This window comes from Pseudoblastomonas marina (assembly GCF_014641655.1).
GTDB lineage: Bacteria > Pseudomonadota > Alphaproteobacteria > Sphingomonadales > Sphingomonadaceae > Alteriqipengyuania_A > Alteriqipengyuania_A marina.
Map to the genome: position 1 here is coordinate 1 of NZ_BMID01000001.1, position 112,009 is coordinate 112,009.

The 112,009-nt window shown below is 66.1% G+C and carries 111 protein-coding genes (1 of these 111 cut by a window edge); 60 read left to right on the forward strand and 51 right to left on the reverse strand.

What is annotated here, in order from left to right:
- On the reverse strand, positions 1-137 hold a 137-nt coding region (locus IEW49_RS00005), incomplete at its 3' end, for a flagellin N-terminal helical domain-containing protein (protein ID WP_444542139.1).
- Positions 138-334: 197 nt separating this feature from the next.
- Positions 335-1,162 (reverse strand): flagellin N-terminal helical domain-containing protein, encoded by an 828-nt coding sequence (locus tag IEW49_RS00010; protein WP_188640755.1) that lies wholly within the window; start codon positions 1,160-1,162, stop codon positions 335-337.
- A 296-nt stretch (positions 1,163-1,458) separates the two neighbouring features.
- Between IEW49_RS00010 and IEW49_RS00015 the strand changes: the two genes are divergently transcribed.
- The 18 genes from IEW49_RS00015 to IEW49_RS00100 are packed head-to-tail and all read left to right on the forward strand — an operon-like array spanning position 1,459 to position 17,137.
- Entirely contained in the window at positions 1,459-2,772 is a 1,314-nt protein-coding gene (locus IEW49_RS00015; protein WP_229658006.1) for a sigma-54 interaction domain-containing protein, read from the forward strand.
- Positions 2,773-2,785: 13 nt separating this feature from the next.
- Positions 2,786-3,148 (forward strand): flagellar hook-basal body complex protein FliE, encoded by a 363-nt coding sequence (fliE, locus tag IEW49_RS00020; RefSeq protein ID WP_188640756.1) that lies wholly within the window; start codon positions 2,786-2,788, stop codon positions 3,146-3,148.
- A 1-nt stretch (position 3,149) separates the two neighbouring features.
- On the forward strand, positions 3,150-4,883 hold the full coding sequence (fliF, locus tag IEW49_RS00025; RefSeq protein WP_188640757.1) for a flagellar basal-body MS-ring/collar protein FliF: 1,734 nt from the start codon (positions 3,150-3,152) through the stop codon (positions 4,881-4,883).
- Entirely contained in the window at positions 4,876-5,931 is a 1,056-nt protein-coding gene (gene fliG / locus IEW49_RS00030) for a flagellar motor switch protein FliG (protein ID WP_188640758.1), read from the forward strand. Before fliF ends, fliG begins: the two co-directional genes overlap by 8 nt.
- A complete protein-coding gene (locus tag IEW49_RS00035) occupies positions 5,918-6,550 on the forward strand; it encodes a FliH/SctL family protein (protein WP_188640759.1) in 633 nt (210 codons plus the stop codon). The genes fliG and IEW49_RS00035 overlap by 14 nt, the downstream gene beginning before the upstream one ends.
- Positions 6,547-7,884, forward strand: coding sequence for a FliI/YscN family ATPase (locus IEW49_RS00040; RefSeq protein ID WP_188640760.1), 1,338 nt, complete (start codon positions 6,547-6,549; stop codon positions 7,882-7,884). Before IEW49_RS00035 ends, IEW49_RS00040 begins: the two co-directional genes overlap by 4 nt.
- Positions 7,881-8,312 carry a hypothetical protein gene (locus IEW49_RS00045; protein ID WP_188640761.1) on the forward strand — a complete coding sequence of 144 codons (432 nt, stop codon included), beginning with the start codon at positions 7,881-7,883 and terminating at the stop codon, positions 8,310-8,312. Before IEW49_RS00040 ends, IEW49_RS00045 begins: the two co-directional genes overlap by 4 nt.
- Entirely contained in the window at positions 8,309-9,934 is a 1,626-nt protein-coding gene (locus IEW49_RS00050) for a flagellar hook-length control protein FliK (protein WP_188640762.1), read from the forward strand. Before IEW49_RS00045 ends, IEW49_RS00050 begins: the two co-directional genes overlap by 4 nt.
- A gap of 27 nt (positions 9,935-9,961) precedes the next feature.
- The gene (locus IEW49_RS00055) at positions 9,962-10,522 is read left to right on the forward strand and encodes a flagellar basal body-associated FliL family protein (protein ID WP_188640763.1); all 561 of its coding nucleotides are present in this window, start codon (positions 9,962-9,964) and stop codon (positions 10,520-10,522) included.
- A 4-nt stretch (positions 10,523-10,526) separates the two neighbouring features.
- Positions 10,527-11,495, forward strand: coding sequence for a FliM/FliN family flagellar motor switch protein (locus IEW49_RS00060; protein WP_188640764.1), 969 nt, complete (start codon positions 10,527-10,529; stop codon positions 11,493-11,495).
- Positions 11,496-11,500: 5 nt separating this feature from the next.
- Positions 11,501-11,866 carry a flagellar motor switch protein FliN gene (gene fliN / locus IEW49_RS00065; RefSeq protein ID WP_188643015.1) on the forward strand — a complete coding sequence of 122 codons (366 nt, stop codon included), beginning with the start codon at positions 11,501-11,503 and terminating at the stop codon, positions 11,864-11,866.
- Positions 11,866-12,270: a FliO/MopB family protein gene (locus tag IEW49_RS00070; protein ID WP_188640765.1), complete on the forward strand. Its 405-nt coding sequence runs from the start codon at positions 11,866-11,868 to the stop codon at positions 12,268-12,270. The genes fliN and IEW49_RS00070 overlap by 1 nt, the downstream gene beginning before the upstream one ends.
- Positions 12,271-12,329: 59 nt before the next feature.
- Entirely contained in the window at positions 12,330-13,058 is a 729-nt protein-coding gene (gene fliP, locus IEW49_RS00075; protein WP_229658200.1) for a flagellar type III secretion system pore protein FliP, read from the forward strand.
- A gap of 10 nt (positions 13,059-13,068) precedes the next feature.
- Complete coding sequence (locus IEW49_RS00080; RefSeq protein ID WP_188640766.1) at positions 13,069-13,341, forward strand: flagellar biosynthetic protein FliQ; 273 nt, start codon at positions 13,069-13,071, stop codon at positions 13,339-13,341.
- Positions 13,338-14,117: a flagellar biosynthetic protein FliR gene (gene fliR, locus IEW49_RS00085; RefSeq protein ID WP_188640767.1), complete on the forward strand. Its 780-nt coding sequence runs from the start codon at positions 13,338-13,340 to the stop codon at positions 14,115-14,117. Before IEW49_RS00080 ends, fliR begins: the two co-directional genes overlap by 4 nt.
- A 3-nt stretch (positions 14,118-14,120) precedes the next feature.
- The gene (locus IEW49_RS00090) at positions 14,121-15,263 is read left to right on the forward strand and encodes an EscU/YscU/HrcU family type III secretion system export apparatus switch protein (RefSeq protein WP_188640768.1); all 1,143 of its coding nucleotides are present in this window, start codon (positions 14,121-14,123) and stop codon (positions 15,261-15,263) included.
- Positions 15,264-15,316: 53 nt separating this feature from the next.
- Positions 15,317-16,711: a flagellar filament capping protein FliD gene (fliD, locus tag IEW49_RS00095; protein WP_188640769.1), complete on the forward strand. Its 1,395-nt coding sequence runs from the start codon at positions 15,317-15,319 to the stop codon at positions 16,709-16,711.
- A 21-nt stretch (positions 16,712-16,732) separates the two neighbouring features.
- Complete coding sequence (locus IEW49_RS00100; RefSeq protein WP_188640770.1) at positions 16,733-17,137, forward strand: flagellar export chaperone FliS; 405 nt, start codon at positions 16,733-16,735, stop codon at positions 17,135-17,137.
- Positions 17,138-17,221: 84 nt separating this feature from the next.
- On the opposite strand, the gene IEW49_RS00105 is transcribed toward IEW49_RS00100, so the two are convergent.
- The 4 genes from IEW49_RS00105 to IEW49_RS00120 all read right to left on the reverse strand — a co-directional run bounded on the left by IEW49_RS00105 (position 17,222) and on the right by IEW49_RS00120 (position 21,637).
- Positions 17,222-18,250, reverse strand: a complete 1,029-nt coding sequence (locus IEW49_RS00105) for a sigma-54 interaction domain-containing protein (RefSeq protein WP_188640771.1) — start codon at positions 18,248-18,250, stop codon at positions 17,222-17,224.
- A 201-nt stretch (positions 18,251-18,451) separates the two neighbouring features.
- A complete protein-coding gene (locus IEW49_RS00110) occupies positions 18,452-18,853 on the reverse strand; it encodes an acyl-CoA thioesterase (protein WP_188640772.1) in 402 nt (133 codons plus the stop codon).
- A gap of 8 nt (positions 18,854-18,861) precedes the next feature.
- A complete protein-coding gene (locus IEW49_RS00115) occupies positions 18,862-19,458 on the reverse strand; it encodes a DUF2939 domain-containing protein (protein ID WP_188640773.1) in 597 nt (198 codons plus the stop codon).
- A gap of 7 nt (positions 19,459-19,465) precedes the next feature.
- Positions 19,466-21,637: a S9 family peptidase gene (locus IEW49_RS00120; RefSeq protein WP_188640774.1), complete on the reverse strand. Its 2,172-nt coding sequence runs from the start codon at positions 21,635-21,637 to the stop codon at positions 19,466-19,468.
- Positions 21,638-21,794: 157 nt separating this feature from the next.
- Here IEW49_RS00120 and IEW49_RS00125 point away from each other — a divergent pair, with 157 nt between their 5' ends.
- From IEW49_RS00125 to IEW49_RS00145, 5 genes are all read left to right on the forward strand, one after another.
- The gene (locus IEW49_RS00125; RefSeq protein ID WP_188640775.1) at positions 21,795-23,600 is read left to right on the forward strand and encodes an aminopeptidase P family protein; all 1,806 of its coding nucleotides are present in this window, start codon (positions 21,795-21,797) and stop codon (positions 23,598-23,600) included.
- A gap of 61 nt (positions 23,601-23,661) precedes the next feature.
- A complete protein-coding gene (locus IEW49_RS00130; protein ID WP_188640776.1) occupies positions 23,662-24,057 on the forward strand; it encodes a VOC family protein in 396 nt (131 codons plus the stop codon).
- 209 nt (positions 24,058-24,266) lie between these two features.
- Entirely contained in the window at positions 24,267-24,920 is a 654-nt protein-coding gene (locus tag IEW49_RS00135; RefSeq protein WP_188640777.1) for an EF-hand domain-containing protein, read from the forward strand.
- Between the two features lie 36 nt (positions 24,921-24,956).
- Positions 24,957-25,688: a response regulator gene (locus IEW49_RS00140; RefSeq protein ID WP_188640778.1), complete on the forward strand. Its 732-nt coding sequence runs from the start codon at positions 24,957-24,959 to the stop codon at positions 25,686-25,688.
- Complete coding sequence (locus IEW49_RS00145) at positions 25,685-27,073, forward strand: sensor histidine kinase (protein ID WP_188640779.1); 1,389 nt, start codon at positions 25,685-25,687, stop codon at positions 27,071-27,073. The genes IEW49_RS00140 and IEW49_RS00145 overlap by 4 nt, the downstream gene beginning before the upstream one ends.
- A 29-nt stretch (positions 27,074-27,102) precedes the next feature.
- Here IEW49_RS00145 and IEW49_RS00150 read toward each other — a convergent pair whose 3' ends face one another.
- Positions 27,103-28,677, reverse strand: a complete 1,575-nt coding sequence (locus tag IEW49_RS00150) for a helicase HerA-like domain-containing protein (RefSeq protein WP_188640780.1) — start codon at positions 28,675-28,677, stop codon at positions 27,103-27,105.
- 86 nt (positions 28,678-28,763) lie between these two features.
- Between IEW49_RS00150 and pabB the strand changes: the two genes are divergently transcribed.
- From pabB to arfB, 3 genes are read left to right on the forward strand one after another with little or no spacing between them, the layout of a single operon-like run.
- Positions 28,764-30,575, forward strand: a complete 1,812-nt coding sequence (gene pabB, locus IEW49_RS00155; protein ID WP_188640781.1) for an aminodeoxychorismate synthase component I — start codon at positions 28,764-28,766, stop codon at positions 30,573-30,575.
- Positions 30,572-31,216 carry an RluA family pseudouridine synthase gene (locus IEW49_RS00160; RefSeq protein ID WP_188640782.1) on the forward strand — a complete coding sequence of 215 codons (645 nt, stop codon included), beginning with the start codon at positions 30,572-30,574 and terminating at the stop codon, positions 31,214-31,216. The genes pabB and IEW49_RS00160 overlap by 4 nt, the downstream gene beginning before the upstream one ends.
- Complete coding sequence (gene arfB / locus IEW49_RS00165; protein ID WP_229658008.1) at positions 31,203-31,640, forward strand: alternative ribosome rescue aminoacyl-tRNA hydrolase ArfB; 438 nt, start codon at positions 31,203-31,205, stop codon at positions 31,638-31,640. The genes IEW49_RS00160 and arfB overlap by 14 nt, the downstream gene beginning before the upstream one ends.
- Here arfB and IEW49_RS00170 read toward each other — a convergent pair.
- The 7 genes from IEW49_RS00170 to IEW49_RS00200 all read right to left on the reverse strand — a co-directional run bounded on the left by IEW49_RS00170 (position 31,637) and on the right by IEW49_RS00200 (position 37,829).
- A complete protein-coding gene (locus tag IEW49_RS00170) occupies positions 31,637-32,488 on the reverse strand; it encodes an HTD2 family dehydratase (protein WP_188640783.1) in 852 nt (283 codons plus the stop codon). The two genes, arfB and IEW49_RS00170, sit on opposite strands and share 4 nt — an antisense overlap.
- Positions 32,485-33,708 (reverse strand): acetyl-CoA C-acetyltransferase, encoded by a 1,224-nt coding sequence (locus IEW49_RS00175; RefSeq protein ID WP_188640784.1) that lies wholly within the window; start codon positions 33,706-33,708, stop codon positions 32,485-32,487. The genes IEW49_RS00170 and IEW49_RS00175 overlap by 4 nt, the downstream gene beginning before the upstream one ends.
- Positions 33,705-34,937 carry a CoA transferase gene (locus IEW49_RS00180; RefSeq protein WP_188640785.1) on the reverse strand — a complete coding sequence of 411 codons (1,233 nt, stop codon included), beginning with the start codon at positions 34,935-34,937 and terminating at the stop codon, positions 33,705-33,707. The genes IEW49_RS00175 and IEW49_RS00180 overlap by 4 nt, the downstream gene beginning before the upstream one ends.
- A 93-nt stretch (positions 34,938-35,030) precedes the next feature.
- The gene (locus IEW49_RS00185; RefSeq protein ID WP_229658009.1) at positions 35,031-36,212 is read right to left on the reverse strand and encodes an acyl-CoA dehydrogenase family protein; all 1,182 of its coding nucleotides are present in this window, start codon (positions 36,210-36,212) and stop codon (positions 35,031-35,033) included.
- A gap of 11 nt (positions 36,213-36,223) precedes the next feature.
- Positions 36,224-37,138, reverse strand: a complete 915-nt coding sequence (locus IEW49_RS00190) for an SDR family NAD(P)-dependent oxidoreductase (protein ID WP_229658010.1) — start codon at positions 37,136-37,138, stop codon at positions 36,224-36,226.
- A 99-nt stretch (positions 37,139-37,237) separates the two neighbouring features.
- A complete protein-coding gene (locus tag IEW49_RS00195) occupies positions 37,238-37,519 on the reverse strand; it encodes a hypothetical protein (protein WP_188640786.1) in 282 nt (93 codons plus the stop codon).
- Positions 37,503-37,829 (reverse strand): hypothetical protein, encoded by a 327-nt coding sequence (locus IEW49_RS00200; RefSeq protein ID WP_188640787.1) that lies wholly within the window; start codon positions 37,827-37,829, stop codon positions 37,503-37,505. The genes IEW49_RS00195 and IEW49_RS00200 overlap by 17 nt, the downstream gene beginning before the upstream one ends.
- A gap of 105 nt (positions 37,830-37,934) precedes the next feature.
- Here IEW49_RS00200 and IEW49_RS00205 point away from each other — a divergent pair, with 105 nt between their 5' ends.
- The 9 genes from IEW49_RS00205 (at position 37,935) to IEW49_RS00245 (ending at position 48,146) form a co-directional block, all read left to right on the forward strand.
- Positions 37,935-38,933 (forward strand): ArsR/SmtB family transcription factor, encoded by a 999-nt coding sequence (locus IEW49_RS00205; RefSeq protein WP_188640788.1) that lies wholly within the window; start codon positions 37,935-37,937, stop codon positions 38,931-38,933.
- The gene (gene metF / locus IEW49_RS00210; RefSeq protein ID WP_229658011.1) at positions 38,930-39,859 is read left to right on the forward strand and encodes a methylenetetrahydrofolate reductase [NAD(P)H]; all 930 of its coding nucleotides are present in this window, start codon (positions 38,930-38,932) and stop codon (positions 39,857-39,859) included. Before IEW49_RS00205 ends, metF begins: the two co-directional genes overlap by 4 nt.
- On the forward strand, positions 39,852-40,892 hold the full coding sequence (locus tag IEW49_RS00215) for a homocysteine S-methyltransferase family protein (protein WP_188640789.1): 1,041 nt from the start codon (positions 39,852-39,854) through the stop codon (positions 40,890-40,892). The genes metF and IEW49_RS00215 overlap by 8 nt, the downstream gene beginning before the upstream one ends.
- Positions 40,892-43,519, forward strand: a complete 2,628-nt coding sequence (gene metH / locus IEW49_RS00220) for a methionine synthase (protein WP_188640790.1) — start codon at positions 40,892-40,894, stop codon at positions 43,517-43,519. Before IEW49_RS00215 ends, metH begins: the two co-directional genes overlap by 1 nt.
- Before the next feature lie 13 nt (positions 43,520-43,532).
- Positions 43,533-44,036: a GNAT family N-acetyltransferase gene (locus IEW49_RS00225; RefSeq protein WP_308419702.1), complete on the forward strand. Its 504-nt coding sequence runs from the start codon at positions 43,533-43,535 to the stop codon at positions 44,034-44,036.
- Between the two features lie 154 nt (positions 44,037-44,190).
- Positions 44,191-45,969, forward strand: a complete 1,779-nt coding sequence (recQ, locus tag IEW49_RS00230; RefSeq protein WP_188640792.1) for a DNA helicase RecQ — start codon at positions 44,191-44,193, stop codon at positions 45,967-45,969.
- Positions 45,970-46,027: 58 nt separating this feature from the next.
- On the forward strand, positions 46,028-46,933 hold the full coding sequence (locus IEW49_RS00235) for an SPFH domain-containing protein (protein WP_229658013.1): 906 nt from the start codon (positions 46,028-46,030) through the stop codon (positions 46,931-46,933).
- 3 nt (positions 46,934-46,936) lie between these two features.
- Positions 46,937-47,149, forward strand: coding sequence for a type II toxin-antitoxin system antitoxin (locus tag IEW49_RS00240; protein ID WP_188640793.1), 213 nt, complete (start codon positions 46,937-46,939; stop codon positions 47,147-47,149).
- Positions 47,150-47,207: 58 nt separating this feature from the next.
- Positions 47,208-48,146: a right-handed parallel beta-helix repeat-containing protein gene (locus IEW49_RS00245; protein ID WP_188640794.1), complete on the forward strand. Its 939-nt coding sequence runs from the start codon at positions 47,208-47,210 to the stop codon at positions 48,144-48,146.
- On the opposite strand, the gene IEW49_RS00250 is transcribed toward IEW49_RS00245, so the two are convergent.
- The 6 genes from IEW49_RS00250 to ppk2 all read right to left on the reverse strand — a co-directional run bounded on the left by IEW49_RS00250 (position 48,147) and on the right by ppk2 (position 52,614).
- Positions 48,147-48,668, reverse strand: coding sequence for a GNAT family N-acetyltransferase (locus IEW49_RS00250; protein WP_188640795.1), 522 nt, complete (start codon positions 48,666-48,668; stop codon positions 48,147-48,149).
- Complete coding sequence (gene ribA / locus IEW49_RS00255) at positions 48,665-49,654, reverse strand: GTP cyclohydrolase II (RefSeq protein ID WP_229658014.1); 990 nt, start codon at positions 49,652-49,654, stop codon at positions 48,665-48,667. The genes IEW49_RS00250 and ribA overlap by 4 nt, the downstream gene beginning before the upstream one ends.
- Positions 49,655-49,740: 86 nt before the next feature.
- Positions 49,741-50,538 (reverse strand): exodeoxyribonuclease III, encoded by a 798-nt coding sequence (gene xth / locus IEW49_RS00260; RefSeq protein ID WP_188640796.1) that lies wholly within the window; start codon positions 50,536-50,538, stop codon positions 49,741-49,743.
- Positions 50,539-50,827: 289 nt separating this feature from the next.
- Positions 50,828-51,439, reverse strand: coding sequence for a LolA family protein (locus tag IEW49_RS00265; protein ID WP_188640797.1), 612 nt, complete (start codon positions 51,437-51,439; stop codon positions 50,828-50,830).
- Between the two features lie 95 nt (positions 51,440-51,534).
- Positions 51,535-51,702: a 50S ribosomal protein L33 gene (gene rpmG / locus IEW49_RS00270; protein ID WP_160617284.1), complete on the reverse strand. Its 168-nt coding sequence runs from the start codon at positions 51,700-51,702 to the stop codon at positions 51,535-51,537.
- Between the two features lie 120 nt (positions 51,703-51,822).
- Positions 51,823-52,614 carry a polyphosphate kinase 2 gene (ppk2, locus tag IEW49_RS00275; protein ID WP_188640798.1) on the reverse strand — a complete coding sequence of 264 codons (792 nt, stop codon included), beginning with the start codon at positions 52,612-52,614 and terminating at the stop codon, positions 51,823-51,825.
- 78 nt (positions 52,615-52,692) lie between these two features.
- On the opposite strand from ppk2, the gene phhA reads away from it, so the two are divergent.
- On the forward strand, positions 52,693-53,631 hold the full coding sequence (phhA, locus tag IEW49_RS00280; RefSeq protein WP_188640799.1) for a phenylalanine 4-monooxygenase: 939 nt from the start codon (positions 52,693-52,695) through the stop codon (positions 53,629-53,631).
- 79 nt (positions 53,632-53,710) lie between these two features.
- Here phhA and IEW49_RS00285 read toward each other — a convergent pair whose 3' ends face one another.
- The 6 genes from IEW49_RS00285 to IEW49_RS00310 form a co-directional block, all read right to left on the reverse strand.
- Positions 53,711-53,971: a hypothetical protein gene (locus IEW49_RS00285; protein WP_188640800.1), complete on the reverse strand. Its 261-nt coding sequence runs from the start codon at positions 53,969-53,971 to the stop codon at positions 53,711-53,713.
- A 197-nt stretch (positions 53,972-54,168) separates the two neighbouring features.
- Positions 54,169-54,417: a hypothetical protein gene (locus IEW49_RS00290; protein WP_188640801.1), complete on the reverse strand. Its 249-nt coding sequence runs from the start codon at positions 54,415-54,417 to the stop codon at positions 54,169-54,171.
- A gap of 76 nt (positions 54,418-54,493) precedes the next feature.
- A complete protein-coding gene (locus IEW49_RS00295) occupies positions 54,494-54,751 on the reverse strand; it encodes a GlsB/YeaQ/YmgE family stress response membrane protein (protein ID WP_188640802.1) in 258 nt (85 codons plus the stop codon).
- Positions 54,752-54,835: 84 nt separating this feature from the next.
- On the reverse strand, positions 54,836-55,648 hold the full coding sequence (locus IEW49_RS00300; protein ID WP_188640803.1) for an undecaprenyl-diphosphate phosphatase: 813 nt from the start codon (positions 55,646-55,648) through the stop codon (positions 54,836-54,838).
- 100 nt (positions 55,649-55,748) lie between these two features.
- Positions 55,749-57,917: a M13 family metallopeptidase gene (locus IEW49_RS00305; RefSeq protein WP_188640804.1), complete on the reverse strand. Its 2,169-nt coding sequence runs from the start codon at positions 57,915-57,917 to the stop codon at positions 55,749-55,751.
- A gap of 76 nt (positions 57,918-57,993) precedes the next feature.
- Entirely contained in the window at positions 57,994-59,799 is a 1,806-nt protein-coding gene (locus tag IEW49_RS00310) for an ABC transporter transmembrane domain-containing protein (protein ID WP_188640805.1), read from the reverse strand.
- Between the two features lie 164 nt (positions 59,800-59,963).
- Between IEW49_RS00310 and IEW49_RS00315 the strand changes: the two genes are divergently transcribed.
- A complete protein-coding gene (locus IEW49_RS00315) occupies positions 59,964-61,187 on the forward strand; it encodes a polyhydroxyalkanoate depolymerase (RefSeq protein WP_188640806.1) in 1,224 nt (407 codons plus the stop codon).
- A gap of 9 nt (positions 61,188-61,196) precedes the next feature.
- Here IEW49_RS00315 and IEW49_RS00320 read toward each other — a convergent pair whose 3' ends face one another.
- The 5 genes from IEW49_RS00320 to IEW49_RS13185 all read right to left on the reverse strand — a co-directional run bounded on the left by IEW49_RS00320 (position 61,197) and on the right by IEW49_RS13185 (position 64,918).
- Complete coding sequence (locus IEW49_RS00320; protein ID WP_188640807.1) at positions 61,197-61,622, reverse strand: hypothetical protein; 426 nt, start codon at positions 61,620-61,622, stop codon at positions 61,197-61,199.
- A 7-nt stretch (positions 61,623-61,629) separates the two neighbouring features.
- Entirely contained in the window at positions 61,630-62,808 is a 1,179-nt protein-coding gene (locus IEW49_RS00325) for an acetyl-CoA C-acyltransferase (RefSeq protein ID WP_188640808.1), read from the reverse strand.
- A 69-nt stretch (positions 62,809-62,877) separates the two neighbouring features.
- The gene (locus IEW49_RS00330) at positions 62,878-63,327 is read right to left on the reverse strand and encodes a MaoC family dehydratase (protein WP_188640809.1); all 450 of its coding nucleotides are present in this window, start codon (positions 63,325-63,327) and stop codon (positions 62,878-62,880) included.
- Between the two features lie 69 nt (positions 63,328-63,396).
- A complete protein-coding gene (locus IEW49_RS00335; protein ID WP_188640810.1) occupies positions 63,397-64,794 on the reverse strand; it encodes a putative O-glycosylation ligase, exosortase A system-associated in 1,398 nt (465 codons plus the stop codon).
- Positions 64,787-64,918, reverse strand: a complete 132-nt coding sequence (locus IEW49_RS13185; RefSeq protein ID WP_268235606.1) for a hypothetical protein — start codon at positions 64,916-64,918, stop codon at positions 64,787-64,789. Before IEW49_RS13185 ends, IEW49_RS00335 begins: the two co-directional genes overlap by 8 nt.
- Positions 64,919-65,018: 100 nt before the next feature.
- On the opposite strand from IEW49_RS13185, the gene IEW49_RS00340 reads away from it, so the two are divergent.
- On the forward strand, positions 65,019-66,227 hold the full coding sequence (locus tag IEW49_RS00340) for a TIGR04063 family PEP-CTERM/XrtA system glycosyltransferase (RefSeq protein ID WP_188640811.1): 1,209 nt from the start codon (positions 65,019-65,021) through the stop codon (positions 66,225-66,227).
- Positions 66,228-66,294: 67 nt separating this feature from the next.
- Positions 66,295-67,419, forward strand: coding sequence for a hypothetical protein (locus IEW49_RS00345; protein WP_188640812.1), 1,125 nt, complete (start codon positions 66,295-66,297; stop codon positions 67,417-67,419).
- 65 nt (positions 67,420-67,484) lie between these two features.
- Here IEW49_RS00345 and IEW49_RS00350 read toward each other — a convergent pair whose 3' ends face one another.
- Complete coding sequence (locus tag IEW49_RS00350) at positions 67,485-68,174, reverse strand: uracil-DNA glycosylase (RefSeq protein ID WP_188640813.1); 690 nt, start codon at positions 68,172-68,174, stop codon at positions 67,485-67,487.
- Positions 68,175-68,263: 89 nt separating this feature from the next.
- Between IEW49_RS00350 and IEW49_RS00355 the strand changes: the two genes are divergently transcribed.
- Genes IEW49_RS00355 through IEW49_RS00365 form a run of 3 tightly spaced genes read left to right on the forward strand, consistent with a single transcriptional unit; the run spans position 68,264 to position 70,122 of the window.
- Positions 68,264-68,884 carry a ribonuclease D gene (locus IEW49_RS00355; protein WP_188640814.1) on the forward strand — a complete coding sequence of 207 codons (621 nt, stop codon included), beginning with the start codon at positions 68,264-68,266 and terminating at the stop codon, positions 68,882-68,884.
- 15 nt (positions 68,885-68,899) lie between these two features.
- Positions 68,900-69,565, forward strand: coding sequence for an LPS export ABC transporter periplasmic protein LptC (locus IEW49_RS00360; protein ID WP_188640815.1), 666 nt, complete (start codon positions 68,900-68,902; stop codon positions 69,563-69,565).
- A complete protein-coding gene (locus IEW49_RS00365; RefSeq protein WP_188640816.1) occupies positions 69,562-70,122 on the forward strand; it encodes an LptA/OstA family protein in 561 nt (186 codons plus the stop codon). The genes IEW49_RS00360 and IEW49_RS00365 overlap by 4 nt, the downstream gene beginning before the upstream one ends.
- Positions 70,123-70,221: 99 nt before the next feature.
- On the opposite strand, the gene holA is transcribed toward IEW49_RS00365, so the two are convergent.
- Genes holA through IEW49_RS00385 form a run of 4 tightly spaced genes read right to left on the reverse strand, consistent with a single transcriptional unit; the run spans position 70,222 to position 74,739 of the window.
- The gene (gene holA, locus IEW49_RS00370) at positions 70,222-71,253 is read right to left on the reverse strand and encodes a DNA polymerase III subunit delta (protein ID WP_188640817.1); all 1,032 of its coding nucleotides are present in this window, start codon (positions 71,251-71,253) and stop codon (positions 70,222-70,224) included.
- On the reverse strand, positions 71,250-71,735 hold the full coding sequence (lptE, locus tag IEW49_RS00375) for an LPS assembly lipoprotein LptE (RefSeq protein WP_188640818.1): 486 nt from the start codon (positions 71,733-71,735) through the stop codon (positions 71,250-71,252). Before lptE ends, holA begins: the two co-directional genes overlap by 4 nt.
- Positions 71,735-74,263 (reverse strand): leucine--tRNA ligase, encoded by a 2,529-nt coding sequence (gene leuS, locus IEW49_RS00380; RefSeq protein WP_188640819.1) that lies wholly within the window; start codon positions 74,261-74,263, stop codon positions 71,735-71,737. The genes lptE and leuS overlap by 1 nt, the downstream gene beginning before the upstream one ends.
- Before the next feature lie 26 nt (positions 74,264-74,289).
- Positions 74,290-74,739, reverse strand: a complete 450-nt coding sequence (locus tag IEW49_RS00385; RefSeq protein WP_188640820.1) for a DUF3576 domain-containing protein — start codon at positions 74,737-74,739, stop codon at positions 74,290-74,292.
- 209 nt (positions 74,740-74,948) lie between these two features.
- On the opposite strand from IEW49_RS00385, the gene IEW49_RS00390 reads away from it, so the two are divergent.
- Together IEW49_RS00390 and phbB are read left to right on the forward strand one after the other, a co-directional pair.
- A complete protein-coding gene (locus tag IEW49_RS00390) occupies positions 74,949-75,728 on the forward strand; it encodes a hypothetical protein (protein WP_229658015.1) in 780 nt (259 codons plus the stop codon).
- Between the two features lie 152 nt (positions 75,729-75,880).
- Positions 75,881-76,603 (forward strand): acetoacetyl-CoA reductase, encoded by a 723-nt coding sequence (gene phbB, locus IEW49_RS00395; RefSeq protein WP_188640822.1) that lies wholly within the window; start codon positions 75,881-75,883, stop codon positions 76,601-76,603.
- A 37-nt stretch (positions 76,604-76,640) separates the two neighbouring features.
- Here phbB and IEW49_RS00400 read toward each other — a convergent pair whose 3' ends face one another.
- Together IEW49_RS00400 and IEW49_RS00405 are read right to left on the reverse strand one after the other, a co-directional pair.
- The gene (locus IEW49_RS00400) at positions 76,641-78,029 is read right to left on the reverse strand and encodes a M24 family metallopeptidase (protein WP_188640823.1); all 1,389 of its coding nucleotides are present in this window, start codon (positions 78,027-78,029) and stop codon (positions 76,641-76,643) included.
- A gap of 72 nt (positions 78,030-78,101) precedes the next feature.
- Positions 78,102-79,001 carry a cation diffusion facilitator family transporter gene (locus IEW49_RS00405; protein WP_188640824.1) on the reverse strand — a complete coding sequence of 300 codons (900 nt, stop codon included), beginning with the start codon at positions 78,999-79,001 and terminating at the stop codon, positions 78,102-78,104.
- 110 nt (positions 79,002-79,111) lie between these two features.
- Between IEW49_RS00405 and IEW49_RS00410 the strand changes: the two genes are divergently transcribed.
- Positions 79,112-79,375: a ribbon-helix-helix domain-containing protein gene (locus tag IEW49_RS00410; protein WP_188640825.1), complete on the forward strand. Its 264-nt coding sequence runs from the start codon at positions 79,112-79,114 to the stop codon at positions 79,373-79,375.
- A 17-nt stretch (positions 79,376-79,392) separates the two neighbouring features.
- Here the strand turns inward: IEW49_RS00410 and IEW49_RS00415 are convergent, their stop codons facing one another.
- A complete protein-coding gene (locus tag IEW49_RS00415) occupies positions 79,393-79,629 on the reverse strand; it encodes a hypothetical protein (RefSeq protein WP_308419690.1) in 237 nt (78 codons plus the stop codon).
- A gap of 58 nt (positions 79,630-79,687) precedes the next feature.
- On the reverse strand, positions 79,688-80,968 hold the full coding sequence (gene murA / locus IEW49_RS00420; protein ID WP_188640826.1) for a UDP-N-acetylglucosamine 1-carboxyvinyltransferase: 1,281 nt from the start codon (positions 80,966-80,968) through the stop codon (positions 79,688-79,690).
- A gap of 110 nt (positions 80,969-81,078) precedes the next feature.
- Between murA and IEW49_RS00425 the strand changes: the two genes are divergently transcribed.
- A complete protein-coding gene (locus IEW49_RS00425; protein ID WP_188640827.1) occupies positions 81,079-81,963 on the forward strand; it encodes a UTP--glucose-1-phosphate uridylyltransferase in 885 nt (294 codons plus the stop codon).
- Positions 81,964-82,050: 87 nt separating this feature from the next.
- On the opposite strand, the gene IEW49_RS00430 is transcribed toward IEW49_RS00425, so the two are convergent.
- Both IEW49_RS00430 and IEW49_RS00435 read right to left on the reverse strand, forming a co-directional pair.
- Complete coding sequence (locus IEW49_RS00430) at positions 82,051-83,808, reverse strand: flotillin family protein (protein ID WP_188640828.1); 1,758 nt, start codon at positions 83,806-83,808, stop codon at positions 82,051-82,053.
- Between the two features lie 29 nt (positions 83,809-83,837).
- Positions 83,838-84,482: an OB-fold-containig protein gene (locus tag IEW49_RS00435; protein WP_188640829.1), complete on the reverse strand. Its 645-nt coding sequence runs from the start codon at positions 84,480-84,482 to the stop codon at positions 83,838-83,840.
- A gap of 497 nt (positions 84,483-84,979) precedes the next feature.
- On the opposite strand from IEW49_RS00435, the gene IEW49_RS00440 reads away from it, so the two are divergent.
- Together IEW49_RS00440 and IEW49_RS00445 are read left to right on the forward strand one after the other, a co-directional pair.
- Positions 84,980-85,543, forward strand: coding sequence for a sigma-70 family RNA polymerase sigma factor (locus IEW49_RS00440; protein WP_308419691.1), 564 nt, complete (start codon positions 84,980-84,982; stop codon positions 85,541-85,543).
- A gap of 6 nt (positions 85,544-85,549) precedes the next feature.
- Positions 85,550-86,182: an NrsF family protein gene (locus tag IEW49_RS00445; RefSeq protein WP_188640830.1), complete on the forward strand. Its 633-nt coding sequence runs from the start codon at positions 85,550-85,552 to the stop codon at positions 86,180-86,182.
- Here the strand turns inward: IEW49_RS00445 and IEW49_RS00450 are convergent, their stop codons facing one another.
- The 4 genes from IEW49_RS00450 to IEW49_RS00465 all read right to left on the reverse strand — a co-directional run bounded on the left by IEW49_RS00450 (position 86,183) and on the right by IEW49_RS00465 (position 92,067).
- Positions 86,183-87,715 (reverse strand): acyl-CoA synthetase, encoded by a 1,533-nt coding sequence (locus IEW49_RS00450; protein ID WP_188640831.1) that lies wholly within the window; start codon positions 87,713-87,715, stop codon positions 86,183-86,185.
- A 135-nt stretch (positions 87,716-87,850) separates the two neighbouring features.
- Positions 87,851-88,510 (reverse strand): M23 family metallopeptidase, encoded by a 660-nt coding sequence (locus IEW49_RS00455; protein ID WP_229658016.1) that lies wholly within the window; start codon positions 88,508-88,510, stop codon positions 87,851-87,853.
- A gap of 375 nt (positions 88,511-88,885) precedes the next feature.
- On the reverse strand, positions 88,886-89,353 hold the full coding sequence (locus tag IEW49_RS00460; protein WP_188640832.1) for a peroxiredoxin: 468 nt from the start codon (positions 89,351-89,353) through the stop codon (positions 88,886-88,888).
- Positions 89,350-92,067 carry a bifunctional [glutamine synthetase] adenylyltransferase/[glutamine synthetase]-adenylyl-L-tyrosine phosphorylase gene (locus IEW49_RS00465; protein ID WP_188640833.1) on the reverse strand — a complete coding sequence of 906 codons (2,718 nt, stop codon included), beginning with the start codon at positions 92,065-92,067 and terminating at the stop codon, positions 89,350-89,352. The genes IEW49_RS00460 and IEW49_RS00465 overlap by 4 nt, the downstream gene beginning before the upstream one ends.
- 87 nt (positions 92,068-92,154) lie before the next feature.
- Here IEW49_RS00465 and IEW49_RS00470 point away from each other — a divergent pair, with 87 nt between their 5' ends.
- Genes IEW49_RS00470 through IEW49_RS13190 form a run of 3 tightly spaced genes read left to right on the forward strand, consistent with a single transcriptional unit; the run spans position 92,155 to position 95,037 of the window.
- Positions 92,155-93,873, forward strand: coding sequence for a M28 family metallopeptidase (locus IEW49_RS00470; protein WP_188640834.1), 1,719 nt, complete (start codon positions 92,155-92,157; stop codon positions 93,871-93,873).
- A 10-nt stretch (positions 93,874-93,883) separates the two neighbouring features.
- Entirely contained in the window at positions 93,884-94,879 is a 996-nt protein-coding gene (locus IEW49_RS00475; protein ID WP_188640835.1) for an agmatine deiminase family protein, read from the forward strand.
- A gap of 35 nt (positions 94,880-94,914) precedes the next feature.
- Entirely contained in the window at positions 94,915-95,037 is a 123-nt protein-coding gene (locus IEW49_RS13190) for a hypothetical protein (protein ID WP_268235607.1), read from the forward strand.
- Here IEW49_RS13190 and IEW49_RS00480 read toward each other — a convergent pair.
- The 4 genes from IEW49_RS00480 to IEW49_RS00495 form a co-directional block, all read right to left on the reverse strand.
- Positions 95,034-95,780, reverse strand: coding sequence for a sulfite exporter TauE/SafE family protein (locus tag IEW49_RS00480; protein ID WP_188640836.1), 747 nt, complete (start codon positions 95,778-95,780; stop codon positions 95,034-95,036). The two genes, IEW49_RS13190 and IEW49_RS00480, sit on opposite strands and share 4 nt — an antisense overlap.
- A gap of 3 nt (positions 95,781-95,783) precedes the next feature.
- A complete protein-coding gene (thrS, locus tag IEW49_RS00485; protein WP_188640837.1) occupies positions 95,784-97,787 on the reverse strand; it encodes a threonine--tRNA ligase in 2,004 nt (667 codons plus the stop codon).
- A 55-nt stretch (positions 97,788-97,842) separates the two neighbouring features.
- Positions 97,843-98,349, reverse strand: a complete 507-nt coding sequence (locus IEW49_RS00490; protein ID WP_188640838.1) for a 3'-5' exoribonuclease — start codon at positions 98,347-98,349, stop codon at positions 97,843-97,845.
- Positions 98,350-98,539: 190 nt separating this feature from the next.
- Entirely contained in the window at positions 98,540-100,198 is a 1,659-nt protein-coding gene (locus IEW49_RS00495) for an alkaline phosphatase D family protein (RefSeq protein ID WP_188640839.1), read from the reverse strand.
- Positions 100,199-100,360: 162 nt separating this feature from the next.
- Between IEW49_RS00495 and IEW49_RS00500 the strand changes: the two genes are divergently transcribed.
- From IEW49_RS00500 to IEW49_RS00540, 9 genes are all read left to right on the forward strand, one after another.
- The gene (locus tag IEW49_RS00500) at positions 100,361-100,549 is read left to right on the forward strand and encodes a hypothetical protein (RefSeq protein WP_188640840.1); all 189 of its coding nucleotides are present in this window, start codon (positions 100,361-100,363) and stop codon (positions 100,547-100,549) included.
- On the forward strand, positions 100,546-101,166 hold the full coding sequence (locus tag IEW49_RS00505; RefSeq protein ID WP_188640841.1) for a hypothetical protein: 621 nt from the start codon (positions 100,546-100,548) through the stop codon (positions 101,164-101,166). The genes IEW49_RS00500 and IEW49_RS00505 overlap by 4 nt, the downstream gene beginning before the upstream one ends.
- Positions 101,163-101,372 (forward strand): helix-turn-helix transcriptional regulator, encoded by a 210-nt coding sequence (locus tag IEW49_RS00510; protein WP_188640842.1) that lies wholly within the window; start codon positions 101,163-101,165, stop codon positions 101,370-101,372. Before IEW49_RS00505 ends, IEW49_RS00510 begins: the two co-directional genes overlap by 4 nt.
- Positions 101,373-101,570: 198 nt before the next feature.
- Positions 101,571-102,656, forward strand: coding sequence for a YjgN family protein (locus IEW49_RS00515; protein ID WP_188640843.1), 1,086 nt, complete (start codon positions 101,571-101,573; stop codon positions 102,654-102,656).
- Positions 102,657-102,659: 3 nt separating this feature from the next.
- The gene (locus IEW49_RS00520) at positions 102,660-103,820 is read left to right on the forward strand and encodes a M48 family metallopeptidase (RefSeq protein WP_188640844.1); all 1,161 of its coding nucleotides are present in this window, start codon (positions 102,660-102,662) and stop codon (positions 103,818-103,820) included.
- Positions 103,817-104,581: an alpha/beta hydrolase gene (locus tag IEW49_RS00525; RefSeq protein WP_188640845.1), complete on the forward strand. Its 765-nt coding sequence runs from the start codon at positions 103,817-103,819 to the stop codon at positions 104,579-104,581. The genes IEW49_RS00520 and IEW49_RS00525 overlap by 4 nt, the downstream gene beginning before the upstream one ends.
- The gene (locus IEW49_RS00530) at positions 104,578-105,330 is read left to right on the forward strand and encodes a tetratricopeptide repeat protein (RefSeq protein WP_188640846.1); all 753 of its coding nucleotides are present in this window, start codon (positions 104,578-104,580) and stop codon (positions 105,328-105,330) included. The genes IEW49_RS00525 and IEW49_RS00530 overlap by 4 nt, the downstream gene beginning before the upstream one ends.
- Before the next feature lie 152 nt (positions 105,331-105,482).
- The gene (locus IEW49_RS00535) at positions 105,483-110,216 is read left to right on the forward strand and encodes an NAD-glutamate dehydrogenase (RefSeq protein ID WP_188640847.1); all 4,734 of its coding nucleotides are present in this window, start codon (positions 105,483-105,485) and stop codon (positions 110,214-110,216) included.
- A 3-nt stretch (positions 110,217-110,219) separates the two neighbouring features.
- Entirely contained in the window at positions 110,220-111,446 is a 1,227-nt protein-coding gene (locus tag IEW49_RS00540; protein WP_188640848.1) for an NAD(P)/FAD-dependent oxidoreductase, read from the forward strand.
- Here IEW49_RS00540 and queG read toward each other — a convergent pair.
- On the reverse strand, positions 111,430-112,009 hold the 3' portion of the coding sequence (queG, locus tag IEW49_RS00545) for a tRNA epoxyqueuosine(34) reductase QueG (RefSeq protein WP_229658017.1). Its footprint extends 527 nt past the window's final position; the window shows 580 of its 1,107 coding nt (coding positions 528-1,107); the start codon falls outside the window, past its right edge; the stop codon is at positions 111,430-111,432. The two genes, IEW49_RS00540 and queG, sit on opposite strands and share 17 nt — an antisense overlap.

Consider the following 112,009-nt stretch of genomic DNA (forward strand, 5'->3'; position numbering starts at 1 on the left):
CCGGCGGCATCGTCGCTGGCCGAGTTGATGCGCTTGCCGGTCGACAGGCGTTCGATCGCCTGGGACAGGCCCATTTCTGCCCGCGAGGAGGCCGTCGAGGCCCGCATCGCGGAAATGTTGGTTCCGATAACAGTCATGTCGTTTCCTTCTTCGGTCTAGAGGCAGCATGGAACTTCCAGCGGCTACGATAAGACTAACGGCACCAGCGCTGACGACTTAAACGAAATATTTGATTTCATTAAATATTTCTTGCGGATGCAGGAAAAGCGCCCACCGGTATTCCGGTGGGCGCCCTTCGAGATGGTCGGCGGCAGGCGCCGACCGGGGGATCGGATCAGCTGATGAGCTTGAGCACACCCTGCTGGCTCTGGTTGGCCTGGGCGAGCATCGCGGTCGATGCCTGGCTCAGGACCTGGAATTTCGCGAGGTTCATCGATTCGGCCGAGAAGTCGGCGTCCTGGATGCGGCTGCGGCTTTCCGACAGGTTCGTAATCCGGTTGGTCAGGCTCGAAACGGTCGCTTCGAGGCGGTTCTGCGAGGCACCGAGATTGGCCTGCGCGGTCGTGACCGTGGTCAGCGCGGTATCGATCGCGGTCAGCGCGGCATCGGTATCGACATTGCCCGGCGTGGCGCTGTCGCCGATGACGAGGGCGTTGACGCCGAGCGTGGCGGCGGTGACGTCGTAGGTCGAGATCGTCACCACTTCACCAGCCGACGACCCCGTCTGGATGTTGAGCGTACCGGCGGCGTTGAGCACGTTGACGCCGTTGAAGTTGGTGCGGTTGGCGACGTCGTCGATCTGCGAGACCATCGCGGTGAATTCGACTTGCAGGTTGTCGCGGTCGCCATCGCTGAGCGTGCCGTTCGCGGCCTGGACGGCCAGTTCGCGCATCCGCTGCAGCATGTTGGTGATTTCGTTCATGCCGCCTTCGGCGGTCTGGGCCAGGCTGATGCCGTCATTGGCGTTGCGGCTGGCCATGCTCAGGCCGCGCACTTCCGAAGTCATGCGGGTGGCGATGGCGAGGCCGGCGGCATCGTCGCTGGCCGAGTTGATGCGCTTGCCGGTCGACAGGCGTTCGATCGCCTGGGACAGGCCCATTTCGGCGCTGGTCGAAGCGGACGAAGCGCGCATCGCGGAGATATTGGTTCCGATAACAGTCATGTGATTTCCCCTATTCCAGTATTCGTAGTCTCGAAGGTGATCCGGACTGCTGCCCGGTTCGGAATGGGTAACGGTCGCTTGCCGGATCGATTAAATCCCGCCGCCAAGAAAAATCGAATTTTTTGAAAGCGTCAGAATATTGACGCTCGCTCGACGGTCCGTTGACGGAACCGGCAATGCTTATCTTTATAGGGGTGGCAAAAAGCGGCTGATTTTTGCCGTTCGACCGGTTTGGCACGGTGCATGCATAATTCCCCCTGCTCGCTTCCACGATTGGAGCCGACAGGGGAATTCGAATGAAGAATGCCAAGACCGAAATCAGCACCGGCGCCAAGGCAATGCTGCCTTCGCTCGAGGCCCATCTCAACGGGGTCCTGATCGAGACCGCGCCGGTGGGCACTTCGGAGGCCTCGCCGCGCACGCGGCCGGTCCGCATCCTCACCGACGCCGAAATGGCGGACGCCTCGCATCGCGACATCGTGATCGACTTCCGCGACGGTCCGCCCGAATATCGCCCCGCGACCAACGGCCAGCCGGTCCGCATCGCGTTCGGCCAGGACGACATGGTTCTGGGTCACGCGCTGATCGCCGAAACCGCGCGCGGTGCCGGTCCTGCCGTCGGCGAACCGAAGAGCGCCGACCTGATGCGCTTCGCCGCGCGGGTCGCAGGGAGCAATGCCTCGGTCCTGATCCAGGGCGATACCGGCGTCGGCAAGGAAGGCATGGCGCGCTTCGTCCACACGCAGAGCGTCCGCGCCGACAAGCCGTTCGTCGCGGTCAATTGCGCGGCGCTGCCCGCGACGATGGTCGAGGCGATGCTGTTCGGCCACCGCAAGGGTGCCTTCACCGGCGCCTCCAACGAGAGCGAGGGCCTGTTCCGCGCCGCCGACGGCGGCACGCTGTTCCTCGACGAGATCACCGAGCTCCCGCTCGAACTGCAGAGCAAGCTGCTCCGCGCGCTGCAGGAAGGCGAAATCCTTCCCGTGGGCGAAACCATGCCGGTCAAGGTCGACGTGCGCATCGTCGCCGCCGCCAACCGCGATTTCCGCAGCGAAGTGGCCGAGGGGCGCTTCCGCGAAGACCTCTATTGGCGCCTCAACGTGATGGCGATCGAGATCGAGCGCCTGTCCGCGCGCCGCCAGGACGTCCGCGCGATCGCCGCCGCGGTGCTGATCGGCCTGCAGGAAGGCCAGAGCGATTTCGCCTGGATCGAGGCCAAGGCGCTGACCCGCCTGATGGACCACGACTTCCCCGGCAATGTCCGCGAATTGTGCAACATGATCCAGCGCGCGATCGTGCTGCGCGACGGCAACATGATCGGGGTCGAGGACCTCGGTCTCTCGGCCCGAGCTGCATCGCCTGCGCCGAAAACCGCCAAGCCCGCAGCGACCGGCCCGCGCCCCGACCCGATCCCGGCGGCGGGAACGCGCCGCATCGTGCGTGGCCGCGACCTGCAGAGCAGCGCGCGTGCCGCCGAATTCGAGGCGATCGAATGCGCGCTCGAGGAAACCGGTGGCAACCGTCGCCGCGCCGCCGAGATGCTCGGCATCTCCGAACGCACGCTCCGCTATCGCCTCGCCGATATGCGCGAACTCGCCGAAGCCGCCTGAGGGAGACTGATCCATGGAATCGATCACCAGCAACCTGCTCGCCGCCCGCAACGCGATCCTGCAGCAGAACAAGACGCTGCAGAACGTCGCCGACAAGCCCGCCGGCGGTCCCGGCGCGATCCCTTCCTCGCCGACGATCGGCGGGGGCGACGACAAGGCGCCTTTCGCCACCACCATGCGCGAGGCGATCGGCCAGGTGAACCAGGCCCAGACCGCCGCTTCCGAAGCCGCCGCTGCTTACGAAGCCGGCGAGACCAGCGACATCGCTGCCGTGATGCTTGCCAAGCAGAAGGCCTCGGTCGGTTTCGAAGCCACGCTGCAAGTCCGCAACAAACTGCTCTCGGCCTACGAGAACATCATGAACATGCCGGTGTAATATGAGCGACCTTACCATTTCCCAGCCCGGCACTTCCGATGGCGGTTCGACCGCCCTCGCGGCCCGTACTCCGCAGCGGCTCAAGCCGATCGGCACCAGCGGGGGTGCCAATGCCGCCTCCGATGCGGCCGCGAACCTGTTCCAGCGGGCGAAGGATTTCCTCGCCCAGCCAGCCGTCGCGCGCTCGCTGCCGATGGTCAGCCTGATCGGCGTCGTCGCGCTGGCCGGCTTCGCCTGGCTGGCGCTCCAGGAACCGCCGCAGCGTGACCTGTTCCGCGGCCTGCCCGACGACGACAAGGCGGCGGTCGCCGCTGCGCTGCAGACTTCGAACATCGCCTATCAGCTCGACAGCGCCACCGGTGCCCTAACGGTTGGTGAAGACGATTACCACGCCGCCAGGATGGCGCTCGCCTCGCAGGGTCTCCCGCGCAGCGCGCCCGACGGCGATAGCATGATCTCCAGCCTGCCGATGGGCGCCAGCCGCGCGGTCGAGACCGAGAAGCTGCGCGGTGCCCGCGAAGCCGATCTCGCCCGCTCGATCGAGGCAATGGACGCGGTCAATACCGCGCGCGTCCACCTCGCCGTCGATCCGCCCAGCGTGTTCATCCGCGAACGGAACGAACCCGCCGCGTCGGTGGTGCTCAACCTCGCCTCGGGCCGAACGCTCAGCAGCGAACAGGTCCAGGCAATCACCCACCTCGTCGCCAGCTCGGTCTCCGGCCTCGCTTCGGACCGAGTCTCGGTGGTCGACCAGAACGGCAACCTCCTGTCGCAGGAATCGAATGGCGGTGCGCTCGGCGAAGCCGGGCAGCAACTCGCCGTCCGCGAGCAGATCGAGAACCGTTACCGGCGCTCGCTCGCCGCGCTGCTGACGCCGATGCTCGGTGCCGGCAATTTTGCTGCCGAGGTTTCGGCCGAGCTCGATTTCTCGCAGCGCCAGGCGACCAGCGAATCCTTCCCGCAGGACGAGACCCGCGTGCGCAGCGAACAGCGCAGCTGGTCGGCCGAAACCGATGGCCAGGGTGCCGCCGGGGGTATCCCGGGGGCGCTTGCCAACCAGGCCCCCGCCGACACCACGCTGGAAGACCAGATGGGCGATCCCGCGCAGGGCGAAACCGCTCCGCAAATCCGCGAAGAGCAGGTCGCGCGTAGTTTCGAACTGGGCCGCCAGGTCTCGGTCGTGCGCGAAGCCAGCGGCGATATCTCGCGCCTCTCGGTCGCGGTGGCCGTTGCCGCCAGTGCCGATGGCAAGCCGCGCAGCGCGGCCGAACTCGCCCAGATCGAGAACCTGATCAAAGGCGCGGTCGGCTACAACGAAGCACGCGGCGACCAGGTGGCGGTGACCTCGCGCGCGTTCCAGCCGACCACCGCGGTCGAAGAGAGCTGGTACGAAGCGAGCTGGGTCTCGCTGCTGGCCCGCAACCTCTCGGCGCTGCTCGTGGCGCTAGCGATCATCTTCTTCATCGGCCGCCCGCTGCTCAAGAAGCGCAAGGAAATGAAGGCCGAGGCGATCGCGACGGGCGGCCAGCCCAACCGCCAGCTGCCCGCCGCCGCGCAGGAACCGGTCGAAGACCACCTGCCGGTCACGCTCGACATGATCACCTCCGCTCACAGCTATCAGGAGCGCGCGTTGCTGATCCAGAACTTCGTCAAGCAGAACCCCGAACACGCCACGCTGGTCGTCCGCGACCTGCTGAAATCGGCCAAGAACACGAAGGAGCCGGTCAATGGCTGACGTGATGGAAAAGTCCGCCGATAACGGCGTCAACGCGGCCCCCGCCAGGCCCAATATCGGCGACGAACAGGCGGCGGCGATCCTGCTCCTGCTGTTCTCCGAAGATGAGGCGGCGCAGATCCTCTCGCGGCTCGAGCCCGACGAGGTTCAGCAACTGAGCAAGGTCATGTATTCGGTGGCCGATATCGGTGCACCAGAGATCAACGTCGTGCTGGACCGCTTCGTCGATCGCGCGCGCCACCGCACCACGGTCGGCTACAAGGCTGACCTGCAGATCGAATCGATGCTCACCGCCGCGCTGGGCGAACAGCGCGCTGAGGCGATCGTCAGCCGTACCGCACCGAAAAAGAAGGCTGCGCCCAACCTCGAACCGCTCAAGTGGATGGCCTCCAAGGACATCGTAGCGATGATCGAGGACGAGCATCCCCAGATCGCCGCGCTGGTGCTGTCCTTCCTGTCTTCGGATTCGGCCGCCGAGGTGCTCAAGCTCCTGCCGGAGAGCGAGCAGGACGATATCGTCTACCGTCTCGCCACACTGGGCAAGGTCAGCACCGACGCGATCGGGACGATCGAACAGCTGCTCAACGCCTTCCACGCCCCGCAGGCGAGTGCCCCGGTCGAAACCGGCGGCAACAGCGCCTCGGAAATCGCCGCGATCATGAACCTGATCGGCAAGAAGCAGAGCAAGCGCGTGATCAAGTCGCTGGCCAAGCGCGACAAGGGCATTGCCGGCGCGATCGAGGACCAGATGTTCACCTTCGCCGATCTTGTCACGCTCGAAGTCAAGGACCTGGGCACGGTGATGCGCGGTGTCGACAACGACTCGCTCGTCCCGGCGCTCAAGGGCGCAGACGACCAGCTGCGCGAACGCATCCTCGGCTGCATGTCGAGCCGCGCCGCGCAGACGCTCGAGGACGAGATCGAGGAACGCGGGCCGATTCCGATGGCCGATGTAATCGAAGCGCAGAGGCAGGTCGTCGCGCATGCTCGCAAGCTGGCCGACAACGGCGAAATCGTGATCGGCGGATCGAGCGATGAATATCTCTGAGTTCCAGCGCCACGAGACCCCCGGACAGGCCGCGCAGAGCGCGTTCCGGCCGGTGTGGGAGTCCGCATCCGAGCCGTTCCGCACGCTCGACCCGGCGAGCCGTGCCGAGGCGTCGAAATCCGCGCAGTCGCAGACCGACGGAAAGTGCCGCGAGGACGAGCTGCAGGAGATATACCAGAAGGGCTTCGCCGACGGACAGGCGGCGATGACCGAGGCCAATGCCGACCTGCTGGCCGCTTCCGACAAGCTCGAACGCGCTGCCGCTAGCCTCAAGGCGCAGCCCGGCGACGCGGTGGCCGAAACGCTGCTGCGCACTGTCCGCCGATTGATCGAGGAAACCGCCGGGTTCTCCATTCCCGATGCGCTGAAGCTCGAGGACAATTGCCGCGCGCTCGCCGCGATCGCGGCCAAGGAATGCACCAACGCCTCGCTCCACATCCACCCCGAAGATCGCGCGCTGCTCGGCGATGCGCAGGTCGGGGTCGTGCTGCGCGACGATGCCTCGCTGACCCGCGGCACGCTGTCGCTCGCGCATGACGACGGCTGGATCGAACAGGGCACGAAGTCGATGCTCGACGAGCTCGACGCGATGATCGAAACGCTGCAGGCCGCGCGATGATCGCCGCCCAGCAACGCGCGGTCGAATCGCTGATCGACCGGGTCGGCGCGGTCGACGCCGGGCCGCGCAGGATCGGAAAGCTCGTCGCCCACGATGCCGGCATGATGGAAGTCACCGGCTTCGATTACCCGCTCGGTTTTGGCGGCTCGATCCGCACTGCCGACGGCCGCAAGATCAAGGCCGAGATCGCGGGTTTCCGCGGCTCGCGCGCGATGATGATCCCGCTCGAGAGCGATGGCGCGTTGAAGAACGGCGCCCGGGTCGAACCCGACATGCAGTCGAGCCTCGCCGATGTCGGCGAAGGCCTGCTCGGTCGCGTGATCGGCCCGATGGGCGAACCGCTCGACGGCGGCGGGCCGGTGGTGACCGGCGATCGCTGGCCGCTCGCGGGCAAGCGCACCAATGTCCTCAATCGCGGACGCGTGACCCAGCCGATCGATCTCGGCGTGCGCGCGATCAACGCCCTGCTTACTGCCGGCTACGGCCAGCGCGTCGCGATCGCGGCGGGCTCGGGCGTCGGCAAGTCGGTGCTGATCGGCCAGATCATCGCCAATGCCGATGTGGATGTCGCGGTGGTCGGCCTGATCGGTGAACGCGGTCGCGAGGTCAGCGATTTCGTCGACACGAGGCTCAACGGACCGATGCGCAGCCGGACCGTGACGGTCGCCGTGCCCGCCGACCATTCTCCGGTGTTGCGCCTGCGCGCCGCCTCCCGCGCGACCGCGATCGCCGAATATTTCCGCGCACAAGGCAAGCGCGTCCTGCTGATCGTCGACAGCCTCACCCGGATCGCCCACGCGCAGCGCGAGATCGGCCTCGCCCTCGGCGAGCCGCCGACCATGAAAGGCTACCCGCCTTCCGCGCTCGCGCTGATTCCGCGGCTGGTCGAGCGTGCCGGCAACGACCGCAACAGCGGTGGCTCGATCACCGCGCTCTACACCGTGCTCGCCGATGGCGGTGACATGGAGGATCCGGTGGTCGATACCGCCCGCGCGATCGTCGACGGCCACATCATCCTCTCGCGCCAGTTGGCCGAGCAGGGAGTCTATCCCGCGATCGACATCGGCAAGTCGCTGAGCCGCGTCGCGACCGACATCGTCGATGACGGCCAGCGCGCCGCCCAGGCCAATTTCCGCCGCTTGTGGTCGGCCTACGAGGACAATCGCGACCTGCTGCTGATGGGCGCGTACCGCGAAGGCAGCGATCCGAACATCGACGAGGCCGTCCAGCGCCGCGCCGAACAGCTCGCCTTCATCCGCCAGGGCATCAGCACCGCCGTTTCCCTTGGCGACAGCGCCGCCCAGCTCGAGCAAGCGTTCGGCGGTGCGGCATGAGAAAGGCGCTCAACGACAAACGCCGTATCCTCGCGATGCGGAATACCCAGCTGTCGATCGCGACCGGCGAGATCTCGTCGGCTCGTCATGCCGAAGACAGCCTCGAAGAAAAACGACGCAAATTGCAGGAGCTCGCGATCACGATGCATGCCGCAGGCACCCAGTGCAGCACCGGACGGACACTGCACGCCCAGATGGAACTCGCGCAGCGGCTACGGTCGGCGAGCGAAAGCATGGTCGGCGCGATCGACCATGCCCGGCAACGCACTGCCCAGGCAGAGCGGCAAAGGATTGCCGCCTACCAGGATCGCGAGATTGCCGACCGCCTGACAGACCGCGCCGCGCGCGAGCTCGATCAGCATCTCGACCGCAAGATCGCCAGCCAGCCGCAGCACCGGCGGCGGCAATTGGAGGGGAATAACGCATGAATATCGCGAAACTCGGTTTGTCGGGCGGCGAATCCATGCCGCGCGCCGGAACTGGCACGGTTCCTGCTTCGGGACATCCCATGTTCGGAGAAACGCTTCACTTCCGGCTCCAGCTGGCCAGTTCGACCGCGAAACTCGCGGCGCTCGACGGCATGGCCGGCATGGCCGGTATGGTCGCTGGAACCGCGCCCGCATTCCCGGGGCTCGAGACCCTCGAGCTGAAGGCGCTGCCGGAGCGCATCTCTTTCGCCGCGCCCGAGGGCGAATCCGTCGATCGCGCGACCGAAGAATTTGTCGACACCGATGAACTCGCGCCGACGCTGGCGCTGCTCGCCCCGATCGTCGACACAGCGCCTTCGACCAATTTCGTTGTGATCGGCACCGGAGAGATTCCCACGCGGGCCGCTTCGCTTGCGTCGATCACTACCGCGTCCGCGTCCGCGACCGGCATGGTGACGGGCGAAACCGGCGACGAGCGACCCGCAGGCCAGCTTGCGGCGAATGCCGTCGCGCCCGAAGAAGTTCTCGCCGATCCCGACGGCGACGTGGCCGCGCTGCTTCGCCGCGTGCGCACAGCCGGGACCGAGCGCGCACCAGTCCAGACCGTCGCGGCTGACGTCGATCGCACCGCTTCGGGGCGCCAGCCCGAGACGGCGGCAGCCGATATCGAGCCGCGCCTCGACCAGGTGCAGGGCCCCGGCGCCCATGCGCGCCAGCCCGCTCCGGACCTGGCGCGCTTCCGCGCCGCGTCGACCGCCGTCGCCAACGCGGCGGCGGAGGCAGCGTCGTATGGCGACAAACCTGCAGCAGCTACCGCGCCCTCTCCCGATCAGCCGCTTGTCGCGGCCTCGGTCTCCGACCCGCGGGTCGGCAGAGCGATGCGGCAAAACGATGATTTCGCGACCTCGCGCATTCGCGGCGGCAGTGCCACGTTGCGCAGCACGGCGCGGATCGATGCGCCCGATGCAGGCCGCGAACTCGACCTCACCGGGATGGAGCCCGGGACGGTCGAGGACACTCCGTTCCAGCGGCAGGTTGCGACTTCGGTCGTCGATGTCCGGGCCGGCCATGCCACGCCTTTGGTCGCGCAGCACGCCGCCGGCACGAATGCCGACCCGGCTTCGCTCGAGACCGGCACGCGGTCCGATAACACCCAGACGCTTCCGCTCGACCAGCGCTTCTCCGATCGGCTCGGTGCCATGGTCGGTGCGGCGATGGGCAACGCGACGCTGAAGGATGGCATGCTCCGCCTGCAGGTCACCCCCGATCACCTCGGACCGATCGAGATCGAGATGGATTCGTCGGGCTTGTCCGATCGCCTCCAGATCACGGTTGAAAGCGAAGCCGTGCGGCAGGCAGTTGCGCAGGCCCAGGGCCGGATCGAGCAGGAACTGCGCCAAGCCGGCGCGAGGTTGGCCGGGATCGACGTCGCGCTGCGTGACAGCGGTGCCGACGCGCAGGGCAACGCCCAGGCCAACGCACATACGAATTCGCAGGCCGATACCGATGGGCGCCGCCCCGGCCCGGCCACCAATCATGACACGGCCTCCACCGCTCCCGACGCCGCCGAACTGCGTTCGGCACCGGGCGGCGAAGAAGCCGGCAATGTCCTTTACGCTTGATAACACCCGATTGACCGGAGTTTGACCATGTCGGATGCAGAAACCACGCCCAAGAAGAAGGGCGGCAAGATGAAGAAGGTGCTGATCGCCACGATCGGGCTCGTCCTGATCGGCGGTGCCGGCGGCGCCGGAGGCTTCTATTACGCGGGCGCCTTCGGCGGCGATGCTGCCGAGGAAAAACCCGATCATCCCAAGCTCGTCCTCAAGGACGGTTCGCAGATCGATGCCCCTCCGGGCGACGGGACCGGCAATTTGAAGGACAAGGCCAAGTACCAGGTTACCTACCACCCGATCGAAGGCAGCTTCACCAGCAACCTGCGCGGCGGCAGCGGTTTTGCCCAGGCCGAGATTGCGGTATCGACCTTCTATGACGAACGTGTCGTCGCCGCTTTGACCGAGCATGATTTCGCGATCCGCGATTCGATCGTGATGGAACTGGCCGAAAGCAACGGACAGGAACTCGAAACCGGTGCCGGCAAGAAGGAACTTGCCCAGCGCCTGCGTAACAGCATCAACCAGGTTCTGGTCGAGAAAACCGGCTTCGGCGGGATCGACTCGATCTATTTCACCAAGCTGGTGCTGCAGTAAGTCGATGGCGACGAAGACTGCCAAACCGGCCAAGACGGCCAAGCCCGCCAAGGGCGTCGCGAAGAAGCCGGCTGCCGACAAGGCGGTCGAAATGGAGCAGTTTGCCCACAGCTTCCCGCGGCGTGCGACCGGCGAGGCGGACGTGCTGCCGATCGCCCGGCGGATGGGCAAGCTGCTGTGCCAGTCGCTGCGGCAGAGCTTCCAGCCGCTCGCGGAAGAGCGCCTGACGGTCGAAGCCCAGGAGCCGCAGGTCGTCGAGCACGACGCATGGGCCGCGAAGCGCAAGGGCCCGACCGGGTTCGCCTTCTACCAGCTCCCCCCGATGAAGGGGCGGATGGCGATGCTCCTGCCGCAGGACCTGATCGCGGCGCTGGTCGATGCCTTCTTCGGCGGCTCGATCTCGCGCGGCAAGTCGACCAAGTCGAACTTTTCTTCGAGCGATTTGCGCCTGATGCACCGGATCGCCCAGAACACTGCGCCGGAGATCGGTGCGGCCTGGTCGCAGATCGGCCCGTTCCGTTGCGTCGCGGCCGGTTTTACCGACGACGAGGAAGAGGCGAGGATCGCCAAGGGCGATGCACCGCTTCTTCTCCAGCCGTTCACGCTCGCCTATCCGGGCGGCGTCAAGTTCACGATCGAATGCGTCTACCCGGTCGAGATGATCCAGTCGGGACGTGAATTCTGCACCACGGCGAAGCCCGAGGAAACCTCGTCCGCCGATCCGGCCTGGCGACAGGCGATGGGCCTGGCGATCGCCGAGACCTACCTGCCGGTGCGTTCCGTGATGGCGCGCCCGAGCATGACCATGAACCAGCTCGCCAACCTCAAGGAAGGCGACATCATCTCGATCCCGAACGTCCGCAACCTCCAGTTGCTCATCGGCGATCGCCCATTCGCGCGCGGCAATATCGGCGAACAGAACGGTATGGCCGCATTCCGCATCGACCACTTCGAACAGGGAAAAATCTCGTGACCGACATGACCCAGGCCGCCGGCCTCGCCGATGCGGCAAAGGCCGCCGAAACCAATGCGGCAATTTCTTGCCAGCCCGGTACCGGCTTTGCCGACGAAACGGCAAACCATTACCGCTTCCTCGCCGATATCCCGGTCAGGCTCTCGGTCGAAGTCGGCGCGGTGTCGCTGAAACTCAGCGAAATCATGGACCTGGAAGAGGGTTCGGTGGTCGAGCTGGGGCGCCAGGCAACCGATCTTCTCGACATCAACGTAAATGGCACGCTCGTTGCAAGGGGAGAGGTCGTAACCATCGACGGCCGGTTCGGCATCCGCGTGGCGGAAGTCATCTCCAACCAGGTCGCCGGAACGAAAGTCGAAAGGCGTGCTTAGTGACCTACTATATCCTGAAGCTGGTGATCATGCTGCCGCTGATGGCGGCCATGATCGTCGGATCGCTATGGGTATATCGTAAATACCAGCCGGGCTTCGCAGGCGCGACGCGCCAGCGGAACCTGCGCCTCGTGGAGACGCTGTCTCTCGGATCGTCCGGCAAGCTCGCCGTGATCGATTTCGGGGAGCAGCGTCTTCTCGTTTCGGCCGTGCGTGGTCGGATCGAATGTCTCTCGACGCAGGACCGCCCCGACGACGCCGACCTCGTCGACGAACTCGACCGCGATGGCGGCGGGGATCCCACCGTCGACCTGCCGGCCAAGGCCAAGGGCTTCCGCGCCGCGCTCGACCGCGCGCTCAACGCTCCCGAAACGCTGCGTCAAATGCGGACGCGCGACCAGTGATCGGCCTTCTCGACCTGAAATCCGCCGGCTGGCGCCGGATCGGAATGCTGCTCGTCGCGATGCTCGTGGTGTTCGCCCCGACCGAGCTCGCCGCGCAGACTCCGGGTGCCTCCGAAGCACTGACCCGCGCGCTCGATGATGTTTCGGGCGATGGCGCGCCGCTGACGCTGTCGCTGCAGATCCTCATCCTGATGGGGCTGCTGACCATCCTGCCGTCGCTGGTCCTGATGATGACCAGCTTCACCCGGATTATCATCGTCCTTTCGATCCTGCGCCAGGCGCTCGGTCTCCAGCAGACCCCGCCCAACCAGGTGCTGATCGGGCTTTCACTGTTCCTCTCGATCTTCGTGATGGCGCCCTCGATCGAGCAGATCAACGCCAACGCGATCGAACCCTACGGCAATGACGAGATCGCGCTCGAACAGGCGATCGAAGTGTCGGGCGACGTGTTCCACGCCTTCATGGTCAAGCAGACCCGCCAGAACGACCTCAAGCTGTTCATGGATCTTGGCGACGAACCGCCGGTCGCCACCCCGCAGGACATCCCGTTCTCGGTGCTGCTCCCGGCCTTCGTCACCAGCGAGCTGAAGACCGCCTTCCAGATCGGCTTCATGATCTTCCTGCCGTTTCTCATCATCGACCTCGTCGTCGCCTCGACGCTGATGGCGCTGGGTATGATGATGCTGTCTCCCACCATTATCTCGATGCCGTTCAAGCTCTTGCTGTTCGTGCTGGTCGATGGCTGGGCCCTGACCATGGGGTCTCTCGCCGGATCGTTCGTGACGTAGGGGGCGGGACATGGAACAGACGGATTTCTTCATCGGCATCGCCCAGCAGACGCTGTGGGTCACCGCGATGGCGGCCGCGCCGCTCCTCATCCCGGCGCTCGCTGTCGGCATCCTGCTCGGCATGGTGCAGGCCGCGACCTCGATCAACGAGGCGACGCTGAGCTTCGTGCCCAAGCTGATCGTGGTCGCGATCATGCTGGCGCTGTTCGGCGGGTCGATCCTCTACCTGATCTCCGATTTCACGATCGAGATGTACAACCGGATCCCGGAATTGCTGGCATGATCGCACCGGGTCTCGCAGGCGCGGAAGATCAGCTGTGGCAATATGCCATGGCGATGATCCGCCCGGGCGCGGCCCTTATGGTCGCGCCGATCTTCGGCGCGTCGCAGGTGCCGTTGCCGTTGCGTATCATCCTCGCGCTGATGATCGCGGTCGCGGCGACCGGCCTCGGCGGGGTCACGATGCCGCCCGAAACCATGGTCAGTTTTTCGGGCCTATTGTTCGTGCTCGGCGAGGTGCTCGTCGGTGCCGCGATGGGCTTCGCACTGCAGATCGGGTTCTCCGCCGCCTTCATCGCGGGCGAGACGCTGAGCAACGCGATGGGTCTCGGCTTCGCTTCGTTGAACGATCCGCAATCGGGCACCAGCACCCCGGTGCTTGGCCAGTTCCTCTCGATCGCGGCGACGCTGCTGTTGCTTGCGATGGACGGGCACCTGATGCTGATCGCGATCATCGTCGACAGCTATTCGACGCTGCCGCCCGGCAACGCCTTCATGAGCTTCGCCTCGATCGAGAGCCTCGTCCAGTTCGGCGGATCGCTGTTCGGCATGGGGCTGCTGATCGCACTCCCGGTCGGCTCGGCGCTGATCCTGATCCAGGTGGTGATGGCGATGCTCGCGCGCTCGGCCCCGGCGATGAACCTGTTCGCGGTCGGCCTGCCGGTCGCGCTGCTCGCCGGCCTCGTCCTGCTCGCCATCGCGACGCCGATCATGGCCGAAACCATCATGCAGGCGATGGGCGACGGCCTGATGCAGTCGCGCACGATGGCGGGAGGCTAGGCGATGGCGGACCAACCACCCGGTGGCGGCGAGAAAACCGAAGATCCGACACAAAAACGCCTGCGGGACAGCGCCAAGAAAGGCGACGTCCTGCAGTCGAAGGAACTGGGCACTGCGCTGGTGATGATGGGCGGCACGCTCATGTTCGCGCTGTTCGGCGGCGGGCTGATCGGCTCGACCGAATCGGTCGTCGCCTCGGGGCTGTCGATCGCGCCGACCGATATCGAGGAATTCGACATGGGCGGGCGCACGCTGCGGCTGCTCGCTCCGCTGGCGCTCCCGTTCGGCGGCCTGGCCGCGCTGCTGATGCTCGCGGCGATCGCCACCCCCGCTTCGCTCGGCTCGCTCGGCTGGCGTGCGAGCGCGCTCAAGCCCAAGGGCTCGAAACTTAGCCCGCTGGCAGGCCTGAAACGTATGTTTGGCATGCACGCCTTGATCGAGCTGACCAAGGCGCTGGCCAAGGTTTCAGTGATGGGTGCAGTCGGCGCCTACATCATCTTCGCCGCCATGCCCGAAATGGTGCAGCTGGGCGCGGGCAACGTGAACAGCTCGGTATCCAGCTTTGGGGAGCTGTTCATCTACACCATGCTCGCAATGTCGGGCTGCCTCGTGCTGATCGCGATGATCGACGTTCCGGCGCAGATCTTCCAGCGCACCAAGAAGCTGAAGATGACGAAGCAGGAGGTGAAGGACGAGCACAAGGAAACCGAAGGCTCGCCCGAACTCAAGCAGGCCGTGCGCCAGCGCCAGCACGAGATGATGAGCGGCGGCGCGCGCAAGGCAGTCGAGGAAGCCACCGTCCTGCTGGTCAACCCGACCCATTTCGCGGTCGCGCTGCGCTACGACCAGGCGCGCGACGCGGCCCCGGTGGTGCTGGCGCGCGGACGCGATGCGGTGGCGCAGGCGATGCGCTCGCTGGCGGAGGAGGCCAAGGTGCCGATCCTGCAATATCCCGAGTTAACGCGCGCGATCTATTTCACCTCGAAGGCGAACCAGATCGTCGACGAGCGGCTCTACATGGCCGTCGCCGCGCTACTCGCCTTCATCTACCGCCTCGATGCGAAAATGGCGTCCAAGTCGGACAAGCCGGACATCGAGGTCCCCGACGATCTGAGGTTCGATTCCGATGGCACGAGAAAAAGCTAAAGTGACCGTCCGGACCACCGTTACTCCGCTCAAGGAGAAAGGCGCGCGCGCATATGTTTGCTAGTATTTCCAACCTGATCAGCGGCAATACCGGGATCAATTCCGGTCAGATCGTGGCGGACCTGGTGCAGATCACGCGCGAACCGCGCGAAACCGCGATCAACCAGAAGCAGCAGCTCAACAGCGCGCGTATCTCGGCGCTCGCCTCGGCTTCGTCCTCGCTCAACACCTTCGCCGACGCCTTGCAGGGTATCCTCGACGGGCGCCGCTTTTCGGGCGACCTCGTGTCGAGCGACGGCGGGGTCGCGATCGCCAGCTTCATCGAGGGGCAGACCCCCAAGGGCCTGCCGGTCACGATGGAGGTCAAGCAGCTCGCCTCCGAGCAGAAGCTGATCAGCCGCAATTACACCGACGCCGCGCAGCCGGTCGGCCAGGGCACGCTGACGCTCGCGACCAGCACCGGTAGCTTCGACATCGTCATCGACGGGACGAACGACAGCCTCACCGGGCTCCGCGACGCGATCAACACGGCCGATGCCGGCGTGACGGCTTCGATCGTGACCGACAATCTGGGAACCCGTCTCGTCATCGCCGGTCAGGACGGCGCCGACCAGGCCTTCACGCTCACGCCCCCGGCCGCGCCGAACGCGCTCAACGACTTCGCCTATCCGCCGACCGTCGACGGCGGGATGACCCAATTGTCGCAGGCCCTCGACAGCATCGTCGTGGTCGACGGGGTCCAACTGGTGAACTCGTCGAACGAGATCAACACCGCGATCGAAGGCGTGACGCTGAGCCTGCTCAAGGCGAAGCCGGGCGAGACGATCACGATCTCGGCGAGCGAGCCGCCGACCACGACGCGCGAACTCGTGACCGAGTTCATCGATGCCTTCAACAGCCTCAAAAAGGGCCTCAACACCGCCACCGCACCCGGGCTCGACGGGGTCCAGGGCGGCCCGCTCGCCGGCAATCGCGCGATCCGCGACATGGTCAGCAAGCTCGCCCGGATGAGCTCGGAGACCCTGTCGAGCACTGGGCCATTCCGGACACTCGCCGATATCGGCGTGCGTACCGCGCGCGACGGCACGCTCGAGCTCGACAGCGCCGCCTACGACCGCGCGATCGCGCTCGATCCGGATGCGGTCGCGAGCATGCTCGACCCGCTCGAACCCGATGCGAACAATCCGGGCATTGCCGGCACGCTCGACAAGATCCGCGACACGCTGCAGGACAGCAACGGCCCGCTCGCTCTCGCCAAGAAGCGGTTCGATGAAATCAACACCAAGCTGGCCGAGATGCGCGTCGAGCTCGACGAAGACATCGAGAAATACCAGGCCAACCTCCAGCAGACCTACGCCAACATGGATCGTCAGCTGGCGGTGCTGAAGCAGACCCAGGCCTACCTCAAGCAGCAGATCTCGATCTGGAACAGCACCGGCGAAGACTAAGGGATCGGACAGGACACGATTATGTATTATTCCGCCAACCGTTCGGCAGCCGCCAATTACGGCAACCTCGATGCGACCAGCCGCGTCGCGGCAGCGAGCCCGCACGAACTCGTCTCGATCCTGTTCGAACAGCTGCTGCTGCGGCTCGACCGCGCCAAGCGCTCGCTCGATCGCGGCGACATGGCCGCGATGCTTCAATCGCGCGCGCGCGCCTCGGACATCCTCAACGCACTCGAGGAAAGCCTCGATTTCGACAATGGGGGCGAAATCGCGACCGCGCTCGCGATCGTCTATCGCGAGGCCTCGAACCGGATCGATTCGGCCAGCGGCAGCGAAGCGGGCGACAAGCTGGTTTCGGCGCGCGAGATGATCGCCGAGATCGCCGAAGCCTGGGCCGAGATAGGCAAGGTGTCGCAGGCGGCCTGACGGGGCGTCCCGACAAGCAGCACGAAAGAGCCCGCCTGGTACGAACCGGGCGGGCTTTTTCGTGGGTGTCGGGTGGAACCGCGATCAGGCGGCGAGCTGGTCGTCGCGATTGATCCCGTGGCGACGCATCTTCTCGACGAAGGTGGTGCGCTGGACGTCAACCATCCGCGCCGCCTTGGCGATCACGCCGCCGCATTCGACGAGCGCGTCGACGATCAGGCGGCGTTCTTCTTCCTGCATGTGGCGCTGGAGCGAAAACCCGTTTTCGAAGATCGGTGCGGATGCGACCGGCTGGGCCGACTCCACCGTGCCGCCCTCGGCCGTAGTCACAGCATTCGGAGCGACATTGGCGGTCTGGCTGGCGATGTCGAGCAGCAGGTCGACTTCCTTGGCAACGATCTGCTGGCCCGAGAAGAAGATCGTGGCGCGCTCGACGAGGTTGCGCAGCTCGCGCACATTGCCCGGCCAGCCATAGGCGGCGAGCCGATCGAGCGCGTCCGCGGAGAAGCTCGGTGCTTCGACCTTGTCGTTCTGCTTGAGGAAATGCTCGATCAGCAGCGCGACGTCCTCGCGCCGTTCGCCGAGCGAGGGCATGCGGATCGGGAGGACGCACAGACGATAGAACAGGTCTTCGCGGAAGCGACCGGCCCCGATCTCGAGCTTGAGGTCGCGATTGGTCGCGGCGACGATGCGGACGTCGACCTTGATGTCCTCGCGCCCGCCGACGCGGCGGATGGTGCCTTCTTCGAGCACGCGCAGCAGCTTGACCTGGAGCGAGAGCGGCATCTCGCCGACTTCGTCGAGGAACAGCGTGCCGCCATCGGCCTGTTCGAAGATCCCGAGATGACGCGAGGTCGCACCGGTGAAGCTGCCGCCTTCATGTCCGAACAGTTCGGATTCGATGAGTTCTGAGGGAATCGCGCCGCTGTTTATCGCGAGGAAGGGTCCGTCGGCACGATCGGATTCCTGGTGGATCGAACGGGCGACCACTTCCTTGCCGGAGCCAGAAGGTCCGGTGACCAGCACGGTTGTGGTCGCCTTGACGGCAAAGCGGATCATGGTGCGGACCGATGCAATCGCTTCGCTGCGACCGACCAACATTTCGGAAATCATTTTTGTTTTTGCCCCTCGTTACGAGACGTTGGTAACGCACGATTTCCTTTCCGTGGTTATCTCCTACATAAGTGCAAATACGTAATTAGGCAGAATCCGCTTAAGGCCCGATTTTCGGGGAAACGCTGCATATATAGCGAATTTCCGGTAAACATCGGGGTACGCAGCCGCCGATAGCGGGATGCGGTCGACATAAAATAATTAACCATAAGGTCTGAACGGAGCCGCCGTTTCGGGCCGGATCCGCAGCGGCCTGCCGGTGGCCTTGTCGATCATCGCCCAGGTGGTGTTGGCGCTGACCACGACCTTGCCATCGGCGTTGCGGAAATCGACCCGGCGATCGAACCGCGCGCCTCGTGGCGGGGAGGGAATGAAGGTTTCGGCGGCCACGGTTTCGCCCTCCGCGACATTGCCGCGGTAATCGATCTCGTGCCGGGTCACCATCCAGACGTATGATTCGCGATCCTCGGGCCGCGCCACCGCATTCCAGTGGGCCGTGGCGATGTCCTGGATCCAGCGCACCCAGACCGCATTGTTGACGTGGCCGAGCTCGTCGATGTGTTCGCGACCGGCGGTGAAGTGGAGCGTGTGGCGGTTGCCCATCGCGCCGGTCAGCCCCCGGGGATGAGCTCGGCGGCGGGCATCTCGATCCCGACCAGGTCCCAACCCAGCCCGTCGCGTGCGAACAGCAGCGTCGGGCCCGTGTCGCCGACAGCGTTTTGCGTGGTCACGCGGAAGCTGTTGAGGCCCTCGCGCTCGATCTCCCATTCGATTTCGCGCTGCGTGGCCTGAGCAGGGTCTTCGGCCTTCCGTGGCGGAGCGGTGCCGGTTTCCTGTGCCGGGAGCCGCTCTTGCACCGCCTCGGCCTGCGCCTGGCGCCGCTGACCTTCGGTCACCGTGGTCGCGACCCATTCGGGGGTTACGAGCGTATCGACGATCCCGTCGACCAGTCCGAGGCCGAGCGCGGCACCCGCCGCCCCTAGCGGATTGTCGTCACCTTCGCTTTCCATCGCGGCGGTCAACGCGCCGCGCAGCTGCTCCTTCACCGAGCTGCGCAGGGCGGGGAAGTCGACCCGCTGCTCGAGCTCGGCCTGGTCGCCCGATTGGGCCGCATCGCGCAGCCCGTCGAGCGCCATCAGCGGCGAGGCGTACCACCAGCCGCCCACCAGCACGGCAAGGGCGATGACGAGGGCGACGAGTTTCTTCATGGTGCGATTACTCCGCAACTGCTTCGGTCATGCCCATCTGCCACAGGATGAAGGCAAATTCTTCCGCCACCTCGTAGATCGACTGAAACCGTCCGGATTTGCCCCCGTGGCCGGCGCCCATATTGGTCTTGAGCAGCAACGTGTTTTCGTCGGTCTTAACGTCGCGCAACTTGGCGACCCACTTGGCGGGCTCCCAATAGGTCACGCGCGGATCGTTGAGCCCCGCGGTGACGAGCATCGGCGGATAGTCCTGCGCCACGACCTGGTCGTAAGGGCTGTAGGAGAGGATGTAGGCAAAGGCCTGCTTGCTCTCGATCGGGTTGCCCCATTCGGGCCATTCACCCGGGGTCAGCGGGAGGCTCTCGTCGAGCATCGTGCTGAGCACGTCGACGAAGGGTACGTGCGCCACCACCGCGCCCCACAAATCGGGATCGGTATTGACGACCACGCCCATCAGCTCGCCGCCGGCCGAGCCGCCCGAGGCGGTGATCTGGCCCGGTGCGGTATAGCCCAGCTCCGCCAGCCCCTTCGCCGCGTCGACGAAATCGTTGAACGTGTTGGTGCGCTCGTTGAGCTTGCCCTGGAGGTACCAGTTGCGGCCCAGGTCGTCGCCGCCGCGGATATGCGCGATGGCATAGGCGAAGCCACGATCTACGAGGCTGAGCCGCGTGGTCGAGAAGCCCGGCGGCACGGCATAGCCGTAGGCGCCATAGGCGTAGAGGTGGAGCGGTCCGGGCCCGGCGGGGCGGTCCTTGCGCATCACGATGCTGACCGGGACCTTGGTGCCGTCGCGGGCGGTGATCTCGACCCGCTCGGTGCGGTAGAGGTCCTTGTCGTAGCCGCTCGGGATTTCCTGCTGCTTGAGCAGTTCGAGCGATCCGTCGGCGAGGTGGTAATCATAGACGCTGTCGGGCGTGACCATGCTCTCATAGGCCAGCCGCAGCTTGTCGACCGCGTATTCGGGATTGTTGGAGAGGCCCGCATCGTAGCTCGCTTCGGGGAAGGCGATCGGGCGGATGCGGGATGAGTCGGCGTAATCGCGGATCTGGACCTGGTCGAGGCCCGCGAGACGACCTTCGGTGACGTAGAAATCCCTGAACAGCGACACGTCGGTCAGGTAAAATTCGTCCGACCCTGCGATCAGCGTGGTCCACGCGCCGGGCGCTTCGAGCGAGGCGGTGGCGAGGCGGAAGTTCACGTGCTCGTCATTGGTATGGATGAACAGCTTTCCGTCGCGCACGTCGACGTCGTATTCGACGCCTTTGCTGCGCGGCTTGACGAGGATCTGCTCGCCGGTCGGATCGTCGGCCCGCACGAGGCGCACCTCGCTGGTCTCGTTGTCGCCGGTGGCGATCACCAGCCAGTCGTCCTGCGCCGAAAGTCCCGCGCCGACGCGGAAGCCGTCGTCTTCTTCCTTGTAGAGCTCGATATCCTGCTCGGCGCTCTGGCCGAGCCAGTGGAGCCGGGCATTGTCGGTCCGCCAGTTGGCGTTGGCGCGGCCATAGACGAGGCCCTTGTCGCCCGCGACCCAGACGAGGCTCGAAAGCGTCTCGAGAATCGTGTCGGGCAGCAATTCGCCGGTCTGGAGGTCCTTGATCCGCGCGGTGAAGCGCTCCGACCCGTTGTCGTCGAACGAATAGGCGAGGTAGCGCCCGTTCTGGCTGACGCTGAAGGCTCCAAGACGGAAATATTCCTTGCCCTCGGCGAGCTCGTTCTCGTCGAGGATCAGCTGCGCCTCGCCGCCACTCACCGGCTTGCGATACCATTTGCGGTATTCGGCACCCTGCTCGAACTCGGTCCAGTAGAGGAAATCGCCGTCCTTCTGCGGAACCGAGGAGTCGTCCTCCTTGATGCGGCCCTTCATTTCCTCGAACAACTCGTCGACGAGCGCCTGGTGCGGCTCCATGTTCGCCTCGAACCACGCGTTCTCGGCCTTGAGGTATTCGATCACATCCTCGTCGTCGATCGTCGGGTAGGATTGGTCCTTCAGCCAGTGATAGGGATCGGCGATGGTGATCCCGTGGCGCGAATATTCGTAGTCGCGCTTGTCCGCGATCGGCGGCGCGCTGGGGGTCTCGGTCAAAGTCTCGTCCTCGGATTCGGGGGTATCGGATTGGGCCAGCAGCGGCGCGGGGGCCAGCATGGCGAGCGCGGCGGCGAAGGCGGCAAGTCGGTTCATCGGCGGGTCCCTCATGCGGCATGAGCTCTGCTTGCGCGCCGCTTGTGCGGGGCATTGCTAATCGGGGGAGGGATACGCGTCCAGCGACTTCGGTGGCGAGCGCCGGTCCGATGCCCTATATTGCGCGCGAACGAATTCACGAAAGCGAGTCCCTCCCATGCTGATGCAAACCCACGAAGCCCGTCTCTCCGCCCTGCGCGAGGAATTGAAGCGAAGAGGGCTGGACGGGTTCGTGGTGCCGATCTCGGACGAACACATGTCCGAATATGTCGGCGACTACGCCCAGCGCCTGACCTGGCTGACGGGGTTCGGAGGGAGCGCGGGCAGCGCGGTGGTGCTGCAGGACCGCGCCGCGATGTTCACCGATGGACGCTACACCGTGCAGGTGCGCGAGCAGGTCGACGGAAACCTGTTCGATTATGAGGACGTGCCCGAGACCTCGCCCGCCAAATGGATCGCCGAGAACGCCGGGGAGGGCGCGAAGATCGGCTACGACGCCTGGCTGCACGGGGTGGAATGGGCCGAGCAGGCGGAAAAGCTGTTCGCCAAGAAGGGGATCGAACTGGTCGCGGTCGACGGCAACCCGATCGACGCGGTGTGGGCCGATCGCCCGCAGCCCTCGCTCGCGCCCGCCGTGCCGCATGACGACAAGTTCGCCGGTCGTTCGAGCGCCGACAAGCGCTCCGAAGTCGCCGACTGGCTCAAGTCCGAAGGCTACGACGCCACCGTCGTCACCGCGCTCGATTCGGTCGCCTGGCTGCTCAACATGCGCGGCAAGGACATTACCAACACGCCGGTCGCGCTGTCCTATGTGGTCGCGCATGCCGACGGCACGGCCGAGCTGTTCATTGCGCCCGACAAGGTGACGCCCGAACTGACCAAGCACCTCGGCAACGCGGTGCATATCCGCGATCGCGACCAGTTCGAGCCCGCGCTCGCCGATCTCGAGGGCAAGACCGTGGCGGTCGATCCCAACCATGCCGTGGCGGGTATCTTCCACGCGCTCGAGGCGGGCGGCGCCAAGGTCGTCCGCGACGACGATCCGGCGGTGCTGCCCAAGGCGATCAAGACCCCTGCCGAACAGCAGGGCCACCGCGACGCGCAGGCGCGCGACGGTGCCGCACTGGTCAAATATCTCCGCTGGATCGAGGAAAACGCGCCCTCGGGCGAGGTCGACGAACTCACCGCGGTGGCCAAGCTGCGCGAATTCCGCGGGCTCAGTCCCGAGATGAAGGATTCGAGCTTCGACACGATCAGCGCCGCCGCCGGCCATGCCGCGCTGCCGCACTACAAGGTCGACGAGGACAGCAATATCCCGATCCCGCCTTCGAGCATCTATCTGTGCGATTCGGGCGGCCAGTATCTCGACGGGACGACCGACATCACCCGCACCGTCTGGGTCGGCCCAGGCGAACCCACGGCGGAAATGAAGGATCGCAACACGCGCGTCCTCAAGGGTCATATCGAGCTCGACCTTGCGATCTTCCCCGACAAGACCAGCGGCGGCGCGCTCGATGCGCTGGCACGCATGCACCTGTGGCAGGCGGGGGTCGATTACGGCCACGGCACCGGCCATGGCGTCGGCAGCTATCTCTCGGTGCACGAAGGCCCGCAGCGCATCTCCAAGCCCGGCGGGGCCTTCCCCGGCACCGAGACTCCCTTGCGCGAAGGCATGATCCTTTCCAACGAGCCGGGCTATTACAAGCCGGGCGAATACGGCATCCGGATCGAGAACCTCGTGCTGGTGGTCGACGCGCAGGTCGAGGGCAGCGAGGGCAAGTACCTGACCTTCGAGACCCTTACCCACGTCCCGCTCGACCGCACGCTGGTCGACAAATCGCTGCTGAGCGAGCGCGAGATCGGCTGGTGGAACGACTATCACGCCAAGGTCCGCGAAATTCTCGCGCCGCAACTCGAGGGCGAGGATCTCGCCTGGCTCGAAAGGCAGTGCCAGCCCTTGTAGGACAGTCGATGTTCGCGTAATGTTCCTGTGGGTCGCGAGTCGTTTTGCGAAGGACTTGCACATGATCGGTTACGTTACGCTCGGCACCAATGACCTGGACCGCGCCGCAAAATTCTACGACGCGATCGCCGCCGAGCTCGGCTACGGTCGGATGATGGATTTCGAGACCTTCATCGCCTGGGGCGCGTGGGACGGCGGCGCGGGCATTGCCGCGACCAAGCCGTTCGACGGCAAGGAGGCGAGCGTCGGCAACGGCACGATGGTCGCGCTCGAGGCGAAGGACCGCGAACAAGTGGCCAAGTTGCACGAAATCGCGCTCGCCAACGGTGGAAGCGACGAAGGCGAGCCGGGCCCGCGCGGCGAACCCGACGAACACGGCAACCTCTTCTACGCCGCCTATTTCCGCGACCCGGACGGCAATAAGCTCAATGCCTTCCTGATGGAAAAGGTCGATTAAGGGCGGCAGGCATCGCTCTCCGCCGGACTGGCGGCGCGATGGACGGTTTGCCCGGCTTGCGACAATTCGCGACAAATCCCTGCGTCTCGGGCATAATGCTGCGACACGATGCCTGTAGGAAGGGAACAGTCAGTGGGTCGGACATCCCTCTCTCCCCTCCCGGTCCGGCCCGCTGCCCCCTTCACGAAGACATGCAGAGGATGACCACCATGAAAAAGACCATTTTCGTACTCGGAGCCGCCACGCTGGCGCTGGCCGGCGCGGCGAACGCGCAGGGCCGGCCCGGTGCCGACGGCGTGATTACCAAGGCCGAACACGAGGCGATGGGCACCAAGATGTGGCAGCGGCTCGACGTCAACAATGACGGCGTGCTCGACCAGGCCGATCGCGAGGCGCGCCAGGCCGAACGCTTCGCCAAGGCCGACGCCAATGGCGATGGCGAGGTGACGCAGGCCGAAATGCAGGCCGCGCGCGATGCCCGCCGGGCCGAAATGCAGAAGCGTCGCGCCGAACGTCGCGAGCAACGCTTCGCCCGCCTCGACACCGACAATAGCGGCGGTGTCTCGCAGGAAGAGATGGCGTCCGCGCGCGAGAAGGCCGGCGAGATGCGCGGCAAGCGTGGCGGCGGCAAGATGCGCCGTGGCGGTCGCGGCGGCGGGATGGCCGGCCATGTCCGGATGATGATGCGCCAGGCCGATGCCGATGGCGACAAGCGCATTACCCGCGCCGAGTTCCAGGCCGCCCACGCCAAGCATTTCGCGATGCTCGACGCCGACGGCGACGGACAGGTCACCGCGGCCGAACGCAAGGCCGCGCAAGAAAAGATGCGCGCCGCGCGTGGCGAACGGCGCCAGCGTCGCTGACCTCGATCCGATGGTGAAGACCGGCGCGGAACCGCAATGACCGACCTATCCGCGCCTGCCATCCTGCTGGTCGACGACGAGCCGACCCTGCGCGAACCCCTGGCCGAGTATCTGACCGGCCAGGGGTTCGTCGTGACCGAGGCGGAGAGCGCTGCACAGGCCCGCGCGCGGCTGGACGAGCAGGGGTTCGCACTCGCACTGGTCGATATCATGATGCCGGGGGAGGACGGACTGTCGCTTTGCCGGCACCTGATCGAGGCGCGCGACCTGCCCACGATCCTGCTGACCGCGCGCGGCGAGGCGACCGACCGGATCGTCGGGCTCGAAATCGGCGCGGACGACTACGTCACCAAGCCGTTCGAACCGCGCGAACTGGTCGCGCGGATCCGCTCGGTCCTGCGCCGCGCCACCCGCGCGCCGGGTGACGACACCGACGAAACCTGCGCCTACCATTTCGACGGCTGGACCCTCGATCCCACCCGCCAGCGGCTGATCGATCCCGAAGGCGTGCTGGTCGACATTACCGGGGCCGATTTCCGCCTCCTCAAGGCGCTGCTCGACCACCCCGGACAGGTGCTCGACCGCGATCGCCTGCTCGATTTCGTGCAAGGTCGCGAACAGCACATGTTCGATCGCGCGGTCGACAACCAGGTTTCGCGTCTGCGCCGGAAGATGGCGCGCAACGGCGACGAGCAGCTGATCCAGACCATCCGCGGCGGTGGCTACCGGCTCGCAGCCGAGGTGCGCCGGGTCGAGTGCGAAGCGTGAGACGGTTGCTGCCCTCGAGCCTGCTCGGGCAGGTGCTGCTTTCGATCGCGCTCGCGCTGTTCGCGGCACAGGCGTTCAATGCCGTGCTGCTCTATCGCGGCATGATCGAACGGCAGCAGAACGCGTCGGCCAATGCGCTCGCCTTCCGCCTGCTCGCGCCCGAGCGGCGCGGCAGCGAGCTTGAGCTTCCCCCAGAATTGCGCGAGCCGCGGCGCGGCCCCGGAATGCGCGGGCGCGGATTGCGGCTCGAACGAAGCGAGAGCGATCCGGTGCGTGCTGCCGACGTCCGCCTACCGGCGATCGAAGCGCGTTTGCGCGACATTCTTCGCCTGCAGGGCTACGCCCCGGCGCAGATCGCGGTCGTGCGACGAGCGATCGACGACGATCCGCGCGCGCTGCGATTCTTCACGGCCCGCGCACGGCGGCAGGGCGAGGACATCCCCGATACGCTGGTGCTCGCCGCGGTCCGCAACGACGCCGCCGGCGACTGGCGCATTGCCCGGGTGGCCGAAGGGCCGCGCACCGGCCGCCGCGCAATCGGCGGGATCGTGTTTCAGACTTTGGTGCTCACGCTGGTCCTGTTCGGCGTGCTGTGGCTGGTGCTGCGCCGGATCACCCGCCCGCTCGCCGCGCTCACCGCGCGCACGCGAAGCTTCGCTGCGGCGCCGCGCGAGGCCGAGCTGCTCGCCCCCTCGGGACCGGACGACGTGCGCGAGCTGATCGAGGCTCACAATGCTCTCGAAGCCCGGATTGTAGCCCTGCTCGACGAAAAGGACGTCATGCTGGGCGCGATCGGTCATGACCTCAAGACCCCGCTCGCCGCCCTGCGGGTGCGGATCGAGGGGGTCGAAGACAAGACCCGGCGGACGAAGATGGCGGCTGGCATAGCCGAACTTGATCGCATGCTCGACGACATCCTTTCGCTCGCCCGGATCGGCCGCCCGCAGGACGAGCCGGAAATGCTCGATCTTGCCCCGCTCGCGACCGGCGTGGTGGAGGAATACGAGGATCGCGGTCGTCCCGTCACTTTGGTCGATGCAGACAAGGCGGTCGGCCGGTTCCGGGCCACCTGGGTCCGCCGCGCGCTGCGCAACCTGGTCGACAATGCACTGCGCTATGGTGGAGCGGCGCGTGTTTCGCTGCGCCGCGAAGGCGATAACGCGGTGTTGATCGTGAGCGATGACGGCCCGGGCATCCCCGCCGAACGGATTGCGGCGATGATGGAGCCGTTCCGGCGGGGCGAGAAATCGCGCAATCGCGCGACCGGCGGTTCGGGCCTCGGCCTGACCCTGTCGCGCGCGATCGCCGAACAGCATGGCGGCACGCTGTGCCTCGCCAATCGCGATGGCGGCGGCCTCGACGCCGTGCTGCGGCTTCCCTTGTAGCCCGGTTCACCGTGCGAACGTCGTGGCGCTCAGCGCATCAACCCGCCGATCAGATTGCGCACGAACCGACCGGCCAGCGGGCCAGCGAGATCGGTCGCGATCGACCCGGCGGCGGAAGTCACGCCCGACACGACCGGATTGGCGCGCGAGCGCTTGCCGAGGATCGTGCGGCCCATCTTCCCGGCGGCCGAGCTCGCGGCGGTTTTGGTCCCACGACTGAGCGCCTTTTCCCAGATGCTGGTCGACTTGCGTTCGCGCTTGCCGACTTCCTCGCGTCCCTTCTCGGCGACCTCCTCGGCGGTCTCGGCCGCGTCGATTGCCTTCTGCGCCAGCACTTCGGCGGCGCTCTCGCGGTCGACAGCCGAATCGTATTTCCCGGTATAGGGGCTGTCGACCTGCAACTGGCCCCGCTCGGCGACGAGCAGCGGGCCGAGCCGCGAGCGCGGCGGAACGACCTTCGTCCGCTGCACCACGCCGGGCGCGCCGTGTTCGTCGAGCGTCGAGACCAGCGCTTCGCCCGTCTTCAAATCGGTGATCGCCTGTTCGACGTCGAGCTCGGGATTGATCCGGAAGGTCTCCGCCGCAGCTCTGATCGCGCGCTGGTCGCGCTTGGTGAAGGCACGCAGCGCATGCTGGACCCTGTTGCCGAGCTGGCCTGCGACCTCTTCCGGAATGTCGATCGGGTTCTGGGTCACGAAATACACCCCCACCCCCTTCGAGCGGACCAGCCGCACGACCTGCTCAACCTTGTCGAGCAGCGCCTTGGGTGCGTCGTCGAACAGCAAATGGGCCTCGTCGAAGAAGAACACCAGCTTCGGCTTTGCAGGATCGCCGACCTCGGGCAGTGCCTCGAACAGTTCGGCGAGCAGCCACAGAAGGAAGGTCGCGTAGAGCTTGGGACTGCGCATCAATTTGTCGGCGGCGAGGATGTTGACCAGCCCGCGCCCGTCGCCGTCGACGCGCATGAAATCGGCGATCTCGAAGGCCGGCTCGCCGAAAAACCTGTCCGCGCCCTGTCGCTCGAAGGCCAGCAATTGCCGCTGGATCGCACCGATGCTCTGGCTGGAGACGTTGCCGTATTCGAGCTTCAACGCCTTGGCATTCTCCCCCACCGCGACGAGCACGCTGCGCAAGTCGTCGAAATCGATTAGCAGCAGGGCGTTGTCGTCGGCCCACTGGAATGCGAGCGACAGCACGCCTTCTTGGGTGTCGTTGAGGTCGAGCAGTCGCGCGAGCAGCAGCGGGCCCATCTCGGACACCGTGGTGCGGATCGGGTGGCCCTGTTCGCCATAGAGGTCCCACAGCACCGCCGGATTGCCTTCATAGGCGAAATCCTCGACCCCCAATTCGGCGATCCGGCCCTCGATCTTGTCGGCATGCTTGAACGCGGCGCTGCCGGGCATCGCGATCCCGGCAAGGTCGCCCTTCACGTCGGCGGCGAAGACCGGCACGCCTTGGCGCGCGAACTGTTCAGCCATCGTCTGCAGCGTGACCGTTTTGCCCGTCCCGGTCGCGCCCGCGACCAGCCCATGGCGATTCGCCTGGTCGAGCCGGAGATATTGCGGCGTGCCGTCTGCCGCCTTGCCGAGAAAGATATCGCCCACCTGCCACTCCCGTAATCGAGTTCGCTCCTGTCTGGCGGCACCGGATCGCTTTTGCAAAGCCCCAAATGCCCGCTAGGGCAGCCGCGATGCCGAGCCCCTTCATCCTGCTGGACGACGCGCGCGAGCAAGGCGCGGCCCCGACGCGGCTCTATCGCGACCCCATCGAGCTGGTGGTGGCGCGCAATCGCGAGGAGGTCGCACCGGCGCTGGCGCGGCTCGAGGCGCTCCGCGCGCAGGGCCGGCACCTCGCCGGCTATATCGCCTACGAGGCGGGCTATGCGCTCGAAGATCGCCTCGCGCCGCTGCTCGAACCCCGCACCGGAGCCGGCCCGCTGGTCTGGTTCGGCGCGTTCGACGGTTACGAGAGTTTCGCACCCGGCACGCTCCCGCCCGGCTGGCCCGACGACAGGGCGCGGATCGGTCCGTTCGAGCCGGGCGTGTCGCAAGGGCGCTACCTTGCCGCCTTCGCCCGGTTGCAGGAGGCGATCCGGGCGGGTGATATCTACCAGGCGAACCTCACCTTCCCGCTCGTCGCGCGCATGCACGGCGATCCGCGTGCGCTCTATGCCGCGATCCGGGGGCGTGCCGCGGCGGGCTATGGCGGGGTGGTGTTCGACGGCAGTGACTGGCTGCTCAGCTTCTCGCCCGAACTGTTCTTCGCGCAGGATGGCAAGCGGGTGCGGGTCAAGCCGATGAAGGGCACCCGCCCGCGCGGACGCGACGCAGACGAAGATGCGGCACTGCGCAGGGAACTGGCCGGATCGGTCAAGGATCGCGCCGAGAACCTGATGATCGTCGACCTGTTGCGCAACGATCTGTCGCGCGTCTCGCGGCCGGGCAGCGTGCGGACCGATCGACTGTTCGCGGTCGAAAGCTATCCCAGCGTGCACCAGATGGTGAGCGAGGTTCGCGCCGACCTGCGACCCGAAGCCGGGATCGCCGACATGCTGCGCGCGCTGTTTCCCTGCGGGTCGATCACGGGTGCGCCGAAGCTGCGCGCGATGGAGCTGATCGCCGAGGTCGAACGCGATGCGCGGGGCCCCTATTGCGGCGCGATCGGTCGGATCGACCCGCCGCAAAGTGGCGTTCGCGGCGAGAATGCGGCTGGCGAAGCGGCCTTCAATGTGGCAATCCGGACCCTGCGCGTCGCACCCGGACTGAATGGGCGCGGGCACGCGATCATGGGTGTGGGATCGGCGGTGGTCGCCGATTCCGAGGGCCTCGCCGAATGGTGCGAGTGCCTGGTGAAGGGAGAATTCGTGCGTAGCAGCGCAGCGGCCAGCTTCGACCTCATCGAAACGATGCGCTTTTCTCCCGAAGAAGGCGTTCCACTGCTCGATTTCCACCTTGAACGGGTCGGCGGAAGCGCGCGGACCTTCGGTTTCGCCTTCGACCGCCACGAAGTGCGCAACGCGATCCAGGCCTTGAGCTTCGCCGCCGAGGCGCCGGCCAGGATGCGGCTGCTGGTCGCGCGATCGGGCCGCTTCTCGCTCGAGATGCGGGCGCTCCCCGACCCGGCAGAGCGCCCGCTGCGCTGCGCGGTGCTGCGCTTGCCGGTCGATCCCGGCGACTGGCGCCTGCGCCACAAGTCGACCGATCGCGGCTTCTACGAACAGGCGCGCGAGATCGCGCAGGAGGCGGGCGCGGACGACGCGATCTTCCTGCGCGACGACGGGCAGGTGACCGAAGGCACGATCTGGTCGGTGTTCGTCGAACGCGACGATATGCTGATTACCCCGCCGCTCGCCGACGGGTTGCTGCCCGGCGTGCTTCGCCGCTCGCTGATCGAGCAGGGCCGCGCGGTCGAGGCACCGCTGACGCTCGATGACCTATCGGGCGGATTCCTGCTCGGCAATGCGGTGCGCGGGCTCGTCGCTGCCGAATTGATCGACCGATGAGCGCGCCCGACATCCTTTACGAGGACGGCGAAGCGCTCGTTATCGACAAGCCCGCGGGCCTGTCGGTCGATCGCCCGCGTCGCGGCGGGTCGAGCCTCGAGGACCATCTCGACGCCCTCAAGCTAGGCTTCCAGCGCGCCCCGGTGCCGGTCCACCGGCTCGATACCGATACCAGCGGCTGCCTGCTGCTCGCGCGCAATCCCAAGGCATTGAAGCGCTTCGCTCGCGCGTTCGAGGAGCGGCAGGTCGAGAAGCTTTATCTCGGCGTGGTCGCGGGCGAGATCGAGGGCGAGGGAACGATCGAGCTTGCGCTGGCGAAGATCAGTTCGAAGCAGGGCGGCTGGCGGATGATCGCGGCGAAGAAGGGCAAGCCCTCGATCAGCCACTGGCGAGCGCTGCAGGTGGTCGGCGGCAACACGCTGGTCGAATTCCGCCCCGAGACCGGGCGCACCCACCAGCTACGCGTGCACGCTGTCGAAGGGCTCGGTGCGCCTCTGCTCGGCGACCCGGTCTACGGCAAGGGGCAGCAGACCATGCTGCACGCCGCCGGGCTCGTGCTCCACCGTGAGGGCAAGACCCCGATCGAGGCCAGCGCGCCGTTTCCCGCGCGCTTTGCGGAGCTGGGCTTTGTCGCCCCATGATGTTGCAGGCCGTGAAGAGGCGATAAGCCGCGCCCACGCCAGTGCCGAAGAAAGCTTCGTCGCCGGTTCGGGGCCCGGCGGGCAAAACGTCAACAAGGTAGCCACCGCGGTGCAATTGCGCGTCAACGCCTATGCGCTGCGCCTCCCGGTGCCGGTGTTCAAGCGACTCCAGAAGCTGGCCGGTAGCAAGTGGACCGATGCGGGTGAGATCCTGATCACGGCGCGGTCGCACCGTACGCAGGAGCGTAACCGCGCCGACGCGCGCGAGCGGCTGGAAGAGCTGCTGCGCGAGGCGTTTCACGAGCCCAAGAAGCGCAAGAAATCGCGCCTCAACCGAGTGGGCAAAGCCAAACGGCTCGACAAGAAGAAGCAGCGCGGCGCGATCAAGGCCAAGCGCGGCGCAGTGAAACCGGGCGACTATTAGAGCGCTGCTTCGGCCTTCACCACTTGGCGACCATCGGCGGCGAAGACGCCGAGCGTGAGGTCTTCGCCCTCGCGTTTCATCGCCAGCAGCAGCTTGTCGCCCGCGATTGCGGGCGAGACCGCGCGGAAAGCGAAGCGGGTGACCGCGTTCGGTCCGAGCTCCTGCGCCGCGAGGTCGAGCAGCAGCGTTGCCATCAGCGGCCCGTGGACCACGAGGCCGCGATAACGCTCGACACCGCGCGCATAGGGCGCGTCGTAGTGAATGCGGTGCGTGTTGAAGGTCAGCGCCGAATAGCGGAACAGCAGCGGCGGCCTCGGCGTGAGCTCGCGCACCACGTCCCATACGCTGCCGTCGAAGCCGCCACCGTCGCCCTCGGGGGGGACCAGCGGCGCATCGGGCGCGGCGGCCTCGCGATAGACGAGGTGCTGTTTCTCGCGCACCGCTGCGGCGCCGTTGGCTGCTGTTTCATGCGCGACGGTGACGAAAGCGAGCTTGCCGCTGCGCCCTTCTTTCTCGGCAATGCTGTCAATGCTGCTGACCCGCTCGATCGCGTCACCGGGGGCGAGCGGCGCGAGGAATTCGACCTCGCTCGAGGCCCACATGCGGCGCGGCAGCGGGATCGGGGGGAAGAAGCTGTCCTCGCTTTCGTCGCGCTGCGGATGACCGTCGGCGCCGAGCATCGCGGTCGGCGCGTCGGGCGTGCAGAGGCACCAGTGGATGCCTTGCGGCAGCGTGCCGTCGGCGGGGGCGGCACGGTCGAAAGTCGCGAGCCAGCGCGCGGCGAGCGCCGGGTCGAGCGTGTCGGTCCGCCGCTCCTCGCGGCCGATCCAGGCCGACCAGTCGCTCAAGCCGCGCGCTCGAAGATCGCGGCGATGCCCTGACCGCCGCCGATGCACATCGTCTCGAGCCCGAAGCGCGCGTCGCGGCGCTGCATTTCGTGCGCCATGTCGGCGAGGATGCGCAGCCCGGTCGCGCCGATGGGATGGCCGAGCGAGATGCCCGAGCCGTTGACGTTGAGCATGTCGCGGCGGCTGTCATCCTCGCTCCAGCCCCAGCCCTTGAGCACGGCGAGCACCTGCGGCGCAAAGGCCTCGTTCAATTCGACGAGGTCGAGATCGTTCCAGCTCCGGCCCGAGCGCGCGAACAGTTTTTCGACCGCGGGGACCGGGCCGATCCCCATGCGCGACGGGTCGCAGCCGGCTGCGGCCCAGCTATCGAACCACAATAGCGGGGCGAGGCCCAATTCCTCGAGCTTGTCCTCGGCGACGACGAGGCAGGCGGCGGCGGCATCGTTCTGCTGGCTGGCATTGCCCGCAGTGACGATGGCGTCGGGGTTCGTACGTCCCTCGATCGCGCGCAATCCGCCCATGCTTTCCATGCTCGCATCAGGGCGGATACCCTCGTCCTTCCCAAAGCGGACCGGGTCCTTGCGGCGCTGCGGGACTTCGAGCGGGACGATGTAATCGTCGAACTTGCCTTCGTCCCACGCGGCGGCAGCGCGCCGGTGCGAGCGCACCGCGAATTCATCCGATGCCTCGCGCGAAATATTGTAATCCTTCGCGAGATTTTCGGCGGTCTCGATCATCCCGGAGATCACGCCGAACCGCTCCTGCGGCTGGCTCATCAGGCGGCCGCGCGTCAGCCGGTCGTGCAGCGTGACGTTGCCCGCCTTCACGCCCTGGCGGATGTCGGTGGTGTAGTGCTCGACATTGGACATGCTCTCGCACCCGCCCGCGACCACGCAGTCGGCGGCGCCGGTCTGCACCATCATGGCCGCGTTGACGACCGCCTGCAGGCCCGAGCCGCAGCGGCGGTCGAGCTGGTAGCCGGGGACCTCGATCGGCAGGCCGGCGGCGAGCCACGCCCAGCGGCCGATCGCGGGTGCCTCCGCGCTGCCATAGCCTTGGCTGAACACGACATCGTCGACGCGCTCCGGATCGACCCCGCTACGCTCGACCAGCGCTTTCAGGATCGCCGCGCCCAGGTCGCCCGCGGTGAGCGGGGCGAGGGTGCCGAGGAACTTGCCTACGGGCGTGCGGAGGGGCGAGCAGATGGCGACGCGTCTCATATTCTGTCCTTGTCACTGGTGCCGACCGTGCCGGCATCGATCAATTTTGCGATAGCACCGCCCGGCAGTCCGAGCACGTCGGCGAGCACCTGTTCGGTGTCCTCACCGAGATAGGGCGCGGGCTCGGGCGCGCCGCGATCCTGCGCGGGCAGGTTGGCGAAGGCCCCGGGCGAGGGATAGGAAAAGCCGCTCGGATTGTCGGTCGGCGGGCCGAAGAATGGGTTGTCGGTGACGAGCTGCGGGTCGCTCGCCGCCTCGTGCATGGTGCGATAGCGTTCGAAGGTCGCACCGGCCGCGGTGAGCCTGCGCTCCCACTCGGGCCAGTCGTGGCGCCCTATCCTGTCCTGCAGCAGGGCGAACAATTCGTGGCGGTGAACGTAACGCTCGTGGTCGCCGGCTGCGAAGCTGACGCCGTGCTTCGTCTCGATCGCGGCGATATCGCCGGAGATATCGAAGGCGGAAACGAGCGCGCGCCACTGCTTGTCGGTCAGCGCGGCTACCATGAAGCGGGTGCCGTCGCGGCTCGTGAAATCGCGCCCGAACGCTCCCCAAATCGCATTGCCGAGCCGCTCGCGATTTCCCCCGCGATAGAGCATTTCCGCCATCGCGCCCGAATTGGCGACGGTGCCGATCGCGACGTCGCCCAAGGGCACGCGCACCTCGCCACCTTCGCCGGTCGCGTCGCGGTGACGCAGCGCGGCGAGCAGCGCGAAGGCGGTGTAGGCGCCGGTGATGAAATCCCACGCCGGCAGCAACTGGTTGACCGGCGGGGCGCTGTCCTGGTCCCAGTCTTCCGGCCCAGTCATCAGTGGATAGCCCGACGCGGCGTTGACGGTGAAATCCATCGCCTGTCGCCCGTCGTGCCAGCCCATGATCCGGGCGGTGATCATGTCGCGGCGCCTTGCCTCGATCGCGGCGTGAGAAAGGAAGCTCTGTTCGGGGAAATTGGTGATCAACTGGCCGGTTTTCGCCGCCAGTTCGACCAGCAATTCCCGCCCCTCGCCCGAGCGCAGGTCGAGCGCGACGCTCTTTTTGGCGCGGTTCAAATTCTCCCAGCTGAGCGAGCGGCCTTCGGTCGTGCGCATGTAGCGATCGTAGTCGAGCCCGCCGCCGACCTGGTCGACGCGGATGACCTCGGCTCCCATCTGCGCGCAATAGAGCCCCGCCGTGGGCGAGGCGACGAAGCTCGAGGCTTCGATGATGGTAAGGCCGTCCAGCAGCCTATACATTCGCCATCCCCGCGCAGGCGGGGATCCATGGCCTCCCGTGTCGCGATGCCCACGCTGGATTCCCGCCTGCGCGGGAATGACGATCGTCGTGCATCATACGTTGGCCTGGAAATCACGCAGCATGTGCTTGGCGATCTGCAACTGCAGGATCTGCGTCGTCCCTTCGTAGATGCGGTAGATTCGCGCATCGCGGAAGAAGCGTTCGGCGTCGTATTCGGCGAGATAGCCCGCACCGCCGTAGATCTGGACCACGCGGTCCATCACCCGACCGCACATCTCGGAGGCGAACACCTTGAACGCCGCGGCCTGCCGGATCGTGTTTTCACCGCGGTCGACCCGCGCCGTCACGTCGCGCATCATGCATTCGGCGGCGTAGATCTCGGTCTCGCTTTCGGCGAGCATCTGCTGGATCAGCTGGAAGTTCGCGATCGGCTCGCCGAAGGCCTTGCGCTCGGTCGCGTATTTGAGTGCGGAATCGAGCGCGCGGCGGGCATAGCCGGCGGAGGCCGCGCCGACCGAGATGCGGCCATTGTCGAGGCTCATCATCGCGAAGCGGAAGCCCTTGCCGGTCTCGCCGCCGAGCAGTGCATCGCCCGGGACGTGGACGTCGTCGAGCATCACATCTGCGATATGCGCACCCGCCTGCCCCATCTTCTTGTCGGGGCTGCCGGTCGACACGCCCGGCGTGTCCATCGGCACGAGGAAGGCGCTGACATGCGCGTTCTTGGGCAGCGCCTCCTTCTCGGTACGCGCCATGATCAGCGCGACATCGGCATGCGGGGCGTTGGTGATGTAGCGCTTCGTCCCGTTGAGGGTCCAGCCGTTCCCGTCCGGATCGGGTTTCGCCGTCGTCTGCATCGCCGCACTGTCCGATCCGCTGCCCGGCTCGGTCAGGCCGAAACAGGCGATTTCGCCGCCCGCGATGCGCGGCCACCATTCGGCCTGCTGTTCGGGGGTTCCGCCATTCTTGAGCGCGGAATTGAACATCCCGACATTGATCGAGAAGATCGAGCGAAAGGCGGGCGCGGCATAGGCCATGGTGTAGACCACCTGCGCATACTGGCTGGTGTTGAGCCCCGCGCCACCATGCTCCTCGGGCACGGTCAGCCCGAACAGTCCCATCTCCTTCATTTCCTCGAGGATGTCGTCGGGGACCTTGTCGTTCGCGATGACGTCCGGCTCGGCGGGGAGCAGGCGCTCGCGGACATAACGGTCGAGCTGGTCGAGGAACTGCGCGAAGACGTCTTCGTCCATGCCGGGATTGCTGGCGGCCATGCAGGTACTCCTCAGATCGGGTCGTAGGGGAAGACGTGGGCGGAGACTTCGTCGCCGCGTGCGAAATCGGGCTCGAAGGCGGGCATCGCGATGTCGGCGATCTCCTGCGGGGTCCAGCCGCCGTCCTTGGCAAAGCTGCGCACCGGGCGCGGCTTGGAAAACAGCACGATCTCGTTGCGGCGCACGGCGAAGATCTGGTTGGTGACTGCGTGTGCCGCGTCGGAGCAGAGATAGGCGGCGAGCGGGGCGATCTTCTCCGCGCCCATCGATTGCAGCCGCTTGACCCGTTCTTCGGCACCTTCGCCACTGGTCGGGATGCTCGCGGTCATCCGGCTCCACGCAAACGGCGCGATGCAGTTCGAGCGCACGCCATAGCGCGAGGCATCCAGCGCGATCGATTGCGACAGGCCGACGATGCCAAGCTTTGCGGCGGAATAGTTCGCCTGGCCGATATTGCCGATCAACCCGCTGGTGGAGGTGAAGTGGACCAGCGCGCCCGAACCCTGCTCCTTGAAATAGGGGGTCGCGGCCTTCGAGGTGTTGAAGCAGCCGTGCAGGTGGACGTCGATGACCGCCTGCCAGTCCTCGTGGCTCATCTTGTGCCAGATGCGGTCTCGCAGGATGCCGGCATTGTTCACCACCGCGTCGATCCGCCCGAAGGCCTGGACCGCGTCCTCGACGATCGACGCCGCTCCGGCGGGATCGGCGACGCTGGCGAGGTTGGCCTGAGCCTTGCCGCCCGCCTCGCGGATATCGCCCGCAGTGGTTTCGGCAGGACCGGAATCGCCGCCTTCGCCTTCGCCGCCGACGCCCGGATCGTTGACGACGACGCTCGCGCCTTCCTTGGCGCAGAGCAGCGCGATCTCGCGCCCGATTCCGCGCCCAGCGCCGGTAACCGCGACGACCTTGCCTTCGAGAATTCCCATTGCCGCTCCTTCGTTTAATCGTTCGATTAATTCGAAGGCGGGAATGCCGCAGCCGCGCCGCGGCGTCAATCGGCGGTTCGGATCAGCGGCCGGACCGGCCTAGTCTGCCGTCTCGTCGGCGATCGGCGGTGCGGTCGATTCGACTTCGAGCGGCGTGCCTTCGGTATTGTCCGGGGCGGTTGCGTCAGGCTCGGGCACTTCGACCGCGCGGTCCTCGATCACCTCGGCGGCGCGATCGAGCGCGCGCGCCTCGCCCATCGAGACTCCGCCGGGGCCGGGCGCATTGTCGGGCTTGTCGCAGCCCGCGAGGGCCAGCGGCGCCGCGAGGAGCAGCGCCGCCCATGCCTTGTTGGACTCCAACGTCTTATTCGGCTTCCGCATCGCGCGCGTCTTCGGCCTGGCCGAGCTCGGCCTCGATCGCGGCATCGATCTCGGCGGCGGTGCTGGCGGCGCGATCGCCCGATTCCTCGAGCGTGCGGCGGCGCGTCTCGGGTGCTTCGCCGGCGGGCGCGGCGTCAGCGGTGCCGACTTCGACCGGCTCCGCATCTTCGGGCACGTCGGCGAGCGCATCCTCGGCCACTTCCTCTACGTCGTCGCCGGCGATTTCCTCGCCCGCATCGGAGGAATCGCTGCCGCAGGCGGCGAGCGCGAGGACGAACGGAGCGGCGGAAATGGCGATGATCTTCTTCATGGAATTCTCCCAAGCCTTGAGGTTGCGCCAACGCATATAGGCGTCGGTCGGGTCCCGGCAAAGCCGCTTGTATGATATAAAGCTTTCTTTATATGTGGTCCGACGATGCGGATCGAACCCACCTTGCGCGCGCTTGCGGACCCGACCCGGCTGCGGATCATGCGGCTGCTGGCGGCGATGGAGCTGGCGATCGGCGAGCTCGCGCAGGTGCTCGGACAAAGCCAGCCGCGCGTCTCGCGCCATGCCAGGATTCTGTGCGATGCGGGCCTTGCCGAGCGGCGCAAGGAGGGCAGCTGGGTGTTCCTGCGGCAATTGATCGGGAGCGCGGAAGGTCCCGGTCTCGCCGCCGCCATCGCGCGATTGCTGAGCGCCGCCGAGGACAGCGACGATGCCTTCGCCGCGCGCTGCGCCGAGGATCGCCGCAACCTCGCCGCGATCCGCGCCGCGCGCGAGGACCGCGCGGCCGAATATTTCGCCGCCCATGCCGAGGAATGGGATCGGTTGCGGGTGCTGCACGCGCCCGACGCCCCGGTCGAACAGGCGCTCGGCAAGGCGCTCGGCGACGACGGTCTCGGGGCGCTGCTCGATATCGGCACCGGTACCGGGCGGATGGCCGAGCTTTTCGCACCGCGCGCGGACAGCGTGGTCGCGCTCGACAAGAGCCCCGAAATGCTGCGGCTCGCGCGCGCACGGCTCCAGCACCTCGCGGCGGACCGGCTCGATATCGTGCAGGGCGATTTCGCCGCGCTCCCGCTCGACGACGCCTCGGTCGACACCGTGCTGTTCCACCAGGTTCTGCACTATGCGCAGGAGCCGCAGGTCGCGCTGGCAGAGGCGGCGCGAGTCGCGCGCGGCGGGGCGACGCTCGCGATCGTCGATTTCGCCGCGCATGAGCGCGAGGAATTGCGCCAGCAGCACCAGCATGCGCGCCTCGGCTTCTCCGACGAACAGATGCTCGGTCTGCTGGCCGATGCCGGGTTCGCGCCCGAGCAGGCGCACGCGCTTCCGGGCAAACCGCTGACGGTCAAGATCTGGACCGCGAGGCGGACCGGCGGGCGTGCCCCCACCCAGACCACGCGCAGGGCGCAGGAGCTTACCCGATGATTTCGCTCGAACAGATGGACGAAGCGCGCACCGCGCTCGACAGCCCGCTCTTTTCGGGCCTGCCCGGCGATCTCGACGTGTCGTTCGAATTCTTCCCGCCCAAGACCGAGAAGATGGCCGAGACGCTGCGGGCAAGCGTGGATACGCTCGCCCCGCTCGGCCCGCGCTTCGTCTCGGTCACCTATGGGGCGGGCGGATCGACCCGCGAGCGCACCCATGACGAGGTGGTGCGGATCCAGAACCAGACCGGGATTCCCGCCGCCGCGCACCTCACCTGCGTCGACGCGACGCGCGAAGAGGTCGATGCGGTCGCGCGCCACTACTGGGAAAGCGGCATCCGCCACATCGTCGCTTTGCGCGGCGATCCGTCGGACGGCAGCGGGAACTACACCCCGCATCCGGGCGGCTATGCCAACGCGATCGAGCTGATCGGGGGGCTGAAACAAGTCGCCGATTTCGAGATCTCGGTCGCGGCCTATCCCGAAGTGCATCCCGACAGCCCCGACAGCCAGGCCGACCTCGACAACCTCAAGGCCAAGTTCGATGCCGGGGCGACCCGCGCGATCACCCAGTTCTTCTTCGACCCGCAATGCTTCTTCGCCTTCCGCGATCGCGCCGCCGCGGCGGGGATCGAGGGAGAGATCGTGCCCGGGGTCATGCCGGTGATGAGCTTCGCCGCGGTCCAGCGGATGAGCGATCTATGCGGCACCGCGATACCCGACTGGATGGAGGGCCTGTTCGAAGGGCTCGACGATCGTCCCGATGCGCGCCAGCTGGTCTCCGCCACGATCGCCGCCGAACTGTGCCGCCGCCTCTATGCGGGCGGGGTGCGGCAATTCCACTTCTACACGCTCAACCGTGCCGAGCTGAGCTACGCGATCTGCCACATGCTCGGCATGCGCCCAAAGGAACAGGTCGATGGATAAGCGCGCCGAAATCCGCGCCGCCGCGCGCGAGCGGATCCTGATCAAGGACGGGCCATATGGCACCGCTATCCAGCGCGCCAGGCTGGACGAGGACGGCTATCGCGGCGATTACGAGCTGGACCTCGACCAGAAGGGCAATAACGACCTCGTCAACCTCACCCGGCCGCAGCTGATCCGCGAGATCTGCGACAGCTATATCGATGCCGGCGCGCACTTGCTCGCGACCAACACCTTCAACGCCAATCGCATCAGCCAAGCCGATTACGGTGCGCAAGACCTCGTCCACGATATGAATGTCGCGGCGGCGAAGATCATGCGCGAGGCGGTCGATGCGCGCGAGGACGGCGTGCCGCGCTTCGTAGCCGGCGCGATGGGCCCGACCAACAAGACGCTGTCACTCTCTCCGCAAGTCGAGGACCCGGGCTTCCGCGAGGTGACCTTCGACCAGATCAAGGAGGTCTATCGCGAACAGGCGACCGCGCTGGTCGAGGGCGGGGTGGATTTCATCCTCGTCGAAACCGTTTTCGATACGCTCAACTGCAAGGCGGCGATCATGGCGGTGCGCGAACTGGCTGCCGAGATGGATCGCGATATCCCGCTGATGATCTCGATGACGCTGACCGACCTGTCGGGCCGCAACCTCTCGGGCCACACGGTCGAAGCGTTCTGGAACGCGGTGCGCCATGCCGATCCGGTCGCGATCGGTCTCAATTGCAGCTTCGGCGCCGACCAGTTGCGGCCGCACGTCCAGTTGCTCTCCAAGATCGCCGACACGCTGCTGCTCGCCTATCCCAATGCCGGGCTGCCGAACGAACTCGGCGAGTATGACGAGCTACCCGAAACCACCGCATCTCTGATCAAGCCGTGGGCCGATCACAAGCGGGTCAACATCCTCGGCGGGTGCTGCGGCTCGACCCCCGAACACATCGCTGCGATGGCCGAGGCCGTCGCGGGCCACGATCCGCGCGAAATCCCGCAGAAAGACACCAAGATGCGCCTTGCCGGCCTCGAACCCTTCACTCTCGCAGCCTGATGACCGACACGAGCACTGCCAATTTCGTCAATATCGGCGAGCGCACCAACGTCACCGGATCGGCGCGCTTCAAGAAGCTGATCATGGCCGACGACTACACGGCCGCGGTCGAGGTGGCGCGCCAGCAGGTCGAGAACGGCGCGCAGGTGATCGACGTCAACATGGACGAGGGCCTGCTCGACGCCGAGCAGGCGATGACCACCTTCCTCAAGCTGATCGCCGCCGAGCCCGATATCGCGCGCGTGCCGGTGATGATCGACAGTTCCAAATTCGCGGTGATCGAGGCCGGCCTCAAATGCGTCTCGGGCAAGCCGATCGTCAATTCGATCAGCATGAAGGAAGGCGAGGAGGAATTCCTCGCCCATGCTCGCACCTGCATGGATTACGGTGCCGCCGCGGTCGTCATGGCGTTCGACGAGACGGGCCAGGCCGACACGAAGGACCGCAAGGTCGAGATCTGCACGCGCGCCTACGACCTGCTCACCGGGATCGGTTTCCCGCCCGAGGACATCATCTTCGATCCCAATATCTTCGCGGTCGCGACGGGGATCGAGGAGCACGATCGCTACGGGCTCGATTTCCTGGAGGCGGTGAAGGAGATCAAGGCGGCCTGCCCGCACGCCAAGACCAGCGGCGGGTTGTCGAACCTCAGCTTCAGCTTCCGCGGCAACGAGACCGTGCGCCGCGCGATGCACTCGGTGTTCCTCTACCACGCGATCCCCGCGGGGCTCGACATGGCGATCGTCAATGCCGGGCAGCTCGACGTCTACGACCAGATCGACCCGACCTTGCGCGAGGCCTGCGAGGACGTGATCCTGGCGCGTCGCCCGGATGCCACGGAGCGACTGATCGAACTCGCCGAGAGCTACAAGGGCCAGTCGGCGGCGGAGGAAAAGGCGGCCGAGGAATGGCGCGGCTGGGAGGTCAAGAAGCGGCTCGAACACGCGCTGGTCAAGGGCATCGACGCGCATGTGGTCGACGATACCGAGGAAGCCCGCGAACTGGTCGCGGCCGCGGGCGGACGCCCGATCGAGGTGATCGAGGGGCCGCTGATGGACGGGATGAACGTCGTCGGCGACCTGTTCGGCAGCGGCAAGATGTTCCTCCCGCAGGTGGTCAAGTCCGCGCGCGTGATGAAAAAGGCGGTCGCCCATTTGATCCCCTTCATCGAGGCCGAGAAGGACAAGCTCCCGGCGGCCGAGCAGAAGGCCAAGGGCAAGATCGTGATGGCGACCGTGAAGGGCGACGTCCACGATATCGGCAAGAACATCGTCGGCGTCGTGCTCCAGTGCAACGGCTACGACGTGATCGACCTCGGCGTGATGGTGCCGTGGCCCAAGATCCTCGAGACCGCGCGCGAGGAAAAGGCGGACATGATCGGCCTGTCGGGCCTGATCACTCCCTCGCTCGACGAGATGGTGACCGTGGCCGAGGAGATGAAGGTCGCCGGCATGGATATCCCGCTGCTGATCGGCGGGGCGACCACGAGCAAGGTCCACACCGCGCTGAAGATCGATCCGGCCTATGACGGTCCGGTGGTCCACGTGCTCGATGCGAGCCGTGCTGTGGGTGTCGCGAGCAAGCTGCTGTCGGATACGCAGAAGGCCGGCTTCGTCGCAGACACGGCGGGCGAATATCGCAAGGTGCGCGATGCGCGCGCGGGCAAGTCCCCCAGCGTGCTGTTGAGCCTCGAGGAGGCGCGCGCCAACCACTACGATCCGTTCTACAGCGACAAGCCCGCGCCGCCGCTGCAGCCGGGCCGCCACGTGTTCGAGGATTGGGACCTCGCCGAGCTGCGCGACTATATCGACTGGACCCCGTTCTTCCGCGCCTGGGAATTGCACGGCACCTATCCCTCGATCCTCGAAGACGAGGTGGTCGGCGAGACCGCGCGCGATTTGAAGCGCGATGCCGATGCCATGCTCGACACGATCGTGGCCGAGAAATGGCTGGTGGCGAAGGGCGTGGCAGGGTTCTGGCCCTGCGCGCGCGACGACGACGACGTCACGCTGCACGACGAGGACGGCGACACGCACACCGTGCTCCCCTTCCTCCGCCAGCAGGTGCGCAAGTCGCGTGACCGGGCGAACATGTGCCTTGCCGATTTCATCGATCCGGCGGGCGACTGGATCGGCGGTTTCGCGGTCGGCATCCACGGGATCGAGCCGCACTCGAAGCGCTTCCGCGAGGACAAGGACGATTATTCGGACATCCTCCTCAAATCGCTCGCCGACCGGCTGGCCGAGGCGTTTGCCGAACGGCTGCACCGGCATGTCCGCACCGACCTCTGGGGCTATGCCGAGGGTGAGCAACTCACCAACGAAGCGCTGATCAAGGAGCAGTATCGCGGCATCCGCCCGGCGCCCGGCTATCCCGCCTGCCCCGACCATTCGCTCAAGCCCATCCTGTTCGACCTGCTCGATGCCGAAGATGCCGTCGGCATCACCCTGACCGAGAGCTTCGCCATGCTGCCGACCTCGGCGGTCAGCGGGTTCTACTTCGGCCATCCCGAAGCGCAGTATTTCGGCGTCGCCCGGATCGGCCGCGACCAGCTCGAGGATTACGCCGCGCGGCGGGGGGTGAGTCTCGAACAGGCCGAACGCTGGCTGCGGCCCAATCTGGACTAGGGCGGTGAGCGAAGTGAGGACCGAAAGGCTCGTCCTGCGACCCGCGCGAATGGACGATCTCGATGCGTTCCACGCGATTCTCTCCGATCCGCGCGCGACCGCCTATTGGTCCACCCCGCCGCATCGCGACCGCACCCAAAGCAGGGACTGGCTCCGGTCGATGGTCGACATCCCCGCCGGCGAGGGCGAGGATTTCGTGATCGAGCATGATGGCCGCGTGATCGGCAAGGCAGGGTTCTTTCGCTTTCCGGAAATCGGCTTCATCCTCCATCCGGATGCCTGGCGGCGAGGGTTCGCATTCGAGGCGTTGCAGGCCGTTCTTGCGCGCGGCTTCGCGGTTAACGGGCTGACGCATGTCGAGGCCGATGTCGATCCGCGCAACGAAGCCTCACGTGGTTTGCTGCAGCGCCTCGGTTTCGAAGAAACGGGGCGCAAAAGCCGAACCTGGAAGATCGGCGAGGAATGGACCGACAGCGTCTATCTCCGGCTCGATCCGCCGCATACGGCCGGATCCTAAAGCCGCGCGGCTGCCACGCTCGCGATGACGAAGGTGTTGGAGTGAAGCTGCGCCTCGGTTTCCTAACCCTCCCGCCTCTGTCATGACGCGCCGCATGTCTGCGTCGCCATCACCCCCGGAAGATTCGTCTCCAGGACAGTGTAACACCCGGTCCATGGCTCCGCTCGACGCGGCGCGCGCGACGCTCAAATCGACGTTCGGCTTCGCCGACTTCCGGGGGCGGCAGGAAGAGGTCGTCGAGCGCGTGCTCGATCGGCGCTCGACGCTTGCCGTGATGCCCACCGGCGCCGGCAAGTCGTTGTGCTACCAGCTCCCGGCGATCGAGCTCGAGGGCACCTGCGTGGTCGTATCGCCGCTGATCGCGCTGATGCACGACCAGCTGCGCGCGGCGCGGGCCAGTGGGATCCGTGCAGCGACACTGACCAGCGCCGACGCCGACTGGCGCGAGACGCTCGACGCGTTCCGCAGCGGCGCGCTCGACCTGCTCTACGTCGCGCCCGAACGCGCCAGCCAGCAGGGCTTCCGCGAGCTGCTCACGAGCGCCCGCATCGCGCTGTTCGCGATCGACGAGGCGCATTGCGTGTCCGAATGGGGGCACGACTTCCGTCCGGACTATCGCCTGCTGCGTCCGATGATGGACGCCTTTCCCGACGTGCCGCGGCTCGCGCTCACCGCGACCGCCGATGCGCATACCCGCACCGATATCCTGACCCAGCTCGGGATTCCCGAGGAGGGGATGGTGGTCGCCGGGTTCGACCGGCCCAATATCCGTTACGCGATCCACCCGCGCGATTCGGTCGGGCGGCAATTGCAGGCGCTGCTCGACAGCGAGCCGGGGCCAGGGATCATCTACGCCCCCACCCGCGCCGCGACAGAGCGGCTGGCGGAAAAGCTCTCGACCACCGGGCGCGAGGTGCGTTGCTACCATGCCGGGCTGCCGCCCGATGTCCGCGCCGCGAACCAGGAGGCGTTCGTGGCAAGCGAGAACATGGTGATGGTCGCGACGGTCGCCTTCGGGATGGGGATCGACAAGCCCGACGTGCGCTTCGTCGCGCATGCCGGCCTGCCCAAGTCGATCGAGGCCTATTACCAGGAAACCGGGCGCGCGGGACGCGATGGCGACCCGGCGCAGGCGCAACTGTTCTGGGGTGCCGACGATTTCGCGCGCGCGCGGATGCGGGTGGCCGAGGTCGATGCCGGTCGTCAGACGGGCGAACGCGCACGGCTCGATGCGCTCGGCGCGCTGGTCGAGACCGCGGGCTGCCGCCGCGCGGTGCTGCTCAGGCATTTCGGCGAAGACCCGCACGAAACCTGCGGAAATTGCGACAATTGCTGCGATCCGCCCAAGTCGGTCGACGCCACCGTCGTTGCCCAGAAATACCTCTCCGCCGTCGCGCGCACACGGCAGATGTTCGGCGCGGGCTATGTCGAGGGTATCCTGACCGGGCAGTCCTCCGACCGGGCGGAAAAGAACGGCCATGACAGCCTTTCGGTGTTCGGGATCGTCGAGGGCGAGGAAGCGCTGCTGCTGAAGCCGGTGCGGCGCGCGCTGATGGTGCGCGGGGCACTGCTCCCGACCGAACATGGCGGAATGATGCTCGGCGGAGAGGCGCGCGCCTATCTCAAGGGCGAGCGCGAACTCGATCTCGTTCTGCCCCCCAAGAAGCAGCGCCGGCGGCAAGGACGCTCCGGGCGTGACAGCTCCCCCAACCCGGTCGGCGATCCGCTGTTCGACGCGCTGCGCGAACTCCGCCGCGAACTGGCTGAGGAGGGCAAGGTTCCGCCCTACGTCATCTTCCACGATGCCACCCTGCGCGAATTCGCCGCGCGCCGCCCCGCCAGCCGCGCCGAGATGGGCGAGGTCAGCGGGGTCGGGGCGAAGAAACTCGAGGCCTATGGCGATGCGTTCCTCGCGGTGATTCGCCAATATTGACGGAGAGCCTCATTTGATATAAATATGATATCATAATCATATCGAAAGGGGCGTGAACATGATTCGGGCAATGAACAAGAGCGTCGAGCGCGACGCGACGAGTTACAACGGTTACGTGATGTTGCTGCTCTTCTTGGTGGTGACGGTGCTGGCGCTGTGGGGCTTCTTCCAGAACCTCCCCGAAGACGGGATGAGCAAGGCGGAGAAGATCACTTTCGTCGCCTCGCTGGTGGGGCTTCTGATCGGCCCGATCTTCATCCTCGTCGGCTTCTTCATGATCCAGCCCAACCAGGCGGCGGTGATCACGCTGTTCGGCGAATATCGCGGGACCGAGCGGACCGAGGGCCTGCGCTGGGTGTGGCCGTGGATGATGCGCAAGAAGATCTCCGCGCGCGCCAACAACATCCATTCGGACCGGGTCAAGATCAACGATCTGCGCGGCAACCCGATCGAGATCGCCTGCAACGTGGTGTGGCGTGTCGCCGATACTGCGCAGGCGAGCTTCGACGTCGACGATTACAAGGAGTTCGTGAACATCCAGATCGAGGCCGGGCTGCGCACGGTCGGCTCGCGCCATCCCTATGACGATTTCGAAGGCGAGGAAGTGACGCTGCGTTCGGGCGGCGACGTCGTGAACCAGGAATTGCTCGAGGAGCTCAACGACCGGCTCAAGGTCGCCGGGATCGTGGTCGACGAAGCGGGCCTGACCCACCTCGCCTATGCCTCGGAAATCGCCAGCGCGATGCTCAAGCGCCAGCAGGCCGATGCGATCATCGCCGCGCGCGCGAAGATCGTGTTGGGCGCGGTGGGCATGGTCGAGGACGCGCTCAAGAAGCTGTCGCAGGACGGAATCGTCGAGATGGACGACGAACGCCGCGCCGCGATGGTGTCCAACCTGATGGTCGTGCTGTGCGGCGAGAAGGAAGCGCACCCGGTCGTCAATGCGGGCACGCTCTACCAGTAAACCATGGCCGACAAGCCGACCAAGCAAGCCAAGAAGGCTTTCGCCCTGCGGCTCGATCCGGCGCTCCACTCGGCGCTGGAGCGGGCCGCAGCGGCCGAATTGCGCTCGGTCAACGCTCAGATCGAAATGCTGCTGAGGGAAGCGCTGGCGAAACGCGGGATCGACGTGCCCAAGCCCAAGCCGCCTCAGCGCGGCCGCCCGCCCAAGGGTTCGTAATGGGACGGTGGTCGGCAAGGGCCTTCGCAGGTCGGGCAGGACGGGTTACTCCGGAGGCATGAAGCACGCGACCATCCTGACCGCCGCAGTCCTGCTGTCCTCGACGGCTGCCGCTGCGCAATCCTCCGGCCCGTTCACCGTGGCCGAGACGGGCAATTCGCATTCCAACCTCCAGGCCGCGGTCTACGAGGCCGAAGCGCTGCCGACGGGCACGATCCTGATCGCGCCAGGTGTCCACCGCGTCTGCGCGGTGCAGCAGCGCGGCTCGGTCACCTTCCGCGCCGCGCAGCCGGGCGAAGCGCGCTTTTCCCGCATCGCCTGCGAAGGCAAGGCGGCGCTGGTGCTGCGCGGACAGTCCTCGCGCATCGAGGGTCTCGTCTTCTCGAACATTCGCGTCGGCGACGGCAACGGTGCGGGGATCCGGCTCGAGACGGGAGACCTGTTCGTCTCGCAGAGCTGGTTCCGCGACAGCCAGCAGGGCATCCTCACCGCCAACGACGCGAACGGCGATATCGTGATCGACAAGTCGACCTTCTCCCGGCTCGGCACCTGCGAGAATTCGGCCGGTTGCGCGCATTCGATCTATATCGGCGATTATGGTAGCCTGACCGTCACGCGCTCCAGGTTCGAGGAGGGGCGCGGCGGGCACTACGTCAAATCGCGCGCCGCGCGGATCGACCTCCGCGACAGCTCGTTCGACGATGCAAGGGGGCAGGCCACCAACTACATGGTCGATTTGCCCGCCGGAGCCGTGGGTCGCATCGCGAACAACTGGTTCGTGCAGGGGTCGAACAAGGAAAACTGGTCGGCCTTCATCGCAGTCGCAGCCGAGGGTGGTTCGAATGCGAGCGAGGGTCTCGTGATCGAGAACAACACCGCGCGCTTCGTGCCCGGCCTCGCGCGCAACACCCATTTCGTTGCCAGCTGGACCGGCGAGCGCTTCACCATCCGCAACAACGACCTCGCTCGCGGGATTGCGCGGTTCGACCAGCGCTGATCAACCCGGCGCGCCGAACGCCCTGGCATAACGGACGCGGCCCTTCGGCGGGGATCCGTCGAGGACCATGCGCTGGAAATATTCCGCCGGCGGACCGGGATAGGTCAGCGCGGGATCGTGCTCGAACCCGAACCGGCCGTAAAAATCCGGATCGCCGAGCAGCACCACGCCGTTCGCGCCGCGCAGCCGCAGGTCGGCGATCGCGCGCTTGATCAGCTGGCTGCCGATCCCCTCGCGCTGGCATTCGGGCAGCACCGAAACCGGTCCGAGACCGTACCAGTCGCCATACTCCCTTCGTGCACCACCCTCGATCGTCACCGGAGAGATCGCGACATGGCCGACGATCCGTTCGCCGTCTTCGGCCACCAGCGACAGCGTCAGGTCGCCATCGGCGCGCAAATTGTCGACGAGATCGGCTTCGTCCCCGTCGGCAAAGGGCATGCCGAGGAAGGCGGCCTCGGTCAGCGCATGGATTGCCGATTGGTCCGAGCCCCGTTCGGGGCGGATGGTGATTGCGGTCATGGCAGCAAGTGTCCCGATCGGTCGCGCTTGGTGGCGAGATAGCGCGCATTCTGCGGGTTGGCACCCGGGGCATGCGGTACGCGCTCGGTCACGGACAAGCCTTGCGCCTCGAGTGCGGCGACCTTGCGCGGATTGTTGGTCAGCAGCCGCAAGTCAGCGATATCGAGCAGTGCGAGCATGCGCGCGGCGGTGTGAAAATCGCGCGCCTCGTCGGGCAGGCCGAGTCGCTGGTTGGCATCGACCGTGTCGTGGCCCTGGTCCTGGAGACGATAGGCACGCAGCTTGTTGACGAGCCCGATGCCGCGCCCTTCCTGCCGCAGGTAGAGCAGCACGCCCCAGCCGCCGCTCTCGGCTTCCTGGGCCATCTGCGCGAGCGCGCCGTCCAATTGCGGCCCGCAATCGCATTTGAGTGAGCCGAGCACGTCGCCGGTCAGACATTCGGAATGCAGCCGGACAAGCGGCGGTCGGTCCGCCCGTCGTTCTCCGATGACGAGCGCGACATGCTCGCGCAGGTCGTCGGTGCTGCGGAAGGCCACGATCTCGGCATCGAGGGCGGCGGCGACCGGCAGGCGGGCGCGGGTGACGATCCGAAGGCCGTGGCCCAATTGCAGGGCTGCCAAATCGCCCGCTTCGATCGGCTGCGCCTCGCCTGGATTGTCCGGATCGACCATGAAGGCGGGCAGGATCCCGGCTATGCGCGCCAGTTCGAGGGCTGCCTGCGCCTCGGCCTGCCAATCGAGCCGATCGGCGCGGAACGGACCCTTGAGCGGATTGGCAAGGTCGAGCGCGGGATCGGCCGCGGCGCGCGCATCCGCAAGGGTAAACGGGTCTGCGCCGTGGATTAGAACGGGCGCATCGGGGGTGGCGGCTTCGCGCTGGTTGGCGAGCTTGAGGGTGACCGCGCGGGCTGCGGAAATCAGTAATCGATCAGCCTGCGCTTCGTTTGCAATGGCGGTTTCGGCGGGCAGCAATGTCGGGCCGCCCACAAAGCGTATCGGCCAGCCATGGCGCAGCGCATCGACCGCCTGCGCGGCCCGACGGGCCGGAGAAGGCCCAGGCGTCGGCTCCTCGCTCAGAGCTCGAATTCCGTGATCAGCGGCACGTGGTCGGAAGGTTTCTCCCAGTCACGTGCATATTCGTGCACCGAATGGCCGGTCGCCTGCCGTGCCAGTTCGGGCGAGGTCCACATATGGTCGAGCCGCCGTCCGCGATCGTTCGCTTTCCAGTCCTTCGAACGATAGCTCCACCACGAATAATAGCGTTCGGGATCGGGGATGTGCTGGCGCCCTATATCGTTCCACCCATGCGCATCCATGAAGCGCTGCAGCGTCTCGACCTCGATCGGGGTGTGGCTGACGACCTTGAGCAGCTGCTTGTGGCTCCATACGTCGCTTTCGAGCGGGGCGACGTTGAAATCCCCGACGATCAGCGTGGGCCGGTCGACCTTGTCGGCCCAGCGGGTCATTCGCTCGAAGAAATCGAGCTTCTGGCCGAATTTCACGTTCTGCTCGCGATCGGGGACGTCGCCGCCCGCGGGCACGTAGACGTTCTCGACCACCATGCCCTGATGCACGGGGTCGGTCAGCTCGATGCCGATGTGGCGCGCTTCGCCATTGTCCTGCCAGTCATGCTTCGAGAAATCCCGGAACGGCACTTTCCCGACCGTCGCGACACCGTGATAGCCCTTCTGCCCGTGGATGGCGAAGTGCTCGTAACCGAGTGCCTGGAACGCCTCGTAGGGGAACTGGTGCTCCTGGCACTTGATCTCTTGCAGGCACAGCACGTCGGGCGCCTGCTCCTTCAGGAAGCGCTCGACGATGGGCATGCGCAGGCGGACGGAATTGATGTTCCAGGTGGCGATCGAAAGCATGCATGGGGTGATAGGTGCGGCGCTGACCGCTCACAACCACCAGACACAAAAAACCCCCGTCCCGGGGGCATTGGGACGAGGGTTCCATGTTGCGTTGGTCACGCAAAACCGGCCCGACTTGAGGGTGACAGGGCAACAGGGGGGAAACCCGTCTCCCATCGAGCCGATCTGCGTTCAATCTACCTTACGGACGTTGCTGCCAACTGAACAATTCGAACCTAACTGCACGTATTCGTCGCAGGGAATGAACGGTTGCCGGCCATTCCGTTTCGTCTCAGCGACGAGACGATTATTTGCGCGGATCGCGATAGCGGAAGGTGTTGTTCGACACGCTCATTCCGTAGCGATGACCAGAGAGTCGCACGGTGGTGCGGGTGTTCTGCGCATCGAGCGCGACCCAGCCCGCCAGTTCGAGCCCGCCCGGTGCGCCCGAATCGCGGCGGAAGATCAGCGTGATGACCCCGAACTCGGGCTTCTTCGGATCGCGCACCTCGACACTCACGACATTGGGATCGCCGGTCGGCAGCAGCTTGCCGTAGCGCTTCACGTCGCGATTCGGATCGAGCAGCGCACCCAGCGGCGAATTGCCGATCGGGTAGCGCTGGACCTGCGCGACCTCGTAATCGACGAAGGTCAGCGCCTTGCCATCGGAGACGACGAGCAGCGGCACGCCCTTTTCGTACTGGAAGCGGATCTTGCCCGGGCGCTTCAGTGTCAGCTTGCCCGAGAAGGACTGACCGTTGCGATCGGTCTGGGTGAAATTCGCGGTCATCGTGCCGATACCGCGCAATGCCTTCACGACCTGGTCGATATCGCCTGCCTGTGCCTGGGCACTGGCGGCGGGCATGGGAACGGTCGCGGCGAGCGGCAGGGCCGCCGCGCCGAGAGCGAGGGCAAACATAGGTTTGCGGAAAGTACGGTTCATCATGGCACTCTTGTTAGGTGATGCGCCTTGAACCGATAGTGAACTGCCGTGTTCCCGGCAGTTCAGCAAGATCACTTGATCTTGGCTTCCTTGAACTCGACGTGCTTCTTCGCAATCGGGTCGTACTTGCGGAAAGTGAACTTTTCCGTGTGATTGCGCGGGTTCTTCTTCGTGACGTAGAAGAAGCCGGTATCGGCGGTCGAAACGAGCCGGATCTTGACGGTTGCGGGCTTGGCCATGGCCTTGGTTCCTACGGTGAGATGGGTCGGACCGGCTGGCGGGCCCGCTCAAACAATGCGAGCGGCACGTCGCCGTACCGCCCGTTACGGGCGCGGCAATTAGCCTCCGGGCGCGAAAAGTCAAGCACGATCGCGCTCGCTGGATTTGACCCGATAGGGGGCGAGCGGTGCCAGGATACGATAGGTCTCGCGGGCCGGCGGCGAGTCGAGCGGCGGGAAATCGAGCGGCGCTGGATCGATTCGGGTATCGGGCAGCCGATCGAGCAGGTCGCGCACCAGTGTCAGCCGCCCGAGCTTCTGATCGTTGAAATCGACCAACGTCCACGGGGCATGCGGCGTGTGGCTTGCCTCAAGCATCGCTTCGCGCGCTGCGGTGTATGCGTCGTAGAGGTCGCGCGCCGCGAGATCGATCGGCGATAGCTTCCAGCGCTTGAGTGGGTCGTCGAGCCGCTCGCGCAAGCGCTCCTCCTGCTTGTCCTGATCGGTCGCGAGCCAGTATTTGAACAGCATGATGCCATCATCGACGAGCATCTTCTCGAACGCCGGGACCTGATCGAGGAAGGCTGCCACCTCGGCCTCGTCGGCGAAACCCATGACGCGCTCTACGCCCGCGCGATTGTACCAACTGCGGTCGAACAGCACGATCTCGCCTGCCGTCGGCAGGTGTTCGACATAGCGCTGGAAATACCACTGGCCCGATTCGCGCTCCGACGGCTTCGACAGCGCGACGGTTCGGCAGGCTCGCGGGTTGAGCGTCTCCGATACCGCACGGATCGCGCCCCCCTTGCCCGCGGTGTCGCGACCCTCGAACACCACCACCACCCGCGCGCCCTTGGCCTGCACCCAGCGCGCCATCGCCACCAGTTCCTCGCGCATCGGTGCCATCGCGGCATCGTAGACCTTGCGTTTCATTTTCGGCTCCCAATCCCTAGATAGGCAATGAGCGACCACCCTCGCGGGAGAGTCGCAACGGTAGAGGAAGAACTGGATATGGCCACACTCGCGAAAGAGGAAACCGACTTTACGACGCTGCCGGATATGCCGGCGGACGTCTTCACCGCGCCGTTGAAGCGGCCCGAACACGTCGGCGAGGACTGGCTCGAGCCCAAGCAGACCGAATACGATTCGGAAGACGATGCGATCTGGGACGACCTGTTCAAGCGCCAGATGGAGATCCTGCCCGGGCGCGCTGCGACCGCGTTCCTCGAAGGCACCGAGAAGCTCGATCTCGGCCGCGGCGGGGTGCCCGATTTCGGGCAGTTGTCCGAGGAACTCGGCGCAATGACCGGCTGGAGCGTGGTGCCCGTGCCGATGCTGATCCCCGATCACGTGTTCTTCTGGCACCTCGCCAATCGCCGTTTCCCGGCGGGCAACTTCATCCGCACCCGCGAGACCTTCGACTACATCCAGGAGCCCGACGTCTTCCACGACGTGTTCGGTCACGTGCCGATGCTCACCGATCCGGTGTTCGCCGATTACATGCAGGAATACGGCCGCGCCGGCTGGAGGGCTATGGAATATAACCGCCTGAAGGCGCTCGGTGCACTCTACTGGTACACGGTCGAATTCGGGCTGATCCAGGAAGATGTCGGCCTGCGCGCCTATGGTGCGGGGATCCTGTCGGGCCCGACCGAAGCGGTCTATGCGGTCGAGGCCGAAAGCCCGAACCGAATCATGCTCAACGTCGACCGGGTGATGCGGACCGATTACGTCATCAGCGACCTGCAACCGACCTATTTCGTGATCGACAGCTTCGAGGACCTCTACCACCAGACGGTCGAGCGCGATTTCGAGAAGCTCTATCGCAATCTCGGCCCCGGTTTCACCTATGCCAACACGGCCGTGATCGACATCGACAACGTCGTGAACCGCGGGACGCTCGAATACACGCTGCGCGGCGGTCGCGGGAGCGGCGCCAAGCCGGTCTGACCCAGATCGCCGACGCGCACGAAAAAGCGGCGCCGGATCGCTCCGGCGCCGCTTTTCCTTTGCCGTATGGCGCGTCCGATTACTCGGGGGTCGCGTCCATGTCGTCGGCCGCATCTTCCATGGCGTCGGCTTCGGCTTCGACCTGGTCTTCGGCCGCATCGGCCTGTTCGTCGGTCATCATGCCGGCATCTTCGGCAGCATCGATTTCAGCGTCGGCCTGGTCTTCCATGGCTTCGGCTTCGGCTTCCATTTCGTTTTCGGCGGCGCTGTCGCAAGCGGCGAGGCTCAGGCCCATCGCGGCAACCGAGGCAACCATCGCGGATTTCATCGTGAATTTCATGGCATCTTCCCCTTCGTTTGTTTGGGATCGCCCGGATAGCAGGAAGCTTCGGGCAAGGTAAGATATTTAACCAATTGTTTCGTGCATGAACGGAACGGCCCAATCGCACGGGGCTTGGCGACGCCCAATTATGGAAGGACCGGCGCGGGGCGAACCCGGCCGGCCTTTCACTCTGCAGCGATGCTGCGATCGAGGCGTTACATGCTCTCGTCGATGGCTTCCTCGGCAGCTTCTTCCTGCTGGTCGACATCTTCCTTCATCTCGTCGGCGGTTTCGCCGCTGATCTCGCCGGTGTCTTCCATCATGTCGATCTGCTCGTCTGCAGCAGCTTCTTCGGCCTCGACGACGTCTTCGGCTTCGTTTTCGGCGGCGCTGTCGCAAGCGGCGAGGCTGAGGCCCATCGCGGCGGTGGTGGCGAGCATGGCGGTTTTCATCGTGAATTTCATGGTATCTTCCCCTTGTTTTTGGCGAATAGCCCCGGACGCGATCCGTCTGGGGCGCGGTGTGGTCTCGATTAAAGGATCAATCGTAAGCTTCGCGCCTGATGGCGGCATGACCGCCGACCAGCACGATCGCTCCGATAAAGGCGGCGAGCAGCGCCCAAGCTCCGACCCCCGAAAGGATCGAGGTGCCTTCGACCAAAAGGCTCGCCAACAAGGCACCGCCCATGCCGAGACCTATGTTGAGCACGATCGCGCGGCGGTCTTCCTGGCGGAGGACCACACTACCAAGCCAACCCAGCGTTGCACCGAGGAGGAGGATGACGATCAAACCAAACATATGTTCTCTTGGACGGGTTCCTGTTGCATTCCAATGCCGAAACAGGGCTTTGCCGACATGGTTCCGAAAAATTCGGCAGGACGTTTACAAAACGCCCATGAAAATCAGGATCGCCAGGCTGCCGATCGCGATGCGATACCAACCGAAGGGCGAAAATCCCGTGCGGCTGACATAGGCGACGAAGGCGCGGATCACGGCCAGCGCGACCACGAAGGCGGCGACGAATCCCAGCGCGATCTCGGTCCAGCCGATCGTGGCTTCGCCAGCGAGCAATGCGGGGTCGTCGAGGATCTTGACCGTCGCCGCGCCGAGCATGGTCGGAACGGCCAGGAAGAACGAGAATTCGGCGGCCGTCTTGCGTCCGACGCCCATCGCCAGTGCGCCCAGGATCGTGGCGCCCGAGCGGCTCGTGCCGGGAATCATTGCGAGGCACTGGACGAGACCGATCATCAGCGCGGTGCGCATCGGCAATGCGGCGACGCCCTTGTCTTCGCCCGGCGTTATCGTGCGTTCGAGCACGAGGATCGCGATCCCGCCCACCACCAGCGCGACCGCGACCACCATCGGCGATTCGAGCATGGCGTCGATCGCATCCTTCGCCAGCAGGCCGATCACCGCCGCGGGGAGGAAGCCGAGCAGGATGTTGCGGGTGAACATCACCGCCTCGCGTTCGCGCCGCAGCAGACCGGTGCCCATGTCCCAGAACAGCGACCAGTAGGACACGACCACCGCGAGGATCGCGCCGAGCTGGATCACGATGTTGAACTGGCGCCACTGCGCGGCGTCGTATCCGAACAATTCCTGCGCCAGGATCAAATGCCCGGTCGAGGAGACGGGGAGGAACTCGGTCAGTCCTTCGAGGATGCCGAGCAGGATTGCGGTGAGCCAGTTGTCCATCGGCATGCGCGCTCGCCGCGAGCGCCGGGCAAGTCAAGCACAGAAAAAAAGAGCCTCCGCGAAACCGGGTTTCGCGGAGGCCTAGTCTGGGGACTTCGGATTACCAGATCCGCACGCGCTCTTCGGGGGGCAGGTAGAGATCGTCCTCCGGGGTCACGTTGAAGGCGGAATACCACTCGTCCATGTTCCGCACGACACCGTTGACGCGGAATTCCTCGGGGCTGTGCGGGTCGGAGCGCAGGCGCTGGCGGCCATTGTTCTCGCGCTGCTGCGAACGCCACACCTGCGCCCAGGCGAGGAAGAAGCGCTGGTCGCCGGTCAGCCCGTCGATCACCGGAGCCTCCTTGCCGTCGAGCGATAGCTTGTAGGCCCGATAGGCGACGCTGAGGCCGCCCAGATCGCCGATATTCTCACCCAGCGTGAAACGCCCATCGACGCAGGTCTCGCCGTCGTCATACGGACAGAACGCATTGTACTGGGCGACCAGCGCATCGGTTCGGGCCTCGAAATTCGCCCGGTCCGAATCGGTCCACCAATTGCGCAGTGCGCCGGTGCCGTCGCTCTTCGAACCCTGGTCGTCGAAGCCATGGCCCATTTCGTGACCGATCACGCCGCCGATGGCGCCGTAATTGACCGCGGGATCGGCGTTGATGCCGAAGAAGGGCTGCTGGAGGATCGCGGCCGGGAACACGATCTCGTTCATGGTCGAACTGTAATAGGCGTTCACGGTTTGCGGCAGCATGCCCCATTCGGTTCGATCGATCGGCTGGCCGAGCTTGGCGACATTGTCCGCCATGCTCCATTGCGCCGATGCCATGCGATTGGCGAGCGGATCGCCGCCGACGATCGCGAGGCCTTCGTATTCCTCGAAATTGTCGCGATATCCGATCTTGGGAGTGAAGGCGGCGAGTTTGGCGAGCGCTTCCTTCTTGGTGTCCTCGCCCATCCACTCGATCTCGTCGATGCCCATGGCGTAGGCCTTGCGCAGGTTCTCGACCAGGTCGACCATCGCGGCCTTGTTCTCGGCCGGGAAATAGCGCGCGGCGTACGACTTGCCGAGCTGTTCTCCGAGGTGCCCCTCGACTTCCGCGATCGCGCGCTTCCAGCGTTCGCGCTGCTCGGGCGTGCCCTGCAACGTCTGGCCGTAGAAGGCGAAATTGGCCTGGTCGAAGCGCTCGGGGAGGATCGCGGCGTTGTTCGACAGCAGGTTGAGGATCGTCCATGCCTGGAGTGTGGCGACGTTGTAATCGGCGAGCATTTCGAACATGCCCGGCACGCCCTTGCCGATCTTCGCCAGCGTGGCTTCGTCGAGGCCGAGTTCCTCGGCCTCTTCCGCGGTCGGTGGGACCTGCCCGACGACGTATTTGTCGTTGTCGACGCCCATTGCGTCGATCATCAGCCCGAGTGGGAAATCGCCCGCCATCGCCTCGAGTTCGCCGCGATCATAGGCGTTGTAGGTGAGGTCGCGGTTGCGCCGCACCGAGCGGTCCCACGCGATCTCGCGCGCGACCCGGTCTTCGAGGTTGTAGACCGCCCATGCCGTGCCCTCGGGGTCGGTGTAACCGGCTTCCCGCGCGAGGAAGGTCAGATAATCGCGATATTTCTGCTGGATCTCGCGACCCTTCTCGCTGGTGTCGAGATAGTAGTCGCGATCGGGCAGGCCCATGCCGCCGGTGCCCATGTAGACCGTGTACTGGTCCGGCACCTTGGCATCGACGCCGACGCCGCCACCGACCATAGAGGGCATGCCCGGCATCGCCCAAACCCGGGCCAGCTTGTCGAGCGTTGTCGCGGCCGCAATCTGGTCGATATAGGGGAAAGTCGGCGCGAGGCCCGCGGCCTCGATCGCATCGGTGTCCATGTAGGCGTTGTAGGCATCAACGATCCGCTGCTCGTCTTCTGACAACTGCCCGTCGCGAGCCACCAGTTCGTCGACCAGCGCCTTGACGTCGCTGGTCGATTTCTCGCGCAGCAAGTTGAACACGCCGAAGCGGGAGAATTCGTCGGGCAGGGGGTTCGCCGCCAGCCACTTGGCATTGGCATAGGCGAAGAAATCATCGCCCGGATCGACCGAGGTGTCGATCCCTTCTGGATCAAAACCCCAGGTACCGAAATCCATCGTCGGCGTATCGGCATCCATCTTGTCGTGGTCGTCGACGAGCTTGTCGACCTCGGGCGCGTCTGGCTTCGCGATGTCGCCGGCGAGCGCCGGGGTGGCCAGCGCAAGAGCGAACGCACCGCAGCTCAGTTTGAGGGCGTGCTTGATCATGAAAGTCTCCCGTAGAAATCCCGCCGCGGACGCGGCTTCGCCGGGTGGTTAGCACGCGCCGCCGCGGGGCGAGCGCCTATTTGACGATGGCGTTCTGCGGTTCGTCGAATTGCAGGGCGGCAAGCCGCGCATAGAGTCCGCCATTGTCGGACAGTTCGGCATGCGTGCCCTGCTCGACGATCCGGCCATCCTCCATCACCACGATCCGGTCGGCCGCGCGCACGGTGGCGAGGCGGTGCGCGATGACGAGCGTGGTGCGGTTCTGCATCAGAGCTTCGAGTGCCTGCTGAACCGCGCGTTCGCTTTCGGCATCGAGTGCGCTGGTGGCTTCGTCGAGCAGCAGGATCGGCGCATCGCGGAGCAGCGCGCGCGCGATTGCGATGCGCTGGCGCTGACCGCCGGAAAGCCGCGCGCCGCCCTCGCCGAGAAAGGTGTCGAGGCCCTGCGGCAAATCCTGCAGGAAGCCGTCGGCATGCGCGGCGCGCGCGGCGTCCCAGATCGCCTCGTCATCGGCGTCCCATGCGCCGTAGCGGATATTGTCGCGCGCGCTGGCGGCGAACAGGATGCCTTCCTGCGGGACGAAGGCGAAGCGCTCGCGCACCGCGTGCGGATCGGCCTTGGTCAGCGGCACGCCGTCCAGCTTGATCGTGCCTTCGTGCGGATCGTAGAACCGCTCGGCAAGCTGGAAGATTGTCGATTTGCCCGCGCCCGACGGCCCCACCAGCGCCACCGTCTCGCCCGGCGAGACGGTCAGCGTGAAATCGCGCAACGCGGCGACCTCGGGGCGGGTGGGGTAGCGGAAGGTGACGTTTTCGAAGGCGAGCGCGCCGCGCGGAGGCTTGGGCAGGTCGATCGGCCGAGCGGGTGTGGCGATCCCAGGCTCTTCGCGGAGCAGTTCGTTCAACCGGCTCGCCGCGCCCGCGCCGCGCAAGAGGTCGCCATAGACCTCGGTCAGCGCGGCGAAAGCTCCGGCGACAAGGCCGCCGACCAGCACGAAGGCGACGATCGTTCCCCCGGTGATCGCTCCGGTCGAAACGCCGACCGCGCCGCGCCACATCAGCACGGTGATCGAGCCGAAGATGAAGAAGATGATCAGCGAGGTCATCACCGCGCGCAGCAGGATCCGGCGCTTGGCGGTGTCGAACACGCGCTCCACCGCGGCGGCAAAGCGGCCCTGCTCGCGCTCCTGCTGGCCGAACGCCTGCACCACCTTCATCGAGCCGAGCACCTCGGACACCATCGAGCCGATATCGGCCACCCGGTCCTGGCTGGTGCGCGAGACCGAGCGGACGCGGCGGGCGAAGATCACGATCGGCAGGACCACCAGCGGGATCGCGAGCACCAGCCCGATCGTGAGGCCGGGCGCAAGGTAATAGAGATATGCGGTCCCCCCGATCGCCATCAGCACGTTGCGGAGCGCGACCGAGACGGTGGTGCCGACCACCTGTTCGATCAGCGTGGTATCGGCGGTCATCCGCGAGGAGATCTCGCGCGGGCTGTTTTCCTCGAAGAAACCGGGCGAGAGTCGCAGGAGATTGTCCTGCACCGCCTTGCGGATGTCAGCGACGACGCGCTCGCCCAGCCAGCTGACGAAGTAGAACCGCGTCGCCGTGCCGAGCGCCAGCACCACCACGATCCCGCCGAGATAACGGAACCAGCGGGCGATCTCGTCCGGATCGCCGCCATTGGTGAAGCCTTCGTCGATCACCAGCTTGAACCCGGCCGGGATCGCCAGCATCGCCGCCGCCGTCGTCACCAGCGCGAGGAAGGCGATCACCACCCGGCCCGGATAATTCAGCGCCGCGCGCCAGATCATCAGTAGCGGGCCGAGACTTTTCGCCTTGGGAGGTTCGCTAGGCGTGATTTCGGGGGAACGGGACATCGCGACCTCACCTAGTCATTCGCTGCGCCTGCGAAAAGGCGGAAGACCCCTTTTTCGCAACCTATCGTGCTCTGCTGCATTGCAACATGGAACGAAACGCGCCACCTAGGCCCGCAAGGGACCGCCTGCCGCATATTCCTGCGGGGCGTGGAAGGGACGAAATTTTGCTTTATTCCGCTTACGAAATGCAGCGCGCCTGGCTCAACGGCGCGAGCGCCTGGGCCTCGGCCGCCGCCGAACTGCTCAACAATCCGGGCCTGCCCTACGGCTATACCGGGCTCGGACCGGCCACCGCGAGCGCGCTCGACGTGTTCGCGCACGCCGCGGCCCACTACGGCAAGCCGCGCTTCGATATCGAGACGATCGCGATCGATGGCGAGGAATATCCGGCGACCGAGGCCGTAGTGCTGCACAAGCCGTTCGGCGACCTGCTGCGCTTCAGCCATGACGGCCTGCCCGAAGACGCGCCGCGCCTGCTGCTGGTCGCGCCGATGAGCGGGCATTACGCCACGCTGCTGCGCGGCACGGTTAGACGGATGATGCAGAAATGCGTCGTCTACGTCACCGACTGGGCTGATGCGCGCGACGTGCCGGTCGAGGAAGGCCGCTTCGATCTCGACGATTACATCGACTACCTCCACGAATTCCTCGAGGAGATCGGCGAGGGCGCACACATGATGGCTGTGTGCCAGCCCTCGGTCCCGGCCTTTGCGGCGACCGCGATGATGGGCGCGGAGAAGCACCCTTGCCGTCCGAAGACACTGACCATGATGGGCGGCCCGATCGATACCCGCCGGTCGCCGACCGGGGTCAACGACCTCGCCATGCAGCGCCCGATCGAATGGTTCCGCAACACGGTGATCGCCACCGTGCCCATGCGCTATGCCGGGGCGGGCCGTCGGGTCTATCCGGGCTTCCTCCAGCTCGCCGGCTTCATGAGCATGAATCTCGGCCAGCACATCATGAGCCATTACGAGATGTTCAAGCATCTCACCGTCGGCGACCAGGAAAGCGCCGACCGGACCAAGGATTTCTACGACGAATATCGTTCGGTCTGCGACATGACCGCCGAATTCTATCTCCAGACGGTCGAGGAGGTCTTCCAGAAGCACTCGCTGCCCAAAGGCGAATTCGTCCATCGCGGCGCAAAAATCGACCTCGGCGCGATCACCGACACCGCGATCTTCGCGATCGAAGGCGAACGCGACGACATCTCGGGCCTTGGCCAGACCAAGGCCGCGCTCGACCTGACCCCGGGACTGAAGGCCTCTCAGAAGAAATACCTGATGGCCGAGAAGGTCGGCCATTACGGTATCTTCAACGGCTCGCGCTGGCGCGACGAGATCGCTCCGGCAGTGGAAGACTGGATCGTGTCGCACGGCCGCTGAGGCCGCGTGCTATCCGGCCACCCGCCGCAGCTGCAAGAGCGCGAATTGCGCGCCGTGGAACAGGAGCCGGTAGAGCAGGTAGAACGCCATGCCCATCAGGGTCGGCAGCATCACCGCATCGAAGCGCAATTGCCCGGTCCAGAAAACCCGGTCCCACAGCGGGCCGGTCAAGATCAGGTGGCTGGCGACCGCCAGCCCGAACGCCACGGTGTCGGCGGCGATCGTCGGCAGCTTCAGCCGCTGCAGCACCAAGGCCGCGGCATAGGCGATCGCTAGCAGGCTCAGCGTCGAGGCCATGGTGAAGCCGAGCCATTGCGGCCACGCCGCCGCGAACGGCGCACCGTCGCGACTGACATGATCGTAAAAGTCGAGCGCGCTGACGACCAGCAACAGCGCGCCCAACCATTTCCAATGGAGGCGATCGGCCTCGCTCAATCTCGCCTCAGAAGACCTCGAACAGGCCGGCCGCGCCCATGCCGCCACCGACGCACATCGTCACGACGACGAACTTCGATCCGCGGCGCTGGCCTTCGCGCAGCGCGTGGCCGACGCAGCGTGCACCGGTCATGCCGTAGGGGTGGCCGATCGAGATCGAGCCGCCGTTGACGTTGAGCTTGTCGTTGTCGATGCCGAGCTTGTCGCGGCAATAGAGCACCTGCACCGCGAAGGCCTCGTTCAATTCCCACAGATCGATATCGTCGATCTTCTTGTCGAAGCGCTCGAGCAGCTTGGGGATCGCGAAGATCGGGCCAATGCCCATCTCGTCGGGCTCGGTGCCCGCGACCGCCATGCCGACATAACGGCCGAGCGGCTGGAGCCCGCGCTTCTCGGCTTCCTTGGCTTCCATCACGACCACCGCGGCCGAGCCGTCCGAGAGCTGGCTGGCATTGCCGGCGGTGATCGTGGTGTCGGGGCCGAGCACCGGCTGGAGCGAGGCGAGGCCTTCGAGCGTGGTCGAGGGGCGGTTGCCCTCGTCCTTGGCGATGGTGACGTCCTGGTCCGAGACTTCGCCGGTTTCCCTGTCCTTCACCTTGTGGGTGGTCGAGACCGGGACGATCTCGTCGTCGAAAATGCCGTTTTCCTGTGCCGCGGCGGTGCGCTGCTGCGATTGCAGCGCGTATTCGTCCTGCGCCTCGCGGCTGATGCCGTAGCGTTTGGCGACCGTCTCGGCCGTCTGCAGCATCGGCATGTAGATCGCGCCGTGCATGCCCATCAGTTCGGGGTCGGGCATCACCCGCATCTCGGGGGTCTGGACGAGGCTGATCGATTCCTGCCCGCCGGCAGCCACGATGTTCATCCGGTCCATCACCACCTGCTTGGCGGCGGTCGCGATGCTCATCAGGCCGCTCGAGCACTGGCGGTCGAGCGTCATGCCCGAAACACCGATCGGGCAGCCGGCGCGCAGCGCGACCTGGCGACCCAGATTGCCGGCCTGCGCACCCTGCTGGAGCGCGGCACCCCACAGCACGTCGTCGACCTCGCCCGGATCGATCCCGGCGCGTTCGATCGCGGGCTTGAGGGCATAGGCACCGAGGGTCGCGCCCGGGGTCGAATTGAAGGCACCCTTGTAGGCCTTGCCCATGCCGGTGCGGGCGGTGGAAACGATGACTGCGTCGCGCATGATTTTCTTCCTTCGTCGCCCCGGCCAAGGCCAGGGTCCTTGTCAGCTTATGTCAGGCCTTGCGGCGGATCAGACGAAATACATCGTCATCCATTCGCAGATCAAAGCCGGCTTGTCCTCGCCCTCGATCTCGATCGTGATCTCGTTGGTCTGCTGCCACTGGCCGGGGCGTTTCTCGATCATTTCCAGCTGCTTGTAATGGGCGCGGATGCGCTTGCCCGAACGGACCGGGTTGATGAAGCGCGTCTTGTTGCCCCCGTAATTGACCGCCATCTTGATCCCGTCGAGCCGCGGTACGTCGCTGTTGGCGGTGAGGTAGGGGATCATCGACAGCGTCAGGAAGCCGTGCGCAATGGTGCCGCCGAACGGCGTCATCTTGGCCGCTTCCTCATTGACGTGGATGAACTGGTGGTCGCCCGTCGCTTCGGCGAACTGGTTGATCCGTTCCTGGCTCATCTCGACCCATTCGCTGGTGCCGAGCTGCTCGCCGGTCTTTGCCTGCAATTCTTCGGGGCCCATCGGTTTCTCCTCGCAACTGGTTTTGTCGCAAGGGCCATAGGCGCGGCCGCGCGGGTTGTGCAATGCGAATTACGCGGAGGTGAAGGCTCCGGGCGCCGCGCCGAGCCCCTGCTGCTGGCTCGGACGCAGCGCGGTGCGGACCGGCACCGCTTCGCCACGGATCCGCTTGGCATAGCTCCACAGCGCGCACTGGATCCCGATCACGATCAGGATGAAGGGCTGGTAGGCGATCCCGACGAAGGCCGCGCCGGCCAGGAACACGATCTGCGTCTGCTGCAGCGCGAAGGCGAGCGGAGAAATCCATCCATGGGGTGCCCCTTCCTCGTGCGCGCGGCGCCACTCGCGCCGGAGGCGCTGCATGTGGATGATGCCGAGCGCCTGCAGCAGCAGCCAGATGAACAGGCCGAACCAGCCCTGTTCGCCGAGCATCTCGAAATAGGAGGAATGATAAGCGCGCGATTCCTCGGTGATCTCGGTGGTGGTGACGACGGTGGACGGACCGCTCTGTTCGACCTCGCGCGTGTCGTAGGTGAAGCTGTTGCCGCGATAGGCGTCGAAGCCCCCGCCCATCGGATTCTCGATCACGTAGTCGACCGTCCACTTCCACACCATTATCCTGGTCGAGGCGGATTGATCGGACTGGTAGTTCTGGATCGTGCCCATCCGGTCGGTGAAGCTCGACGGAAGGAACGGGAGTGCGATCAGCAGGCCCAGACCCATCATCGCGGCATAGAGCACGCGGCGCTGCATCTGGAGAAGGACGATCAGGCCGAGCACCGCCATGCAGACGAGGCCGGTCCGCGCCGAGGTCCCGATCGGGATCAGCAGGCAGGAAAACACCAGCCCGGCCGCGAACAGCTTCACTCGCCAGTCGCTGGGGAATATCGTGCCATGCTTGGCCAGCCAAAGCACCAGGGGGATCATCGACACCGCGACCGCCGAGATGATCGAGCCCTCGTAGAGCCCGGTATTGTCGTCGACGAGGAGGTGGAGCACACCGTAACCGCCGCCGCCGAGCACCGTTTTCACGCCGCCATTGATGACGATGACGGAGACCGAGAGGACGAGGAACAGCACCACCGCCTCGATCCGCAGTCGGGTGCGCATCGTCAGCGGCAGGAAGGTCGCGAACAGCAGGGCCTTCCACACCCACGCCCATTTGTCCCACGCCGAATCGGGGAATTCGGCGAGGATCGTCGTCATCCCGCAATATCCGAGCAACACCACCATCAGGAACTGGCGCAGGCCGAAGCGCGAATCCCGCTTGTCGTCGAACGCCAACCAGCCGCCGAAGGCGAGCACGAATGCGATCAGCGACACCGGGATCGAGGGCAGGATCGACCAGGCGATCTTCTGCGGGGCGACGATATCGATGTAAAGATAGACCAGCACCCACAGGAATGGCCGCCTCAGCCCCAGCGCGAAGACGATCAGCAGGAAGGCCGTGAGGAACAGGCTGCTAAGCACCGCCGGGTTCTCCGTCTTCGCCTCCGGTCGGCGGATCGGAATCGAGATCGTCGCGGAAGACCAGTCGCCAGACCATTACCACCATCAGCCCATGAGTGAGGATGAGGGTCGCGATGTTTACCATGGTTTCGTCCCTCCTCCGGCCTGTTCGGAGCCCAGCGCGAGATGTGCGATAACCGCTTTTGGTTGATGCGCCCTTAAGGTTTGGGCCCTAGCATAGTGCGATGACCCGCGTGCTCCACATTCTGGATCATTCGCTGCCGCTGCACAGCGGGTATACGTTCCGCACGCGCGCGATACTGAAGGGCCAGCAGAATCTCGGGCTCGACGTGCGCGCAGTGACCGGGCGGCGCCATTCGCTCGAGGGACCTGCCGAGGAAGCGATCGAGGGTCTCTATTTCCATCGCACGCCGGGGACGTCGGCCGGACCGCCATTGTGGCGCGAATGGCGCGAGATCTCGGCCCTCGCGCGGGTGATTGGCGAGGTGTGCGACGAGTGGCGGCCCGATATCCTGCATGCGCATTCGCCGGCCCTGTGCGGCAGCGCGACCCAGCGCGTCGCGGCCGCGCGCGGCCTGCCCTTCGTCTACGAGATCCGCGCCTTCTGGGAGGATGCCTCGGTCGGGAACCTGACCGGGCGAGAGGGCAGCCCTAAATACTACCTCACCCGCGAGCTCGAGAACCGCGTGGTCGCCGCGGCCGACCGGGTGGTGACGATCTGCGAGGGGCTGCGCGGGGACTTGTCGAAGCGCGGCTATGACCGCGACAAGATCGACGTCGTGCCCAATGGGGTCGACCTGTCGCTGTTCGGAGAGGCGGCCGCGCCCGACCCGGGTTTGCGCGACAAGCTCGAACTGGGCGATGGGCCCGTGATCGCCTTCATAGGTAGCTTCTACGATTATGAAGGCCTCGATACGCTGATCGACGCGATGCGCTGGCTGCTGGCGAAGCATCCCGATGCGCGGCTGCTGCTGGTCGGTGGGGGCCCGCGCGCCGCCGCGCTCGAAGCGCAAGCGGCGGCCTCGCCCGCCGCCGAGGCGATCCGCTTCGTCGGGCGCGTGCCGCACGCAGAGGTGCCACGTTACTACGCGCTCGCCGATATCATGGCCTATCCGCGCAAGAGCAGCCGGCTGACCGACCTCGTCACCCCCCTGAAGCCCCTCGAGGCAATGGCGCAGGACAAGATCGTCGCCGCTTCATCGGTCGGCGGGCACCGCGAACTGGTGGAGGATGGTGTGACGGGCGCGCTGTTCGCGCCCGATTCGCCCGAGGCGTGCGCCGAAGCCCTCTCGGGACTGCTCGACCACCGCGAGACCTGGCCCGCCCTGCGCGCGGCCGGCAAGGCTTATGTGCGTGCACACCACGACTGGGCGAAGAATGCCGCCCGTTACGAAAAAATTTACCATAGTCTTTTAGCCAGTAAGGCAAGGTAAGAGGATTCATCCGGTATTTCCGACTCGCGCAGGGGCGCGCCGGGAATGCGACAGGAAGGGGCAGGCAATGGCAGGATCGACCAGGAGCATCACGCAACACCCGCTGTTTCCGGCGCTGGTGACGATGTGGTTCGGTGCCACCTTCGGGCTGTGCAGCCTCGTGATCGGCAAGCCGACGCTCGAATCCTGGGTGATCGCGACCGGACTGCCCGAATATCTCGCCGCCGCCCGTCCGCCGCTCGGTTCGACCGCGCGCGTCCTGCTGGCCCTCGCGGCCTGCGGCGTGGGATCGTTGCTCGGCCTCGCGCTCGCCGCGATGCTGGTGCGGGCCAAGTCGCCCGAACACGGCGCCGAAACGCCGATCGCGGAGGAGGCCGATAGCGAGGCAATCGTGACCGATGGCCATTGCGAAGCGTTCGCGACCGATTCGGAGCCGGAAGAGGAATCCAAACCCGAGATTGCGATCGTCGGGACCGACCCCGAACCGATCGAGACACCCGATCCGGATGCACTCGCGCCGTTCTTGCGCAGTGAATCGCCCGACCGGCCCGTCGACAGCAATGCGCCGCGCGCACCGTTCTCGGTGTTCGACGAACTCGGGCCCGATGCCGGGATCGCACCGGTCGAGGTCGGGGAGCCGGAACACGACGAAATCGAGCAAGCGGACGCGCCGACGAGCGATCATCCGCTCGTCGACCTGCGCGCCACCGACGACCCGATCGAGGATCACCAGCGCGAAGAGGAAGAGGACGTAGCGCCCGATTTCGCAGGCTCGCCGCCGCTTCCGAGCAATGTCCATGCGATCGATGCCGCCCGCCTCGCGCAGCACGGCCTGCCAACCCGCTTCGCCAATGATTCCGAGCCCGAGCCCGAGCCCAAGCCCGAGCCCGTCGACCCTTCGACCGAGACCGCATCGGCGCCGACCGTCGAGGACGAAGACCTCGGCAAGCTCTCCTATCTGCAACTCACCGAACGCCTTGCGAAGGCAATAGCGAAGAACCCGCACCCCCCTGCCAGCTTGCGGCCTCGCGGCGCGGTGGGCGGGGCCAGCACCGCCGTCAACAGCCCGGGTCTCGAGCGCCTGCGCCGGGTCCACGCCCGCACTGCGCCCGCCAATGAGAGTGCGACGCCCGATGCCGACCAGATTCGCGATGCGCTGTCGGACCTGCGCAATATGGGCGGCGCGGCCTAGCCTCCTCCGCTATCGGCGCGCTTGACACAGCGCGCCACGCCGGGATCGTCCGCCAGCCGCTTCAGTCATGGCGCGCCCCAGTCGATCGTCCCGCGGCCGTGCGCTTCGAGAAAAGCATTGGTACGGCTGAAGGGTTTCGACCCGAAGAACCCGCGATGGGCCGACAGCGGGCTCGGGTGGGGAGACCTGAGCACGAGGTGCGGTCCGTCCTCGCGCAGCGCATCGATGCGCGCTGCCTTGCCCTGCGCATGGCCGCCCCAGAGGATGAACGCGGTCGGTCGGTCCGATCGGGCAACCGCAGCCACCACCGCATCGGTGATCGCGTCCCAGCCCTTGCCCGCATGGCTGCCCGCCTGAGCCTGTTCGACGGTGAGCGAATTGTTGAGCAGCAGCACTCCCTGTCGGGCCCAGTGCTCGAGCGATCCGGTGGCGGGCGGCGCGACGCCGAGATCGTCGGCGAGCTCCTTGTAGATGTTACGCAGGCTCGGCGGCAGCGCGACGCCTTCCGGCACCGAAAAGGCAAGTCCGTGTGCCTGGCCGGGGCCGTGATAGGGGTCCTGCCCGAGGATCACCACGCGCACCTCGTCGTGAGGCGTGAAGTCGAGTGCGGCGAGGCGCTGTCCGCGCGGCGGATAAATGGTCTTGCCCGCCTGCTCTTCCGCTGCGAGCCATCCGCCAAGCCGTCGCGCTTGTGGGGTCGCGAGCACCGGTTCGAGGACCGGGGCCCAGCTGGCGGGGATCTGTTCCTGTCCCATGCTGTTGGGGACTACCCCTCGTTTCCGGCCATCGCCAGCGCGCGCTCGTGCTTGCCTGCGGAAAAGGCAGGGCGTAGGGCCACCCGCATATGGCTATTCACTTTCATGAAGAAGACCTCCCCGAAGGCGTCCTCGAAGGCACCGGCCCGCTCGCGGTCGATACCGAGACGATGGGCCTGATCACCCGCCGCGACCGGCTGTGTGTGGTCCAGATCAGCGACGGCAGCGGCGACGAGCATCTCGTCCGCTTCAAGCCGGGCAGTTCCTACGATGCGCCGAACCTCAAGAAGGTGCTCGGCGATACGAGCCGGGTGAAGCTCTATCACTTCGCGCGCTTCGATCTCGCAGCGATCGAGTATTATCTCGGCGTCACCGCCGCGCCGGTGTTCTGCACCAAGATCGCGAGCAAGCTGACGCGGACCTACACCGATCGCCACGGGCTCAAGATGCTGGTTAGCGATTTCACCGATCACGAGATCTCGAAGCAGCAGCAAAGCTCGGACTGGGGCGCGCCCGAGATCAACGAGGCGCAGCGCGAATACGCTGCCTCCGACGTGCGCTTCCTGCACGAACTCCACCGCGTGATGGTCGAACGGCTCGAACGCGAAGGTCGCACCGAGATCGCGCAGGCCTGTTTCGACTTCCTGCCCACCAGAGCGCGGCTCGATTACATGGGCTGGGACGATCACGATATCTTCAGCCATGCCTAGGATCGACTGCGCCTGATGCCACGCGCGGTCGCCAATTCCAGCCGGGCCGCCGATCGCGCCCGCGCCGCGCGCCAGGAATGGGCGCAGCCGGGCGGATTCCACGATCGGCTGGTCAAGCTGCTCGGCTGGGCATTGCCCGCCGCCGCCGGAGCGGTGGCCGCGGTGATGATCCTGTCGCCGATCGCGCCGCGCAACGAGATCAGCTTCCTGCTCGATCGCAACAAGGTCGCGGTGACCGACCAGCGGCTGCGGGTCGAGGATGCAATCTATCGCGGGGCCGACGCGCAGAATCGGCCCTTCTCGCTGGTGGCTGAAAGTGCCTCTCAACGCAGCGCCACCGTGCCCGAGGTCGAGATGCGCGGGCTGGTCGCCAAGATCCTGCTCGATGACGGCCCGGCCGAGCTTTCCGCGCCCGACGCGCTGTTCGATATCGAGGACAGCCGCGTCGACGTCGACGGCACGGTCCGCTTTACCGCGAGCGACGGCTACACGCTGTCGGCCACCGGGATTTCGATCGACCTGATCGACCAGATCGTGACCGGGACCGGTGGTGTCTCGGGCGTGATTCCCGCCGGTACGTTCAGCGCCGGCTCGATGCGGGTCGACCTGCAGGCCCGCACGCTCCGGCTTTCGGGCCGCGCGAAATTCCGAATGGTCCCCGGCCGATTGAGGACACCATGACCAAACACCTTTATCTTCCCGCCCCGCTGCGTAACGCGCTGCTAACATTCGCGGCCGTGGCACTTGCCATGTTCGCCGCGCCGCAACTCGTCGCGCAGGTTATCGCGGGGCACAATTCGAACGCCCCGGTCGAATTCGACGCCGACAATTTCACGCTCGACGACCGCGCCAATCGCGCGGTGCTGTCGGGCAATGTCGTGATCACCCAAGCCGGGCTTACGATGCGCGCGCAGCGCACGATCATCGATTATTCCGACGCCGGATCGCTCCAGATCAACCGCATCACCGCGACCGGCGGGGTGACGGTGACGCGCGGCAACGAATCGGCACGTGGCGGGGTCGCAGTGTACGATTTCTCTCGCCGGATCATCACCATGGCGGGTGGAGTAGCGCTGCGCCGCGGCGGCGATACGCTGAATGGCGGGCGACTCACGATCGACCTGCGCAGCGGTGTCTCGAGCATCGGTGGCGGCGCGAGCGGCTCTGCCGACGGTCCAGCGACCACCACCAGCAATGGACGGGTGAGTGGCAGCTTCACGGTTCCCGACGGGGATTGAGCTTTTTATTGTGTGCGGAAAGCGCATCCGCGCTTTCCTTGCTGGCACCGAGGTCTGGCGGACGCCAGACCGCACCGGCGTCAGCCGGACGAAGAGCTCCTACCTCCCCCGCGCGGCGTGCCGGGCGATCTGGGTGAGCGCCTGTGCCAGCAGCACATCGCCATCCTGGCTGCGCGCGAGCAATTGCTGGTGTAGTTCCATCATCCGCCCCACCAGCCGGTCGAGCGCGGGGCCGCGCCAGCGTGATAGCTGGTCGGTCAGCTCGGCCTTGTCCTTCCAGAACACGCGCCGGGCCTGGCTTTCGGCCTCGATGAAGGCGGGGATCGACTGGCGCGGGCCAAGCCGCGAGGCCAGTTGTGCGAGCTGCGCCACGCGGCGCTCGAAGGCGAGCAGCACGCCGACCGCGTTCATGCCGGTCTGGCGATAGCGTTCGAGCTCGTGCGCGAGCCGGTCGGTCTTGCCCGAAAGCACCGCCGTGACCAGTGGGTTGAATCCGTCATCCTCGCTCGCCGCACAGACCGCATCGTAATCGGCCTCATCGACGCTCTTTGGCGATTGCGGTGAAGCAACGAGATATAGCGCGAGCTTCTCGACCTCGCTGCGCGCAAGCCTTGCATCGAGCCGCACCGCCCCGGCGATCCGCTCGGCCAGCGCGGTGGGCAGGCGAAGGCCCGCGGCATCGGCCATCTGGCGGACTTCGCCTGCGAGCGAGCGCAGGTCGGGAGGGTAGAACATCGTCACCACCCCGTCGGCCCGCTTCTCGATCAGTTTGGCGGTGCGGGACTTGTCGGTGGCCGAGCGCGCGACGATCACCACCGGCGCGGCGCCCTCCTCCTGGTCGAGCATCAGTTCGAGCGCGTCCTTCGCTTCGTCGCCGGTGACGCGAAGGTAGAGGTGGCGTGATCCGCCGAACAGCGAGCTCGAGACCGCCTCATCGGCGATCCGCACCGGATCCGATTTCACTTCGCTGCCCGAGAACTCGATCCGCTCCCCGGCATCGGGCAGCGCGGCGATCAGCTTGTCGGCGGCGGCGCTGGCCCCGCCTTCGTCGGGACCGCAGAGGAAGAACAGGCGGCAATCGCGCGCCAGTTGGGGAGCGCGGCGCGCGAATTCACCCGACTTTACCTTCATTCCTCGTTACGCAGCGCGAGCGCCACGCGGGTCACGATCCGGTCTGCTACCTCGACCGCGAGGTTTTCGAGCGCGGTCTCCTCGGCCGCGATGGTGGCGTAGTCGCTCGACACGACGTCGATCCCGGCGTCGTATTCGGCGCTCGCATCGAGCACGATCTCGTCACTCGCGAGATCGACCAGCTGGTAGCGCGCACGCAGAGTGCGACGTTCGCGGCCGATCGATTCGTCGGACAGCAGGCCGAGCCCTTCGAGACGGTCGTCGAGGCGCACGTCGAGGCGATAACGCGGCGGTTCTCTGCCCGCCGCGCTCAACCGGTCGTTGAGGGCATTGCGGACGAGCCAGCCGGCGCGGCCCGGAATCTCGGCAACTTCGATCGTGGCCAGTCCCGCTTTCGTCGCCCCGCTATCGGTGCCGTAGAGCGGCTTCATCCCGCAGGAGGCGAGCGCGAAGGCGAGGAGCAGGGCGGCGACGAAACGCATCAGACGACGATATTCACCAATCTGTCGGGCACGACAATCACCTTGCGCACTTCGGCCCCGTCGATCGAGCGCTGCACCTTTTCGGATGCGAGCGCCATGGCTTCGAGCTCGGCCTTCGGCGCGCCCTTCGGCGCGGTCAGCGTGTCGCGCAATTTGCCCTTAACCTGAACCGCGATGGTGACCTCGTCGTCGACCAGCAGCGCTTCGTCCACTTCGGGCCATGCGGCATCGGCGATCAGTCCGCCTGGGTCTTTGGCAACGGCCATCTGCGTCCAGGCCTGTTCGGCGAGGTGCGGCATCATCGGGCCGACCAGCAGCGCTAGATGGCGGATCGTCTCGCTGCGCGTGGCCGAGGGCTTGGCCTTCTCGACCGCGCCGGTCAGTTCGTAGATCCGCGCGACCGCCTTGTTGAAGGCGAGCGCCTCGATATCGTCGGCCACCGCGGCCACCGTCTGCGCGCCCTTGCGCGCGAGATCCTTGTCCTCGCCCTCAGCCGCGGCGTCATACTGCCCGAACAGCCGCCACAGCCGCTGGGTGAATCGACCGCAGCCCTCGATGCCCGCGGCCGACCACGGCAGGTCGCGTTCGGGCGGGCTGTCCGACAGCATGAACCAGCGCACCGCGTCCGCGCCGTACTGGTCGACGATCGCATCCGGATCGACCGTGTTCTTCTTCGATTTCGACATCTTGATGACGCGGCCGATATCTACCTCGCCGCCATCGTCGTTCAGCGTCGCGCGCTCTGCCTCGCGGCTCACTTCGGTGGGCGGATAATAGACGGTGCGACCGTCGACTTCGCGCGAATAGGTCTCGTGCGTCACCATGCCCTGCGTGAACAGGCTGGCGAACGGTTCCTTCACCTCGATCTTGCCACAATGGGCGAGTGCGCGGGTCCAGAAGCGGGCGTAGAGCAGGTGCAGGATCGCGTGTTCGATCCCGCCGATATATTGTTCGACCGGAAGCCACTTGGCGATTTCTTCGGGGTCGAAGGGGCGATCGTCGGGCTGGCTCGCGAAGCGCAGGAAATACCACGAGCTATCGACGAAGGTGTCGAGCGTGTCGGTCTCGCGCTGCGCCTTGCCGCCGCAACCGGGGCAGTCGACATGTTTCCAGGTGGCATGGCGCTCAAGCGGGTTGCCCGGGATCTCGAAGTCGACGTCCTCGGGCAGGGTGACCGGAAGCTGATCCTTGGGCACGGGCACGATGCCGCAGGCCTCGCAATGAATGAAGGGGATCGGCGTGCCCCAATAGCGCTGGCGGCTGACGCCCCAGTCGCGCAGGCGCCACACGGTCTTGCCTTCGCCCCAGCCGCCATTCTCTGCGCGGGCGATGACCTCGGCCTTGGCCGCTTCGACCTCCATCCCGTCGAGGAAGGACGAATTGACGAGCACGCCTTCGCCGGCTTCGGCCTCGCCATCGAAGGGCTTGTCGGCCTCGTCGGCGCTCGCTGCGACGACGCGCGGGATCGGCAGGCCGTACTTGGTCGCGAATTCGAAATCGCGCTGGTCGTGGCCCGGCACCGCCATGATCGCGCCGGTGCCGTAATCCATCAGCACGAAATTCGCGATGAACACCGGAAGGTCCGCCCCGGTGAAGGGGTGCTTCGCGGTGATCCCGGTGTCGTAACCGAGTTTCTCGGCCGTTTCGACCTCGGCCGCCGTGGTGCCGCCCTTCTTGCACTCGGCGACGAATTTCTCGACCTCGGGATTGCCGAGCATCACGCTCTGCGCGACCGGGTGATCGGGCGCGACGGCGACGAAGCTCGCGCCGAAGATCGTGTCTGGCCGCGTGGTATAGACCGGCAGCTTGGTCCCGTTCGACAGGTCGAAGCTGAACTCGAGGCCCTGCGACTTGCCGATCCAGTTCTCCTGCATCAGCCGGACCTTGTCGGGCCACTTGTCGAGGCGATCGAGTCCCTCGAGGAGTTCGTCGGCGAAATCGGTGATCTTGAGGAACCATTGCGAGAGCTTGCGCTTCTCGACTTCCGCACCCGAGCGCCAGCCTTTGCCGTCGATCACCTGCTCGTTGGCGAGCACGGTCATGTCGACCGGGTCCCAGTTGACCGCGCTTTCCTTGCGGTAGACGAGGCCCGCTTCGTAGAGGTCGAGGAACAGCGCCTGTTCGTGGCCGTAATATTCGGGGTCGCAGGTGGCGAATTCCCGGGTCCAGTCGAGCGCGAAGCCCAGGCGCTTCAGCTGCGCCTTCATGTTGGCGATGTTGTCGCGGGTCCAGCCGCCCGGATGGACGCCCTTTTCCATCGCGGCGTTCTCGGCCGGCATGCCGAACGCGTCCCACCCCATCGGGTGGAGCACTTCGTGGCCGCGCATCTTCTTGTACCGCGCCAGCACGTCGCCCATCGTGTAATTGCGGACGTGCCCGATATGGATGCGTCCGCTGGGATAGGGGAACATCTCGAGGATGTAGCTCTTGGGCTTGTCGCTATCGCTGTCGGCGTGGAAGGTGCCGCGCTCTTCCCACACGGTTTGCCAATGTCCGTCGACGCTGGACGGATCGAATTGTTCGGTCATTCAAAGCGCCCCCAAGACGCGGGAAGTCAGCCCCCGACGGCGCTGCGGCGCAGGTCGCGGGCCTTGGTCAGGATGATGTCTTCGAGCTTCTGAATCGTCGCGGCCTGGACCGGGGCGTCGACCCACTGGCCACCGGCGGCGACCTGGCGGCTGGCGGCGACACGAATCGCGTCGGCGCGCAGGTCCTGGTCGAGGATCGAGACGGTGATCTTGACCCGCTCGGCCGAATTGTTCGGATTGGCGTACCAATCGGTCACGATCACCCCGCCGGCGCTGTCCGCCTGGAGCAGCGGCGCGAACCCGACAGTGTCGAGCGCGGCACGCCAGAGATAGGCGTTGACGCCGATCGTGGTGACGTTCGACGCGGCGAGATCGGCCGCGGGGCGATCCTGTCCGCCGCCGCAGGCGACCAGCGCGAGCGAGGACATGCCGATTAGGGCGGATTTGGCGGTAAGGGTGATGGCCCGGTGGCTCATGTATCGATCCTGTCTTGTCGTGGCGTCGATCCCGCACATCGTCGGGCAACGTTCCCTGCCTCTATAGTCCCGGGCGCGGTCGCGGCAAGGGTTGCGGCGCGCCGAATCGCTGCTGCGCCGTGCGCAGGGAAACTTTCCGCAGCGCCGCACGTCTGCTATAAGCAAAGCGTTCCGCGCCTGACTGCGGCGTTAATGCGACGCTCAGCGGCATGGTTCGATGGAAGGATTCGATGAACCAAGGCTCGATTCTCGGTGGTCCGAACAGCATGCTCGTGCTTGGCGGCGCGGTCGCGCTGTTGTCGATTCCGAGCGCGATCCTCGGGTTCTCGGCCGGCTTCGATCCCGCGAGAGTCGCGGCCTCGGCCCAGAGCGGGCTCGATTCGCTGTCCGAGGACGTGCTCGATCCGGCCGATGCGCGGACCGTGATGCTGCGTTCGCTGACGCGCACTTCGCGCGGTTCGGATCTCTTCAACGTCACCCCCGGTCGCGGCGAGCCCGGTTCGCGTCGCGCAAATGCCGTGGCGGTGCGGCTCGATGCCGCGACGGCGCGCGCCTTGCAGGTCCGCTCGGCCGCCGATGCGGCGGGCACCGCCTCGCCGATGCGCATGTCGCAGACGGCTTACAATCTCACCCTGCCGCGCGGTACCAAGGGCCTGGCCGACGGAGCTGTCGGCCTCGCGCGCCCGGCCGACCAGCCGCTCGCAGACCTGCAGGCGTTCAAGCTTTCGCCCGGCGCGAAGGAAGATTCCTCGCGTTTTTCGACGCGTCTCCAGATCGACGAACAGCAATCGGCGGGCCGTGCGCCGAGGACCTTCACCGGCGATGGCGAGGCGATGGTCGATGTCGGCGGTTCCTATCGCCTGTCGAGCTCGGTCGCGGTGACCGCGGGCGTGCGCTATACGCAGGCCGATCGCGAACGGCTGGTGCCGATCACCGGCGGGCTCAAGGATGACCAGGCGGTCTATGTCGGGACCAGGCTGAAATTCTGACGCGCCTGTGTTCGGGCGCTTGCCGTCCGTGACCGCTTTCCTTCGGCAACCCCAGCCATCGCAACCGAAAGTCCCTTGCGTCGAACGCGCCGCAGCGTCACGACTGGTGCGACAAGCGGGAATACCCCGTCGCAAGCGGAGAGGACTGGATTATGGCGCGCGTGGCTATCGTTACCGGCGGAACCCGAGGCATCGGCGAGGCGATCAGCCTCGCGCTCAAGGAGCAGGGGCGGACCGTCGTCGCGAACTATTGCGGTAACGACGAGCGCGCCAAGGCGTTTTCGGATCGCACCGGGATCGCGATCGCGAAATGGGATGTCGGCGATCACGAAGCCTGTCTCACCGGCTGCGTGAAGGCCGCGCAGGATCACGGCGAGATCGATATCGTGGTCAACAATGCCGGGATCACCCGTGACGGCACGCTCCACCGGATGAGCTGGGACGACTGGAACGAGGTCATGCGGGTCAATCTCGGGGGCTGCTTCAACATGGCCAAGGCCTGTTTCCCCGGCATGCGCGAGCGCAAATGGGGCCGCATCGTCAATATCGGCTCGATCAACGGGCAGGCGGGGCAATACGGCCAGGTGAACTACGCCGCGGCCAAGTCCGGCATCCACGGTTTCACCAAGGCGCTGGCGCAGGAAGGCGCGAAATACGGCGTCACGGTCAACGCGATCGCGCCCGGCTATATCGACACTGACATGGTCGCCGCGGTGCCCGAACCGGTGCTCGAAAAGATCGTCGCCAAGATTCCCGTCGGCCGGCTCGGTCACGCCGAGGAGATCGCCCGCGGCGTAGCGTTCCTGACCAGCGACGACGCCGAATTCGTCACCGGCTCGACCATGAGCATCAATGGCGGCCAGCACATGTATTGAGGTGCCGGGGGCGGACAGCCCGTAGCGATAGGTCAGGTCAGTTCGACGGGATCAGCGTGATCTCGGTCTGCCGTCCGTCGAGAAAACGGACGGTCTCGCCGTCGAACCAGGCGTCTTCCTCGGTGCGGAAATCGACCCGTTGGCCGTCCCATTCGGGCACTCGCGAATAGGAGGTCAGCTCGATCGACCAGGCGGTTTCGGCGCGCACCGGGCCCGCGCCGCGCGGATCGGCGGACTGGTTGTCCCAGAAGCCGATCGCACTGCCCGCGCCGTGGCCATGGAGGCCGATCGGATGCGAATAGATCGACGGGTCGAGCCCTTCGGCCAGCGCCTTGCGGCGGGCCTCTGCCAAGATCACATTGCCGCTCGCGCCGGGGGCGAAGGAATCGACCAGCAATTCGCGCACCCGGTTGGTGCTCGCCATGCCGCGGCGCAGCCCTTCGGGCGCTTCGGATTCGCCCGGGCGGAGGACATAGGCGAGATGCTCCGTATCGGTGTTTAACCGCAGATAGGTCAGCCCGAAATCGGTCCATAGCAGATCGCCCGGCTGGATCACCGTATCGCCGCTCAGCATGCCTTCCTCGCCGCGACGCTGGATCCCGACCGAGGGATGGAACCACGGCTCGAGGCCGTGCTGGGAGAGCCGCTCGCGCATCCACCAGCGCACGTCGTCGGCGGTGGTCTCGCCCGGGGTAATCACCTGGCGCGAGAACGCCTCGCCGATGATCGCATGCGCGATCCGGACGATGCCCGGGTAGATCGCCAGCTCGGTAGGCGTGCGAGTCTCGAGCCAGCGGGTCGCCAGCTCCTCGCCCGATACGATCCGGCCTTGCAGGCGCTCTGGCAGCGCGGCGGTGAACAGCCGGTACTGGCTTAGCGTCATCCCGTCCCCGAAAGCGCGGAGGTCCGAAAAATTGATCGCGATCTTCTCCGGATCGCGCGCGGCGATGATCTCGGCCACCGCCTGCCACTGGTCGGGCTGCTCGGCAGGATCCCAGCTCGGCTCGAACAGGCCCGCTAGTCCGTAGCGGCTCACGGTCAGCCGTTCGATCGGCTGGCCGTCGCCGGGATCGTGGAAGATCAGGATCGTCCGCCGCCGCGCCGCCATGCTCTGCGCGTCGAGCATGCTCTCGACCACCGGCTCCTCGAAATATTCGCGTGCCATCAGCAGCCACAGATCGATGCCCTGTTCGCGCATGATCACGGGCATGATCGTCTCGAGCCGCTCGGCGAGGATACGGTCGATTACCTCCGCCCGATCGCGCAGCGGCAGGATCTCGGGCATGTCGGGATGCGGCTCTTCGGTCTCGCTCATCGAAGGGATGGGGGGAGCGGGATCCTGCGGCGCCGTGTTGCCAGAGGCCGGGACCGAGGCCAGCAGCGCCAGTGCGAGGCCCGAACCTGCCAGCGTCGTCCAAGCGTGCATGATGCGTTTCCCTTCCCTCAAGCCGTCGCCCACTGCTTCATCACTCGCGCCGATCGCGTCAATGCATCCCGCTCAGCAATCGGCACGCGCCCCCTGCGCCGCACCCGAATGCATTTCGACGGTGGCGTGATCGACGTGGTATTCGTCGCGCAGGATGCCCTTCGCCTCGCGCTTGATCGCCTCGGGGTTGCGGTCCGCGGCGGTCGTGATTTCGAGCGTGATTACCGGCCGTTCCTGCGTGACCGACCAGGCGTGAATGTGGCCGACATGCTCGACCCCGTCGATCCGCATCAATCGTTCGGCGAGCTCGCGCCGGTCGAGATGGTCGGGCGCGCCTTCGAGGAGGATATGCCCGCTTTCCTTCACCACCGCCCAAGCCGAGCGGAGGATGATCAGCACCACCAGCATCGACAGCAGCGGGTCGATCGGGGTCCAGCCGGTGAAGATGATGACCAGCGAGGCGACGATTGCGGCAATCGAGCCGAGCAGGTCCCCCGCGACATGCAGCGCGGCGGCGCGAACGTTGAGGTTGTCGCTTTCGCCGCGGGTCAGGACGATGAAGGCGAGGACGTTGACCGCGAGCCCGCCTACCGCGACCCACAGCATCAGACTGCCGAGCACCTCGCCGGGCGCGCGCAGGCGCTCGATCGCCTCGTAGACGATCCACGCGGCGATCGCGAACAGCGAGAGCCCGTTGACGAAGGCGGCGAGCACCGAGAACCGGTCGAAACCGTAGGTCCGCTGCCAGTCCGCCGGGCGTCGCGCGAGGCGGAAGGCGAGCCAGGCGAGCACCAGCGACGCGAAATCGGTCAGCATGTGGCCGGCATCGGCGATCAGCGCGAGCGAGCCCGACACCACCCCGCCGACGACCTCGGCGATCATGAAAGCCCCGGTCAGCCCCGCGGCGATCGCGATCTTCTTCTCGTTCTTCGGTACGTGCGAGTGATCGTGACCTGCGTGATTGCCGCTCAATGCGCTGTCCTTCCGGTTCGAATTGCCCGTGTCATAACCGCGTATCTCCGGCTTGTCTGCGCAAGCGGCAGGGCTTTCGCACGGGCCCGGGCGGGTCTAGGCATCGGCGCATGGCCGATCCGTCATCCTATCACCCGCCGCTCAAGCGCTCGGTCGAGATCGCCGGGCACAAGACTTCGATCAGCCTCGAGCCAATATTCTGGGACATGCTGCGAGACGCCGCCGCGCGCGCGGATGTGCCGATCAACGCGCTGGTCGCGCGGATAGACGAACAACGCATCGCCAGCGAGACGCCTCCCGGCCTCGCCAGCGCGATCCGGGTGTGGCTGGTGCTGGACATGAAAAAGGGCGACGCCGCAGCGCCGCCCTCCTGAATCTCGGTCCTGCCCGATCAGTAATTCGCGGGCGGATCGCTGGCGGGGAAGCTCTCGTCGCTTTCCTCGTCGGTCTTGTTCCAGGCGCGGCGGGGCTTGTCACCGACCGACTCGGGCCCGGCATTGCGGAACTGGCCTTCGGGTTCGCCGTCGGCGAATGCGACGCCGTTGCGATCGAGTTTCTGCTTCTCGTAGAATTTGTAGCCGACATAGCCCAGCGTCCCGAGCGCGGCGAGTTTCAAAAGTCCCATCATCTGCCTCCTTTTCCCTTCAACGCGCGAACCGCGTTCGGGGTCCGGCGACGACGCACGCTCAATCGCCCACGCGCTCGACCTGCGCGCCGACCAGCGCGAGCTTTTCCTCGAGCCGCTCGTAACCCCGATCGAGGTGATAAAGGCGGCGGACCTGCGTTTCGCCTTCGGCGGCGAGCCCGGCGATGACCAGGCTCATCGAAGCCCGAAGATCGGTCGCCATCACGTCGGCGCCCGACAGCCTGTCGACTCCGTGGACCACGGCGGTGCGGCCCGACACCTCGATATTGGCGCCCATCCGGGCCAACTCGGGCACGTGCATGTAGCGGTTCTCGAAGATCGTCTCGGTCAGCACGCTGGTGCCCTTGGCGAGACACAGCATCGCCATCATCTGCGCCTGCATGTCTGTGGCGAGGCCGGGATAGGGCGCGGTGGTGAGGTTGACCGCATTGAGCGGCCTGTCGGCGCAGATGCGGATGCCCTTCTTTTCGTATTCGACCGTCACGCCGGCATTGCGCAGCGCGTGGCTCGTCGCGTTCATGTCGTCGGGACGGGCGTTCTGCAGGAACACCTCGCCGCCGGTGATCGCCGCGGCGCAGGCGTAGGACCCGGCTTCGATCCGGTCGGGCATGACCGAATAGGTGCAGCCATTCAGGGTCTTCTGCCCGTGGATCACGAGGTCCGACGAGCCGATTCCCTCGATCTCGGCACCCATCGCGACGAGCATGTTGCACAGGTCGACGATCTCGGGTTCGCGCGCGACATTGCCGAGCTTGCTGGTGCCGTTGGCGAGCGCCGCGGCCATGATCACGTTCTCGGTCGCGCCGACCGACACGATCGGGAAATCGTAGTCCCCGCCGGGAAGCCCGCCATCGGGAGCGTGGGCCTTCACATAGCCCTGCGCGAGCTCGATCTCGGCCCCGATCGCCTTCAATGCCTCTAGGTGAAGGTCGATCGGGCGGTTGCCGATCGCGCAGCCGCCCGGAAGCGAGACGGTCGCTTCGCCCATCCGCGCAAGCATCGGGCCGAGCACCAGGATCGAGGCGCGCATCTTGCGCACGAGGTCGTATGGCGCGACGGTGTTGGTAATCCGCGTCGCCTCGAGCGTGACGACGCGGCCGAAATCTTCCGGTCGTCGCCCGGCGATCGAGTGCGCCACGCCGAATTGCGTCATCAGGTGCTGGAACCCGTCGATATCGGCGAGCCGCGGCAGGTTGCGCAGGGTGACCGGTTCCTCGGTCAGCAGCGCACAGGGGATCAGGGTGAGCGCGGCGTTCTTCGCGCCCGAAATGGGAACGGTTCCTTCGAGGCGCTTGCCGCCGGTAACGATCAGTTTGTCCATGGCGACGAGGCTTTAGCGGGAATCGTGCGCGCGGCAAGTTGTGCGTCGGACCGCCGGCTTTGGCGCAGGTGTCGTTTGCGCGTCATATTCCCGGTGCTATCGAGGCTGGCATGAGCAGTCTCAAGCCGATCAGGAAAGCCGTCTTCCCCGTCGCCGGGCTCGGCACCCGCTTCCTCCCTGCGACCAAGGCGATCCCGAAGGAATTGCTCCCGATCGTCGATCGACCGCTGATCCAGTATGCGGTCGACGAGGCGCGCGAGGCGGGGATCGAGCAGATGATTTTCGTCACCGGGCGCGGCAAGACTGCGATCGTCGAGCATTTCGACGTTGCCTACGAGCTCGAATCGACGATGGCCGCGCGCGGGAAGGAAATGTCCGCGCTCGGCCCTACCCGCGCTACGCCGGGCGACATCATCACCGTACGCCAGCAAGTCCCGATGGGGCTGGGCCACGCGATCTGGTGCGCGCGCGCAATCGTCGGCGACGAGCCCTTCGCGATCTTCCTGCCCGACGAATTGCTGATCGCGCGAAACGGCGGGGCCGGTTGCATGAAGCAGATGGTCGAGGCCTATGGCGAAGTCGGCGGCAACATCATCTCCGTGCTCGAGGTCCCTCGCGACGAGGTGTCCAATTACGGCGTGATCGACCCGGGCGAACGGAACGGTGCACTGACCGAGGTCCGCGGACTGGTCGAGAAGCCGCCGGTCGAAAAGGCACCTTCGAACAGGATCCTGTCGGGCCGCTACATCCTCCAGCCCGAGGTCATGCGTACGCTCGAAAGGCAGGGAAAGGGCGCAGGCGGCGAGATCCAGCTGACCGACGCGATGGCGACGATGATCGGCAACCAGCCCTTCCATGCGCTCGAATTCGACGGCCGCCGGTTCGATTGCGGCAGCAAGCTCGGCTTCGTCGAGGCGACGCTCACGCTCGCGCTCGAACGTGCGGATATGGGTGCCGATGTGCGCGCCATGGCAGAGCGATTGTTGAACGCCTGAGCTCTCCGCGCCGGAGGGGACGGGACAAAGAGAAAGCCCGCCGCAACCTGCGTTGCGACGGGCTTCCTGCACTCAGTGAAGCCGCGGTCAGGCGTCGGCCTTGTCCGCCTCGGGCTTGTCCGCCTTCGCGTCGTCCGGCTTGTCCGCGCTCTTGCGCTGGCTGGCGATCAGCTCGTCGGCGCTGGCGGGGGCGACGTCTTCCAGCTCGCGATCGTCGCTCGCAGCCTTGCTCGGTCCCTTAACGAGGTTGTCGAGCGAGCTGCCGTCGAGGCCGAGCTCCTTCATCAACCCATCGAGCACCGGCGCCTGAGCGCGATAGGACAGCGCCGCGCTGACCGCATCGGTCGCGAGGTTGCCACTCCCACCGCCGGCGACGGTGCCGCCCGAGCCGCCCCCCTTCTGGGTGAGCCCGTCGACCTGCACGATCTTGATCGATTCGATCGCCTCCATCGGCTTGGCGCTCTCGCGCACGAGGTCGGGCAGGACCTTGAGCAGCGCGAGCTTGGTCTGGAGTGAGATCTGGCCCGAGGACAGGATGTTCGCCGCCTCGTTGATCGCCCGCTGGCCTGCGGCTTCCACTTCGAACCGGACCCGCGCGGCTTCGGCGCGCAGCTTCTCGGCCTCGGCCTCGCCCTGCGCTTCGAGCCTTGCGGCCTCGGCGCGGTTGGTCGCGGCATCCTTTTCGGCCTCGGCTTCGACCTTGACCCCGATCGCGTCACGCTCCGCCTGCTTGGCCGCCTCGATCAGCTCGATCTTCTTCTGGCGCTCGGCGATTTCGCTTTCGCGACTGGTGACGACCTGCTCTTCCGCAGCGACCGCCTTAGCACGGGCCTCGTCGGCTTCGGCCTTGGCCTGGCTTTCCTCGCGGCTCTTGTTCTGGACCGCAATCTGCTGTTCCTGGCGGGCGATTTCGAGCGCGCGGGTCTGGTCGATCCGCGCTTCCTCGACCAGCCGGTCGGCCTCGATCTGCTGGGCGTCTACCTGCTTCTTGGCCTCGATCCGCGCGGCATCGGCTTCGCGCGTGCGCTCGGCCTGCTCGCGGGCGATTTCGGACGCTTGCGCGGCGCGCCGGACCTCGACTTCGCGCTCCTGCTCGAGCCGCGCATATTCCTTATCGCGGCCGATTTCGAACGATCGCTGGTCGGCTTCGAGGTTCTTGGTCTCCATCTGGACGCGGGTGTCCTGCTCGATGTCGTTGCGCAATTTCTTGCGCGCCTCGATCTGCTCGGTCAGCTTGGTCAGGCCCTCGGCGTCGAAGGCGTTGTTGGCGTTGAAATGCTCGATGCTGGTCTGATCGAGCCCGGTCAGCGAGACCGATTCGAGCTCGAGACCGTTCATCGACAGGTCGTTGGACGAGACCTGCTGAACCTTCTGAACGAAATCCGCGCGCTGTTCGTGCAGCTCGTTCATCGTCATGCCCGCAGCGACGGAGCGCAGCGCGTCGACGAACTTGCCCTCGACCAGGTCTTTCAGCATTTCGGGCTGCATCGTGCGCTGGCCGAGCGTCTGTGCCGCCATCGCGATCGCGCCGCTATCGGGCTTCACGCGAACGTAGAACTCCGCCTTCACGTCGATCCGCAGGCGGTCGAGCGTGATCAGCGCCTCGGTGTCGCGGCGTACCACCGACAGCACCAGCGTGTTCATGTTGACCGGCATGGTCTCGTGGAACACCGGCAGCACCAGCGCGCCCCCGTTCATCACGACGCGTTCGCCGCCCACACCGGTGCGGACGAAGGCGGTCTCTTTCGATGCCCGGCGGTAAAGCCGCGCGATCGTGAAGCCGATGATGAGGATGAGGAGAAAGCCTCCCCCGGCGAGAATGGCGATGTTGGACAGGTTTTCCATGGCGTCTCCTTGGTCGTTGAAGGCGGGGATCAGTCGGTCGGCGACAGGCGTCGCTCGGAAAGGGCGGTGGCGAAGAAGATATTGCCGTCGCAGCGGACGAGGAGGACCTCGTCGCCTGACAGGAATTCGCTCGAGGTCTCGTGCGGCTCGACCATCACGTGGTGCTGCTGGCCGTGGACGTCCTTCACCCGCGCGCGGGCGGGCGACGCGGCGCGCGCAGTGCCGTCGGTGATCGTGGCTCGGCGGCCGACCAGGCTTTGCGTGCTCACCGCGGTGCTTTCATCCTGCGGGATGATCGCGCCCAGCGGACGCGCGACCACGCCGGTCACGGGCAGCGCTGCGCCGCCGGCGAACAGCGCCGCCAGCCAGCTGTAGAGCGGGGCCCCGGTCAGCCCCGCGGCGAGTTGCTGGATGCCCAGTCCGAGCGCGGCGAAAGCGAACAGGAACGTCGCGAGCCAGATCGTGAACGGCACGCGTCCGATCCCGAGCAGCGTGAACAGCCCGTCGAGCGGCCCGGCAGAGATCGCCGCGTCGCCGTCGAGATCGGCATCGAGGTCGATTTCCGCCTCGGCGCCCAAGGCATCGCCCAGTCCCACAGCCTGGGCAAGTGCCAGTGCGAGCATCAGGCCCAGCGCGGCGGCGAAGGGCAGGTTGTGCGGTTCGAACAGCGTCATGGGCGCGTGCCTCCATTCCCGGCGGCCATGCTCCGGATTGTATTAATCCCTCCATATTTCATACTGTTCACGTAGCAGAAAGCTGCGCAAAAAGACAGGAAAATCGGAATTCGTGAATCCGATTTTTCAGTTGTGCGCAACTTTATTGTGCCCTTGCGCGGTTCCATTACCCATGATGGGCGCCATGCGAACGCGCTATTTTCCTACACCTGCCAATGAGAGTACCGTGGCGGCGTTTCTCGAGGCGGCGAGGCGATGGCTGTATCCAATTTCTCCCTGCGTTCTGCGGCGGAGCCCTCGCCAAGTAGCGAAATGTGCCACCCTGCAATCCGCAGGAATGCGGTAAGTCGTTCAGCAACAAATACTTGGTTCGATCACGGTGAGCGTGACACGGTGATGAGGCCCGTCGCTCCGTCTGGCAGGCGCCGTTTCCTTCGAGGACAGTGTAACACCCGGTCCATGCCGCCCCCGTCGCGCCGGAGTGTAACCGGGCGCAAGTGGCGTCCGAACCCGGCGGCGATGGTGGAGCGAAACGCATGAAGGCCGACGACGGCACCCTGCGCAGGTTGATGGTGGCGGCCCAAGCGGGCGACAAACGCGCATATGCGGTTTTGCTCGAGGCATGCGGCGACTGGCTGCGGCGGTACTATGCGCAGAAGATCGCGGTCGAGGCGGTGGACGGGCTGGTGCAGGACGTGCTGCTGTCGATCCATCGCAAGCGGGCGAGCTACGATCCCACGCGCGCCTTCCTGCCGTGGCTCGCTGCGATCGCGCGTTATCGCTGGATCGACCGACTGCGCAAGGACTACCGCCACGCCGCCGACGAGCTGCACGACGACACCGCGAGCGTCGCGGCAGAGGACGAGGCGGTGGCCGCCGCAGTCAGCCTCGAGCGACTGATGGCGCATCTCAGCGACAAGCAGAACGACGCTATCCAGCTGGTCAAGATCGAGGGGCTCTCGATCCGCGAAGCGGCAAAGCGGACCGGCCAGAGCGAAAGCGCGGTCAAGGTAAACATCCATCGCGGCGTGAAGAAAATGGCCGCCCTGATCGAAGAGTGATTGAGCATGCCTACCCTAATCGAAAGCCTCGTAGACGAACTCGAGCCCGTCGATCCGCTGCGCCCGACGCGGCCCGCCACCACCATGGCGGCGCTGACCGCGATTCTGGCGATCGGTACGGTGATGACGCTCGGTCTTCGCGACGACCTGGCGGCGGGAGAGCCGCAGGCGATCTTCCTGTTGCGATCGGGCGTCTTGGGGCTGATCGGGGCGGCGACCTTCGCCGCGGTGGTCTCGGCGGCGCGGCCCGGTGTCGGCAAGCACCACGACGGATGGAAATGGGCGCTGGGCTTCGGGGCGATCTTCCCGCTCTCGATGGGTGTACTCGCGATCGTCGACGGGGGCATCTCGCGCGCCATCATCGAGGCACCGTCGGCGCGGATGTGCGTTGCCGTCGGCTTGCTGGGCGGCATGGTGCTCGGTGCGCCGCTCACCGCCTGGCTGCGCGGTGGAGCGGTGGTCGATGCCGAGCGTACCGGCTGGCTGGTGGGTTTTGCGAGCGGGGCCTTCGCGCTGCTGGCCTACAACATCCACTGCCCGAGCAGCACGATCACCTATATCGGCCTGTGGTACAGTTCTGCGCTGGGCATGGCGGCGATCGCCGGGAGGCTCATCGTACCGCGATTCCTGCGCTGGTGATCAGCCGGAGGCCTGCGCGGCCTCGCGATATTCGTCGCGCAACAAGCGCTTGTAGAGCTTGCCGGTCGGCTCGCGCGGCAATTCTTCGCGGAAATCGATCCTCCGTGGCATCTTCACCCGACTGAGCGCCTCGCCGAGGAAGTCGCAGAGCTCGTCGGCCAGTTCGTTGCCCGCGAGCGCCATGTCGACCGGCTGGACGACCGCGATCACCTGCTCGCCGAGATCGTCGTGCGGCTCTCCGATCACCGCGGCATCGGCGACCTTTTCATGGCTAACCAGCAGGTTTTCGACCTCCTGCGGGTAGATGTTCACCCCGCCCGAGATGATCATGAAACTCTTGCGATCGGTGAGGTAAAGGAAGCCGTCCTCGTCTTCCCATCCGACATCGCCGAGCGAAGTCCAGCCGTGCTTGTTGGCGGCCTCGGCAGTCTTGGCGGGGTCGTTGTGGTAGGAAAACGGCTTGCCGTCGGAAAAATAGACCTGTCCTTCGGTTCCGTGCGGCACCTCGTCGCCGTTCTCGTCGCAGATTCGGATCGTGCCGATCAGCGCCTTGCCGACCGAGCCCTTGCGCTCGAGCCAGTCGGCGGAATTGATGAAAGTGAACCCGTTGCCCTCGGTGCCTGCGTAATATTCGAACAGGACCGGCCCCCACCATTCGATCATCGCTTCCTTGACCGGGATCGGGCAGGGCGCGGCGGCATGGATCGCGCATTTGAGGCTCGAGACATCGTATTTCGCGCGGGTCTCGCTCGGCAGCTTGAGCATGCGGACGAAATGGGTCGGCACGAATTGCGCATCGGTGACCTTGTGTTCCTCGATCAGGGCGAGCGCGCGCTCGGGGTCGAACTTCTCCATCACCACCACCGTGCCGCCGATCCGCTGCACGGTCATCGACCAGCGCAGCGGTGCCGCATGATAGAGCGGTGCGGGCGACAGGTAGACGCTGTCGGACTTGATCCCGAATGCCATGCTGGCAAGGCCGACCAGCGCATTGGGCGCGGTCAGTTCGGGCTCTTCGGGCAGCGGCAAGCGTACGCCCTTGGGCTGTCCTGTCGTTCCCGAGGAATAGAGCATGTCGGCCCCGGCGCGCTCGTCCGCGATCCGCTCTGGCGGCATTGCGGCCAGCGCAGCGGCAAGGTCACGCTCTCCCGTGCCGCGGACGCGCAATTGCGGCACCGCCTCGCATTCCTGCGCCACCGCATCGAAGAGCTCGGACTGGGCCTCGGTGCAGAACAGCAGCTTCGCGCCGCTATCCTTGAGGATGTAGCAGATCTCGGTCGCGGTCAGCCGGTTCGAAATCGCCACCATCAGCCCGCCAGCGCGATTGATGCCCCAGGCGAGCGGGAAATACAGCGCATCGTTGTCGAGGCAGACGGCGACCGGATCCTCGATCCCGATGTCGCGCGAGCGCAGCAATTGCGCGACGCGGTTCGATTGCGCCTCGAGCTCGGCATAGGTCGTGACCTCGCCGGTGGCGGCCATGACAATCGCAGGCTTGTCCGGCTGGCTTTCGGCGTGAACCGATGGATGCATGTCTCTCTCCCTCTTGGGAGAGCTTAACCGCGCGATTAAACGGCGCAAGGAAAAGGAGGGGGGCAACAAAAAGGCGACGGGGTTGCCGTCGCCTCTTGTCGCTTCATCGAGGAAGCGGGTTTGTCGGGCCGAGCCTTACTCGGGGCCGCCCTGGCCGGTCAGATGACCGTAACGCGCGGCGAAGGTTTCCTCGTCCATCGCGCCGGTCATGTAGGGCGAGGGATCGACGGGCGCGCCTGCGATGCGCACTTCGTAGTGCAGGTGCGGGCCGGTCGAATTGCCGGTCGAGCCGACATATCCGATGATCTGGCCCTTGGTGACGCGTTCGCCGGCCGAAACCGCCATCCGCGACATGTGGGCGTAGCGCGTTTCGAGCTTTCCGCCGTGATCGAGCTGGACGTAGAGGCCATAGCCGCCCCAGCGCTGCGCCTTCTCGACGACACCGTCGCCGGTGGCGCGGATCGGCGTACCGGTCGGCGCGGCGAGATCGACGCCGTTATGATTGCGGCGGCGCTTGAAGATCGGGTGATCGCGCATGCCGTAGCTCGAGGTCATGCGCATGTTTTCGAGCGGCATGGTCGAGGGAACCGAGATTTCCGCGCCGAAATCGCCCGCTTCCGCGTTGCGACCGTCTTCTTCTGCCTGCCAGCGATCGAACAGTTCGGAGAATTTCTCCTCGTTCAGCTCGCTGTCGGTTTCGCTCGCTTCTTCGGCAGCTGCCGGCGTGGCACCTGCCAGCATGGCGCTTGCGAAGACGATGCCCATGAGGCGTTTGATCGCCGAGACCCGTACCATAAAATTACCCGTCCATTACCGGCGCCGGAGCACCGCTTGATCCAAGAAGCCGCTTCGCATTGTCCCCCGCGAAGGGCCCGAAACTTTCGCGATCGCCGTGTGGGAACTTTTCCCTGCGTCGCTGTTTGTATGGGTAACCGGGATGTTGCGCATGGCAAGCGACAGTTCCCGTTTTTACGTCAGACCGGTGATCTGTTGCGTTGAATCGTTTCAACGCACGATTTACCTTGTTTTACGATGGAATCTTGCGCGGTTTTCAAAAAATAGCCTGGTGTTTCAATCACTTGGTTGCCTCAACTCGGCGCAAAACCCCGAAATTTTGTTACCAAAAGGTAAAATTTGGCCGGTCTGCGAGGCCTGAATCGTGACTCGCCGCTACAGGTTTCGTACCGCTTCGAGCACCTCTTCGGCGTGCCCCTTCACCTTTACCTTCGGCCAGACGCGGACGACCGTGCCGTCGGGAGCGAGCAGGATCGTGGTCCGCACCATTCCCATGAAGGTACGCCCGTACATCTTCTTCTCGGCCCACACGCCGAGCTTGTCGGAGAGGCCGCCTTCCTGCGCGTCGGTGGCGAGAGGAACGGTGAGGTCGTGTTTGGCGATGAAGTTGCGGTGCTTCTGCGGTGAATCCTTGCTGATCCCGAGCAGCGCACAGCCGGCCTGATCGAAGTCGGCCTTGAGTGCGGAGAAATCCTTCGCCTCGGTGGTGCAGCCGGGGGTGTTGTCCTTGGGATAGAAGAACAACACGGCACTGCGCCCCTCGAAATCGGACGGGCGCACTTCGCCGCCTTCGGGGGTGGCCATGGCGATGTCGGGTAGCTTTTCGCCTTCGGTGATCGTCATAGGTCGAGCTCCAGATCCTGTTCGAAGGTGCGCGCCCAGGCCGCGGCGACGGTGCTGCGGGCATTACCCAGCGCGGTTTCGAGTGCCCCCCATGACCCGACCCCGGCCGCTTTGGCAAGCGCTGCCCGCGCCGCCGGCGAAGGCGGCGTGGCCTCTGGGGCGAGCATCCGCGCGGCGATCAGCGTGCGCGCCATCAGTGCGTGGGCTTCGGCGAAGTCCCGATCGAGCGCGTCGCTTTCGACCAGCAGAGATATCGCCTGCCCCAACTCCGGGTCGAGCGCCGTGCCATCGCGCAACTGCAGGAAATGGACGACGAATTCGACATCGACCAGGCCCCCACGCACGAGCTTGAGGTCGAGTGACCCGGCGGGCGGCTTGTGGCGGGCCATCTCGTCACGCATGTTGAGGACGTCGCGACGCAACGCTGCGGGCTCGCGTTCGGTGCAAAGGACATCGCGGATCATTGCGTCGAGTCTGGCTCGCGCTTCCTGCGACCCGTAGACAGTGCGCGCCCGCAGCAGCGCCATGTGTTCCCACGTCCACGCTTCGTCGCGCTGGTAACGATCGAAGCGATCGAGGCTGACCGCCAGCGGCCCCTGCGTGCCCGACGGGCGCAGCCGTGTATCGACCTCGTACAGAGCCCCCGCGGATGTCGGCACGCTCAACGCCCCGGTAAAGCGCTGCGCGAGCCGATTGAAATAGAGCGAGGCCGAGAGCGGTCGTTCGCCGTCGCTCTCCGCTGTGTCCGAGCTTTCGTAGAGATAGACGATATCGAGATCGGACAGGTGGGTGAGCTCGCCGCCGCCGAGCCGGCCTAGCCCGAGCACCAGCATCTCGCTGTCCGGAAAGCGACCATGCTTGTGCGCGAATTCGGCTTCGGCAGCCTTGCCGAGCACCGCGAGCGCGGCTTCGGCGACCCGGGCGAGGGCGCGCCCGATCTCGCGCGGGTCGCGCGCGCCTTCGATCAGTTGCACGCCGAGCACGAAGCGCCATTCGCCGACCCGCTGACGGACGCGGTCGAGCAGGGCTTCGTAATTGTCGCCGACATCGATCCGGGCGAGATCGGCCACGATCTCCTGCACGCTGCCGGGTAGTTCACTCGCGCCGGTATCGATCAGTGGGTCGAACAGCTCCGGGCGCCGCGCCAGCCGGTCGGCCAGCGTGGGCGCGAGCGACAGGATCGCCGCCAGCCGTTCGAGCAGCGCCGGGCGCGCCTCGAGCAGGCGGAACAGGTTGATGCCGGTCGGGAGGTGCGCGAGTACGGCCTCCCACCGCGCGAGCGCGCGATCAGGCTCGGGCGCATCGGCCAGCGCCTCGAGCAGCCGACCGCGAATCGCGTCGAAGGCCTGGCGCGCCGCTTCGGACCTCAACGCGCGGAATTTCGCCCCGGTCCAGCTTTCTACCCGACGCGCCACATCCGCCGGATCGGAGAATGACAGGTCGGCGACCTGCCGCGAAAGTGGCTTGGTCGCCGATCGATCGTCCGGTTCGCCCGAAAGCGTATCGAGCAATGAGTCGTAGCGCCGGGCGACATCGCCAGTCAGGTCGCTCAATTCGTCGAGCAGGGTTTCCGCGTCGTCCGATCCGTCGAGCGTGGCAATCCCGGCGATGGCCTCGGCGTCAGCGGGAATCGAGTGCGTCTGCTGGTCGCCCACCATCTGCAGGCGGTGTTCGATCACGCGCAGCCGGTCGTATGCCGCGCCTAGCCGGTCGGCGTCGTCGGCTTCGATCCGTCCGGCGCGGGCGAGTGAATCGAGCGCCTCGCGCGTGCCGCGGACGCGCAGCGCAGGCTCACGCCCGCCATGGATCAGCTGGTGGATCTGGACGAAAAACTCGATTTCGCGGATTCCGCCGCGCCCTTTCTTGAGGTCGAAGCCGGGGCCGACCGCATCGGGTCCTTCATTGCTGTCGCGAATTTTTGCCGACAGCCGGCCCATCTCGATGATCGCGCCGAAGTCGAGGCTCGATCTCCAGACGAAGGGGCGGATCGCGCGGAGGAATTCCTCGCCGCCGCGAATATCGCCCGCAGCCGGTCGCGCGCGGATGAAAGCGGCGCGCTCCCATGCCAGCGCCGAACTTTCGTAATGCGTCAGGGCGGCGGGCAGCGAGACGGCGAGCGGGCTCACCTCGGAGGCCGGGCGAAGCCGGAGGTCGACGCGGAAGGCGAACCCCTCGGGCGTGCGTTCGGACAGGAGCGAAACGATTTCGCGCGCATAACGCTGCGCGGCCTCGCCCGGTTCGTCGCGGTCGCGGCGGGCGAGCCGCTCGGGATCGTAGAGCAGGATCGGGTCGATGTCCGAACTGTAGTTGAGCTCGCGCGCGCCGTGCTTGCCCAGTGCCAGCGCGATGAAGCCATCGACCGCGGCCTCATCGCCCGCGCGCCGGCGGATCGCGTGGCCGATCGCGCGATCGAGGGTGCGGTCGGCACAGTCGGACAATTCGGTGACCACGCGGTCGAGCGGGAAAGCGCCGGCGATGTCGCCGATCCCCAGTACCAGCGCCAGCGCATTGCGCTCGCGCCTGAGGGCCGTGCCGAGATCGGAAGCGCCCGCCCCGGCGGCGCGCGCCGCGAGCAGGGCCTCCTCGTACAGCCCGTCCTGCAACAGGCCGGCGAGCAGTTCGAATCGGTCGATCATCCGCGCGAGATAGGGCGCGTGTCGCCGGGCGCGTTCCATCGCCTCACCGGGTTCGACAGGGCTCGGCGTAGTGGCCATGGCGCGCGTGTGTAACGCGCTGGCGCTTGCGAGCAAGCACGCGCTCTGGCAATCGGGGGGCGAAAACAAATTCGAGAGGAACCTGCCATGATCCGCCGTATCATCGCTTGCAGTTGGGCCGCCGGCGCCGCGCTGGCGCTCGCCGCCTGCAGCTCGGGCTCGGACGATACGCCCCAGACCGCCGACGCAGCCGGGCTCGACATCCCGGACGTCGAGGTCCCCGAAATCTCGCTCGAAACGATCCGCGAAGGGACCCGCACCCTGTCGTCGGACGAATTCGAGGGACGCATGCCCGGCACGGTCGGCGAGGAAAAGACCCTCGCCTGGCTGGTCGAGAAGTTCGAGGCGGCCGGGCTCGAGCCGGGCAATGACGGAAGCTGGTTCCAGGATGTGCCGCTGGTCGAGATCACGGGCAGCAATTTCGCGCCGCTGACGGTCGAGGCTGGCGGCGAGACGATGGAATTCGCCTATCAGGATGATTGGGTCGGCGTTTCCTATCGCGAAACGCCGCGCACGCGGATCGAGGATAGCGAGCTCGTCTTCGTCGGCTACGGCATCGTCGCGCCGGAGAAGAACTGGAACGATTACGAAGGGATCGACATGACGGGCAAGACCGCGGTCATCCTCGTCAACGACCCCGATTTCGGCGTCGAGACGCTCGAAGGTCCGTTCAACGGCAAGGCGATGACCTATTACGGCCGCTGGACCTACAAATACGAGGAAGCCGCGCGCCAGGGCGCAACCGGCGCGATCATCATCCACGACACCGCGCCGGCATCCTATGGCTGGACCACGGTCAAGAACAGCTGGGCCGGCGGCCAGGGCTATGCAGAACGGGCCGACAAGGGCGCGAGCCAGACCGCGATGAACGGCTGGGTGCGCAAGGAAGTGGCCGAGCAGATCCTCCGCGCTTCTGGCAAGGACCTGACCCAGATGACCGCCGCCGCGCGTCGGCAGGGCTTCCAGCCGGTGCCGCTGGGCACGACGATTTCGACCTCGTTCGACAATTCGGTGCGCAATTTCGCCTCGAAGAACGTGATCGGGGTTCTGCCGGGCAAGACCCGTCCCGACGAATACGTGCTGCATACCGCGCATTGGGACCATCTCGGCAAGTGTGCGCCGGGGCAGGAAGACGAAATCTGCAACGGTGCGATCGACAATGCCACCGGCACAGCGGCGCTGGTCGCGCTAGCCGAAGCGCACGGAAAGGCGGGGCCGGCGGATCGCAGCCTGGTCTTCCTCGCGGTGACCGCCGAGGAGCAAGGCCTGCTCGGCTCCGAATATTACGGCGCCAACCCGGTCTTCCCGCTCGACAAGACAGTCGGCGGGGTGAACATGGATGCGCTCTCGCTTGCCGGGCCGTCGAACGATGTGACCGTGGTCGGGCCGGGCAAGTCGCAGCTCGACGCCTTCCTCGAAGCGGCGCTGGAGGCCGGTGGTCGCACGGCGACACCCAACCCCTCGCCCGAGGCTGGCTACTACTATCGCTCGGACCACTTCAGCATGGCCAAGCGCGGCCTGCCGATGCTCTATGTCGATGGCGGGCAGGACTTGAAGGATGGCGGGGTCGAGGCCGGTCGCGCCTATGAGGATCGCTATCGCGAGACCGCCTATCACGATGTCGGCGACGAATTCGACGAGACCTGGGACTGGTCGGGCGTGATGCAGGACCTGCAGTTGTTCTATCGCCTCGGCCGGATGCTGGCGATGTCGACCAGCTGGCCGAATTGGAACGAGGGCGACGAATTCCGTCGCCTTCGGGACGAGGATTGCACCGGCGAAGCGCCATGCAATCCGGCTACCTGACGCCGCTTTCGTGACGCGTATCCTTCCGCCCGAATGGGCGCCGCAGGACTGGCTGTGGATCGGTTTCCCGCATGACGAGGCCGAATGGCCCGGCGTGCTGGCGCGCGCGCAGGACCAGATCGCTGCCTATGCCAACGCGGTCGCCGACAGCGGGCAGGAGGTCCGCCTGCTGGTCCGCGACGCCGCGAACGAGGCGCGGGCGAAGTCGCTGGTGTCGGCCTCGGTCAAGCTCGAACGGAGACGCTACGGTGATATCTGGCTGCGAGACACCGGCCCACTGACCGCGTTCGATGGCGCCGAGCGCATGGCGCTGCGCTTCGGCTTCAACGGCTGGGGCGGAAAGTATCTGATGGACGGCGATGCCGAAATCGGCGCCGAAATCGCCCGCGATGCTGGGCTCCCGATCGAGATGCATGACTGGATCCTCGAAGGCGGCGCGATCGATGTCGACGGCGCGGGCCGGCTGGTCACCACCGCGCAATGCGTGCCCAACGACAACCGCAATGACGATCTGTCGCAGGACGAGGCAGCGACGCGGATGCGCGAGGCCTTCGGCGTCGACGAGGTGATCTGGCTCGGCGACGGGCTCGTCAACGACCACACCGACGGCCATGTCGACAATCTTGCGCGTTTCGTCGCGCCGAACGCGCTGGCCCTGCCCGTGCCGAGCGGCGCCGACGACCCGAATGCGAAGGTCTATGCCGATGCCCGCGCGCGGATCGGCGACACCACGTTGTCGCTGTTCGACGTGCCCTCGCCGGGCCGGGTGACGATGGGCGACGAGGTCGTGCCGGCGAGTTACATGAACTTCGCGATCGCCAATGCGCTGATCGTGGTGCCGACCTACGGCTCGGTGCACGACGAAGAGGCGGTCGCGGCCATCGGCGAGCTGTTCCCGACCCGCGAGGCGATCGGACTGCCGGCCGACGCGGTGCTCGCGGGCGGCGGCTCGTTCCACTGCGCCTCGATGCAGATGCCACAAAAACCGGAGGGGGCGGCCGCTTAACCCATTCTTAGGGCCATGCTGCGACACTTCGCCGCATGGCCAAGGCTTTCGCAGCAACGCGCATGATCGCGACCGATCGGGCGGATTTGTTCCGCAAGGCGCTCGTGCTCGGTTGCGCTGTCGCGCTGATCCTCGCGGGTCAGCCGCTGCCCTACTAGCCGACCAGCTTCACCAGCGCGGCAATCGCCGCCGCGGCGAGCACCAATCCCACGAAGATGCGCCACGCGCGGTCGGAGACGTGACCGTCCGCCTTGCGGCCGAGCCAGGTGCCGACGAGTACCACCGGCAGCAGCATCGCGCCCAAGAGCGCGAGCCGCCATTCCATCGCGCCGATCGCCACGCCCGAACCGATGCCGATCGCCGCCGCGCAGGTGAAGATCAGAATCATCGAGCTTTTCGCCACATGGCGCGGAATCGCGCGTCCGACATAGTACGGCACGACCGGTGGCCCGGGCATCCCTGCGAACCCGGTCAGGAGACCGGTCGCCACGCCGGTCAGCCCGGTGATCACGGGGCCGGGCTGTTCGGGCTCGCGCACCGGGAACAGGATCGCGAAGAACGCCGATAGCGCCACCAGCGCGATCAGCAGCCGGGCGAGGTCGGGCGGCGTCGCGGCGAGCAGCATCAGCCCCGGCAGCGTGGTGAGCAGCACGAGACCGATGATGGTCCAGACGCTCCTTTCCGCCTCGCGCAGCAGGCGCGGCAGCTCGATCCCGCCGATCAGCATCGCGACGACGTTGGTGGTCAGCACCGCCTCGACCGGGGTCAGCGCAAGCGCCAGCACCGGCACCAGCAGGATCGCCAGCCCGAAGCCCGCCAGCCCGCGGATGAACGCCGCGGCGAGCCCGGTCCCGAGTGCGACCGCGAGCTGGAGCGCGGTAAAACCTGCGAGAAGTTCCAAGCCCTAGGCCTGCTTGAGGTCGGGCGGCGTGGCTGCGTCGGTCAGCATGGCGATCGCCTCTTCGAGGGTCATCACCTTCTGTTGCTGTTCGCCCAGCGTGCGGACCGCGACGGTGCCTTCCTCGGCCTCGCGCTTGCCGACCACCAGCAAATGCGGGACCTTCGCCAGCGAGTGCTCGCGTACCTTGTAGTTGATCTTCTCGTTGCGCAGGTCGCTGTCGACGCGGATGCCGGCGGCTTCGAGCTTCGCCACCGCTTCCTTGGCGTAGTCGTCCGCGTCCGAGACGATCGTCGCGACAACCGCTTGGACCGGCGCGAGCCACGACGGGAGGCGACCGGCAAAATGCTCGATCAGGATGCCGATGAACCGCTCGTAGGACCCGAAGATCGCGCGGTGGAGCATGACCGGGCGATGCTTATCGCCGTCCTCGCCGACATAGGTCGCATCAAGGCGCTCGGGCAGCACGCGGTCGCCCTGGATCGTGCCCACCTGCCAGGTGCGGCCGATCGCATCGGTGAGGTGCCATTCGAGCTTGGGAGCGTAGAACGCGCCTTCGCCCGGGAGTTCCTCCCAGCCATATTCCTCGTTCGCCATTCCGGCTTCCTCGACCGCGTCGCGCAGTTCCTGTTCCGCCTTGTCCCAGTCGGCATCGGAACCGAGCCGCTTTTCGGGGCGCAGCGCGAGCTTGATCGCGTATTTGAACCCGAAATCGCGATAGACCGCGTCGGCGAGCTGGCAGAAGGCGCGCACTTCCTCGACCACCTGGTTCTCGGTGCAGAAGATATGCGCGTCGTCCTGCGTGAACTGGCGCACGCGCATCAGCCCGTGGAGCGCGCCGTGCGGCTCGTTGCGGTGGCAGCAGCCCATCTCGCCGAGCCGGATCGGCAGGTCGCGATAGGAGGTGATGCCCTGCTTGAAGACGAGCACGTGCGCCGGGCAGTTCATCGGCTTCAAGGCCATCCAGTCGGCGTCCTTGGAAACGAGGTCGCCCTCGTCCTCGGTGTTGGGCACCTCGTCGGGGATGACGAACATGTTCTCGCGATACTTGCCCCAGTGGCCGGACTGCTCCCACTGGCGCGCGTCCATCACCTGCGGGGTCTTGATCTCGCGATAGCCCGCGCCGTCCATCCTGCGGCGCATATAGCTCTCGAGCGCGCGCCAGATGCGATAGCCCTTGGGATGCCAGAAAACCGAGCCGTGCGCCTCTTCCTGGAGGTGGAACAGGTCCATCTCGCGGCCCAGCTTGCGGTGGTCGCGCTTGGCCGCTTCCTCCATCCGGGTGAGGTAGGCATTGAGCTGTTTCTTGTTGAGCCAGCCGGTGCCGTAGATGCGGGTGAGCTGCGGGTTGCTCTGGTCGCCGCGCCAGTAGGCACCCGCCACGCGGGTCAGCTTGAAGGCCTTGGGATCGAGCTTGCCGGTGCTGGCGAGGTGCGGTCCGCGGCACATGTCGAGCCAATCGTCGCCCGAATGGTAGACCGTCAATTCCTCGTCCTCGGGCAGTTCCCTGGCCCATTCGGCCTTGAAGACCTCGCCCTCGGCCTCCCACTTGTCGATCAGTTGCTGGCGGCTCCAGACCTCGCGCCGCAGCGGTTTGTCGGCGGCGATGATCTCGCGCATCTTCTCTTCGATCGCGGGCAGGTCGTCCATTCCGAACGGATCGCGGTTGTCCGGTGCCTTGACGTCGTAATAGAAGCCGTCGTCGGTCGCAGGACCGAAGGTGATCTGCGTGCCCGGCCACAGCGCCTGCACCGCCTCGGCGAGGACGTGAGCGTAATCGTGGCGGACGAGCTCGAGCGCCTCTTCCTCGTCGCGCGCGGTGATGAGCGCGAGCTCGGCATCGCCGTCGAACGGGCGGTTGAGATCGCGCACCTCTCCATCGACCCGGGCGGCGAGCGCGGCCTTGGCGAGCCCCGGCCCGATCGCGGCGGCGACGTCGGCAGGGGTGGAGCCCTCCTCCATCTCGCGCACCGATCCATCGGGCAGGCTGATCTTGAGCAGTTCGGTCATCTCTCTGGGCTTTCGTATCCGTATTCAGATGGGGCTATGCCTTGGGGCGAGACCCCTAGGCAAGTGGTGCGTCACCGCAAGCGTTTCTCACCAGCGCGAGGTCTTCGGCGATCATGCCCTTGCGTGATCCGGCGAGATTGCCCTCGACGTAATCCGCCAGCGCGCGCGCATCTTCGAGCGCATTGTGCGGGATCTCGCTCGCCTCGGCGGTGTCGAAGCCGGGCAGGTGGAGGAGCAGGCAGGCATATTGGAACGGATCGTTTCGTCGGCCGTGATCGCGCAGCAGCATCATGTTGAAATGCGCTAGGTCCTCGGGCCAGTCGGCGATGAACACGTGCTGCCCGGGATCCTTGCGCAGGAATTTCTGCAGCTTCTTGACCACCTGCAGTCGCGCGACCGGCTCCTGCCCGAAATGCGGGACGACATGTTCCTTCACCCACGGCACGACCAGTTCGTGCGCGTGCAGCACTTCGTAGAAATACGCGCCGTCCTCGCGCACCAGCGCGATGCTCAGCAGCTGACCGCCGGTGCCGTTGAATTCGGTATCGATGTAATAGCGCATGATGCCTGTCCGCGCGCCGTACGGTGAAGTTACCGGTTTCGGGAAGCTGGCGCGCTGCCACCCGAAACCGGGTGGCGGGACCGGGGCTTACGCCGCGACCGACCGCCCCCGGTTGCCCGAGGTCGTGTTAGTCGTGGTCGTGATGGTCGCTTTGGCCATGCCAGCGGGATAGCGTCGGGGCGGATCGCGATCAACCGTCCAGCTTGCGCTGACCGATCGTGACCGATTCGCGATGCGTCCCCGAAAGCGTCGTCGAGCGGCTGCGAATGCCCGACAGGAAGCGATACTCCGAAACGGCCCGGTCGGGCGTGAGCTCGACCGCCATGTAACCGCGCCGCGAGGTGTCGGTCCAGCGCAACTGGTCGTTGCCCTCGATCAGCGAACGCGCGAGCCGCTGTGGGGCAACTTGCGAGAGATAGCCCTCGAAGCCGGGCGAGGTGACCGAGTGACCGGCGAATTCGACCCCCACGTTTTCGCTGTCGTGATCGAGGTCGAACGCCCAGGCATTGTGGCTGTCGCCCGCCAGCACCACGAGATCGGCCTCGGCGGCGAGCACGCTTTCGAACAGGCGCGCGCGGGCGGCGGGGTAGCCGTCCCACGCATCCATGTTGAGCGGGATCCCCGCGCGGCTTGCGAGTGCGCCTTCGCGCACCCGGCGGCGGATATAGTCCGGCACCTCGTCGGTCAGCGCCTCGGCCAGCGCGACCGGGGTGGAAAGCGAACCCATCAGCACCTGCTGGACGAGCACCTGCCAGCGCGTCTTGCCCGCCTTTGAGGCGCGCAGCCCATCGGCCAGCCAGCGCTCCTGCCCGGTCCCGAGCATCTGCCGCGCGGGGTCGGCATAGTCGCCGTCGCGAAACCGTGCGAGGCTCGCCAGCGCCTCGTCGGGCGATTGCGATCCGGCCAGCACCGCGCGCAGGCTCGGGGCCTCGTCGCGACCGGTGAGCCGCGTCTCGAGCCGGAACAGCGTGGCGAGGTCGCCGACCTGGTAGGTCGCCCAGCGATCGTCCGATACCGGCATCCATTCGCGATAGGCGCGCATGGCCGCGCGCTTGCGCACCACCCACGCGCCCTCGGTGTCGGGCTGGTGGTTCTCCGCGCCGCCGCGCCAGGAATCGTTGGCGCTTTCGTGATCGTCCCAGCCCGCGATCATCGGATAGAGCTGGTGCAGCCGCTGGAGGTCGGGGTCGCGGCGATAGGTCGCGTGGCGCAGCCGGTAGTCGGCGAGGGATATCGCCTCGTCGGCCGGGTCGAGGCCGCGTCCGGTGAGCGCCTGTTCGCGCGACGGATAGGTGCCCGCACCGTATTCGTAGAAATAGTCGCCGGTGTGAACGACGACGTCGAACTCGTCCGCCGCGGCGGCGTGGGCATAGGCGTTGAACCAGCCGAAGCCGATATTCGAGCAGGAAAACACCGCCATTCGCCAGCGCGTCGTCGGACCTTGCGGGAGGGTGCGCGTACGACCGATCGGCGAGGTCGCGCCGTCGGGGGCGACGAAGCGGTAATAATACCAGCGATCGGGCGCGAGACCGTCGACCACCACCTTGCAACACCAGTCGCGCGTGGAGGCTGCGGTGACGCTCGCGCCGGCGACCGGACGGGTAAAGTCGATAGTTCCACTCAGTTCGACGGTCAGTCGCGTGTCCTGGGCGCCGGCATATCGCGTCCATAAGAGAACGCGGTCGGGACCGGGCTCGCCGCTGGCGACGCCGTGGGTGAAGCCCTGGGCCGACTGGGCTGCGAGGGGGGCTGCCGACGCCAGTCCCGCGCCGAGCAGTCCGCCCTTGAGCAGGGTGCGCCGGTCGAGCGAGGCTAGCGGGGTGGCGGCGGGCGGTTCGGCGGCGATCATCGTGGCATCTCTCCTCGCGGTTCGCCTGCATCGCGCGAATGACGCCCCGATGACAAGGGTTCGTCGTGAGGGGACAAGCGTCCGCTCCAATTTGGAAAGGACGGTTGACATTGAGCGCGAATCATGACAAATACGCTTTACATCAAGATAAGGACCCTTGCCATGAAACAGATCCAACAAGCCCTCCTGCTCGCCGCGGCGATGATCGGGATCGCGCTGCTTTCGGTGGTCGACATCGTACCCGAGGAAATTGCCCAGTTCGCGCCCTTCGCGCTGCTCGCCCTTTTCCCGGGAGCATGGCTCGTCGGCAATCGCCGGAACTGCAACCCCTTCAAGCGGAGCAAGGCATGACCGCCGCCAACACCACATCCCGCCTGCGCCATTCGGTTCCGCTCTGGGCCGCGATGACCTTCGCCAGCTTCGGCGGCGTCGCCGGCCTGGCTATGACCGGAGCCATCAACACGGCGACGACCATGATCCTGATGATCATTCCAGCCGCGCTGTTCTTCCAGATGATCCGGGTTGCCAACAACGCCGCGGTCGCCAGCGCAAGCTGCGGTGGAAAGGGCGAGGCGCAGCGCGCATACATCAAGCGCGTGGCGATCTTCAGTTCGCTCTACCTCGTGGTATTCGCGATCCAGATCGCGGTGCTCAAGGCCGGCGATCCGCCGATGGCGCTGCGGGCGGCATTGAGCGTCTTGCCTGGACTGGCCGTGGTCGGGATCTTCTGGGCGATCGGTCGCCTGATCGTGGAGGAGCAGGACGAATTCCTGCGCATGCTGATCGTGCGCCAGGCCTTGATTGCGACCGGTTTCGCGCTGGGTGCGGCGACGATCTGGGGGTTTCTCGAAGTCGGTGGCGTGGTCCCGCATCTGGACGCCTATTGGGTCGCGGTCGTCTGGTTCTTCGGCCAGTTCATCGGTACGGCGTCCAATCGCATCACCTATGGCAGTTGGGGCGCGTTGTGAAAAACCGGCTCAAGGTGCTGCGCGCCGAACGCGACTGGTCGCAGCAGGAACTGGCCGAGCGGCTCGCCGTCTCGCGCCAGTCGGTCAACGCGATCGAAACCGGGCGCTACGACCCGTCGCTTCCGCTCGCATTCAGGATAGCGCAAGTCTTCGAGCTCCACATCGAGGATATCTTCGCGCCGGAAGAAGAGGGAGAAGGGCGATGAAGAAGATGACCAACGCCATCATGCTCGCGGCATCGCTGCTGCTGGTTGCTTCTTGCTCTGCGCCCGGCGTGTGCGACGATGCGCAGGATCGACTGACCCTGCCCGTCCTGATGTAGGACTGTCCCCGCCCGGCCGGACAAGCCCGGTTGACCCGGATACGATTTTCGCGACAACTCATTCCTCCTAAAGGGGGAATCGATGGACGAACAGGATGCGGGCGGGCACTCCGCTTTCCGCTTTCACGGCACTTGGCGCGAATTCGCCGCGATTGCCTTTCCGAACCTGCTGCTGACGATCGTGACGCTGGGAGTGTATCGCTTCTGGGCCAAGACGCGCGAGCGCAAATATCTCTGGGGTCGAACCCAGTTCATCGACGAGCGGCTCGAATGGACCGGCACGGGGCTTGAGCTGTTCTTCGGCTTCTTGCTGGTTTTGGTATTGTTCTTCGGCCCGTATTTCTTTGTCAGTCTGGTGCTCAACCGGCTGGTCTTCGACAATCAACCGGGGCTCGCCGGAGCGCTGCTGCTGGGCGTGTTCGTCCTGACCTTCTACCTCGGCGGCGTCGCGCTGTTCCGTGCCTTGCGCTATCGCATGGGGCGGACCTACTGGCACGGCATCCGTGGCGGCAGCGACGATCGCGGCTGGTCCTATGGCTGGTCCTATGTCTGGAAATGGGCGGTCGGGTACCTCGTTCTCGGACTGCTTGTGCCCTGGGCGATGATCCAGCTCTGGAACGAACGCTGGAACCAGATGAGCTTCGGTCCCTTTCGCTTTCGTGCCGAAGGCGATGCGGGCGATTTGATGAAGCGCTATTTGCTGTTCTACGCGGCGCCCTTCGTCTTCTTCGCCGCCGCGCTGGTGTTCGGCATCGTGATGGCGGCATCGGGCATCGCGGAGGGCGATTCGGATGTCGTGAATGCCGGCGCGGTGATCGGCTTCGTGCTGTTCTTCCTCGGCTTCTATGCGCTCATCGGATTCATCGCATTGTTCTATTACGCGAAATATTTCCGTGTCGCGATCTCCGGCCTGAGCCTCGAGAACCTCGATTTCCGCTTCGATGCGAGCACCCAGGACTGGTTCAAGCTGTTTCTGGTCGACATCCTGCTCGTCGTCGGCACGCTGGGGATAGGATGGATCTTCCTCTCCTACCGCCACTGGAAATTCTTCGTCACTCACATGGAAGCCTATGGCGAGATCGATCTCGACCGGCTGACCCAGTCGGACACGCAGCGTTCCAAGCATGGCGAAGGCCTGCTCGATGCGTTCGACATGGGAGCGTTCTAGGCCGTGTCGCGCTTCCCGGCCTGGCATTACGACGGCTCCAGCGCGGTCCGGCGCTACGTCCTGATCGAACCGTTCGGGCGCGAATTCCGCGTGATCGAGGACGAGGCGGTCATCGGCGAATACAAATTCGCCGATCTCACCTTCAATGACGACCAGGGCGAATACCTGACCTATCGCCATGCCGAGATCGACGGCTGGCGGCTGGGCGTGAGCAATCCGCTCGCGCCGGAACTCGAAGGGCGGCTGCCCGCGCAGGTCCGTTATGGCGGCTTCATCGACCGGATCGGGCTGGGCAGGGCGGCGGTGATCCTCGCAGGGATCAGCGCCATCGCGGGGACCATCTTCTTGACCGCACCGACCTGGATCGCCCCGCTCGTGCCGCAGAGCACCGAGGCGAGGATCGGCGAATTGCTGTTCGACGATTTCGGCGGGCGGGTGTGCTCGACGGCGGATGGCGACGCGGCGCTGGCGAAGCTCGTCGAAAAGCTCGACGGCACGGACGAGAACCTGCGCGTCGAAGTGGTCAACATGAACATGGTCAACGCGGTGGCGCTGCCCGGCGGGCGCGTCCTGCTGTTCGACGGCCTGCTCGCCGAGGCGGAATCGCCCGAGGAAGCCGCCGCCGTGCTCGGCCACGAGATCGGCCATGTGCGCAAACGCCACGTGATGCAGTCGCTCCTGCGCCAGATGGGTCTTTCGGTGCTGCTCGGCGGAATGGACGGCGCTGGGGGATCGACCGTGTCAGGACTGCTCTCGCTCAGCTATTCGCGCGATGCCGAACGCGAGGCCGACACCTATAGCATCGCACGGATGCAGGGCGCACGTATCTCGCCCGAAGGTGGAGCGGCCCTGTTCGATCGACTCGCGGGCGAAGACGGTCCCGAAGGCTCGGCGCGGACGATGATCGGCTACATTTCGAGCCACCCGCATTCGGACGAGCGCGCCGATGCGTTTCGCGAGGCAGCCGAGGGTGGCGATTACGACCCGGCGCTCAGCGATACCGAGTGGCGCGCGCTGCAGGAAATGTGCGCGGAGGATCCCGACGTCGCGGAAAGCGCGTCGATCATCACCCTTCCCGTCGACGAAGCCCGCAAAGGGCGCGACGACGAAGCGGAAGAATCGGTTGCTTCGCCCGTGCCGGTTCGCGACCAACGCGCGCGATGACCGACCCGCTTTTCCTCGACCTGTGCGATGGCCGTCGGATCGCTTATCGGTTCGCTGACGGGCAGGGGCCGCTGCTGGTGTTCCTGCCGGGATACCTTTCGGACATGGAGGGCAGCAAGGCGACCGCACTCTTCGACTGGGCGTCGCGCAATGGCCGCGCCTGCCTCCTGCTCGATTATTCGGGCTGCGGTTCGAGCTCGGGCGAATTCGCGGACGGCACGTTGAGCCGCTGGCGCGACGAAGTGGTCGCACTGGTCGGGCATGTCGGCGGCAGCGAAGGCGATGACAGCGCAGTGCTCGTCGGCTCGTCGATGGGCGGCTGGCTGATGCTGCTCGCGGCACGCGCGCTGGGCGATCGTTGCGCCGGGCTGGTCGGGATCGCGGCAGCGCCAGACTTTACCGACTGGGGGTACGATGCGGACCAGAAGCGCAAGCTAGCCGACGGCGAAACGATCCACGAGGACAACGATTACGGCTACCCGCCCACGCCCACCCATCCCGGCTTCTGGGCCGACGGGCAGGCCAACCGCCAGCTCGAGGAGACCATCCCGCTGACCTGTCCGGTGGTGCTGCTGCACGGCCAGCGTGACAACGAGGTGCCGTGGGAGGTCTCGCTGCGACTGGCCGACAAGCTCGGTTCAGACGATGTGCAGGTCCTGCTGGTCAAGGATGCCGATCACCGCATGTCGCGCGATATCGATGTCGCGCGGCTGCTCGATACGATCGCTTCCTTTCTCGACCGCCTGAAAGACCACGCGTGATAGCCACCGCCTTCCTCGCCACCGCATTGCAATCGGCCAGCCTGCCGATCGCGCAGGACCCGCGCCTGGCAGAATGCCTCGCACAGGCGCGCCGCGATCCGACCACCGCGATCGCCAATGGCGGTAGCTGGCTGGGCGAAACCTCGGGTTCGGGGAGCGCCGCGCCGCAGACCTGCCTCGGGATCGCCTATACCAGCCTGTTGCGCTGGCAGGCGGCGAGCGACGCGTTCCTTGCCGCGCGCGATGCGACGCCCGAAACCGACCGCGCCGGACGCGCGCGACTCGGGGCGATGGCAGGCAATGCGCTGCTCGCCGTGCCCGATCCGCTCGAAGCGTTGCCGACCCTGCGCATGGCACGGGACGACGCCCGCGCGGCCGGTGAAACCGAGCTCGCCGGCGAAACCGCGGTCGATCTCGCGCGTGCCTTCGTTGCGCTCGAGCAGGTCGAAGATGCCGAGGCGGCGCTCGCCGATGCGCGCGCGGATGCGCCGCAATTCGCGCTCGGCTGGCTGCTTTCGGCCACGCTCGCACGGCGGACCGGCGACCTCGCAAGCGCGCAGGGCTTCATCGAAACCGCCATCGGCCTCGCGCCCGAAGACCTTGAAGCGGGGCTCGAGGCAGGCGTTATCGCCGCGCTCGACGGCCGCGAGGATGCGGCGCGGGCTAGCTTCGAGTCGGTTGTCGCGCTGGCGCCCGATTCCAAACAGGCCGACCGCGCTCGCGCCTATCTCGCGCAGCTTGCCGAGTGAGCGCACATCGCGCTCCGTTCCGTAGCGGAAACCGCTTCGTCCCGGACGCCACTACAAGCCCTTGCGATAGTTCGGCGCGAAGCGCATAGGCCCGCCCGGAGACCCGCGCCGTCGCGCGTGGGAGAGGATTGGACAGCCGGCTGGAGCATTGCATGGCGGCGAATAAGAAAGCGGCGGCAGCGTCCGGCGCGAAGGCGAATACCAAGCGCGTTCCGCGCAAACTGGCGGAGGAGATCGGCAGGCGCATCGCCGGTTCGCTATTGCCCGACGAGCCCGAACTCACCGGCAAGGCCTTGGACGAGGCGGCGAAATTCACCGCGCGCACCGCGATGCAGCGCGACGCGGACGAACCCACCTTCGCGATCGAGACGATCAGCGGTTCGGCATCCGAACGCTTCATGCGGATCGCGATCGTCAACGACGACATGCCGTTCCTGGTCGATTCCATTGCGCTGACCCTCGCCAATGCAGGTGCCGCGATCCATCGCCTCGTTCACCCCGTATTGTGCGTGGAGCGCAACGCGAAGGGGCGTCTCGAGGACGTGCCGAAGAACCCCGCGAAAGACTGTCGGCGCGAGTCGATGATCTATATCGAGACCGACCGGATCGATGCGAAGCATCGCCACGAGCTCGAAAAGGCGATCGCCTCGACCCTGGCGGACACGCGCGCCGCGGTGACCGACTGGCCCAGGATGCAGGAACTGATGGCGGCCGATGCCGAACGGCTCGGCGATTCCGAAAGTGCTGCGCTGCTGCAGTGGCTCAACGCCGGCAACCTCACCCAGCTCGGGCACATTACCCGCTATCGCGACGGTTCGCACAGCGACGTCCTCGGCATCTGCCGCAAGAGCAGCAAGTCGGTGCTGTTCGACCAGAGCTACGATCGCGCGTTCAAGTGGTTCGAGGATGCTGCCGACGGTTCGCGCTCGAAGGGCGCGCTGATCATCAAGTCGAACCGGCTGAGCAAAGTCCACCGCCAGGTCCCGCTCGACCTGTTCATCGTTCCCGTCCGAGAGCAGGGCAAGGTCACCGCGCTGTCGGTCCATGCCGGCGTCTGGACCAGCGCCGCGCTGGCGACCACGCCGACCGAGATTCCCGTCTTGCGTTCGCGGCTCGGCGAGCTGATCGCCAAGTTCGATTTCGATCCCGGCGGCCATGCCGGCAAGGCACTGGTGCATGCGCTGCGCACCCTCCCGCACGATCTGGTGATCGGGTTCGAGGCCGACGACCTCGAACGCATCGTCACCGCGATGATGAGCCTGACCGATCGGCCGCGGCCCAAGCTGTCGATGGTGCAGGCCCCGCTTGCCCGGCACCTCTTCGCCTTCGTCTGGCTGCCGCGCGACACGATGTCGACCACGGTGCGCAAGCAGATCCAGGACATGCTCGGCGATGCCGCCGACGCCACGCTGCTCGACTGGAGCCTGACGATCGAGGGCGGCAATCTGGCCATGCTCCGCTTTGTCTACGATATCCGCGACGGGCAGAAGACGCCCGAAGAAGCGCCGCTCGACGAACGGCTGCAGGCAATGGTCCGCGGCTGGAGCGAAGCAGTCGAAGGCGAGCTCGCCAACCATGAGGAATCAAGCCGCGCGGCGGCAATTGCAGCCCGCTACGCCCCTGCGTTCCCGCTTGGCTACCGGGCGAATTACGGCCCGCTCGAGGCGGCGACCGATATCCGGCGGCTGCGCAACCTGTCCGACGAACAAGGTGCCGATGGCGCGCCCATGCGCGGCGCGCGGCTCCATCGCCTGCCAGACGACCAGGGCAACCGGCTGCGGCTGAAAGTCTACCAGAAGAAGGGCGTGCTCGCGCTTTCGGACGCAGTGCCCGCGCTCGAGAATTTCGGGTTCCGCGTGCTCGGCGAGGTTCCGACCCGGCTCGAGGACGGCGAACTCGGCACGATCCACGATTTCGAGCTCGGCCTGCCGGTCGGGGTCACCGCCGAACGCCTGCTCGAGCGCGCCGAGCCGATCGAGGCGGCGATCGCCGAAGTGCTCAACGGCAATGACGAGAACGATTTCTTCAATTCGTTGATCGTCGCCACCGGCCTCGCCGCGCAGGAAGCCGAGTGGCTCCGGGCCTGGTTCCGCTACCTCCGCCAGACCGGGATGGGCTTCGGCCTGCCTACCGTCGTCGCGGCGCTCCAGCATGCGCCCGACGTCACGCGCTCGCTCATCGCCCTGTTCCGCGCGCAGCACGATCCCGACCATGGCAAGGATCGCGATGGCGCGGCGAAGAAGGCGCGCGATGCGGTCCGCCGTGGCCTGGTGAAGGTGAAGGCAATCAACGACGACCGCCTGCTTCGGCTCTATTCGAGCACGATCGACGCGATCCTGCGCACCAACGCATTCGCCCCGCTGGGCGAGGACGCGCTGGCATTCAAGTTCGATTCCTCCAAGGTCCCGGGCTTGCCCAAGCCGCTGCCTTGGCGAGAGATCTTCGTCTATTCGCGCCGCGTCGAAGGCATCCACCTGCGCGCCGGCCCGGTCGCGCGCGGGGGCCTGCGCTGGTCCGACCGGCGCGACGATTTCCGCACCGAGGTGCTCGGCCTGATGAAGGCTCAGCGCGTCAAGAACGCGGTCATCGTGCCGACCGGTGCCAAGGGCGGCTTTTATCCGAAGCAACTGCCCGATCCCTCGCAGGATCGCGATGCCTGGCTGGCCGAGGGGCAGGCAAGCTACGAAGTCTTCATCCGCGCATTGCTCTCGATCACCGACAACATCGTCGACGACAAGGTCGTGCATCCCGAACGCGTCGTCATCCACGACGGCGAGGATCCCTATTTCGTCGTTGCCGCCGACAAGGGCACCGCGACCTATTCCGACGTCGCCAACGGGATCGCCGACGATTTCGGTTTCTGGCTCGACGACGCCTTCGCCTCGGGAGGATCGAAGGGCTACGATCACAAGGCGATGGGGATCACCGCTCGCGGCGCGTGGGTTTCGGTCCAGCGTCATTTCCTCGAAATGGGCGTCAATGTGCAGGAAGACCCCATTGAGGTCGTCGGCGTCGGCGACATGTCGGGCGACGTGTTCGGCAACGGCATGCTGCTGTCGAAAGCGATCAAGCTCGTCGCCGCGTTCGACCATCGCGACATCTTCATCGATCCCGATCCCGATCCGGCAGTCAGCTGGAAGGAGCGCTCGCGCCTGTTCAAGCTCGGCCGGTCGAGCTGGAAGGATTACGACACGGCGAAGATTTCGGCGGGCGGCGGGGTGTTCTCGCGCTCGGAGAAGTCGATCGCATTGAGCGAGCAGGCGCGCAAGGCGCTGGGAATCGAGGACAAGTCGGTCGATCCCGAAGCGCTGATGCAGGCGATCCTCAAGGCACCCGCCGACCTGCTATGGTTCGGCGGCATCGGAACCTATGTGAAGGCCAGCAGCGAGGCCAACAGCCAGGTCGGCGACCCGGCCAACGACGCGATCAGGGTCGACGGTTCGGAGTTGCGGGTCAAGGCGATCGGTGAAGGCGCCAATCTCGGCATCACGCAGGCCGGGCGCATCCAGTTCGCGCTCGAAGGAGGCCGGATCAACGCCGACTTCATCGACAATTCCGCCGGGGTCGATTGCTCGGACAACGAGGTCAATATCAAGATCGCGCTCGCCGCGGCGAAGCGCAATGGCGACCTGACCGAACAGCGCCGCGTCAACCTGCTCGAGAAGATGACCGACGAGGTCGCCGAGATCGTGCTCGACGACAACCGTCTCCAGGCGCTCGCGCTGTCGATCGCCGAACGCGGCGGGGCGCAGGCGACCGGCTCCTATGTCCGCCTGGTCGAGGCGCTCGAAGATCGCGGCTATCTCGATCGCCGGACCGAAGGGATCGCCGACGGTGCCTCGCTGGTTCGCCGCGCCAATGACGGCCAGGGCCTGATGCGACCCGAACTCGCGGTGCTGCTGTCCTCGTCGAAACTCGTGCTGCAGGACGCGATCGAAGGCAGTCCGCTGCCCGAGGACCCGGCGCTCGAACGCGAGTTGTTCGCCGCCTTCCCCGAACCGATGCGCAAGAAGTTCAAGGCCGAGATCGAAGGTCATCGTCTGCGGCGCGAGCTGATCGCGACCAAGCTTTCGAACCTGATCATCAACCGGATGGGGGTCAGCCACCCGTTCGAACTGGTCGAGGAAGAAGGCGTGACGCTGGCGCAGGTCGCGTCGGCCTTCGTCGCGGCTGACCGGTTGTTCGACCTGCCTGCGTTGTTCGAGCGGATCGAAGAGACGCCGATGGACGAACAGGCCCGGCTCGAACTGTTCGACCGCGTCGCCTGGGCGATCCGCACCCATATCGCCGACCTGCTGCGCAGTGGCGGCGGCGATTGCCATCCAAGCGAATTGGTGAAGAAGCTCTCGCCCGGCATCACCAAGCTCGACAAGGCCAAGCAGCGGCTTCTCGCCGAGGAAGGCAAGGCCTATTCGAACCGCATCCGCACCAAGCTGAGCGAAGCCGGTGCACCGAGCGAACTGGTGGAGGAAATCGCCGAACTGTTCGAACTCGACGGCGCTGTCGGCCTCGTCCAGCTGGCCTGCGACAGCGATGTCCAGCCGGTGCAGCTGACCAAGGCCTTCATCCAGCTTGGCCGCGAACTGGGTCTCGACTGGGCGCAGACCACGGCCTCGCAGATGAATCCGTCCGACCCGTGGGAGCGGCTGCTGGTCGCGGGACTGGCACAGGATTTCCAGCACATGCGGCTGGCGTTCCTGCGCCGCGTCGGGCGCGGCAAGTTGGCGAAGGACCCGGTCAAGGCGGTGGACAACTGGTCGGACAAGCACGCCCCGGCGATCGCACAGTTCCGAGCCATGGTCGGCCGGGCGCAGAACGCGGTGCCCGTAACCGCGCCGATGCTCGCCCAGATCGCCAGCCAGGCGCGCAACTTGCTGCTGCGCTAAACGATGGCGGACGCTGCCGATGTCGTGATCGTCGGGACCGGCCATGCCGGGGCCCAATGCGCGATCGCGCTGCGGCAGCGCGGCTTCGAAGGAACGGTGCGCCTGCTGGGGCGCGAGCCGGACCCGCCCTATGAGCGCCCGCCGCTGAGCAAGGAATACCTCGCCGGTGCCAAGCCGTTCGAACGAATCCTGCTGCGGCCCGAGAATTTCTGGGCCGCCAAGGGGATCGACTGGCAGGGCGGAGCCGAGGTCGTCGGGGTCGATCCGGACGCTCGGACAGTCGAGCTGGCGAGCGGCGAGGAGCTTTCCTATGGCACGCTGGTCTGGGCCGCTGGCGGCGAGGCGCGGCGGCTGTCATGCCCCGGTGCGGACCTCGCAGGCGTCCATGCGATCCGCCACCGCACCGATACCGATGCGCTGCGCACCGCGATCGAGGCGGGCGCGGGCCGCGTGGCGGTGATCGGCGGCGGCTATATCGGCCTCGAGGCGGCGGCAGTGCTGCGCGGGCTCGGGATCGGGGTCACGGTGTTCGAGCAGGAAGACCGCCTGCTCAAGCGCGTCGCCGGGCGCGAGATTTCCGATTTCTACGCCGCCGAGCACGGTGCGCAGGGGGTGGATATCCGGCTCGGTGCAGAAGTGGTCGCGCTCGAGGGTGAAGGCGCCGTCACCGGCGTCCGCCTGGCAAGCGGAGAAACCGTCCCGACCGACCTTGTGATCGCCGGCATCGGGCTGGTGCCCAATATTGCACCCTTGCTGAGCGCCGGCGCGGTCGGCAGTGGCGGGGTCGATGTCGACGAGAACTGCCATACCTCGCTCGACCACGTCTATGCGATCGGTGATTGCGCGCTGCACGCCAACCGCTTCGCCGGCGGCGAGGTGATCCGGCTCGAGTCGGTCCAGAACGCCAACGACATGGCCAATACCGCCGCGCGCGCGATCGTGGACGAGCCGGTGCCCTACGATGCGGTGCCGTGGTTCTGGTCGAACCAGTACGACCTCAGGCTGCAGACGGTGGGGCTGTCGAACACGCATGACGAGCGTGTGCTGCGCGGCGATTCGGCCAGCCGCAGTTTTTCGGTGGTCTACCTGCGGAATGGCCGCGTGGTGGCGCTCGACTGCGTCAACGCGACCCGCGACTATGCCCAGGGACGACGGCTGGTCGAAGCCGGAACGCAGGCGCCGGTCGAGGCGCTGGCCGATCCCGAGATCCCGCTCAAGTCGTTGCTGTAAGCCGCGCGGCGGCCCATTCGGCCGCCTCGGCGACCACCGGATCGGGGTCTTCGCGCAATACGCCGACCTGATCGAGCAATCCGTCTTCCCCGCTGTTCCCCGCCGCGATCAGGCAATTGCGCACGAAGCGATTGCGCCCGATCCGCTTGATCGGCGAGCCCGAAAACAGCGAACGGAAGCCTGCATCGTCGAGCGCGAGGAACTCGGCGAGGCGCGGCGCGACGAGTTCGGCCCGGGGGAGGAATTCCTTCCACCGGTGCGCGGTGTCGGCAAACTTGTTCCACGGACACACGGCGAGGCAATCGTCGCAGCCATAGATGCGATTGCCCATCGCTACACGGAATTCCTCGGGAATCGGCCCGGCATGTTCGATCGTGAGGTAGGAAATGCAGCGCCGCGCATCGAGCCTGTAAGGTGCGGGGAAGGCATCGGTCGGGCAGGCGCGCTGGCACTCGTCGCACGAGCCGCAGCGGTCGGTGTGCTCCGCGTCGGGCACGAAAGGCAGGTCCGAATAGACCGCGCCGAGGAAGAGCCAGCTGCCGTGCGCGCGGCTGACGAGGTTG

Bases quoted from the DNA above. Each gene is read 5' to 3' on its own strand.
- IEW49_RS00010 (WP_188640755.1), bottom strand. From the start codon at position 1,162: ATGACTGTTATCGGAACCAATATCTCCGCGATGCGCGCTTCGTCCGCT.
- IEW49_RS00015 (WP_229658006.1), top strand. From the start codon at position 1,459: ATGAAGAATGCCAAGACCGAAATCAGCACCGGCGCCAAGGCAATGCTG.
- fliE (WP_188640756.1), top strand. From the start codon at position 2,786: ATGGAATCGATCACCAGCAACCTGCTCGCCGCCCGCAACGCGATCCTG.
- fliF (WP_188640757.1), top strand. From the start codon at position 3,150: ATGAGCGACCTTACCATTTCCCAGCCCGGCACTTCCGATGGCGGTTCG.
- fliG (WP_188640758.1), top strand. From the start codon at position 4,876: ATGGCTGACGTGATGGAAAAGTCCGCCGATAACGGCGTCAACGCGGCC.
- IEW49_RS00035 (WP_188640759.1), top strand. From the start codon at position 5,918: ATGAATATCTCTGAGTTCCAGCGCCACGAGACCCCCGGACAGGCCGCG.
- IEW49_RS00040 (WP_188640760.1), top strand. From the start codon at position 6,547: ATGATCGCCGCCCAGCAACGCGCGGTCGAATCGCTGATCGACCGGGTC.
- IEW49_RS00045 (WP_188640761.1), top strand. From the start codon at position 7,881: ATGAGAAAGGCGCTCAACGACAAACGCCGTATCCTCGCGATGCGGAAT.
- IEW49_RS00050 (WP_188640762.1), top strand. From the start codon at position 8,309: ATGAATATCGCGAAACTCGGTTTGTCGGGCGGCGAATCCATGCCGCGC.
- IEW49_RS00055 (WP_188640763.1), top strand. From the start codon at position 9,962: ATGTCGGATGCAGAAACCACGCCCAAGAAGAAGGGCGGCAAGATGAAG.
- IEW49_RS00060 (WP_188640764.1), top strand. From the start codon at position 10,527: ATGGCGACGAAGACTGCCAAACCGGCCAAGACGGCCAAGCCCGCCAAG.
- fliN (WP_188643015.1), top strand. From the start codon at position 11,501: ATGACCCAGGCCGCCGGCCTCGCCGATGCGGCAAAGGCCGCCGAAACC.
- fliP (WP_229658200.1), top strand. From the start codon at position 12,330: ATGCTCGTGGTGTTCGCCCCGACCGAGCTCGCCGCGCAGACTCCGGGT.
- IEW49_RS00080 (WP_188640766.1), top strand. From the start codon at position 13,069: ATGGAACAGACGGATTTCTTCATCGGCATCGCCCAGCAGACGCTGTGG.
- fliR (WP_188640767.1), top strand. From the start codon at position 13,338: ATGATCGCACCGGGTCTCGCAGGCGCGGAAGATCAGCTGTGGCAATAT.
- IEW49_RS00090 (WP_188640768.1), top strand. From the start codon at position 14,121: ATGGCGGACCAACCACCCGGTGGCGGCGAGAAAACCGAAGATCCGACA.
- fliD (WP_188640769.1), top strand. From the start codon at position 15,317: ATGTTTGCTAGTATTTCCAACCTGATCAGCGGCAATACCGGGATCAAT.
- IEW49_RS00100 (WP_188640770.1), top strand. From the start codon at position 16,733: ATGTATTATTCCGCCAACCGTTCGGCAGCCGCCAATTACGGCAACCTC.
- IEW49_RS00105 (WP_188640771.1), bottom strand. From the start codon at position 18,250: ATGATTTCCGAAATGTTGGTCGGTCGCAGCGAAGCGATTGCATCGGTC.
- IEW49_RS00110 (WP_188640772.1), bottom strand. From the start codon at position 18,853: ATGGGCAACCGCCACACGCTCCACTTCACCGCCGGTCGCGAACACATC.
- IEW49_RS00115 (WP_188640773.1), bottom strand. From the start codon at position 19,458: ATGAAGAAACTCGTCGCCCTCGTCATCGCCCTTGCCGTGCTGGTGGGC.
- IEW49_RS00120 (WP_188640774.1), bottom strand. From the start codon at position 21,637: ATGAACCGACTTGCCGCCTTCGCCGCCGCGCTCGCCATGCTGGCCCCC.
- IEW49_RS00125 (WP_188640775.1), top strand. From the start codon at position 21,795: ATGCTGATGCAAACCCACGAAGCCCGTCTCTCCGCCCTGCGCGAGGAA.
- IEW49_RS00130 (WP_188640776.1), top strand. From the start codon at position 23,662: ATGATCGGTTACGTTACGCTCGGCACCAATGACCTGGACCGCGCCGCA.
- IEW49_RS00135 (WP_188640777.1), top strand. From the start codon at position 24,267: ATGAAAAAGACCATTTTCGTACTCGGAGCCGCCACGCTGGCGCTGGCC.
- IEW49_RS00140 (WP_188640778.1), top strand. From the start codon at position 24,957: ATGACCGACCTATCCGCGCCTGCCATCCTGCTGGTCGACGACGAGCCG.
- pabB (WP_188640781.1), top strand. From the start codon at position 28,764: ATGCCGAGCCCCTTCATCCTGCTGGACGACGCGCGCGAGCAAGGCGCG.
- IEW49_RS00160 (WP_188640782.1), top strand. From the start codon at position 30,572: ATGAGCGCGCCCGACATCCTTTACGAGGACGGCGAAGCGCTCGTTATC.
- IEW49_RS00175 (WP_188640784.1), bottom strand. From the start codon at position 33,708: ATGAGACGCGTCGCCATCTGCTCGCCCCTCCGCACGCCCGTAGGCAAG.
- IEW49_RS00180 (WP_188640785.1), bottom strand. From the start codon at position 34,937: ATGTATAGGCTGCTGGACGGCCTTACCATCATCGAAGCCTCGAGCTTC.
- IEW49_RS00185 (WP_229658009.1), bottom strand. From the start codon at position 36,212: ATGGCCGCCAGCAATCCCGGCATGGACGAAGACGTCTTCGCGCAGTTC.
- IEW49_RS00190 (WP_229658010.1), bottom strand. From the start codon at position 37,138: ATGGGAATTCTCGAAGGCAAGGTCGTCGCGGTTACCGGCGCTGGGCGC.
- IEW49_RS00195 (WP_188640786.1), bottom strand. From the start codon at position 37,519: ATGCGGAAGCCGAATAAGACGTTGGAGTCCAACAAGGCATGGGCGGCG.
- IEW49_RS00200 (WP_188640787.1), bottom strand. From the start codon at position 37,829: ATGAAGAAGATCATCGCCATTTCCGCCGCTCCGTTCGTCCTCGCGCTC.
- IEW49_RS00205 (WP_188640788.1), top strand. From the start codon at position 37,935: ATGCGGATCGAACCCACCTTGCGCGCGCTTGCGGACCCGACCCGGCTG.
- metF (WP_229658011.1), top strand. From the start codon at position 38,930: ATGATTTCGCTCGAACAGATGGACGAAGCGCGCACCGCGCTCGACAGC.
- IEW49_RS00215 (WP_188640789.1), top strand. From the start codon at position 39,852: ATGGATAAGCGCGCCGAAATCCGCGCCGCCGCGCGCGAGCGGATCCTG.
- metH (WP_188640790.1), top strand. From the start codon at position 40,892: ATGACCGACACGAGCACTGCCAATTTCGTCAATATCGGCGAGCGCACC.
- recQ (WP_188640792.1), top strand. From the start codon at position 44,191: ATGGCTCCGCTCGACGCGGCGCGCGCGACGCTCAAATCGACGTTCGGC.
- IEW49_RS00235 (WP_229658013.1), top strand. From the start codon at position 46,028: ATGATTCGGGCAATGAACAAGAGCGTCGAGCGCGACGCGACGAGTTAC.
- IEW49_RS00240 (WP_188640793.1), top strand. From the start codon at position 46,937: ATGGCCGACAAGCCGACCAAGCAAGCCAAGAAGGCTTTCGCCCTGCGG.
- IEW49_RS00245 (WP_188640794.1), top strand. From the start codon at position 47,208: ATGAAGCACGCGACCATCCTGACCGCCGCAGTCCTGCTGTCCTCGACG.
- IEW49_RS00250 (WP_188640795.1), bottom strand. From the start codon at position 48,668: ATGACCGCAATCACCATCCGCCCCGAACGGGGCTCGGACCAATCGGCA.
- xth (WP_188640796.1), bottom strand. From the start codon at position 50,538: ATGCTTTCGATCGCCACCTGGAACATCAATTCCGTCCGCCTGCGCATG.
- IEW49_RS00265 (WP_188640797.1), bottom strand. From the start codon at position 51,439: ATGTTTGCCCTCGCTCTCGGCGCGGCGGCCCTGCCGCTCGCCGCGACC.
- rpmG (WP_160617284.1), bottom strand. From the start codon at position 51,702: ATGGCCAAGCCCGCAACCGTCAAGATCCGGCTCGTTTCGACCGCCGAT.
- ppk2 (WP_188640798.1), bottom strand. From the start codon at position 52,614: ATGAAACGCAAGGTCTACGATGCCGCGATGGCACCGATGCGCGAGGAA.
- phhA (WP_188640799.1), top strand. From the start codon at position 52,693: ATGGCCACACTCGCGAAAGAGGAAACCGACTTTACGACGCTGCCGGAT.
- IEW49_RS00285 (WP_188640800.1), bottom strand. From the start codon at position 53,971: ATGAAATTCACGATGAAATCCGCGATGGTTGCCTCGGTTGCCGCGATG.
- IEW49_RS00290 (WP_188640801.1), bottom strand. From the start codon at position 54,417: ATGAAATTCACGATGAAAACCGCCATGCTCGCCACCACCGCCGCGATG.
- IEW49_RS00295 (WP_188640802.1), bottom strand. From the start codon at position 54,751: ATGTTTGGTTTGATCGTCATCCTCCTCCTCGGTGCAACGCTGGGTTGG.
- IEW49_RS00300 (WP_188640803.1), bottom strand. From the start codon at position 55,648: ATGGACAACTGGCTCACCGCAATCCTGCTCGGCATCCTCGAAGGACTG.
- IEW49_RS00305 (WP_188640804.1), bottom strand. From the start codon at position 57,917: ATGATCAAGCACGCCCTCAAACTGAGCTGCGGTGCGTTCGCTCTTGCG.
- IEW49_RS00310 (WP_188640805.1), bottom strand. From the start codon at position 59,799: ATGTCCCGTTCCCCCGAAATCACGCCTAGCGAACCTCCCAAGGCGAAA.
- IEW49_RS00325 (WP_188640808.1), bottom strand. From the start codon at position 62,808: ATGCGCGACGCAGTCATCGTTTCCACCGCCCGCACCGGCATGGGCAAG.
- IEW49_RS00330 (WP_188640809.1), bottom strand. From the start codon at position 63,327: ATGGGCCCCGAAGAATTGCAGGCAAAGACCGGCGAGCAGCTCGGCACC.
- IEW49_RS13185 (WP_268235606.1), bottom strand. From the start codon at position 64,918: ATGGTAAACATCGCGACCCTCATCCTCACTCATGGGCTGATGGTGGTA.
- IEW49_RS00340 (WP_188640811.1), top strand. From the start codon at position 65,019: ATGACCCGCGTGCTCCACATTCTGGATCATTCGCTGCCGCTGCACAGC.
- IEW49_RS00345 (WP_188640812.1), top strand. From the start codon at position 66,295: ATGGCAGGATCGACCAGGAGCATCACGCAACACCCGCTGTTTCCGGCG.
- IEW49_RS00350 (WP_188640813.1), bottom strand. From the start codon at position 68,174: ATGGGACAGGAACAGATCCCCGCCAGCTGGGCCCCGGTCCTCGAACCG.
- IEW49_RS00355 (WP_188640814.1), top strand. From the start codon at position 68,264: ATGGCTATTCACTTTCATGAAGAAGACCTCCCCGAAGGCGTCCTCGAA.
- IEW49_RS00360 (WP_188640815.1), top strand. From the start codon at position 68,900: ATGCCACGCGCGGTCGCCAATTCCAGCCGGGCCGCCGATCGCGCCCGC.
- IEW49_RS00365 (WP_188640816.1), top strand. From the start codon at position 69,562: ATGACCAAACACCTTTATCTTCCCGCCCCGCTGCGTAACGCGCTGCTA.
- holA (WP_188640817.1), bottom strand. From the start codon at position 71,253: ATGAAGGTAAAGTCGGGTGAATTCGCGCGCCGCGCTCCCCAACTGGCG.
- lptE (WP_188640818.1), bottom strand. From the start codon at position 71,735: ATGCGTTTCGTCGCCGCCCTGCTCCTCGCCTTCGCGCTCGCCTCCTGC.
- leuS (WP_188640819.1), bottom strand. From the start codon at position 74,263: ATGACCGAACAATTCGATCCGTCCAGCGTCGACGGACATTGGCAAACC.
- IEW49_RS00385 (WP_188640820.1), bottom strand. From the start codon at position 74,739: ATGAGCCACCGGGCCATCACCCTTACCGCCAAATCCGCCCTAATCGGC.
- IEW49_RS00390 (WP_229658015.1), top strand. From the start codon at position 74,949: ATGGTTCGATGGAAGGATTCGATGAACCAAGGCTCGATTCTCGGTGGT.
- phbB (WP_188640822.1), top strand. From the start codon at position 75,881: ATGGCGCGCGTGGCTATCGTTACCGGCGGAACCCGAGGCATCGGCGAG.
- IEW49_RS00400 (WP_188640823.1), bottom strand. From the start codon at position 78,029: ATGCACGCTTGGACGACGCTGGCAGGTTCGGGCCTCGCACTGGCGCTG.
- IEW49_RS00410 (WP_188640825.1), top strand. From the start codon at position 79,112: ATGGCCGATCCGTCATCCTATCACCCGCCGCTCAAGCGCTCGGTCGAG.
- IEW49_RS00415 (WP_308419690.1), bottom strand. From the start codon at position 79,629: ATGATGGGACTTTTGAAACTCGCCGCGCTCGGGACGCTGGGCTATGTC.
- murA (WP_188640826.1), bottom strand. From the start codon at position 80,968: ATGGACAAACTGATCGTTACCGGCGGCAAGCGCCTCGAAGGAACCGTT.
- IEW49_RS00425 (WP_188640827.1), top strand. From the start codon at position 81,079: ATGAGCAGTCTCAAGCCGATCAGGAAAGCCGTCTTCCCCGTCGCCGGG.
- IEW49_RS00430 (WP_188640828.1), bottom strand. From the start codon at position 83,808: ATGGAAAACCTGTCCAACATCGCCATTCTCGCCGGGGGAGGCTTTCTC.
- IEW49_RS00435 (WP_188640829.1), bottom strand. From the start codon at position 84,482: ATGACGCTGTTCGAACCGCACAACCTGCCCTTCGCCGCCGCGCTGGGC.
- IEW49_RS00445 (WP_188640830.1), top strand. From the start codon at position 85,550: ATGCCTACCCTAATCGAAAGCCTCGTAGACGAACTCGAGCCCGTCGAT.
- IEW49_RS00450 (WP_188640831.1), bottom strand. From the start codon at position 87,715: ATGCATCCATCGGTTCACGCCGAAAGCCAGCCGGACAAGCCTGCGATT.
- IEW49_RS00455 (WP_229658016.1), bottom strand. From the start codon at position 88,510: ATGGTACGGGTCTCGGCGATCAAACGCCTCATGGGCATCGTCTTCGCA.
- IEW49_RS00460 (WP_188640832.1), bottom strand. From the start codon at position 89,353: ATGACGATCACCGAAGGCGAAAAGCTACCCGACATCGCCATGGCCACC.
- IEW49_RS00465 (WP_188640833.1), bottom strand. From the start codon at position 92,067: ATGGCCACTACGCCGAGCCCTGTCGAACCCGGTGAGGCGATGGAACGC.
- IEW49_RS00470 (WP_188640834.1), top strand. From the start codon at position 92,155: ATGATCCGCCGTATCATCGCTTGCAGTTGGGCCGCCGGCGCCGCGCTG.
- IEW49_RS13190 (WP_268235607.1), top strand. From the start codon at position 94,915: ATGGCCAAGGCTTTCGCAGCAACGCGCATGATCGCGACCGATCGGGCG.
- thrS (WP_188640837.1), bottom strand. From the start codon at position 97,787: ATGACCGAACTGCTCAAGATCAGCCTGCCCGATGGATCGGTGCGCGAG.
- IEW49_RS00490 (WP_188640838.1), bottom strand. From the start codon at position 98,349: ATGCGCTATTACATCGATACCGAATTCAACGGCACCGGCGGTCAGCTG.
- IEW49_RS00495 (WP_188640839.1), bottom strand. From the start codon at position 100,198: ATGATCGCCGCCGAACCGCCCGCCGCCACCCCGCTAGCCTCGCTCGAC.
- IEW49_RS00500 (WP_188640840.1), top strand. From the start codon at position 100,361: ATGAAACAGATCCAACAAGCCCTCCTGCTCGCCGCGGCGATGATCGGG.
- IEW49_RS00505 (WP_188640841.1), top strand. From the start codon at position 100,546: ATGACCGCCGCCAACACCACATCCCGCCTGCGCCATTCGGTTCCGCTC.
- IEW49_RS00515 (WP_188640843.1), top strand. From the start codon at position 101,571: ATGGACGAACAGGATGCGGGCGGGCACTCCGCTTTCCGCTTTCACGGC.
- IEW49_RS00525 (WP_188640845.1), top strand. From the start codon at position 103,817: ATGACCGACCCGCTTTTCCTCGACCTGTGCGATGGCCGTCGGATCGCT.
- IEW49_RS00535 (WP_188640847.1), top strand. From the start codon at position 105,483: ATGGCGGCGAATAAGAAAGCGGCGGCAGCGTCCGGCGCGAAGGCGAAT.
- IEW49_RS00540 (WP_188640848.1), top strand. From the start codon at position 110,220: ATGGCGGACGCTGCCGATGTCGTGATCGTCGGGACCGGCCATGCCGGG.